The organism is Bradyrhizobium sp. Ec3.3 (assembly GCF_000472925.1).
Lineage (GTDB): Bacteria > Pseudomonadota > Alphaproteobacteria > Rhizobiales > Xanthobacteraceae > Bradyrhizobium.
On the sequence record NZ_AXAS01000030.1, the window covers coordinates 1 to 113241 of the forward strand.

A 113241-nucleotide genomic window follows, 5' to 3' on the forward strand; every position below is an offset into this window, starting at 1 on the left:
ATCCCGTGGTCGCCACCGCGATCCTCGACCGGCTCCTGCACCATAGCCACGTGCTGACGATCCGCGGCGACAGCTACCGGCTCCGCGCCAAACGGAAGAGCGGCCTCATCAAGGCGCCGGCCGCCGGTGACGGCCCTCCGGTCGGCTCCGCCTCCCTCCGTCCCGTCACCGGCGGAAACAACCATCAAACGACATCATGAAACCGAGGGTGGGGGCAGTTCTTCATGACGCAAAGGGGGCAGTTCCGGATGGCGTTTGACACATAGGCGTCCTTTTCCGCGTTTGAACACGGATCAGAGAGAACGGGCGAATGTGGCGAGGAAACGACGTCGTCCCAGCGTCCGGCAGCGCCCGCCCGCCGGCTGAGGCGGTAAGCAAAAGGCCCGCCGGTTCACGCTGGCGGGCCTGTTGTCGCGCTGACAGTACGCGAATTGATTATCGTCGAGCAGATCGACGGAGCCAGGTTTATCGGCCTCTCAGCATCCGCTGTACTTGGGATTAGATCCGTCAACGAGCTTCCGCAGATACTCCAAGCCCAGATTGGTCAATTCCTCAGGGTCCCGCTTTCCGGCCGACCACAATAGCTCGATATACGTTGAAACGCGCTTCCGTAGCTCGCTCTCAGCATCAGAGTAAGTGACCGGTTGCCCTTTGGCAGCCGCCGCAATGATCTTGTCGATTAGATCATCCATCAAGCTGACCGGCTCCTCGAGTTGAATTAGCCATGAGCGCCGAGGAAGAACGCGCCTGAGCTTACTTCGTTCTAAATCCACTCCGATCGGCCTCCCCAGTCCGGGTCGGAGCACTGGCAGCATGGCGGCCTCAGTTGTGTACCGAACTGGGGCCGCTCTTTTCTCCTAGGTGTGCGCCGCAACGCGAGGGTGGTCTCCTTCGTGGTCACTCATCTCGGATGTGCCCTCAGCTCCGGCTGTTCTCCCGGGCCATCGGATGCAGTTCAGTGGATCGGTAACTAGGCGCGGCGGACGTTCCTGCCAACCCAAAAAGAATAACCAAAGTGTCCTAGGTTAAATCGAGCAGAGAGCAAGTTTTGGTATAGTCACCGCAAGTCCTGTTGCCGGAGGCAAAGGATGGAATTGTTTAGCGCTCAAAAAGTTGCGGAGTTTCGACCCAGCGAGCCAACGAGAACGTGCCACTATTGCGGACAAAGACTGAAATTGATCCGGACTTTCGTGGATCAAGAAACAGGGAAATTCATCCACATTTTTGAATGCCAGTGCGGCGAGCGCCTCTGGGACGATTGAGACCGCCTCAATTGGACGCAGGAACCGCTGAATTGGGGGCGGTGTTGCATCGCCATGCCCAAAGAGATTGCCATTGCCCTCTGGTCATTGGCCGCTGCGTGCATACTGGCATTCAGCGTGGCGTCGATCGTTTCTCCTCACCAACGACAAAGACCGCCTGCTTGGCCGCCTCTCGTGCAGCGGTGTGGAGATCGTGGAAAACAGACACGTTCTGTTCTCTTACAACCGGAAAAGCTCATGTCAGGTTGTGCCGTTGAGAACCAAACAGGATCGCAGCCTCTAGCTGGCGGCCTCGGTCTTCCGCTCTCGTGCAGTGCTTGATGCTAGCGCCGAACTCCTCGCCGCTGGCCTTCAGCGTGTAGAGGAAGGGCGCGTTGATCTTTTCGATATGAATTCGGCCGTCCTGCACAGGCTCGATTCCGGCGGCGAGCTCGAGTCGGAAGGCGTCAGTGAATGCACGTCGCGCAATGACGAGCGCGCGCCTCAGACATCGCCATTCAGCGCCGATTGGCATCCATGAAATCGAGGATCGAGTTCGGTACCTTGCCGAACTCAGCGTAGCGTCGGCGCAGCTCGTCGGCGATATCCATGGTCGCGTCACGGACCAGCCTTCGGCGGTATTGAAGGCCACGATACGGACTGGATGACTATACTGGCCTTCTACTAGGTCGCGGATCAGCGTCTCGCGGTCGGCGTTGTCGGCGTCGGTCTCGCGCCAGTAGCAGCCCATCCGGCCGAAGTCCTCCAGCACGAGATAGGTGTTTTGGTCGGCCCCTTGGGGCACAATCGATGGCGAGGCACGCATAACGAAACTCCCGGACCAAAGCGTGCCACTAGCCTACGTGCCAGTGAATGCCGCGTCAGCTTACAATTTGTCTCGCCAGAATTTCCCCGATTGATGCCGGCGGGTGAACCTTTAACCCCGCCCCGTGAACCAATAATAGCGTCATTCCTCCTAGGTTTGATGCCCCTACTTAGCCCGCCTTTGTGCGTGACCGAAGGCGGGCTTTCTTCGCCAGTGTCCCTAAGCTGCCAAAGCGTGTGTAGTGTCCGGCCCCAAGACACAAAACCTTGGCATGGATCGTGCACACTAATGCTTACCGGGATTTTGTTAGTTCCCTCCCGGGGCTGGAGCAGTGCCGCCTGCACTCATTTCAAGCGGGCGGCGTTGTTGTGATCGTCATCCGCGAGCGCACACGAAAAGGCCCCAGGTCCGGGGCTGGCGGGACACTCACACGGCCTAATTTTTTTGAGCGACGTCAGTAGATGAACCGGTGATGCTGCAGTCAAAAAAGTCGTACGCGGATGCTTGAGCTATAGCAGCTTCAGCCAACGCACGACTTTCGTAAACAAGCGTAGGAACCCCGTTAGGGGTTGGCTTAACGTCCACGACCTTGCACGTGTTCGTCTCTTTGTCTTGAACGAGGTAATAGCTCGTAAAACTTGGGTCGGCGACGACGGGAGTGGCGATCGTCACGGCGATTGTCGCAACTACGATGTAAGTAAAGCGCATGGTTATTTCTCCTCGCTAAGGGATGCGCATACGAAATATCCAGCCGTTGGGTGGCGTCTTTAATCTGAACTCGACCACCCGTGAACCGATGTGAAACTGCTTCCAGATTGACCTGTATTGTTGATCCAGAGGGTGTGGAAGGTACTGCATCGCGGGCACCATGGGCGAGTTAGGGTTTAACAGTGAGGCCAACAGTGGTCGGTGTCAGCCTCTCGGCCGTTGCCTGAAGCACTGTCGAACGCGGCGTCAAAATCGCGATCTGAGTTGGAGAAGCAGGCATACCCTGTAGGGTCAGCGCGGGAACGGCTGACGGTTCTTCAACATTGGCCGACCCCAAGACGGCAACCTGATGTCGCGAGATCGGAAACCCCATCACTTCAAACGTTGGCAGCTCTGCGGCCGATGCTCCGGCAGTTGCGACGACGGCAGCAATGCCTGCGATCAGAGCAAGACGTGTCATGCTAGATCCTCCCCTCGAGAAATTGATACCCACTACAATTCGATCGATGAAGTGGAGCCCTAATTCGCCGTCGTGGGCGGGTCGGGGACAGGGGAATTCTTCTTCGTTTGTTGTTCTTTTGAAAAGCAGAGGGAAGGCGCAAACGGTGCCTACGATGATGGTGCATCGCCTCTGACTACAGAGGTCACAAATTTCAGCATTGAACTTAGCGCCGTTGGCGGCGGTCCAATGTGAACCTCTTCACACACCGGAAGCTCGAAAAAGCGATCTGCTCTGCCGATGCGAATTGGAATGCAGCCAAAAACCGCAAGAGCTTTGGTTTACTCGTAGCAGTCTTCTGTTTCACCAGGATTTCGTTCTTCAACCAAAGAGAGCAGCCCCGCGGCTAAAAATCCAACCACAACGCGAAATGAATGATCTGGAGATGCAGTCGCCGCTGGCTGCAATCGGCTCCCGCGCGTGACGCATGGAGGGTGTCGTTCGCGGAGATACGGGCGATCACATCATGTAATGCTACCGGCATGAAGCAGCGGACGGTCGGGTGACCATCTTCGTAATATAGCCAGACTCGTCCGAAGCAGTTTATCGGCACGAGGCAGCGGCTTTCTCAGGTTTGAGCCAACCTCGCCAGTGCGGCGATGAGGTGTTGCGGATGTTGGTGACTGGCGGGCCGCCGGTTCGCGGCGGCGGCGGCATGCCCCAGCGCATCATGATCAACTCGGTGCCGGTGTCGGTGTTGCGGACCACTGGTGCTGGGTAGTCGGGAAAGACACCAGTCATCGGCGGCAGGTTGCCGACGTATCGGTTGATGACCCGGAATAGCGCGATGATCGCGGTTGGTGGTGATGCTGTAGAGGTTTCACATTAAACCGATTCTGTTCCTTTCGCTAACTAAAGTGACCTAATGCTATTTCTAGCTTTCATCACCTTGAGTCAGCCTACGTCGTTTTTTCATCGTGTTGCCTGACGATCTCTGTCATCCGATAAAACCGATAGCTCAGATGAAATCCAAGAAAAACCCAAAAGACCCCACCGATCATTGACCAGAATGAGAACACGCCGACGACGCCTTCAAATATCGTGTACAGGCCAAAAAATCCGATGATGTATAGCGAATAGAGATATGGAAGAAGTCCGAGCTGAACTAGGAGAGTCTTCCGCCTCCGCTTGCGATCCACTGATACAAGAAAAAAGTAGGTAAAAAGACCTACCGAGGCAGCAACGCCGCCTAGAACTGGTGCGTAAGTGTAAAAGTAGTGATCTAGAGACCAGCCCCATCGAATGAATCCGACGATACCGTAAATCATTACAACAAGAATGGGCACTTCGATTCTGGCAGCGACGATATCGCCTTTCGTACCCCTCAGCTCGGGTGGAACAGTAAAGGAATCCATTTTAGATGATCCCCTTCTTAGGCATTGCCAGCAGCCGGCTTGGCTAAATGAGATTCACCGCTCCCCCGGCCACCAATGCGATGGCGGATCGCTCGCCGAGATCTTGGTTCTCCGCAGCGCAACGAGATGATTTCTCTTATACGGATAACCCCGCAGCTCCGAGCAATCCTTGCACCGCATGTAGCGCTCCAGCTCGTGAACCGGCGTCGCCTTTGGCCGGCGCACGATGTCGAGAGCGACGGTCTGATTGGTGTCGCAACCGAGACATCTGACTTCGAGGTAATGGTAACCCGCATTGAGGGCATCACCCAACGTGGGCGACGGCTGCGCCGGTCCCTTGAAGGCGAGCATCCGCTTATTCCACGCCTCGCAGGTGAGCCGGTCGGCTTCCGTGCGGACTTCCTTCGCCCGCTCTGCCGCTGCCTGGACCGAGCCGCCGTAAATGGTCTCGCGTGATTTTGTGCCCATGCCAGGAAGATGCGCCGCCCGGCGCCGGATAGGCAAGCCGCTACCAATTGCAGTGGACAACGCGACGGGCACAAGGCGATCGGTGCCGGAGCCCACGGAGCCGAACCCGTATATCGAGGAAGCCTATCGGCTGAGGGCGATCAAGCAGCGGAGCAGGTCGTGAACGTCCGATCCATCGCGGCCCTCACTGCTCGTGTAAACCGCGTGCCGATTAATCCAGATCAAGCCTGAGGCCGCCCCGTTTGGAACCCTCCTTGGCGCTAAATGACCCATCAGGTTATTCGGCGCCATATTTAATTTATCAATGGAGGGGAAAATGCCTGCAGTTGTTATGCAGTTCGTTTCGCATCCAAAACCCGGTAGCGATCTTGCGACCGTCTTGCAGCTTGCAAAGGACGGTGCAGTTCTTTGGAGAAAGCACGGGGCCGACGTTAGCTATTGGTCGGTGATAGGTGGCGAGGTCGGGAACTACGCCTTCGTCGCTCGCTTCGATAGTATAGAGGCTTATGGGCGCACCCTCGCCTCACTTGGTGCCGATCCAGCTTTCGCAGAATTCCAAGCTAAGCGGCTGAAGGCTGGGCAATCGGATTGGGTACGCTCGAACGTTTCGATCCAAGTTGATATCTGACGGAAGGTCCTTCTCTCCTGAGTGTGAGACCGCCTTCGGGCGGTCTCTTGCTGCCCATCGCGTTCGACATCGTCCACACCGCGTACTGCCTTGACCGGAACATCAGTCCTGTTCATCGACCGGAGGCCCGCTAATTTCGTCCGCTTTGGCGAGACAGGCTCCTGCGATCTCGCGCCGAACCTGATCTACGACCGCGTCGATGTTGCGCCGCACCTGCATGTCGCGCGAGCACCGCGCCGACATGCCGGACAGATGCGTCAGGACGGTGCCCGCGATCTGGTCGATTAGTTCATCGGCCGCGTCACGCCGCACCAAGGTGCGCTTCTTTTCCTCGATCTTGATCTGCCGAAGTTCGGTCTTGGCCTTGACATGATCAGCGTCGGCTTCCGTGCGAGGTGATCGCTTGTGCTCGCGCCGCAAGTATCGCAGGTAAGCAACCCGGCATTGGTCACGCGGGAAGCCGTCACCTTGCCGCTGGATCACGCCCTCCGCTTCGAGCTTGCCGATGTAGGCCCGGCTGCAATCGAGATGCAGCGCTAGGGCCGAGGCGCTGACGGTCTCGGTCATCTTGTTCGTTCCTTGCGTCGTCAAGGATAGCCCATTTCCGCGTCCGGCAGCAGAGTGGGCCAGCCCCGGGGTGGCCCTTCCTCAACCGGGTCGCGAATGAGCCAACCCCGAACACCCAAAGCCCCCTAAGACTACAGCAGCAGTGCTGCGCGCCTGCCCCCGCATATGCTATTGGAAAGCAAAACCTCTCTTTTGTGAGGTGAACCATGAGACGGCGCGAATTCATTATGGGTTTCTGCGTCGGCAGCGTTTGGTGGTTTGCCGCCCGTGCAGAGGCCAAGACCTATCGGCTGGGTCTGCTCGGAAACAGGCCAATTGGTGAAAGCGAGGAACGGCGCAAGGCGATCAAGGAAGTTTTGGCGGAGAACGGTTTTGCCGAAGGCCGCAACTTTCAATATGAAGCGCGGTGGGGTGACGCACTCGCCGAGAACGTCGAAGCGCTAAGGGCAGCAAAAGTCGACGTTATCATCACGTTCGGATATCCAGCGGCATTTGCGGCGAAAACATTGGCGACCGAAGTGCCGATTGTTTGCTCTGGTGCGGGTGATCCAGTCGCGACAGGCTTGGCCCAAAGCCTTGCGCATCCTGGCGGCAATTTGACGGGCGTGACCGAAATAGCAACCGAACTTAGTGCCAAGCGCCTTGAAATTCTCAAGGAGGCCATCCCGAACCTCAAAACGGTGGCGATGCTGTTCAACGCAGCAGACCTCGCAATGACCTTGCGCTCTCGTGCTACCGAAGCCGCAGCCAAGGTTCTCGATGTAGGTGTTCAGACTTTCGGTGTTCGGGAGCCGAGCGATTTCGGAAACGCTTTTGCCGAGATGACCCGTTCGCCTCCCGATGCCATCCTGATGGTCTCGGATACCCTAACCATGCTCAATCGCAAGCGGGTCATGGAGTTCGCTGAGAGCAATCGACTGCCTGCCATCTATGAATTTGGCTTTTTGGTGCGCGATGGTGGTCTGATGTCGTACGGGCCGAACTTGCCCGAGACCGGAAGGAGAGTGGGCGATCTCGTGGTTCGCATCCTTCGTGGCGCGCGGGCAGCGGACCTGCCACTTGAACAGCCCACGCACTTAGAGTTCGTTGTTAATCTAAAGACGGCCAAGAACATTGGCTTCAACTTCCCGCCCGCGCTCCTCTCTCGCGCAGACGAAGTGATCGAATAAGCGGAACTGCAACCCACGGATTTTCTGGCAGCAGATATTCTCAATAGAGGCCGTCGCGCGTCCCCCGCGTTTTTCACGCGGCCCAGAGGACCCGACGCCTGAGCGAAGGGGCCGCTATCCCCGGTCTCGCGCCAGCTTCACTTCCCCTTTTCGGCGGCATAGCGGACTATCGCTGGCTCGACCGGGTCGCGAATGACAAGCAAACCTTGATTCATCTAAAAGCTCTCTCAGGCCGATTGTTTGGTGCGGGCGTCAGCGGCTAACGGGGATGAGTGTCACCCTCGTGCTTCGGCACCACGCGAAACGTGGCGTTTGCCCGAGCGATTATACTGTCGTCGGCCTTGATTAGGCTTTGCGCGAAGCAGATCGTTCTACCGGTTTTGATCACCTCGCTTTCCACGGTGAGCCATTGCCCGATCTGCGCGATGCCAGTGAAGTCGACCGCAAGAGTGATCGTCGCCAGCGACGATGCCCAGCCAATCGCTTGTCCGCAGCTATTACCCATCGCGTTGTCAGCAAGCGCGGAGATCAACCCGCCATGAACGTTGCCACGCGCGTTGGTGTGCGGCTTGGCTAGCCATAGTCCGATGATCACGGCGTTGTCCGTCCGCTTCGAATAGAGCGGTTCCCAAGGATCGGTGAAAGGGCTCTTGCGGAAGTGAGGCTCGAAACCTTCGGGGATACCGGTGCTGTTCGTGGTCATGCGCGAACTCCGTTGTTGGCGAAGACCTGTGCTATTCGCAGACGATCCGCTCAAGAAATAGTCGTATCTGTGGTTCGGCATCCCAGTGCCGACCAAGAGAGTAAGATCCTTAGGGGCTCCCCTTCTACTTAGCCCCCAAACGGCGGCGCGAGAGCAGACCTTCCTGGACCGCCGCTTGGGCCATAAGCCATCAGTCGATCAGTGCGTCGCAGTTGGAGAACTACTCGGGCAACCCGGCTTTCCGAAGCCCCTCAACCAGCAGCTTCGCGTTCGATTGTCCGCCGCGAGCGATCCACGAAGATATCGTAAAGCCGGGATCGACCTCACGCAGACGCGCCGCCGCCTCACGGGCCTCGGCGTCACGTCCGAGATGGGCGAAAGCGGAGGCGAGACAGCGGTAAACTGCCTCAAAGGAGGGGTTCTGACGTTGGGCTTTCTTCCCTGCGACGATGGCCTCGTCAAAGCGACGAAGCTCAATCAAGCATATCCCCATCCCAAGATAGGATAGGTGTAGCGGGTCCACTGGGCTCATCCGAATGGCCCGTTCAAAGCTGCGGATTGCTTCATCTGGCAGCCCAGCAACTTTATAGACCCAACCTCTGGAGTGCCAGGCGTCAAATGAATTCGGGTTGAGCGCTACCGCCCGGTCAGCCAGTTCGATCCCACTTTCACAATCGCCGACCATGTACGCCGAAATTCGGCAAGCCCATGCTAACGTCTCCGGATCACCGTCGTCGACGCTCAAAGCCAAGCGAAGAAGCCGAACTGCTTCCTTGCGCTCGGATTGCGGATCGATAGCGAAGCCTTGAAGGACATTGAACGAGTGACAGACGCCTGCCAGAGCGGCGACTGGGCCGAAACGAGGGTCCAGCTCCAAAGCGCGGTGAGCCAGCCTTAGCGCCTCGGCGAACCCTTCGCGGGTGATCGGATAGTACTGATGCATAGCTCGGAGATAAAGATCATAGGCGGTGAGATTGTCTGGTCGCCGCCGCGTCGCCATTGCGATTTCTGCCTGAAGCAATTTGGGCTGAATGGCTGAAACAACAGCGGTTGTGACTTCGTCTTGCAGAGCGAAAACGTCGGTCAGGTCACGCTCGAACCTGTCCGCCCAGATGTGCGCTCCTGTTATCGCATCAATCAACTGCCCTGTGATGCGAACTTTCCCTGATGCCTTGCGCACAGACCCCTCAAGGACGTAACGCACGCCAAGCCGACGCCCGACTTCCTTGATATCGACAGTTCGGCCTTTGAAAGTGAAACTCGAATTGCGGGCGATAACGAACAGCGTTTTGAACCGGGAGAGCGCGGTGGTGATCTCCTCAACCATTCCGTCCGCGAAGTATTCGTGCTCTGGGTCGTCGCTCATGTTCTCGAACGGCAGCACGGCGATGGAGGGCTTGTCGGGTAGCGGAGGTGCGGCACTTGTCCTCTCGATCAGCGAGCTATGCTCGCCCGCGCGGACAGCGTAGACGCGAACCGGCTTGGTGATGTTCTTTAGCTGCTGTTCGCCCCGGTCCTCGAAGCCAACGTCCAGCTTACCCTCGACCTCGCTGTACACCTTTTCCGAAATCAAGATGCCGCCCGGATCGGCGACCCCTTCCAGCCGGACAGCAATGTTGATCCCGTCGCCAAAAAGATCGCCGCCGGTTCCAACGATTACGTCACCAAGATTGATCCCGATGCGCAACTTGAAGCCATGGCTGCCTGAAGCGAGACCATCCTGTATCTCAACCGCGCATCCCACAGCGGCTAATGGACTGGCGAACTCGGCAAGTGCGCCATCGCCCGTTGTCTTGATAAGTCGGCCTTCGTGGCGGGAGAGGCTTGGCTCGATCAGTTCTCGCTTGAGCCGCTCGAACTCGGCGTAGGTGGCTTCCTCGGCGCGTTGCATCAACGCAGAGTAACCGACCACGTCGGCAGCCAAGATCGCGGCTAATCGCCTTTGAACCCGCTGCTTCGCCACAGCGCCCTCCGACCGGCCAGACTAACCACGCCGCTGGGACACGGAGGAGCCTAGCACACCGCACACCGGGAGCGGCGGCGCAAAGCGTCAGGCATCAGGGGCGACGCCCTATGAGGCCGTACAGCGGGCCGGGAACGCGGGGCAACGGGAGAGGGAGAGCATACATATCCGCAACGCTGACGTTATGCCACGGATACCAAGAACTCGGCGGAGAGCTGTCGGGGGGAACGTAGGTAGCGCTCCAGGGACTCAAATCCCCGACGCCCTCGGACGTATCGATGTCGCGCTCTGCAGTCGGGTACTGTCATCGCAGGGAGAGGCGCATCCTTATTTGGAAATGCCTGCTAAGCAGTTGATATTACTAGAGGCAAATTCGGCCATTTTTTCCAAACGCGGCTTGAAATCGTTTGATAATCAAGCAGGTTTTGATTCCGGTGCTCCAGATTCCGGCCGGGGGTGATCAATTTGAGGGAGCTCACTCGGTTCGCGGAACTCTTCCGGCTCCAGCAAACGAATCTGAGAACCGTTGAGTGGCAGCCATTCGCGACGAGACGGCGCTCTCATCCCAGCGTGGTGTAACTGGCGGCGGGACACCGCGTTGACCGGCAAGAGCTGGGCAGATCAGCTGGTGAGAGTCGGAAGGCTGATAGTGGCACCATCGCTCAACGGTGCGATGGTCTCCTGCATCATGTCGCGTGCGCGCTGGGCGGTCACTCATGGTTATGTTCGAGTAGGATCGCGATGGGGCGGGCGCCGTTGGAAGTTCCCGTTTGCGATCAAGGCGCCTGAATAACCGGTGAGGGTGCATAAGTCATTGATCTTGTTCTTGGCTTTCGCCCCTGTCGTGCCCACCACGCTTCGCCTTCGGCTTCGCGTGGCACAGCCAAAACTCATGCGCGAAGCGTGTCCGGCCTAGCTGGAGCGAAGCGAAAGCGGAAACGCACCTGTCGTTATTGGATGGGACCGCGGAACCGCCAGACAAGGCCCGGCATTGGTTCGCCATGCCGAAAACCTTCAAGACGGGCGATCACGTGAGCTGGAATTCCGAGGCCGGCCGGGTGCGCGGTCATATCCAGCGCGTGCACCGGAAGGATGTGACCTACAAGGGCTACGTCCATCACGCGAGCCCGGACGATCCGCAATACGAGATCAGGAGCGACAAGACCGATCACGTCGCTCTCCACAAGGGCCGGGCGCTGCGGCTGTTGCGGAGCTGATGGCGCGCATTCTTGCCTGTCGCCCGGAAGCGAAGTCCGGGGGCCTATCCTCCGGCACGTTTTCCCCGATTGCGCTGCGCTCCATCCTGGCTAGGCTCGCTATTCCTTCATCTCCGACGCGAGGCCGCCATGAGCGTTTCCGTCATTGAGCAGGCAAAAATCCAGGCACAGGTCCTGATCCCCCTCGTCAAGGCGCTCCAGATGGAACTTGGCGAAGCGCGTGCGAACGCGCTGGTGCGCAACACGCTCGGCGATCTCTATCGCCGCTACGGCGAGGAATTCTGGCGGGCGAAGAACGAGCCGGATCTCGGCAAGGCCGTGTCGTCCGCTTTCAGGACCTACGCCCGCGACCACGCGCTCGAGCTCGAAATCATCGAGCAGTCACACGATGCGTTCGCCTTCGACGTGAGGCGATGCGCCTATGCGGAATTCTATCACGCGCTCGGCGAGCCCGAGTTGGGCTTCCTCCTCGTCTGCACCGCGGATTTTGCGACCGCGGAGGGTTTCGGCCCCGACATCAGCCTCACGCGCACGCAGACCATCATGCAGGGCGCCGGTCATTGCGACTTTCGCTACCGGCGAACGCGCGAGACGGACTAGCTAAGCCACCTCGTCCGTCCGGTGCCTGATGGGGATATTCTGCTCCACGGCCTTTGCGAGCACCGTGCCGGTCGTGCGGCCAAGCTCCTTTGCAATCATCGTCACAGGCATCGTGCCGGCGAGCGTTTTAAGTTTCTTGATGTCTTCCTCGTTCCACGACTTCTTCCAGCTCGGCATCGTCCCCAATCCCGCTCATCATTTGCTCCCCCGACTCGCCCGTGCACATTATGGTAGAAGCTGATATGGAATGCATCTGATGTGGCTGCCGCGGGGTGTTCGTCCGATGACACAGGGTGTTTCGTCAGTGCGCGACAGTCTGGCACAAACTGCACTTGTCATTTTTCCACGATGTGCGCCGGCGAGGGATCGATGAAGACGACATGTGTTGCGATGGCGATGCTGGCGCTGATCGCGTCGGGCGCTCAGGCGCGGATCATCGACTGGCAAGCCGAGCTCGAGCACTGCCGCGCGTTGCGCGGGAACGTGGCGCCGCTGCTGCTGGCCGGCGAGGGAACATCCGGCGTCGCGCGCTCAGGCGGGGCCGCCCGCCGCTGCATGTGGATCGAGCACAGGGCGGCGCGCAAAGGCATTACGGGGGCAAATACGCGGTAGCGCTTGGCTGTTTCCGCCGTGCGGCCGAACGGAGGCTATCCGTTCAACATCGATAAGACCAGGCGCGCGAGATCGGAAGTCCGTTCCACCAACTGGCTGGCGCCGGCCGCTTCAAGCTCGTCTCGGCTGCCATATCCCCAAAGAACGCCAAGACAGCGCATGTTGACCGCGCGTGCCCCGACGATGTCATGCCGGCGATCGCCGACCATCAGGCCGTGCGAAGCATGGACATCCTGTTCAGACAAGATATGGGCGAGCAGCTCAGGCTTGTGATCCAGTTTGCCGTCGGGCACCGAGCCATAGATGCCGTCGAAATACGCGGCCAGTTTCAGGTTCTCCAGGATGCGCCGGGCAAACACTTCGCGCTTCGATGTCGCAAGGTACAGTCGCAATCCGGCTTGCCGCATGTCCTGGAGCGCGACGCCAATTCCGGGATAAGGCTCGCTTCCGAGCAGGCCGCTTTCGCCGTAGTGCTGACGATAGGCCGCCACGGCTTGATCGATCCGGTCGTCTCCGCGTGCCCCTAACAAAGCCTGCAGCATCTCTTCGAGCGGAGGCCCGATGGCGCGCTTGATGTCGAGCGCTGCGCCGGGCTCGTGTCCGAGCGCGCGAAGTGTGGCTATGCAGCTTGCGAAGATGCCCGGCTGCGAATCAACGAGCGTTCCGTCGAGATCCAGGAGTACGTAGCGGGCTGGGGTCATACTTTGAAATCCTGCTCCCACGATGGGCCGGCCCTCAGGTGAGATCGTGGAGATCCTTGCCGAGCGGTGGTGTCAGCTGGAAGGTCGAGAAAGCGACCTCCAACCCGGCCCGCTCGGGCGTGCAGGCCATCGGTCCCACCAGGTAGGAGTTCGCCCTTGGAAATGGCGCCAGACGCATCAGGGGCCAAAGCTTGCCATCGGCCGAAACCTGGAGGCGAACGACGCCGTTCGCGACGGTTGCGCGCAGGCGGAAGTCACGGGCATCCTGCTCATAGGGCGCGGTCGCCCAATCGGATCGCCCGTTGGTCAGCACGCTCGCAAGCATGGCGCGTCCGTCTGAAAACTCGATGCCGGCCTTGACCCAATGCTCCGCGTCGATGCGGACCATGATGCCCGCCTGGTCGTAGAGTGCCTCGAAGTCGGCCCGCACATGCAACTCGGCAGTGAAGGCCTCGCCGGTGGGGAAGCCCAGGAAATGCCCGCTGTCGCGATTGAAGCCGTAGTGGGTTTCCCGCCAGAAATCGGTGGCGTTGTCAGTGACGATCCGGAGGCTGTCGCCCTGCGCAGTCCATCGTTCCGGTTCATTCAGCCAGACACCATCACTTCTGCGAAAGATTGGATCGCTCATGTTGAACCTCGATCGGTGGGTCCCGCCAGTCTTGTGCGATCTCCCGCGCGCACGAGTCACTGCACGGCATTTGTAAATTGCGGCGTGAAGAGGGCAGCCGAGCTGCTGAACTGCTTGCGCCATCGCTGCGCGGGCGTTACCGAGCATGCCTTCAACGGTGCGGCTGTCAACTTCTGCGCAAGGCGTCAGTTGTGCTTGACGCCAAAGACAAGCCGGATGATTTCATTGATCTCGGCGGCGCAATCTCCTGGATGAAATCTCTTAGTGCCTCGGTATCGAACGGCTTACGCAGTATTCTTAAATTTGGAGGAGCTGCCTTTGCCGCGTCGCTGTACCCTGTCGTAAGGGCTATGGGCAAGTTCGGATAACGCGACCGAATTTCTCTCGCGAGCCCGACGCCATCGATGGTGCCCGGCATGACGATATCGCTGAAGACGAGATCGATCGTTGTGCCGGCTTCGAGCAGTTCTAATGCCGATTCGGCCGAATCTCGGTAGATGGTCTCATAGCCCAGATGCTCGAACAGAGAGGACGTCACATCCGCCACATCAGCGCTGTCGTCGACAACGAGAACGGTCTGACGCTGCGAATGCCGTGATTTTTCTTTGGCCGCGGAGAGCTCCTTGTTGGTGATTTGCTCGTCTGCACGTGACGGCAAATAGACTGTAATCGTTGTTCCTCGTCCGACCTTGCTGTCTGCCGTCACCGTTCCGCCGGCCTGGTGTGCAAAACCATAAACTTGCGACAAACCGAGCCCGGTTCCTTTGCCGACCTCTTTGGTTGTGAAAAAGGGATCAAACATCTTGGACAAAAGATTGGGTGGAATACCAGTACCCGTATCGCTAAACGCTATCGCATAGAAGGCCTCTCCCGGTCCACTATCGCCAATCGTTCGATCTGCGGTCACGGCATTTACAGACAACGTGAACGTACCGCCATTTGGCATTGCGTCGCGCGCGTTGACGGCGATGTTAACAATCGCAAGTTCTAGTTCGGCGAGGTCCACCCTAACCGGCGAAACATCCTCGCCAATGTTTTCGTTGTAAACAATGTTCCCGCGCAATGAGCTCTCAATCATCGTGCGCATGTTCTTTATGGAAGCATTCAAATCAACGACCGTCGGGCTAAGATGCTGATGACGAGAGAATGTCAGCAATTGGCGCGTGAGACTCTCTCCGCGTTTGGCCGCGGTCTGTATGGCTTCGATTGCTTTTGGTAATTTTGGATCGAGCAGGCGAGCAAAGATCTGGGCACTGCCTCCAATGATCATCAATAGATTGTTGAAGTCGTGTGCAATCCCGCCGGTCAGTTTGCCGATTGCCTCCATTTTCTGCGACATCGCGAGCTGTTCGCGCGCTTGAAACAGTTTTTCCTCCGCGTCGCGTCGTTCGGTTGCATCCCGGAGTATATTGATAAACCCGATCAGATTTCCTGCTTCGTCAACGCTTGCGGACACCGAGCCGGTGACGAAAAACGGCGTGCCATTTTTCCTGATCCGCCAACCTTCAAGTTCGTGCTTGCCTTCCTGGATTGCCGACTCCAGCGCGCGGGTCGGCGAGCCGGCGCGGCGTTCATCCGGTCGATAAAATATCCCAAAATGCTTGCCGATAATTTCTTCTGGGGTATAGCCGATAATTTTTTGCGCGGTGCTGTTCCAACTTGTAACGTGCCCCTCCTTATCAAGGGCAAAAATTGCGTAGTCGACGACGCCCTCGATAAGAATTTGGAAGTGGCGTCTAACGCTGTCGAGAGCCAAACTTTTCCGCTCAATCTGACGGCTCAGTTGGTCCTGAAGGGAAAGCAAATGGGCTTCAGTGCCCTGGCGCGTCGCAATTGCTGCGGCCAAAGCAAGGGGCGGCACTGATACGCAAATCGAAAGCACGAATAACGCCAAGAGCGATCCATCCAGATCCGTCTTCGGAAACGGATCGTTACCCGCCGAGAAGCCCCACACGGCCATTCCGAGGAAAATGAGTGCGGCCGTAGCCACGCCGTATCGATTCCCGCGCAAGCCAGCCCACATCAGGGGCAGCAAAACCAGAAAGCCTAGAAGGCTCCGATACGGCAGAGGCACATTGAGGTCGCTGCTGACGAGGTTGCCGCCGATGAGCGGGCTGTAAGCAATGATCGCGATGATGCTAACGAGAGCAGAGACCGCGATCGATTCCAATAGATACCGCTTCGAAGAACTACGTAGACGCTCCATCCCCCAGAGCACGGCGACCGGCACAATCACCAAGGTCCCCGCCGCGTCTGCAAGCCACCAGGTTAACCAGGTGACGACAGAATCGGAGATATTCAATGTGTTGGCGAGAATGAATCCTGCCACGACGATGGTTGAGCTAATCACCGTGGTCGGCACAAAGGAAAAAATTGCAAATTTTGTGATACCAGAGGGAGTACTGAACGTCTGGCGGCCATTCGACCAGCGACTAATCAGCCATGTCCCGGCAAACGCAGCGAGGAGAGGGCCGATCCCGACGGAGCCAGCCTCCAGGAGAGACCGGTCGGCGATGAGATAAGGAGTAACGGACCCCACCAAAATCGCGGGCCAAATCCGGTAGCTGCGCAGCAGAACCAGTGCGAGTGCAAACCCAGTAGGTGGCCACAATGGTGTCGCGGCGGGGTTTATCGTGGGGAGTAGCAGCGCGGACTCGGCAAGACCAATGTAAATCGCGGCGACTATTAAAAGCTCGACCAAGTAAGACGCAGCACGCCGAGTGCTACCAAAAGCGAAAATCCCGGCTTTGCCAAACCTTGGCCCTTCCATCACAAGCCTTTTGCGGTGGGCACCTCAAAATGCGGTGGCGGGACCTTGCCCGTGGTCCAATGTCACCCGAAAGAGGCGGTTGCAGTTCCACTGCGTCGCCGACCCCGCCAAGCACTCAATGCAGTTTTGACCAAAGCATGGCGGCACGATGGTTCAGTGGGGGCGCTTGGCAACTTTCGGAACTCGAATTCCGGAACTCGAGGTCCTCGGGCAGCACCATTGACCTAATGGCGGAGGGGCAAGCTAAACAAACTCAAGCGGCCAAGTATTTCCTCACTGCTACCTCATCCCACGCGATCCCGTTGCCGGGCTCCTCGCCCGGCAACGCAAAACCGTCCTTGATGATCAGCCGCGTCGCCAGCACGGCGTCGGCCCAGTCGACATATTCCAGCCAATGCGCCGTCGGCGTGACGCAGAGCAGCTGCGCGCTCACCTCCGAGAACAGGTGGGTCGACATCTCGATGCCGGCGGCCTGCGCAAGAGAGGCGGCGCGCAGCCAGCCGGTGACGCCGCCGATGCGCTGCACGTCGGGCATGACGAAGTCACAGGCCTCGGCGGAAAGCGCGGATTGCATCGCAAAGGCGCTGTCGAAATTCTCGCCGATCTGGACCGGGGTGCGGAGCGCGTCCGCAACGCGGGCGCAGCCGGCATAGTTGTCATGGCGGATCGGCTCCTCGATCCAGAGCAGGCCCTCGTCGTCGAGCATTTCGCCGCGGCGGATCGCTTCCGCCACGGTGAGCGCCTGGTTGTAGTCGCACATCAGCGTCACCTGGTCGCCGACCGCCTTGCGCACCGCGCGCACGAAGTTGAGGTCGTCCCGCGCCTCGGGGCGGCCAACGCGGATCTTTGCAGCATGAAAGCCTTCGGCAAGCAGTTTTTGCGCCTCGTCCACGACCGCACCGGCCGGCATGATGCCGAGCCCCTTCGAGTTGTAGGCGCGCACCGGCTTCGGTGCGCCGCCGAGCAGGCGCGCGAGCGGCAGGCCCTTGGCGCGGGCGAGCGCGTCCCAGGCCGCCATGTCGATGCCGGATTGCGCCAGGCGTTGCAGTCCGGCGAGCCCAAGCAGCGTGAAACGCTGGGTCAGCTTGCGCTCGATCTCGAACGGCAAGAGCTCGTCGCCGGCGATCATCTCGGCCATCTCGCCGACCATCGCCGTCAGCGGCTTCAAGGCGGCCGGCGTGATCGAGAACAGATAGGCGTGGCCCCGCACCCCCTGGTCGGTCTCGCAGTCGATCAGCACCAGCGGCGCCCTGGCGACCGCGCCGGTCGAAGTCTGCAGTGGCAGGTTCATCGGCACGATCACCGGGCGCGCGACAAAGCGCCTGATACGGATGGTCTCGGTCATGGCCACTGGCTCCCGATCGATCAATGCAGGTTGATGCCGATCTTAAACATTCGTCATGAAACGAAAAGGCGCCTGCCGCGACCACCATAAAATGGGGTTGCGCTGGCCTGCGTTTACGGGCTCTGTGCCGCCGCATGTTGCGTCGCGGACGCCGGATATCGCGACAAGAATGCACAGAACGGAGCCACAGAGTGAAACAAGCGATCTCCGAAGAGCAGCGCAAGAACGGCATCTTGACCGGCGTGGTGATCGCCTTCCTCTTGCTCGCCCTGCCGCTCGCGGTGTGGCTCGACCTGACCGATCTCAGCAAGGCAGCCCTGCGCCGGCAGGCCGCCGACCTCAATTCGGTGATCACGAGCGTGCGCAGCTACTACGCCAGCAACGTGGTCGGGCGCATCCTCGCCAATCCCAACGGCACCACCAAGGTCGTGCACAATTACGAATCCGTGCCCGGAGCCATCCCGATCCCGGCGACGCTGTCGCTCGAGCTCGGGCGCGTGATCGGCGCCCAGCAGGAGAACATCACCTACCGCTTCGTCTCCGACTTCCCGTTCCAGAATCGCGCCCCGCACCAGCTCGACAAGTTCGAGAAGGATGCGCTGGAAGCCCTCCGCGCGGACCCCGAGAAGAAGATCGTCGAGACCGAGACCTCGCTATTCTCCGACAAGGTCCGGTTGGTGGCTCCCGTGACGATGGGCCCGGCCTGCGTGAGCTGCCACAACAGCCATCCCGAGAGCCCGAAGAAGGACTGGAAGGTCGGCGACATCAGGGGCATTCAGGAGGTGATCATCGCTCAGCCAATCGCGGCGAACATCTTTTCGTTCAAGTTCCTGCTCGCCTATCTCTTCATCGCGGCCGGCAGCGGGCTCTCCTTTCTCTCCATGCAGCGCCGCCAGGCCAACCACATCAAGTCGATGAACAAGGAGCTCGAATCCGCCAACGACTTCCTCGCCTCGCTCTCGATGAAGATCTCGCGCTACATCCCGCCGCAGGTCTACAAGAGCATCTTCAGCGGACAGAAGGACGTCACCATCCACACCGAGCGCAAGAAGCTCACCATCTTCTTCTCCGACATCCAGAACTTCACCGCGACCGCCGAGCGGCTCCAGCCGGAGCTCCTGACCCAGCTCCTCAACGAATATTTCACCGAGATGTCGGCGATCGCGCATGAACATGGCGGCACGATCGACAAGTTCATCGGCGATGCCATGCTGATCTTCTTCGGCGATCCCGAGACCAAGGGTGACCGCGCCGACGCGCAGGCTTGCCTGCGCATGGCCTGGCGCATGCAGCAGCGGCTTGCCGAGCTGAATGCCAAATGGCGCGCCTCCGGCATCGAACAGCCGTTCAAATCGCGCATGGGCATCAATTCCGGCTATTGCAACGTCGGAAATTTCGGCAGCAGCGACCGCATGGACTACACGATCATCGGCGCCGAGGCGAACCTCGCCGCGCGCCTGCAATCGATCGCCGAGCCCGGCGGCATCGTGCTGAGCTACGAGACCTTCGCGCTGGTCAGCGACGTCGTCACGGCGCACGCGCTGCCGGCCATCACCATGAAGGGCATCAGCCGCGAGGTCATTCCGTATTCGGTCGATGCGCTGAGTGATGGGGGAGCCGCAAAGAGCGGTGTCATTACCGAGCGCGTTCCGGGCCTGGAGCTCTATCTCGATCCATCGGTCGTGAAATCGGGCGATGCCGCGCGGGTGCGCTCGCTCCTGGAGAATGCGCTGGCCTCACTCAAGCCTGCGTGAGGCCGGTCAGCGCTTCAGCCCTTCCGTGAACGCGGTCTCGATCACGTCGCCGAACGACTGCCAGGTGCGGCCGTCGAACTGTTCGAGCCGCATTTGCTTGATCGGCACGTAATTGTCCGGCCGCGTGTTCATCCTGATGCCGGGCAGCGCGACCGAGGGCTGAAAGTCCCGGAGCGAGGCGGCCTGCTGCATCACGTGCTCGCGGGACAGATCGTCACCGCATTGCTTCAGCACCTGCGTGAGCGCTTCCGCCGCTGCATAGCCATAGAGCGCGGCGCTGTTGTTCTGGCTTTCCGGGTGGTTGTACTTGTCCATGAAGGCGAGCCAGTCCTTCATGCCAGGGTCGTCCTTCCAGGCAGGGTCGCTCGGGTCCTTGAGGAATGCAGCCGAGATCACGCCGGCCGAATTCTCTATTCCTGCCGGGATCAGCGCATTGGCGATCGAGGCCGCAGCATCATTCAGGATGAACACCGGATGCCAGTTGAAGCCGGCCGCCAACTTGATCACGCGGGCCGCGGTGCTCGGCACGCCGGCAAAGACGAACACCTCGGCGCCGGATTGCTTCAGCACCGAGAGGTGTGTGTCGAGATGCTCGTCGGCGATGTCGAAGGCGATATCGACGACGACGAAGCGATTGAGGTCGCCCAATCCTTCCTCGATACCCTTGAACAAGTCGCGCCCGAACTGGTCATTCTGCCAGAGCACGACGATCTTGCGCCGGGGATAATAGGCCTGGATGTAGTTGGCGTAGATGCGCCCTTCCGCCTTGTACGAAGGCTGCCAACCCATGGTCCAGGGAAACGCCCTGGGCCGGCTCAGCTCCTCGTCGCCGGACGCGACAAAGAGCTGCGGGATCTTCCGCTCGTTGAGATACCATCGCGTGGCAAGATTGCCGGGCGTGCCGAACGAACCGAACATCAACAGCACCTCGTCCTTCTCGACCAGCCCACGGGTCAGCTCCAGCGCGGTCGCAGGATCGGAATTGTCGTCGCGGGTGATGAAGCGGACCTTGCGGCCGTTGATCCCACCTTGCTCGTTGACCATGTCGAAATAGGCGGCTTCCGCCTTGCCGATCGCACCGAATTCCGAAAGCGGGCCCGAATAGGGCATGACGTTGCCGATGCGAATCTCGGAGACAGTCGCCGAGTCCTCTCGCTGCTGCGACATGGCGCCCAGCGAGGCGACGGCGAGCACCAACGCGAACAGCATCCTGCCGGTCACACGCATGTTCGACACCTCGACGTTGGACCCCTGCGTGGAGGTCGGCGCAATCGGCATCAAGAGCGGTTGATCTAGGTCAAGGGTTTGTCATTCCTGTGTCCCGAGCGCTGCCACCCAAGCGGCAGCGGTGCTGACACGTCGAAAGCCGGCCGGCTACGGCAATCCGCGCGCCTCGAGCTGGTGGACCAGCAGCAGCGTCGGCTCGGCGAGGCTGTCGGCGGAGCCGTCGAGCCCGAATACCGAGGCGATGCCATCGCGGGTGTGCAGGATGGTCGTGCGCGGGCAGTGGCCGGCGCCGCAGAGTGCCTGCCTCAAGGCTTCGCCCTGCGTCACCAGGCCTGCGGGATCGACCGCAGCCCAGGCCAGCACGATCGGTTCTTCGACCTTGAGGATGCCGGGGAAGGCGGAGCGCTCGTCATATTGGGCTGCATCAGAGCCGAAATAGGCCCTCTCGCTGGCACTCGCGTCCTTGCCCGCGCGATAAATGCCGGAGATCAGCACGACGCCGGCGACGTCGGTGTCGGTGCCCTGCAATTCCGGATGCGCGAGCAGGCTCGCGACGTGGAAGGCGCCGGCGGCGTAGCCGACCGCGACGATCTCGCGGGCATCGCCATTGAAGAGATCGACGTTCTGGTGGATCCAGGACAGGGCAGCCGCGACGTCGCGCGCGCCGGAAGGCCAGGACGCTGCCGGCGCAAGGCGGTAGTTCACGCGCACGCCGACCATGCCGTTGCGCGCGGCAAAGCACATCGCCTCGTCCTGGAACTCGCGCGCCGTGTCGGTCGCGGCGCTGTCGCCGGTGAAGCTGTCGCCGGCCACGAACAGCAGGATCGGCTGCGGCGTTGTTGCCTTGGTCTCGCTGGTCGCGACGTCAAGGAAATTCTGCTCGCTGTCGCCATAGCGCAGGCTCCGCGAGAACGCGACCTGATCGCACAGCCGGGCCGTGCCTCCGGCGGACGTGTCGGTGTCGGTGAGGCCTGTGCGCACCAGATCGGACGGCGGTTGCAGCGGGGCGGGAAAAAGCCCGTGTGCGGAGGCGGTCGTGATGGTCAGCAAAAGGAAAAATGCGAGATAGTTCTTCATTGTTATGTGCCGTGCTGAGCGCTCAAGCGCCGGCTCGCGTTCCGGCTTGGCCCGCAATTGGCCCCTTATTGATTGCCGTTGGGGCGATTTGACGGCGCGCACTAATTCCCGGGCTGGAACGTGCAGCTCGCGCCGCTGCCGTCCTTCTGGCGGATGGCGTTCGGATCGATCGTGCAGCTCAGTTTCGACAGGCTCTCGAAGTTCGATCCCGCCGCGCCGTCCGCCGGCACGCCGGCGAGCGCCTCGGTGGCATAGATCTCGTTGGCCGTGGATCCGTTCACGGTCTTGACCTTCTTGCCGAACGTCACCTCGCAGTTGCGCACGGTGATGTCGACATTGCCGGTGCGGCAGACGATCCGGTCGGCGGTTACGGCGATTGGCTTCTTGTAGGGAATGTCGCTGTTGGCCGCGAACAGCATCGCGATCGCCTTCTTCTCGCCGGAGGCCAGGATGGGCGATAGCGGCGCGATGACGCCTGCGAGCGCCAGCGCGGTCGAGCCCGAGATCGTCGAGGCGGTATCGGCGGCCTGCGCGACCGATGCGCCGCCCAACGCGAGCGACGCCACAAGGATCAGCTTCCTGAACTTCATCTCAGGCCGCCTTCCTGCGCTTTGACGCCTTCTTCGCAGCTCTTCTTTTCTTGACCGCCTTCTTCTTCGCGGCTTTCTGGCCGGCGAGATAGGCCTCGACCTTCTTCGAGGAGTGGCCGGCTGCCGCCACTGCCGCCTTCAATTTTGCGGGCGTGATCTTGAACTTCTTGGACCAGTAGCGGACCTCGTAGGGCTCGCTGAGCGCGATCCGCATCTTGTCGCCGGCGCGGTGCTTCTGGAGCTTGATGTAGACTTCGACCTTCTTGGCGGAGTGGCCGACCTTCTTGACGGCGTATTTCAGCTTGGCTGGCGTGACCTTGAACTTCTTCGACCAGTAGGCGACCTCGTAGCGCTCGCCGAGTGCGATCAGGGCACGATCGGCCCCGCCCCGTTTGGACTTGTTGTCGGCCATGCGTTCCTCCTGCCGCGGAAATGCGCCCGCGCAGTCTAGCACGCTACCGGTGGTAGGAAAGCAGTCCTGCTACGCGCCGTGGGACGCGTGCGGCTCCTCGCATTTCCGTGATGGAACCAAATCACCCTTCGCGCGACTTAATAAGACAAGCACAAAAACGTGCGAGGCTGTCATGGCAGAGCATTGGAAGCACACCGCCGATCCGCGCGAGATCATGCGGGCGACCGGTCATCCCGAGCTGGAATATGCCGCGGGCTGGACTATTGCGGGCCTGGTCACGATCGGCACCATTGTCGCCGCCTGGGTGTTCGCAATCTGAGGCGGCCTAAGCCGCGGGAAACTGGAGCTCGAAAGCCGCGCCTTCGTCGGTCGGCTTCAGTTCGATCGAGCCGCCATGGCTCGCCATCACCGCGCGCGCAATCGCAAGCCCCATTCCGGTACCGCCCGACTCCCGTCGGGTGGTGAAGAAGGCATCAAAGATCCTGTCGCGGTTCGGCGCCGAGATCGGCTCACCGTCATTGCTCACCGTCAGCCGCACCGTCGTGCGCTCGTCGACCGCTTCCAGCCTGATATGTCTGGCGCGATGCCGCATCGCATTATCGGCGAGGTGCGACAGCACGATCATCGCCTTCTCGCCGGACATGCCGATTGACCGGTCGAGGCTGCCCGTCGCGGAGATGGTGCCGGCCGGAAAACGGCTTTTGAGGTCGCCGATGACGGGTCCCAGCTCGGTGCGCTCGTTCTGCGGCAGGCTTTCGGCTCGCGCCAGCTCACGCAGCCGCTGCGCCATCGCCTCCAGCCGCTCGGTATCGGAGAGGATATTGGCGACGAACGTCTTCTGCTCGGCCGGGGTCAGGCTGTCGGGCTTGCCTTGCAGCGAATCCTGCAACAGCTCGGCCGCGCCCTTAATCGAGGTCAGCGGCGATTTCAGCTCATGGGTCAGGTGCGCCGAGAACGTTGCGATGTAATCCGATCGCCGCGCAAGCTGCTCGGCCATGCCAAGGAAGCTGTGCGAGAGCTGGGCGAATTCGCGCGTGCCGTAGTGTTTCAGCGGCCGGAATGCCTCGCGGTCGCCGCGGCCGATCCGGGCCGCGCGGTCGATCAACTCGCGCATCGGCAGCGTGATGGTCCGGGAGAACACGAGGCCGATCGCGATCGTGCCGAGGATGACAGCGAGCCCCGCCAGGATGAACTTGCCGCGCTCCTGGTAGAGAAGGTCGAAGATGTTGCTCGGCGTGCGCGTTGCATAGACCACGCCGGCGACGCGGTTGTTGACGATGACGGGCATTGCCGAGAACACATGCACGCCGAGGCCGCGGCTGAAGGAATAGATCGGCGGCGGCGGCTTGTCCGGCACGCGGTTGCGCAGCGTGGCCCGGTATTGTCCGTGCAATGCCTCAGCGACTTCCTCGATATGGGCGAGCGACTGCCCCACCTCCTGGCGGCCCGCAATCACCACGCCGTTGGGATCGAGGATCCGAAAGCCGGCGAGCGTCACCTTCTGCGTGTCGCGGATGATCGGCGTCAGCCTGGCCCCGATCTCGGCATAGGCCTGATCCGCCGGCCGTGTCGCGGGCATCGCGTCAGGCCGCCGCCGCAACAGATCGTTTGCGGTCAGGTCGAGCGCGGGACGGATCGGCGTGAACTGGTCGCCGGGATCGGGCAGGACGCCGGGCGCCACCTCGGGGCCGAGCGCGATGCCGCCGTCGAGCCGTGCCAAAACCTCCTGCGCATAGATCGTCGCGATCACCCGGCTCTGCGCGATCAGCTCGGCCTGGGTCTGGCGGATGAGCTGGTTGTCGTAGAGGCGGAAGAAGAACAGTCCGACCAGCGGCAGCACGGCGACCGTCGCCAGCACCGCAAAGATCACGAGCCCGAGCGAGGGCCGCCACTTGTCGGGCGCGGAGCTCATGCCTCTTTCTCGCAGCGCCCGAGCTTGAAGCCGACACCGTGAATGGTCTCGATCACGCTGTCGCAGCTCTGCGCCGCAAGCTTGGCGCGGATGTTGCGGATGTGGCTGTCGATGGTGCGGTCGGAGACGTGGATGTTGAGCTGATAGGCTGCCCGCATCAATTGCTCGCGGCTATAGACCGAGGTCGGCCGCGTCAGGAACGCACGCAGGATGCCGAACTCGATCGCGGTCAGCTTAAGCGGGACGCCCGCAAAGGACGCGACATGCTGCTCGGGATCGACCAGGAGGCCGCCTTGCGAGAGCGCGACCGAGCCTGTCTTGGCGTCGCCGTTACGGGGGCTCAGTCGTCGCAGGATGACATTGACGCGCGCAACCAGCTCGCGCGGGCTGAACGGCTTCGTCACATAGTCATCGCCGCCGATCTCGAGGCCGAGCACACGGTCGATCTCCTCGTCGCGCGCGGACAAGAACAGGATCGGCACGTCGGAGGATTTACGCACTTCGCGGCAGACCTCGAGCCCGTCGAATTCGGGCATGCCGATGTCGAGCACGATCAGGTCGGGCTTGTCGGCGGCAAAGCGGCTGAGCGCCTCCTTGCCGTCGCGCGCCTCGATCACGTCCATGCCGGCCTTCTTCAGCGCCACGCGGATGACTTCGCGAATGTGGCCTTCGTCGTCGACGATGAGAATGCGATACGCCAAAGATGTCTCCGCGTCCTCAACCCGCCGCCTGGCTCTTCGCCCGCGCGTCCAGCCGGCGCTGCAGGCGCCAGCTCCGGAAGCTCCAGGCGCGCCAGGACCCGATGTCCTGGCGTTGCAGTTCTACAAGCCGGTCGCGGCGCGACACAAGGCAGGTCTCGTTGGCCCTGTTCCGGATTTGGATGACCTTGTCGATCGCAGGTAGCGCCTGCGGTCCGAGCGTGAGCAGGTAGTTGGTGTCGATCTGCACGCCCTTCCCCGACATTTCCTGGCTGTGGCTCAGATTGTAGTCGGCGATGATGGCATCGAAGTTCACGAGCGCGCAGGCATAGAGCACGATCGTTAACGCGGTCAGATTGACGCCGATCAGCCACTGGTTGGAGCGGTCGAGCACGATGCGGGCGAGGATCAGGACGAGCCCGAGCGCCACCAGTCCCATCCAGATGAAGGCGGCGATGCGCCAATAGGTCAGAAGATAGATGTCGACATAGAGGTCGAGCCGGAGAATGGAGGAGAGGACCAGAAGCACGTTCTGGCCGACCCAGAGATAGACCAGCGACCGGATCACCGTCGATTTCTCGGCCGGACCTCCCGGCCGCATCGCGGCGAGCACGAAACCGGCTGCGAGCAGCGCGGTGGCGATCAGCGGATAGGCTCCGCGATGGGCGTAGGCCGCGTAGGTAACGCCGGCTGGGAGCGCGGCATGGCCCCAGAGATAAATGGCATCGAGGATCGATTGCGCCGCGAACAGCAGATTGAACAGGATCAGCGCGCGCAGGATCGTGGGCGCGCCGAGCAGCTCGATACGGTCGGTGGGAGCGGCCGGCTCCTGTTCGGCCGGCTCGGCAGCCGCCGCCGCAGCGTGGCTCCTGCGCCGCCACTGCACATGGATGAACGGCCAGACCAGCGCGACGATCAGCGTCCAGAACAGGATCCGCCAGATGCTGAGATGGTCGAGGATGAGCTTTGGATTGAGCAGATCGACCCATTGCTCGATCAAGGGATTAGCGGCCGTGAACAGTGCGATGAAGACGATGCCGAGAACGGCGGGGACGAACCAGACCGCGATGCCGCGTGTAAAACCGGTGAGATCGAAGATCTGGAGCACGTCGCGGAAGATTCTGAACGGGCCGAACAGAAACAGATTGCGCAATGCGCGGGCGCGGTCGGCGAATGCGGTGGTATCCGGATTGGTCGCAAGCAGCAGGCCGATTGCAAATGCCATGACGAGGAGCAGGACCGAAAGCAGAGAGACCTCCTCGATGACGGGCACGAGGCCCACGATCACGATGATGCCGCCGAGCGCCGCGCGTCGGAGGTCCAGCGTCGCATGATTGGCGAGCCAGGACGCGCTGGCGATGGCCACAGCAAAGATGGCGAGCGAGATCCCGATTCGCTCGTCGTAGAACAGCCAGTCGGCGAGGGTAACGAGCGCCAGCGCCATCGTAAGCCTGGCCGGAACGGCTGATCTCTGGATCGGGCGGATGTCGGAGGCGGCGACTGATGCCGGGCTTGTCATCTCGAAGACCTTCTCATGGATAGTGACGGCATGAGCTTGAACGGGCGATGTGCAGATGTCGGGAACGCGCTCTGCACGTCTTCAGGTGTTTCGTGCAGTTTTCGTGCAGGCGCGGTTTCACCACTCGCGCTGCGCAAAGCGCTTTGATAGGGCGAAGCATCCTTTGCTTCGCAGATGTCGTCTCCCATGCAATTCACGCGTCGTATCGGCCTGATCCTTCTCTGGCTGGCCCCGCTCGCTCTCGCCTTCGCTGCGGCGAACAAGAACGATCCCTATCTGGTCGTGCTGCGTGGCGCGGGAAACATTACACTCGTCGTTCTGAGCATCGCGATCGCCATCGTCCTCTTTCGCCGCGGGCATTGGCAGCGAGCTCCCGGCAGGCTGCTCGTCGTGCTCTGGTGCCTGCCGCCGCTCCTGATGTCAGCCGCGCATCTGAAGTTCGAGCTGCGCAGGCATGAGGTCCTGCACGCAAGCCGTGCGGCGGTACGCCAGCTCGGACCGCATTTCATCGTCGGTTATTCGTCGTTTCCCGAGGTCGCGCACCTGGCCGAGCAGGGCCTGATCGGCGGCATCTACATCACCCGGCACAACATCAGGCGCAGGACAGTTGATGAACTCCGGATCGAGATTGCGGCCCTCCAGGACAAGCGGCGCGCGGCGGGCCTGCCGCCGTTGATCGTGACGGCCGACCAGGAGGGCGGCATCGTCGGCCATCTCTCGCCGCCGCTGACGAAAGTGCCGGCGCTGGCAACGCTGGCTGAGCTTCCGCCGGAGGCGCGCAAGGCCAAGGCGGAGGAGTTCGGCCGCACGCATGGGCGCGAGCTGGCGGCGCTCGGCGTCAATCTCAACCTTGCGCCGGTGCTCGATCTGAAGCCTCCGGTCCGGCGCAACCGGCTCGATTTCCATACCCTGATCGGCCAGCGCGCCATCGCCAGCGATCCCGCCGTGGTCGGCGAGATTGCGGGCGCCTATGTGCAGGGTTTGGAGGCGTCAGGCGTCGGCGCGACGCTGAAGCACTTCCCGGGCATCGGCCGCGTGCGCACCGACACGCATCATTTCGCAGCCAATCTCGACACGCCGATCGAGGAGCTGGAAGCCTCCGACTGGCGTCCCTTCAAGGAGGTGCTCGGGCAGTCGCGCGCCGCGCTCATGGTCGGTCATGTCACGCTGACCGCAGTCGATCCTGATCGCGCCGCCTCGCATTCAAGGCGCGTCGTCCAGGGCATCCTTCGCGACAAATGGAATTACCAGGGTGTCGTCATGACCGACGACCTCGTGATGGGCGCGATCTACCAGCACGACGTCTGCAAGGCTGTGGTCGAGGCGATGAACGCCGGCGTCGATCTCCTGCTCGTCGCCTATGACGGCGCGCAGTTTTACCGGGTCTTTGATTGCGCGCTGGATGGGGCGCGACAGGGCAGGCTCGACGCAGCGATGCTGCGTGCCAGCGAAGGCCGGATCGGAAAAGCGTTTCCGGGAGATTAGGTCCGCGAACGCGGCATGATCAGTGCTGCATTTCCGCAACATGTCCCCACAAAACTCAACCTGAATCATGTGTCACCCTGTCGCATCAACCGATTTCCTGCCAGAAAGCATTTACGGCGTGACTGCGCCCCGCGTCACCGCGCGCGGTGCGGTCAGCTCCTTCCAGGTCGAATTGGCGACATGCACCGGCGAGAACGCTGGCCGTTCGATATAGCGGCCGTCGCCTGCTTCGGCGCGCAGGTTGCCGTTCTTCCAGACGATCCGGCCGCGTGAGATCGTCGCGGCCGGTCCGCCCGTACATTCGAATCCCTCGAAGACGTTATAGTCGATGCGGCTCATCTGCCGCTTCGCGCTGATCGTCTTGGTTGCCTTGGGGTCCCACACGACGAGGTCGGCATCCGAGCCGACGGCGACAGCGCCCTTGCGCGGGTAGATGTTGAGGATGCGGGCGATATTGGCCGAGGTCACCGCGACGAACTCTTCCTTCGTCAACCGCCCGGTCGTAACACCCGCGGTCCACAGCAGGGCCAGCCGGTCTTCGAGTCCGCCGGTGCCGTTGGGGATCTTGCGGAAGTCCTCGAGTCCGAACCGTTTCTGCTCGGTCGTGAAGGCGCAGTGGTCGGTCGCGACCACCTGGAGCGAGCCGGATTGCAGGCCGGCCCACAGGCTGTCCTGGTGCGACTTGTCGCGGAACGGCGGCGACATCACGCGCTGCGCGGAATGATCCCAGTCCTTGCTGGCATATTCGCCGGCATCCAGCAGCAGATGCTGGATCAACGGCTCGCCATAGACGCGTTTTCCCGCCGCGCGCGCTCGCGCGATCGCCTCGTGCGCTTCGCGGCAGCTGGTGTGGACGATGTAGACCGGCGTTCCCGTCATGTCGGCGATCATGATGGCGCGGTTGGTGGCTTCACCCTCCACCTCCGGCGGCCGCGAATAGGCATGGCCTTCGGGGCCGGTGATGCCGCGCGCAATCAACGCCTCCTGCATCAGCGCGACGACGTCGCCGTTCTCCGCGTGCACCACTGGCATGGCCCCGAGATGGGCGCAGCGCGCGAACGAGTTATAGAGCTCGTCGTCGTTCACCATCAGTGCGCCCTTGTAGGCCATGAAGTGCTTGAAGGTATTGATGCCGTAGGTTTTGACCACGGTCTCCATCTCGTCGAAAATCTGCTTCGACCATGACGTCACCGCCATGTGGAAGCCGTAGTCGCTTGCCGCCTTCTCGGATTTGTGCCGCCACTCCTGATAGGCCGCGAGCATCGACTGGCCGGGATCTGGCAGGCAGAAATCCACCACCATGGTGGTGCCGCCGGTCAGCGCCGCCTTCGTGCCGGACTCGAAATCATCGGCCGTGACCGTGCCCATGAACGGCATTTCGAGATGGGTGTGCGGATCGATGCCGCCCGGCATCACGAAGCAGCCCCCGGCGTCGATCATTTCAGTACCCGCCGGCGCATCGACCGATGCGCCAACCGCGACGATGGTGTCTCCGTCGACCAGCACGTCCGCACGGCGCGAATGATCATGATTGACGACGGTGCCACCGCGAATGAGGAGGGGCATAGGGGACTCCGGGGAAGAAGAAGGGTTGGATGCTGTGGGAAGGTAAGCCCAGGGAACGCAATGCAATAGACGAAATTTTAGTCAATCGCTGGAGCGTTCTTGAGCGTGTGGTTCCTGGGGAACGCGTGTTGCGTGTGCGAAGGCACATCTCGGGCGTGGTCGCGGTGGAGCGCCGCGAGGAGCTACAGAAGGCGCGTATGTCGCGGAAACCTTCCGGTGCATGCCGAAGACAGCTATGTGATAGTTGAGCTTTGAACCGGCTTTGCCGATTGTGATTTCGACGCGGGTGCGATAAGGCTCGCCCGCATTCATGGCGGAGATGAGCTTTGTCGAAACAATCCTTGCGCGAGGAGGCCGAGCGCCTGATCCGCGAGACGATGGAAAAGAAGAACATCGTCGTCAAGCAGGGCACGACCCGCATCGAGACGCTCTGCGGCAAGTGCGGCGCGCCGAACCGGGTCCAGGCCCCCAAGGGCCAGACCCGCGTCAAGTTCGCCTGCAAGCAATGCGGACACCAGCAAGAGACGCTGTAGGCGGCCTCGCCTAGTTGCCCTTCACGAACTGCGCAAACGCATCCGCATAGTCCGGATGCCAGCGCGACAGCGGCGGCCGGTTCTCGACGATGTCACCGGCGGCCCACAACATGCGCTTTTCATCGAGTTCGCGCGGCACGTCGTTGTCAGGGCAGAGGATGTAGAAGTCGCCGGCCTCGAGCCGCGCCATCATGAAATCGACCGTTTGTTCCGGCGTCCAGGCGCCGGCGGGCTTCTCGGTGCGGCCGCGCGCGGTGAGGCCGGTGAAGACGAAGCCGGGGATCAAGAGGTGCGCCGTGATGCGGCAATCCCTGGTGTTTCGCAGTTCGTGCTGGAGCGCCTCGGTGAACGCCTTCACGCCGGCCTTCGAGACGTTGTAGGCGGGATCGCCCGGCGGCGTGGTGATGCCCTGCTTCGACCCGGTGTTGATGATGAGGCCGGCCTTGCCGCGCGCGATCATGCTGGGTGCAAAGATGCGTGCACCGTTGATGATGCCCCACATGTTGACGTCGATGATGCGCTGCCAGGTGTCAGGCTCGCCGAACATCGTGCTGCCCGGCTGGATGCCGGCATTGGCACGGCGGCTTCCAGTTCCGTCAGGCTCTGCGGCCGGCTGGCATCGACAACGGCAGTCATCACATGATCGCTGCCGCCGGGCGCGATCGATGACAGTTTTGTTTCGGCCTGCGTCAGCCGTACGGAATCGACGTCGGCGATGCAGACCTTCATCCCGAGCCTTGCAAACTGTTCCGCGGCGGCGAGTCCGATGCCGGCTGCACCACCCGTTATCACGGCAACGTTATTGGCTGACAGGGCAGGGTGCGGCATGGGGATACTCCGGATCACGGCGCGCGGGGTGAGAAGGCTCGACCTATAGCACGGCAATCTTGCGACCATGCACAAGTCGGCATGGGAGGTCTTCGTTCCGCACCGGCTTTACGCCCATCCGACACCGCTGTATTTTCGCTGACCTAACGATCCCGCCCAGATCGAACCCAATCAAGTCAGTCAGAGGGAGTGCAGCCATGGCTGTGTCGCAAGCTATTCCGATCACGCGCCATCCGTTCGCCAACGGGTCCTACAAGCAGATGCTGATCGACGGCAGATGGGTCGATGCGGCCTCGGGCAAGCGCTTCGAGACCCGTAACCCCGCGACCGGCGAACTGCTCGCAACTGTCGCCGAGGGCGACAAGGAAGACATCGATCGCGCGGTTGCGGCCGCGCGCCGCGCTTTCGAGGGGGCGTGGAGCAAGGTCAAGCCGTTCGAGCGACAGAACCTGCTGCTCAAGCTCGCCGATCTCATCGAGAAGAATTTTGACGAATTGGCGCAGCTCGATACGCTCGACATGGGTGCGCCCGTCAGCCGCACCCGCTCCTACAAGCTGCGCGTGCTCGGCATGCTCCGCTACTATGCAGGGCAGACGACCGCGATCCATGGCGAGACCATCGAGAACTCGCTGCCCGGCGAGATCTTCTCCTACACGCTGAAGGAGCCGGTCGGCGTCGTCGGCGCCATCATCCCATGGAACGGCCCGTTCACCGCGACGATCTGGAAGATCGGACCTGCGATCGCGACCGGCTGCACCGTGGTGCTGAAGCCCGCGGAGGAAGCGCCGCTGACCTCGCTGCGCATCGCCGAACTCGCGCTGGAAGCCGGCGTGCCGCCCGGCGTCATCAACGTCGTGCCGGGCTATGGCGAGACCGCGGGAGCCGCGCTCGCCTCGCACCACGACGTCGACAAGGTCGCCTTCACCGGCTCGCACGTCACGGGCCAGTCGATCATTCGTGCTTCGGCCGGCAACCTGAAGCGCGTTTCGCTCGAGCTCGGCGGCAAGTCGCCGGACATCGTGTTTGCCGATGCCGATCTCGACGCTGCCGTGCCGGGCGCTGCGATGGCGGTGTTCGCCAATTCCGGACAGATTTGCAGCGCCGGCACGCGGCTGTTCGTCGAGCAGGCGATCTATGACGAGTTCGTCGGCCGCGTCGCGGAGTTCGGCAAGAAGCTGCAAGTCGGCAACGGCCTTGATCCCAACACCCAGATCGGCCCGCTCGTCTCCGAACAGCAGCTCGAGCGCGTCACCGGCTATCTCGATGTCGGCCAGAAGGAAGGCGCGAAGGCGCTCGCCGGCGGCGGCCGCGTGACCGAAGGCGCGCTCGCCAAGGGCTACTTCGTTTCGCCGACCGTGTTCGCGGGCGTCCAGGACAACATGCGCATCGCGCAGGAGGAGATCTTCGGTCCCGTGATCTCCGCGATCGCGTTCAAGGACATGGACGAGCTCGTCAAGCGTGCCAATGCGACGATGTTCGGCCTCGGCTCGGGCCTGTGGACCCGCGACGTCAGCAAGGCGCATCACGTAGCCAAGTCGCTGCGCGCCGGCTCGGTGTGGGTCAACTGCTACCAGGCGATGGACCCGGCGGTGCCCTTTGGCGGCTACAAGATGAGCGGCTATGGCCGCGAATCCGGCAAGCAGCACGTCGAGGAATATCTCAACGTGAAGGCCGTCTGGATCAAGACGGCGTAGCGATCACTGCTGTCCCGCATCTCGCGGGACGGAAAATTCTCATTCTAGGGGCGGCACCTTTTCCGGTTGCCGCCCCTCGCTATATGATCCGTATCCTTCCATAGCCATTTGGGGCCAGCATGAAATTCCCGGCGTTGTTTCAACCGTTGCAGGTCGGTCCGTACAAGCTTGCGCATCGTGTCGCGATGGCGCCGTTGACGCGCATGCGGGCCGAGCGCGAGAGCTTTGCGCCACGGTCGCTCAACGCTGAATATTACGGCCAGCGTGCGACGAAAGGCGGCCTCATCATCGCCGAGGCTTCGCCGGTGCTCTCGCACGGCCGCGGCAATCCCGCTACGCCCGGCATCTATTCGGACGCGCAGGTGGCGGGCTGGCGCGAGGTGGTCGATGCCGTGCATGCCAAGGGCGGCATCATCTTCCTTCAACTCTGGCATGTCGGTCGCGTCTCGCACTCGTCCTTCCATGGCGGCGAGCTGCCGGTTGCGCCCTCCGCGATTCCGATCAGGGCCGAGGGCATGAAGGCGATGACCGCCGATGGCAAGATCGCCGATTATGAGACGCCGCGCGCGCTCGAAACCGAAGATGTCAAGAGCATCGTCGAGGCGTTCCGGCAGGCTGCGAAGAACGCGCTCGCCGCGGGCTTCGACGGCGTCGAGATCCACGGCGCCAACGGCTATCTGCTCGAGCAGTTCTTGCAGTCGCGCAGCAATCAGCGCACCGACCAGTATGGCGGCTCGATCGATAACCGCGCGCGCCTGCTGCTCGAAGTCACGCAGGCCGCTATCGACGTCTGGGGCGCGAACCGTGTCGGCGTGCGGCTGTCGCCCTACGGCATCGCCAATGATTCCGGTGAGCCGGATCCGATGCCGCTCTACACGCATGTCGTGAAGGCGTTCGACAAGCTTGGCCTCGCCTATCTTCATGTCATCGAGCCCCGTTCCAGCGGCGCCGGCCGCGCCGACGTCAACTGGCAGAACGTGCCGTCGGCCATGGTGCTGTTCCGACCGCTCTATAGCGGCGTCCTGATCGCTGCCGGCGGCTTCACCGGCGAAACGGCGAATGCCGCGATCGCCGACGGCAACGCCGACATCGTCGCATTCGGTCGCATCTTCATCTCCAACCCCGATCTGCCGCGCCGCCTCCAGCACGACTATCCGATCACACCCTACAACCGCGCGACGTTCTACGGCGGCGAAGAGAAGGGGTACACGGATTATCCCGCGTATGATGAGCTGACGCCGGCATGACGCCGCCCTAGCCCGGATGGAGCGCAGCGAAATCCGGGTCTTCACCCAGCGTATCGGGCCCCCCGGATTACGCTTCGCTCCATCCGGGGTACGGTCTAAATTTGATTTTTCCGACGGAAACCCCAATCTCCCTCATTGCGAGCGCAGCGAAGCAATCCAGAGTCTTTCCGCGGCTGCATCCTGGATTGCTTCGCTGCGCTCGCAAGGACGATGAGGAAGCACCATGGCCAAAGCCGCAGTCGCCGCAGGAACTGCCACCGGGCAATGCCTGTGCGGCAAGGTCACCTTCGAGATCGACGTGCCGGCGCGCTGGGCATGGCATGATCACTCAGCATCCAGCCGCCGCGCGCATGGCGCGGCCTATGCGACCTACGTCGGAAGCTGGAAGAAGCGTTTTCGCATCACGTCGGGAAAGAGCACGATTACCCGCTATGAGGACAAGGCGACCAAGACCGCGCGCAGCTTCTGCTCCCAGTGCGGCACGCCGATCGCTTATGAGCGCCCGCGCGGCCCGCACATGGTCAACATCCCCCGCGCACTCTTCAACGAGCGCACCGGCCGCCAGCCACTCTATCACATCGCGATCGAAGAGCTGCAGGAATGGGCCTATACCGGCGAGCCGCTGGTGCCGCTGAAAGGTTTCCCGGGCGTGGTCTGGCAGCGCTCGAAAAAGAAGAAGCGCGCTAGCGGCGAGGACCCTTTTGAGCTCGGCCGCGAGGAGGGGCTTTAGCCTTTGCGGCGCCCTTGGATTTGGCTGAAGCAGCCTTCCTTGGCGCCATTGTGCGTCCTGCGGTCTTTGCCGGCATCGCGGCGACGAACTCGAGCCCGCGCTTGATCCATTTCTTCAACTCGGCTTCGGTCTGGTAGCCCTCTGGCGCGACGCGCACGAAGCCGCTCATGATGCGCCCGCGCATTTCCATCGGGCTCGTGTACGGCTCCTGCAGCATGCGCGCATGCGCCTCCGGGCCGACGCGGATCAGCATCCCGCCGCGCCCGCTCACGGTGCAGCACATGGTGTTGTTCACCATGAAGCAGAGGCCGCCCATCATCTTCTTTTCCGCCAAGTAGCGCTGGCCCGCCAGCAATTTGCGCACGCGCGCGGCGGTGTTCTCGTCATAGGCCATCGTGTCCCCCTGTGCAGGTTTACGCCCGGGCATGCTCCCAGCTTACGCGCATCTGCGCAACGCAGCCATGACTGGGCTTCCTTGCGCCGTGCTCGCGACTTCGGCCATCATGCGCGACCCTCCGGCAATGTCCGCGAGATCAGGAGGAAACATGAAGAACCGCATCACCGGCCGCTCCGCCTTTCTTGCGCTGCTGAGGGATGAAGGCATCACGCATCTGTTCGGCAATCCCGGCACCACCGAATTGCCGATCATGCATGCGCTGAAGGACCATCCCGATCTCACCTATGTGATGGCGATGCAGGAAAGCCTGGTGGTCGCGATCGCCGACGGCTTTAGCCGGGCCTCCGGACAACTCGTCGCCTGCAACGTCCATGTCGCGCCCGGGCTCGGCAATGCGATGGGCTCGCTCTACAACGCGCAGTTCACGGGCACGCCGATGATCTTGACCGCGGGCCAGCAGGAGCAGGGCCACGGCCTGATGGAGCCGGTGCTCTATGGTCCGCTGGTGCGGATGGCCGAGCCGCTCGTGAAATGGGCGGTGGAGGTGACGCGCCTCGAGGATCTGCCGCGCATCGTGCGCCGCGCCGCCAAGGTCGCGACCACGCCGCCTACGGGGCCGGTGTTTATTTCGTTGCCGGGCGATATCCTCAATAGCGAAGCCGGCATTGATCTTGGCCGCTCCACCCGCATCGATGCGCGCACAAGGCCGTCTGATGAGGCGTTGAAGGCATTCGCCGCACGGCTCCTCAAGGCCGAACATCCGGTCATCGTCACGATGGACGAGGTGGTCAAGAGCGACGCGCTGAAGGAAGCCGCCGAGCTCGCGGAGCTCTTGGGCGCTGCCGCCTATCAATCCTCCACGGCCTATGGCGCGCACTTCCTCTCGGAAAGCCCGAGCTTCATGGGCACGCTGGCGCGCGTACAGAAGGCCGCGCGCGATACGCTTGCGCCTTACGATCTGCTCATCGCGCTGGGCGGCGATCCGTTGCGGATGTCGGTCCATAGCGAGGTGGCCCCGCTGCCGGATGGACTTCCTATCGTGCAGGTTGGCCTGGTCGATTGGGAGATCGCCAAGAACTTTGGCGCGGAGATCGCGCTCAAGGCTGACGTGAAGGAAACGCTGCGCGCGCTGGTTCCGGCGCTCAAGGAAATGGGCGGCGCCGCGCTGGAGCGGCACACCAGGGAACGTCTCGCCGAGCTCGCGCCGAAGAACTGGAACGCGCGCCGCGCGGCGCTGGTCGAGCAGATCACGGAGGCGAGGGACCGCACGCCGATCGACCCTGACTGGCTGACGCTGCAAATGGTCGAGGCGATGCCCGACAACGCCATTCTCGTCGACGAGGGCCTCACCTCCGGCCGCCAGATCGCGAGCCTGCGCCCACACCGCGACCGCTACGGCTATCACGGCCTCGCCTCAGGCGGCATCGGCTGGGGCCTGCCGGCCTCAGTCGGCGTCAGCCTGGCCAACCCCACGCGGCCGGTGGTCTGCTTCTCCGGCGATGGCAGCGCGATGTACTCGATCCAGTCGCTATGGACCGCTGCCCACCACAAGCTGCCGCTGACGATCGTCATCGCCAACAATGGCGGCTACCGCATCATCAAGCAGCGCCTGCTCGCCTTCCACGGCGATGACAATTATGTCGGCATGGATTTCGTCGACCCGCCGGTGGATTTTGCCGGGATCGCGCGGTCACTGGGATGCGAGGCGATCAAGGTGAGTGATCCCACGGAATTGAAGGCAACCTTCGCATCCATCTTCAATCGCCCGGGCACAAAGCTCATCGAAGTGGTGGTGGACGGGAAGGTGTGAGGCAGTATGCCTATGCCTCCTCAACGTCGTCCTGGCGAAGGCCAGGACCCATACCGCGTGATCTCTGTAATGGGCACGATGCTAGTTGCCCTTGTCTTCGCCAAACTTCTCCCTGGGGTAATGGGTCCTGGCTTTCGCCAGGACGACATCGAGACCAAAATCTGAAAAACAACCCCATGCAAAGTAACCGGTCTAGTCCTTCCGCCCCACCCGATAGCCCGCCGCCGGGTGCGGCGCGGTGAGCCGGGCGCGGCCGGGGCCGAACAGCTTTTCCCGCAGCGTGCCCTTGGCATAGTCCGCCTTGTAGCGGCTGCGCCGGGTCAGCTCCGGCACCAACATGTCGGCGATATCCTCGAAATCGCCGGGCGAGATCGCAAACGCCACGTTCAGCCCGTCGACGTCGGTCGCCTCGAACCATTCCTCGATCCTGTCCGCGACCATCTCCGGCGTTCCCACCACGACCGGCCCGGCGCCGCCGACGCCGACATGCTCGATCACGTCGCGCACGGTCCAGACGCGGTCGGGATCGGCGCGGGTGACGTTGTCCATCGCGCTGCGGCCGGCATCGTTCTGCACGTGACGCACCTGCTGGTCGAGCTCGTAGCCGGAGAAATCGACGCCGGTCCAACCGGACATCAAGGCAAGTGCGCCTTCGGGGCTGATGTGGCGGCGGTAGTCGGCGTATTTCTCCTTCGCTTCGGCCTCGGTCCGCCCGAGGATCAGCGTCATCATCGAGAACATCAGGATCTCGGCCGGGTTGCGCCCAAGCTCGGCCGCTGCCTGACGGATGGCAGCAACGCGCGGCGCGATCACTTTTGCCGACGGCCCCGACATGAACACGCATTCGGCGTGCTGGGCCGCGAACTGCCGCCCGCGCGGCGAGGTGCCGGCCTGATACAGCACGGGCGTGCGTTGCGGCGACGGCTCGCTCAGATGGATGGTATTGTTGAGGCGGAAGTTCCTGCCCTCATGCGTGACGCGATGCACCTTTGCGGGGTCGGTGAAAATGCCGCGCGCGCGGTCACGCAGCACGGCCTCATCCTCCCAGCTTCCTTCCCAGAGCTTGTAGACCACCTCCATATATTCATCCGCGATGTCGTAGCGATCGTCATGCGCGGTCTGCTTGTCCTTGCCGGCGCCGCGCGCGGCGCTGTCGAGATAGCCGGTGACGACGTTCCAGCCAATCCGCCCTTCGGTCAGATGATCGAGCGTCGACATCCGCCGCGCGAAGGGATAGGGCGGCTCGAAGGAGAGGTTGGAGGTGACGCCAAAACCGAGATTCTGCGTCACCGCTGCCATTGCGGAGAGCAGCAGCAGCGGCTCGTTCGACGGCGTCTGCGCCGCGTTGCGCAATGCGGCATCGGGGCTGTTGCCATAGACGTCATAGACGCCGAGCACGTCGGCAAGGAACAATCCGTCGAAGCGGCCGCGCTCCAGCGTCTTCGCCAGATCGATCCAATAGGGCAGGCGGTTGTATTCGGCGGTGCGGTCGCGCGGATGGGTCCACAGGCCCGGCGATTGATGCGCGACGCAATTCATCGCAAATGCGTTGAGCCGAATTTCTTTTGCCATGCTTGTCCCTCGGCGCCACTATCCCCGGGCTCATCTCGATGGTATCGGTGCCGGGCAGTTGGCCAAGTTCTTGCATTCGGCCGGCCGTTGGCAAGGCCAAATTCAAGAAGCTCCCGGCCGTTGGCAAGAGTCAATTGAAGAGTCAATTGCCAACCCCCGCCACTTCCGAAAGACGGCGTATCCCGCTACGCTTGTTCCAAATCCAGGCTTGAAAAAGAACGAAATGACCAGAGCTGATGCCATCGCCCGCGCAGTTGAGGATTTTTCATCCGGCGCGTTCCTCGTAGAGCTCGACCGCCGCGTCGCCTATCGTACCGAGAGCCAGAGCGCCTCGCGCGGCACCGAGCTGCGTGCCTATCTGGAACAGGAGATGCGGCCCGCCTTTGCAGCGCTCGACTTCGAGAGCCGGCTGGTGGAATCGCCGAGCGGCAAGGCGCCGTTCCTGATTGCCGAGCATATCGAGAGCGCGTCCGCGCCGACCGTTCTGATCTATGGCCATGGCGACGTCGTCGACGGCATGGAGGGCGAGTGGCGCGACAATCGCGATCCCTGGCGCACGACGACATCGGGTAATCGCGTCTATGGCCGCGGCACCGCCGACAACAAGGGCCAGCACAGCATCAATCTCGCGGCTTTGCGCGCAGTGCGCGCGGCGCGCGGCGGCAAGCTCGGCTTCAATGCCAAGTTCATCGTCGAGATGGGCGAGGAGATCGGCTCGCCCGATCTCGGCAAGATCTGCGATCTCAACCGCGAGGCGCTGAAGGCTGATCTGTTCATGGCCTCCGACGGGCCGCGCCTCTCGGCTGATCGCCCGACGCTGTTCCTCGGCTGCCGTGGCGGCATCCGCATCCATCTCGACGTCAACTTGCGCGATGGCGGACATCATTCCGGCAATTGGGGTGGCGTACTCGCCAACCCCGCAACGATCCTGGTGAATGCGATTTCCACGCTGGTCGACGGTCACGGCCGCCTCCAGCTCGATGCGCTGAAGCCGCCGCGCCTCACCAACCAGATCCGCAGCTTCCTTGCCGATGTCAAAGTCGAGCCGACCGAAGACGAGCCGGCGCTCGCGCAAGATTGGGGCGAGGACGGACTGTCGGCAGCGGAACGGCTCTTCGCCTGGAACACGCTCGAGGTGCTGGCGATGTCGTCGGGCAATATCGAGAAGCCCGCGAACGCGATCCCGGGCCATGCCAATGCGGTGCTGCAATTGCGCTTCGTTGTCGGCACCAGGATCGACGGCCTCATTGAGGCGATCCGCGTGCATCTCGTCGCAAAGGGATTTCCGATGGTCGAGGTGCGGGCGGCGCAAAGCTTTGTCGCCTCACGCACCGATTTCGACAGCCCCTGGATCAAATGGGCCGCGGACTCCGTGCAAACGACCACCGGCAAGGCGCCCGCGATCCTGCCGAATTTCGGCGGCTCGCTGCCGAACGACGTGTTCTCCGAGATTCTTGGCCTTCCGACGATCTGGGTGCCGCATTCCTATCCCGGCTGTTCCCAGCATGCGCCAAATGAGCACATCCTGCTGCCATTGACCGAGGAGGCGCTGACCGTCATGGCAGGCCTGTTCTGGGACCTCGGGGAGCTACCGCGTCCGCTCGGCTAGGTGAAGGGCTCCGAAAGTCACATTCTAATCCGGCCCGATTTATGCAAGCATCTGGCCGCCATTCCATAAGGGGAGAAAAAAGTGAAACATTTCCGTAACTTCGGCCTCGTGCTCGCCGCCAGCTTGGTCGCGAGCCAGGCCAGTGCCGAGGAGTTGACCGGCACGCTCAAGAACATCAAGGACACTGGCGCGATCACGCTCGGCTTCCGCGACTCCTCGATCCCGTTCTCCTATCTCGACGACAACCAGAAGCCCGTCGGGTTCGCGATGGACATCTGCTACAAGATCGTCGACGCCGTGAAGAAGGAGCTCAAGCTCGACAAGCTGGAGGTCAAGCTCAACCCGGTGACCTCGGCGACCCGTATCCCGCTGATGGCCAATGGCACCATCGACCTCGAATGTGGCTCGACCACCAACAATGCCGAGCGGCAGAAGCAGGTCGCCTTCACCAACACCCACTTCCTGACTGCCAGCCGCTACGTGTTCAAGAAGTCGAGCGGCCTCAAGTCGATCGATGACCTGAAGGGCAAGACGGTGGTCTCGACCGCCGGCACCACCAACATCAAGCAGCTCACCGAAGCCAACGTCGCGAAGGGCCTCGGCGCCAACATCATTCCGGCCAAGGACCATGCCGAGGCCTTCCTGATGGTGGAAACCGATCGCGCCGTCGCCTTCGTGATGGACGACATCCTGCTTGCGAGCCTCGTCGCCGGCTCGAAGAGCCCAGCCGACTATGTGATCTCCAAGGACGCGTTCTCCAAGCCCGAGCCCTATGGCATCATGCTGCGCAAGGACGACGCCGCCTTCAAGAAGGTGGTCGATGCGGCGACCGCCGCGGTCTACACCAGCGGCGAAGGCGAGAAGATCTACAACAAGTGGTTCACGGACAAGATCCCGCCGAAGGGCCTGAACCTCAACACGCCGATCTCGGCCGAATTGAAGAACGAGTTTGCCAAGCCGTCGGATTCGCCGAACCCGGACGACTATAAGTAAGCTTCGATCCCTGGGATCAGGAGTATTGTCCGGCCATTCTGGAGAGGGGAATGGCCGGACATTTGCATAGACGATAGCAGTATCTGTGATTGTCGCGTTCGCGCGGGGGACTCGTGAACTACAATTGGAACTGGAAGATCTTCTTCGAGCCGAATCCGATGGGCACCGGCACCTATCTCGACATGCTGTTGTCGGGACTGCTGCTGACGCTCGAGACCGCGGCGCTGGCCTGGATCATCGCGCTGATCACCGGCTCGATCGTCGGCGTCATGCGCACGCTGCCGTCGAAAGGCGCCTACTGGTTCGGCTTTTGCTGGGTCGAGTTCTTCCGCAACATGCCGCTCTTGGTGCAGCTCTTCCTGTGGTTCTTCGTGCTGCCGGAATTGCTGCCGAGCGCTGCCGGCCTGTGGCTGAAGAAGTTGCCATACGCGCCGTTCTGGACCGCGGCGATCGGCGTCGGCCTGTTCATGTCGGCGCGCGTCGCCGTGCAATTGCAGGCCGGCATCGGCTCGCTGCCGCGCGGGCAGAAGATGGCGGCGACCGCGCTGGGGCTAACGACCGTGCAGGGCTATCGCTACGTGCTGTTGCCGATGGCGTTCCGCATCATCCTGCCGCCGCTGACCTCCGAGTTTCTCAACACCATCAAGAACACCGCGGTGGCCATCACCATCGGCCTGCTGGAACTGACCGGGCAGGCGCGCTCGATGCAGGAATTCTCGTTCCAGGTGTTCGAGGCCTTCACCGCCGCGACCATCCTCTATCTCCTCGTCAACGCCGTCGTCGTGACCGCAATGCGCTTCCTCGAGCGCTGGGTCGCGATCCCCGGCTACATCACGGGGAAATAGCGATGCTCGGCAATTTCGATTTCGACGTTATCCGCCGCGCGCTGCCCTATCTGTTCTATGAGGGCATGACGTTCACGCTGATGCTCACGGCGCTCGCCGCGCTCGGCGGCCTGATCTTCGGCACGGCGATCGCATTGATGCGGCTGTCCGGCTACAAGCTGCTCGGCCGCATCGCCGCTCTCTATGTCGACTTCATGCGCTCGCTGCCGTTGGTGCTCGTCATCTTCTGGTTCTACTTCCTGGTGCCCTATATCGGGCAGTGGCTGACCGGCGCGCCGCGGCCGATCAAGGTCGGCGCGTTCGCCTCCTCGCTCATCACCTTCATCATGTTCGAGGCGGCCTACTTCTCCGAGATCATGCGCGCCGGCATCCAGTCGATCTCGCGCGGGCAGCCGGCGGCGGCAAGTGCGCTCGGCCTGACCTACGCGCAGACCATGCGCTACGTCGTGCTGCCTCAGGCGTTCCGCAACATGCTGCCGGTGCTGATCACGCAAACCATCGTACTGTTCCAGGACACCTCGCTGGTCTACGTGCTGTCGATCACGGATTTCCTCGGAGCGGCGAGCAAGGTCGCGCAGCGCGACGGGCGTCTCGTCGAGATGTACCTGTTCGCCGCCGTCGTCTACTTCACCATCTCCTGTATCGCGTCCTTTGGCGTTCGCCGCTTGCAGTCGCGCATCGCCATCATCCGCTAGAGCCCGTCATGATCGAGATAAGTCACGTCGACAAATGGTACAGCGCCTCGTTCCAGGTGCTGAAGGATTGCACCACCAACGTCGCCAAGGGCGAGGTGGTGGTCGTGTGCGGCCCTTCGGGCTCGGGCAAGTCCACCCTGATCAAATGCGTCAATGCGCTGGAGCCCTTCCAGAAGGGCGATATCACGGTCGACGGCACCAAGGTCAACGATCCAAAGACCGATCTGCCAAAGCTCCGCTCGCGCGTCGGAATGGTCTTCCAGCACTTCGAGCTGTTCCCGCATCTCAAGATCATCGACAATCTCTGCCTTGCGCAGGAGAAGGTGCTGGGGCGGGCTCACGACAAGTCGATGGCCAAGGGCATGCAGCTTCTTGAGCGCGTCGGGTTAAAGGAGCAGGCGCAGAAGTTTCCGGCGCAGCTCTCCGGCGGCCAGCAGCAGCGCGTCGCCATCGCGCGTGCGTTGGCGATGGATCCCATTGCCATGCTATTCGACGAGCCGACCTCCGCCCTCGACCCCGAGATGATCAGCGAGGTGCTGGACGTCATGGTTGACCTCGCCCGCGAAGGCATGACCATGATGGTCGTCACCCACGAAATGGGCTTTGCCCGCAAGGTCGCCAACCGCGTGATCTTCATGGACCGCGGCGAGATCGTCGAGGATGCCCCGAAAGACGACTTCTTCGGCAAGCCAAGAAGCGACCGCGCACAGAAGTTCTTGTCGAAGATATTGTCCCACTAACTCCCATCGTCATTCCGGGATGCGCCGAAGGCGCAGGCCCGGAATCCATAACCCCGAGCGGTGGTTATGGATTCCGGGCTCCTTCGCCGCGCGAATGCCCCGGAATGACGAGTTGAGGGTTTCGTGACATCAACAAATTTCGTATACGAGCAGGCAATTCCCGCATTCCCGACAGGAGACCTGCCTTGGACTCGATCGCTTACGTCAACGGCTCTTTCGTCCCGCTTTCGGACGCCAAAGTCTCGGTCCTCGATCGCGGCTTCCTGTTCGCCGACGGCATCTACGAGGTCTCGGCCGTGCTGGACGGCAAGCTGGTCGACAATGCCTCGCATCTGGCGCGCCTCGAACGCTCCGTCGGCGAGATCAAGCTGAAACTGCCGGAGACGGTCGAGCGCATCACCGAGCTGCAGAAGGAGCTCATCGCGCGCAACAAGCTTGCCAATGGTCTCGTCTATCTCCAGGTGACGCGCGGCGCCGACACGGCGCGCGACTTTCCTTTCCCCAAGGGCGAGGTCAAGCCGACGCTGGTCATGTTTACTTCCGAGAAGGACATCATCAACGCGGCCTCGGCCAAGACCGGCATCAATGTCATCACGGTACCCGACATCCGCTGGGAACGGCGCGACATCAAGAGCGTGGCGCTGCTGGCGCAGGTCTTGGCGAAGCAGGCTGCAGCCGAAGCCGGCGCCGGCGAAGCCTGGATGCTCGAAGACGGTCTTGTCACCGAGGGTGGCTCGTCATCGGCGTTCATCCTGACGCAAAACGACGTCATCGTGACGCGGCAAAATTCGAATGCCATCCTGCCGGGCTGCACCCGCAAGGCCGTGCTCGCGCTTGCCGCGGAACGCCAGCTCCGTATCGAGGAGCGCGCCTTCACGGTCACTGAGGCGCTCGCCGCCAAGGAGGCCTTCATCACCAGCGCATCCTCGTTCGTGCAGCCGGTGGTCGCGATCGACGGCAAGCAGGTCGGCAGCGGCAAGCCCGGCCCGATGGCGACGCGGCTGCGCGAGATCTACGTGGAATTCGCGAAGGCGACGGGGGTGTAGGCTAGTAGCCTCACCGCGAACGTCGAGAGTATCGACGACGCCACATGGCGCTCCGCTGTCATCGCCCGGCTTGACCGGGCGATCCAGTACGCCGCGGCAGTTGTTATGAACTTCGCTGCCTCTGGAATACTGGATGCCCCGCCTTCGCGGGGCATGACAGTTGAGAATGTGGAAGCGGTGCATCACACAGTCGATGGCAGCGGGCGCCCCGTCACGCCACCGACGCCTTCACCTTCACGGGATGAAGCGCACGGAACGAGATCGCGAGCCGGTTCCAGGCATTGATGGTCGCGATCAGCATGGTCAGGTTGACCGTTTCCTCCTCGGAGAATTGCGCGCGGACCTGCTCGTAGACGTCGTCGGGCGCGTGCGTTTCCGAGATCAGCGTCACCGACTCCGTCCAGGCCAGCGCCACGCGTTCGCGATCGGTGTAGAGCGGAGATTCGCGCCAGGCGTTGAGCAGGTAGATGCGCTGTTCGGTCTCGCCGCGCTTGCGCGCATCCTCGGTGTGCATGTTGATGCAAAAGGCGCAGCCGTTGATCTGGGAGGCGCGGATCTTGACGAGCTCGATCAGCGATTTCTCCAGGCCCGTCGACTGGATGTGGGTCTCCAGCGCGGTCAGCGCCTTGATGGTGTCGGGGGCAGCCTGGTAGAAATTCATGCGGGGCTTCATGGTGGTTCTCCTTTTGTTTGGTTAACTCGGGTGGTCAGTGGGCTCCGCCCGCCGAAACATGGCCGGGCTTCTTCAGGAAGAGGGACGCGATCAGCGCGACGATCAGCGCCGCGCCGAGCAGATAGAAGGTGTCGCTGAAGGCGAGGATGAAGGCCTGCTTCTGCACGACATGGCCGATCGCGACATAGGCGCGGTGCGCCGCATCGGTGCGATCGACGACGCCGTGATTGACGAAATACTGGGTCAGCTGCTCCAGCCGCGTGCGGGTCGCCTGCTCGAAGACCGAGACGGACTGCATCAGCACGTTGGAGTGATATTGCTCGCGCTTGGTGAGCACGGTCTGCAACAGCGCGATGCCGACGGCGCCGCCGAGATTGCGGGTCATGTTGAACAGGCCGGATGCGGAGCCCGCGTTCTCCGGCTCGATGCCGGCAGTTGCGACCGCCGACAACGGTGCCATCACCAGGGCCTGACCGATCGCACGCACCACGTTGGGCCAAAGAAGCTGATCGGCGGCATAGTCGTTGGTCATGTAGATGTTCATGAAGTTGGAGGCCGCGAACAGAACGAATCCGACGCCAATCACGATCCGAGCGTCGAAGCGTTGCATCAGGCGCGGCACCAGCGGGATCAGCACGAGCTGCGGCAGTCCGGTCCACGCCAGCACCATGCCGATCTGCTCGGCATTATAGCCCTGGATGCGCGCCAAATACTGCGGCAGGATGAACACGGAACCGTAGAGCGCGACGCCGAGCAGGAAGTTCGCAAGAACGCCGAAGCCGAAATTGCGGCGGACCAGGAGACGCAGATTGAGCAGAGGCTTCTCGACGGTCAGCTCAATGATCAGGAACGCGGTCAGCGCAACCGCGGCGATGACGGAGAGCTTGACGATGAAGGGCGAGCCGAACCAGTCGTCCTTGTTACCTTCCTCCAGCACGGTTTGAAGCGCAGAGAGACCGATCGCCATGGTGATGATGCCGGCCCAGTCGCCGTCGCGCAGCAGCGCGAGCTTCATCGGCTTTGGTTCCAGCGCATACCAGAGCATGCCGACCATGATCGCGCCGGGCACAAGGTTGATGTAGAAGATGTACTGCCAGCCGAGGTTCTCGGTGAGATAGCCGCCGATGGTCGGGCCGATCGCGGGGGCAAAGGTCGCCGACAGCGCGAACAGCGCAAGGCCCACCGGCTGCTTGGCGCGCGGCAGCAGCGTGATGATGAGCGTGAACGCCATCGGGATCAGCACGCCGCCGGTAAAGCCTTGCACGGCGCGCAGCACGATCATCTGCGGCAGGTCCTGCGCCAGCGCGCAGGCCGCGGAGAGAACCAGGAACAGGATCGCGTTGGTCAGAAGATAAATGCGGATCGAGAACACCTGTGCAAGCCATCCCGAAAGCGGGATCACCACGATCTCTGCGATCAGATAGGAGGTCGAGATCCAGCCGCCATCGTCGATGCCGGCGCCGATCGCGCCCTGGATGTCCGCAAGCGAGGCGTTGACGATCTGGATGTTCAGCACGGCCATGAAGGCGCCGAGCGTTGCACCGATTACGGCGATCCAGGTCTTTACGGAAACCGCAGGCGTGGCGGGCGCAGCCGGAGCGGAAATGGCTGCGGTCGAAGCGGCGGTGAGGGTTGGTTGGAGCGTGCTCATGGAAGCCTCGTCTCGGTTGTGGAGACAGGATGCATTAGGCGGATGATTTCGATAATCGTGGAAATTTTGGAAGGATCATCCGGCAGAATTTGATAATCCGGCCGGACCGGCGTCCTCAGCCACCGTTCGCGCGCGCGGTGTTGTCAGCGATGCGCTTGCCCGTACCACGCTCGGCCAGCACGGCCTGCTTGGTGTTCACGGTCGGAACCGCCGACATGCCGGGGCGCAACAGGCCGCTCAGGCTGTGGTCGTCGAGCACGATCTTCACCGGCACGCGCTGCACGATCTTGGTGAAGTTGCCCGTGGCGTTGTCCGGCGGCAGCAGCGCGAATTCGAGCCCGCTCGCCGGCGACAGGCTGTCGACATGACCGCGCAGGGTCTGATTGCGGAAACTGTCGATATGCAGTTCCACCGGCTGGCCGGCGCGCACATGCGTGAGTTGCGTCTCCTTGAAGTTGGCGACGACATAGACCGCATCGAGCGGCACCACCGCCATCAATTGCGTGCCGGCCTGCACGAGCTGGCCGACCCGCAGTGAACGAGCACCGACCGTGCCGTCCACTGGCGCGGTGATTTCGGTGTAGGAGAGATTCAGCGAGGCCTGCTCGGCGACGGCGCGGGCGCGCTCGAGCTGTGCCACGGCCTTGGCGCGCTCGGTGGTGAGCACGTCGACCTTGCGCTGCGCGGCCAAAAGGCCAGACTTCGCGTGCTGCGATTGCGCGTCGCTGGCGCGGAGCGCGGCGTCGGTCTGCTGTGCGCGCTGAATCGTGCCGGAGCCCGACTTCATCAGCTCGTCGTAGCGCGCACGTTCCTCCTGCGCGAATGTCAGATTGGCCTCGGCCGCGGAAACGTCGGCCGTGCTCTGTTCGATGATGGGCTGCTGCAGCGCGATCTGCGCATCGAGATTGCGAACCGAAGCCTCGCCGGCGGCAACGTCGGCGCGGGCCTGGTCGAGCGCCGCCCTGAAATCGCGGTCGTCGATCCGGGCCAGGATCTGCCCCGCTTTCACCTTCTCGTTGTCGCCGACCAGCACCTGGGCGATGTAGCCGGAGACCTTTGGCGCGATGATCGTGGAATCAGCCTTCACATAGGCGTCATCGGTGGATTCGAGATAGCGCCCGGTGGTCAGGTAGCCGTAGCCGAAGTCCGCAGCAGCCGCGGCGCCGAGTACCAGGGCCAACCCGATGGCGACCCGCTTGATCGCCAAGCGCGAAGAACGAATCCCGATTTTTGTATTGCGTTCAGTGACATAAGCGGCGTTCGACATGGCATCCTCACGAGCTTTCCAGGCGCCCCTTTGCGACAGGACGCATCTCGTGTCGGTAAGATGCGCTGTCCTGCCCGTTGTGATAATCCCGGAAGAACTGGAAGCATTATCCAGCGGCAGCGGATAATCGGAGCCTCGATCATGGACCGCTTCACCAGCCTCACGGCCTTCGTCCGGGTGGTCGAAAACGGCGGGTTCTCCGCCGCCGCCCGCCGCCTCAACATGTCGACGACCATGGTGAGCAACCACGTCCAGGCGCTGGAGGACCGGCTCGGCGTGCGCCTCCTCAACCGGACGACGCGGAAGGTGAGCCTCACCGAAATCGGCCAGGCCTATTACGACCGTTCGACGCAGATCCTCGCCGACCTCGAACAGGCCGATGACATCGCCGGCGCGTTGCAATCGACGCCGCGCGGCACGCTGCGCATCCATATCGCCACCCACATGGTGCCGTTCGTCGCGCCGGTGGTGGCCGAATTCCTGTCGACCTATCCGGAGGTGAAGGTCGACTTGCGCATGGGCGAAGCCAATGTCGATCTGATCGCAGAGGGGTTTGATCTGGCGCTGCGCATGACGTCGCCGCCGGATTCGAGCCTGATCGTTCGGAGCCTTGCGACCTGGCGGCACGTGCTGTGCTGCTCACACGCCTATATCGAGGCGCGCGGGCGCGTGCAGCAACTCGAGGAGCTTGCGGACCATAATTGCGTGCGCCATCTGAACTATCCCTTCGAGGAATGGCGCTTTCTCGATCGCAAGGGAAACCCGGCATCGGTCCGCGTATCCGGCACTCTCGTGACCAACAGCGGTGAAGCCTTGCGCACCGTCGCGCTGCAAGGCGCCGGCATTTGCCTGGCCGCGGGTTTCCTGGTGCACGATGACCTCGAAGCCGGCCGCCTGGTTCGCCTGCTGCCGGAATACCGGCCGATCGAGCTGTCGATGAACGCGGTCTATCCGCATCGCCATCATCTGTCGGCGAAAGTCAGGACCTTCATCGACATGCTCGTGCACCACAGCGCCGAGCAGCAGAAGCTGATCAACCCCTACGCCTGAGAGTCCACGCGCCGATCACTTCGGCGCCGGCAGCCTCGCTGCCGCCGCGGTCAACCGTAGCTCAGCATTTTTTGCGATGGTGAGGCAGGCAGGTTCGCCAGCAGAGTCTCCACCTCGGCCTTGACCTTTACGATCGCGGCATCCTTCACCGGGCCGTAGCCGCGGATATCCATCGGCGCCTTGGCGATGGCGACGATGTCCGACAACGTGTCGGCATCGAGGCGGGCGAGCATCGTCTCGATCAATCCCTCGTACCAGGTGATCAGCTCGCGCTCCGCGCGGCGCTCAGCCGTGTAGCCGAACGGATCGAACGGCGTGCCGCGCAGGCCCTTCAGCCGAGCGAGCACGGAGAGTGGCATCTGGATCCACTGCCCGAAGGCGCGCTTGCGCGGCCGGCCGCGCGCGTCGCGTCGTGCGGAGAGGATAGGCGGCGCGAGATGATAATTGATCCTGAAATCGCCGTCGAACTCGCGCTTCAGCGTGTCGAGAAAGCCGCTCTGCATATGCAGGCGCGCCACCTCGTATTCGTCCTTGTAGGCCATCAGCTTGAACAGGGACCGCGCGACCGCGTCGGTCAGCGCCGCGTTGCCGAATCTGGATTCGGCACCGTGTACCTTCGCGATCATCGCCCGATAGCGCGCCGCATAGGCCGCGTCCTGATAGGCAGTCAGGAATTCGGCACGTCGGTCGATCATTTGATCGAGCGTCTCGGCGACGGGAGTGCCCTCGGGCTTGGGGAGAAGATCCGGATCGGCCGCGGCGATCCGGCCCCAGGCGAAGGCCTGCTTGTTGCGCTCGACCGCGACGCCGTTGAGCTCGATTGCGCGCATCAGCGCCTGCAGCGAGACCGGCACGAGGCCCTGCTGCCAGGCAAAGCCGAGCATGATGATGTTGGCATAGACGGCATCGCCGAGCAGGCGCTCGGCCAGGGCGTTTGCGTTGATGGTGTCGAGATTGCCGTCGCCGATGACCTGGCGGATCGCGCGCAGGCGGGCGGGCGAGGCGAGATCGGCGTCGCGGAAGCGCACGACGTCGCCGGTCGGCATCTCCGCCGTGTTGATCGCGGCGCGCGTGCCCCGGTGATAAGTGCCGGAGGCTTTTGGCGAGGAGCTGACGACGAGATCGCAGCCGATCAGCGCGTCGGCGGCGCCCTGATCGATGCGGACCTGATGCAGCGCCTCCGGGCTCGCGGCGAGACGGATGTAGCTCAGCACGGGTCCGAATTTCTGTGCAAAGCCGGTGAAATCCAGCACCGAGACGCCGCGGCGTTCGAGATGCGCAGCCATGCCGATCAGCGCGCCGACGGTAATCACGCCGGTGCCGCCGACGCCGGTGACCAGGAGATCATAGGGCCGCTCGAGCGTTGCTGGGGCGGGCAGGGGAAGCGCGGCGGCGTGGCCCACGGCGTCGATGTCGCTCGCCGTTTTCTTGCGGCGCGTGGCGCCTTCGACGGTCACAAAACTGGGGCAGAAGCCGTTGAGGCAGGAAAAATCCTTGTTGCAGGCCGACAGGTTGATCTGGCGCTTGCGACCGAACGGCGTCTCCTTCGGCTCGACGCTCAGGCAGTTGGACTCGACCGAGCAATCGCCGCAGCCCTCGCAGACGAGATCGTTGATATAGGCAAAGCGCTTCGGATCCGTCATCTGCCCGCGCTTGCGCCGGCGGCGCTTCTCGGTGGCGCAGGTCTGCTGATAGATCAGCACGGAGACTCCCAGGACCTCGCGCAACTCGCGCTGCACGGCGTCCATCTCCTCGCGCGGATGGATGGTCACGCCGCTGGGCAGGTCGGTGGAGGAAAATTGCGCGGGATCGTCCGACACCAGCGCGATGCGCGAAACGCCCTCGGCGCGGACGCTGTGCGCGATCGCGTGCACGCTGACGGGGCCGTCGACCGGCTGGCCGCCGGTCATCGCCACCGCGTCATTGAACAGGATCTTGTAGGTGATGTTGGCTCTCGCGGCGATCGCCTGCCGGATCGCCATCGAGCCGGAGTGATAGTAAGTGCCTTCGCCGAGATTCTGGAATACGTGCTTGTGGCCGGTGAACCTTGACGAGGCCGCCCAGTTCACGCCTTCGCCGCCCATCTGGATCAACGACGAGGTCTCGCGGTCCATCCAGCTTGCCATGAAATGGCAGCCGATGCCGGCCAGCGCCTTGGAGCCTTCGGGGACTTTTGTGGACGTGTTGTGCGGGCAGCCTGAACAGAAATAGGGCGTGCGCGTTGCGCCGCTGACGGTGATCACGCGCTGCGCCTCCGGCGACAGCGCGGCAGCGCGTGCACCGAGGTTCAGCCCAGGAAACATCGGGTCGAGCCGCCGCGCCAGAACGCCCGCGAGCGCGCGCGGCGACAATTCGCCGATCCAGGAGATCAGCCGCGCCCCTCGCTCATCGTGCTTGCCGACCATGCGCTCCGGCTTTGCGCCGGGATAGTCGTAAAAATACTCCTTGAACTGGCTCTCGATGATGCCACGCTTTTCCTCGACGACTAGGATCTCGCGCTTGCCTTTCACGAACTCCATCGCGTCATGCAGCGCCAGCGGCCAGACCATGCCGACCTTGTAGATGTCGATGCCGATGCTGCGGCAGGCGGCCTCATCGAGGCCCATCAGCCGCAGTGCCTCCATCAAATCGAGATGCGCCTTGCCGGTGGTGACGATACCGTAGGTCGCGTGCGGGATGTCGTAGATGTGCCGGTCGATCGGGTTGGCCTTTGCAAAGGCGTAGACCGCGTGCTTCTTCGCCTCCAGCCGCTCCTCGATCTGCGGTCCCGGCAGATCCGGCCAGCGATAGTGCAGGCCGCCCGGCGGCGGCGTGAAGTCCGGCGTGCGGAAGTCGCGCGGCGGACGCAACGCGACGGAGGCGCCGGATTCCACGATCTCCGAGATCGCCTTGAAGCCGACCCACATGCCGGAGAAGCGGCTCAGCGCGTAGCCATATTCGCCGAACTCCAGATATTCGCTGACGCTTGCCGGATGCAGCGTCGGCATGAACCAGCTCATGAAGGCGACGTCGGACTGGTGCGGCATCGAGGAGGAGACGCAGCCATGATCATCGCCGGCGACCACCAGCACGCCGCCATGCGGCGAGGAGCCGTAGGCATTGCCGTGCTTGAGCGCGTCGCCGGAGCGATCGACGCCGGGACCCTTGCCGTACCAGAGCCCGAACACACCCTGCACCTCGCGCTCGCTTTGCGTCTCGACCTGCTGCGAGCCGAGCACGGCGGTCGCGGCGAGATCTTCGTTCACCGCGGGCAGAAACTCGATGCGATCTCTCTTCAGGCGATCCTCGATACGCCACAGCTCGAGGTCGACGCCGCCGAGCGGCGAGCCGCGATAGCCGGAGATGAAGCCGGCGGTGCTGAGCCCCGCGGCGCGATCGCGCCGGGCCTGATCGAGCGCGATGCGGACGATCGCCTGCGTGCCAGTGAGGAAGACCTGGCCGTCCTCGCGGTCGTAGCGGTCGGAGAGCTCGTAAGCATCGAGTGATGAAATGGCGTCCATGGTGGACCTCGCGCGGCGTCCCTGCCGGATAGGCGAAGGTTAGTCCCTGATGGCTGGTAGGTCTTACCTATTCATCCTGAATGGGAGCGCTAATTGGTATATTTTTGCGATCTTGGCCCAAGTCTGGTAGAATTATCCGGATTGAGGTGCCTCCATGATCGAAGAGCAGGACTCGCAGATTCTCGCCCATCTCCAGAAGGATGGCCGCGCCACCAACCAGCAGCTGGCCGATCAAGTCGGCATGTCGACCTCGGCGTGCTGGCGCCGGGTGCGCGCGCTGGAGGAGTCCGGAATCATCCAGGGCTATGCGGCGCTGGTCGCGCGCGAGCGGGCGGGGTTTACAATGTCGGCGGTCCTGCATGTCTCACTGGAGCGGCACGATGCCAAATTCGTCGATGAGTTCGTGTCGCGGGTGACGAAGCGTCGCGAGGTGCTGGAGTGCTTTGCGACCACGGGCGATGCCGACTATCACCTGCGCGTCGTGGTGCAGGACATGGCGGCCTACAACAAATTCCTCGACGAGTTCATGTTCCGGATTCCCGGCATCCGCTACGTCCGCAGCAACGTGATCCTGAAGGAGATCAAGACCGGAGTCGCGCTGCCGTTTTGAGTGCGCTGCCGTAGGGTGGGCAAAGGCGCTCTCGCGCCGTGCCCACCATCTCTCCGATTATGAACAGTGGTGGGCACGCTTCGCTTTGCCCAGCCTACGAAATCTATTCCGCGGCCACGCGCGGCTGAGTCTTCCACGCGCCGGCGGCCGGCCGCTTCAGCCCGAGATTGTCCCGCAGCGTCTTGCCGCGATAATCCTTCTGGAACAGCCCGCGCCGCTGCAACTCCGGCACGACGTGGCGGACGAAGTCCGCATAGGAGCCCGGGACGCAAGTCGCGGCGATGACAAAGCCGTCGCAGCCGCGCTCGACGAACATCTCCTCGAACCTGTCGGCGATCTCCTTCGGTCCGCCGACCATTGCATCCTGCACCCCGCCGCGGCCGGAGAAGGTGACGAAGTCGCGCGCGGTCGGATTGCTCTTGCCGGACAGTTTCAGCACGCCGTCGCGAATGCCGAGGATGCCCTGCATGCTCTTCAGCTCGTCGGTCGTGAGCGGCTCGTCGAGACCCTTGGAGGCGAAATCATAGTTGAGGGCTTCCGCGAGCAGCGACAGCGCGTCGATCTGGAGCGGCAGCTTGTTGATCAGCGCCATCTTGTCTTCGGCTTCTGCCCTGGTCGCGCCGCAGACCGGCGTGGTCAGGTTGCAAAGGAACATCGCGTCAGGATCGCGTCCGGCTTGGGCGGCTTCATTCCGCACGGCGGCGCAGCCTTCCTTGGCGCTTGCGAGATTGCGCGCAGCGGTAAAGATCACCTCGCCCCAGCGCCCGGCAAAGCGCTGCCCGCGGCCGGAGGCGCCGGCCTGGATGATCACGGGATGGCCCTGGTCCGAGCGCGGCACGGTGAACGGCCCGCGCGACTTGAAGAACGGCCCCTTGTGATCGAGCCGCTTCACCCTCGCGGGATCGGCAAAGCGGCCGCTCGCCTTGTCCATGATCAGCGCGCCGTCTTCCCAAGTGTCCCAATGGCCGAGCACGACCTCCATGAACTCGTCGGCGCGGTCGTAGCGAGCGTCGTGCTCGGGATGGGAGTCCCTGCCCATGTTGAGCGCCTCGCCGTCATTGAGCGAGGTGACGACGTTCCAGCCCGCGCGCCCGCCCGACATCAGGTCGAGCGTCGCAAAGCGCCGCGCGACGTCGAACGGCTCGTAGTAGGTGGTCGAGCAGGTCGCGCCCAATCCGAGCCTGTCGGTGACCATGCCCATGGTGGTCAGCACGATCAGCGGATCCATCTTCACGCAGCGAATGCCATATTCGACGGTGTGCGCGTGATCGTTGCCGTAGCGGTCCGGCATCGCCAGGCGGTCGTCGAAGAACGCCATATGGAATTTGCCGGCCTCCAGGATCTTCGCGATTTCCTGGTAATAATCGGCCGACATCGAATCGTCGCGCGAGTCCGGATGCCGCCACGAACTCGGCAGATTGGTGCAGTTCTGCGCCTGGAGGAAGCCGACCAGTACCATCTGCCGCGTCATGCTGCTTCTCTCCGTTTTCCGTCAGGCGAGGTCGAGCTCGAGCTTGTAGTCGCGCGCCAGCGCGCACAGCTTCTCCCAGGTCGCGTCCTCGACCGCGATGCCGTCGCGTAGTCGTTCGATTTCGCGCAGATGCTCGACCTCGCCAGGATAGAATACCCCGCGGCTTCCTTCCGACGGCGGAGTCGACTTCAGGTAACGCGCGAACTCGGCGACCTCGCGCTTGAAATCCTTCAGGGGGCGAAACGCGGCGACGTTGAACACCGCCATGAAGCATCCGTCATTGTGCCGGCCGGTCGGCTCGACACCGAAGCCGAGACCGGTGAGCAGGCCGCAGAGCACCTCGACCATGGCGGCGAGGCCACTGCCCTTGTAGCCCTCGCTGCCGCCGAGCGGCAGCAGCGCGCCGCCTTTGCGATACTGCGTAGGGTCGGTGGTGTGCCGCCCTTCGGCGTCGATGATCCATCCCGTGGGGATCGCTTCGCCGCGGGCGACCGCGAGCGGGATCTTTCCGGCGGCGACTGCCGAAGTCGCCATGTCCAGATAGAACGGCGCCTCCAGATCGGACGGCACCGCGATTGCGATCGGGTTGGTGCCGAGCCGCGCCTCGCGGCCGCCGAACGGCGCCACATGTTTTGGCGAGCGGCCGGAGTCCGCCGTCGCAATCCCGATCATGCCTTCGCGCATCGCCATCAGCGGATAGGCGGCGAGCCGGCCGACATGGCTCTGCCGGAATACGGTGCAGGCGGCGACGTTGGCGGCTTTCGCCTTCTCGATCGTGAGCGCCATCGCCTTGGCGTTGACGTGGAAGCCGAAACCCCAGTGGCCGTCGATGACGGTCGTGGTCGGCGTCTCCTGCACGATCGTCCATTGGACGCCGGGCACGATGTGGCCGGCCTTGATGCGGTCGATATAGGTCGGGATGGCGATCACGCCGTGGGAATCGTGGCCGGCGAGGTTCGCGTTGACGCAACCGGTCGCGACCGCGTCGGCTTCCTCGTCGGACGCTCCGGCTGCCCGAAGCAGCGCGGCGCTGACGCGCGTGAGGCGGTCGGCCTTGACGATCGGCATGGCGTTCCCTCGATGCCCGCCCTTGGCGGGCGTTGGTTGTTGAGGGCCATGGTCTCAAAGCGCAGGCGCGATATCAATCTCCCGTAAACCAAATCAGGGCTGCAAATCCGTAAAGGAGCCGTGCGCGGATGCCGCTGCTGGTGCGAAAGGCCGCCTCCACCGTAGTTTTGCGAATGGTTTTGCGCCACTCGTTCGCAGCTCGTTCACTTTGATTGCGGGTTTGCGGGAGGCAATAACGACCACTTAGGCGGTCGGCGCCGATAAAGTCCCGGGAAAAATGGCAGGAATGCCCGGGAGTTGAGACCTTGCAGACGACCCTCGCGCGCACGTTTGCTGCGTTGAGTGCCATCAACGAAGCCATCCTGTATGCGAAATCGCCCGAGGAGCTGTACCAGAAGGTCTGCGACGCCGGGTTTTCGAGCGGTGACTTTTTGGCGGTCTCGGTGTTCCTGGTCGAGCCGGATGGCCGGCGGCTGCGCTTTGCGGCCGGCTGCGGCGAGGACGTTGCCCGGCTGCGGTCCATCAACATCACCATCGAGGAAGGCACGCCGGAAGGATCAGGCGTTGGCGGCGAGGCGTTCCGCACGCAGCGGCTGTGCATCAGCAATGATTTCCTGAACGATCCGCGTTCGCTGGCCTGGCGCGATGGCGTCATGAAGGCGGGCGTCGGTGCGGCCGCGGCGCTGCCGCTGATCTGCAATGGGAAGAGCATCGGCGTGCTGTTCGTCACCCGCAGCGAGGCCGGATCGCTCGACGAGCAGATGGTCTCGCTGTTCACGCGCATGTCGTCCAACATCTCCTATGCGCTCGAAAATCTCGAGCGCGAAACGGCACGTGTCAGCGGCGAAAAGGCGATGCGTCGGCTGAACCGCATGTTCAGCGCCATCAGCGCGACCAACGAAGCCATCCTGCGCGCCAAGACCGAGCTCGAGCTGTACCAGCTCGTCTGTGACGCCTCCGTGCACAGTGCCAAGTCGATTGCGACCATCGTCCTGCTCCGTGAGAAGGGTTCGCACTGGTTGAAGCCGGTGACCGGAACGGGCGAGAATCTCGAACTGGTCACCCAGGCCAGCTACTCGATCGATCCCGACAATCCATTCGGCCGCGGCATTTCCGGTGAAGTGTTCCGGACACAGAGTCCGGTCGTCGAGGACGACCTAGCCAGCCGCACCAAGGGAACGCCGTGGGAGCAGGCCAACATCAATACTGGCGTCGCGGCTTGCGTGGCCGCGCCGCTGATCAAGCGCGGCGACAGCGTCGGGGTGCTGCTGTTCTTCATCAGTCGGTCCTGGGCGAAGGACCAGGAGATCGTCGGCCTGCTGCTGCGCATGGCGGAGAACGTTTCCTTCGCGCTCGAGAATTTCGGTCGTGAGGCGGACAAGGCACGGATCGCCCAGGAGGAGGAGCGGCTGGCACGGATGTACGCCGCGCTCAGCGCCACCAATGAGGCGATTTTGCGCGCGCGATCGCGTGCCGAACTGTTCGATCTGGTCTGCGAAGCCACGGTACAAGGTGCAAAATTCGCCTCGACCACGATCTTTCTGGCCGATCTTGACGCCGAACTGCTCCGTGTCGCGTCGAGCTATGGGCCGCATGCGGAAGATTTGCGCAACTACACTTTCGCCCTCACCGACGCAGTGCCGGAGGGACGAGGGCTGACCGGAACCGCCTTCCGGACCCGCCAGACCTATATTAGCAACGACCTGCTGGCCGACCAGCGCATCAAGCCATGGCACGAAAGCGCGCGTCGCGCCGGCATACATTCTTCAGCGGCCTTGCCGCTGTTCAACGGCAGACGGGTCGAAGGTGTGTTCCTCTTCAATGCAGTGGAGCGCGATACATTCACTCCGGAGTTCGTCGAATTGCTCCAGCGGTTGCAGGCGAACGTCGCCTTTGCGCTGGAGAACTTCGACCGCGCGGAGGAGAAAGCTCGGGCCGACAGGCAGCGCCACAGGCTGGGCGGCATGTTCGAGGCGCTGTGCGCGACCAACGAAGCCATCATGCGCGCCAAGACGCGCGAGGAGCTGTTCGAGGTCGCCTGCCAGGCTGCCGTCCTCGGCGGGATGTTCGCCTCGACCACCATCGCGATCATGGATCCGAAGTGCGAATCCGTCCGCGTCGTCGCGGCGAAGGGACGCAAGCACGAGCGAATGCTCGGTCGCACCTGCGTCATCTCCGTCGATCATCCCGAAGGCAGCGGCCTGATCGGCACGTCGGTGCGGACCCGGCGGGCCTGCGTGATCAACGACTATCTGAACGATCCGCGCTCCGAGCATTGGCGCACCCAGGCGAACGAGGACGGTACCCGTGCGGCGGCGAGCTTCCCGCTGCTGCGCGCAGGTCGCGAGCCAATCGGCATCCTGCTGTTCCTCGCGCCCGAGGAAGATACCTTCACGCCCGACCTCGTCGAGCTGCTGGAGCGCCTCGCGGAAAACGTCTCCTTCGCGCTCGCCAATTTCGACCGCGCCGAAGAGAAGGCTCGTACCGAGGAGCAGAAGGAGCGCCTGACGCTCATGTTCGCGGCGCTGAGCGCGACCAACGAAGCGATCATGCGGGCGAAGTCCCGGGCCGAATTGTACGAGCTGGTCTGCCAAGCGGCGGTGCTCGGCGGCAAGTTCACCTCGACCACCATCGCGCTCGCCAGTGCCGACAGCGACCAGCTCGAGATTGTGGCGACCGCCGGACCATCCTCCGAGACGACGCGGAACGTCAGGCTGTCCATCGACGCCGCGCGCCCCGAAGGCCGTGGCATGAGCGGAACGGCGTTCCGCACCCGGCAGCCCTGCATCAGCAACGACTATCTGAACGACGACCGGGTCGCCGCTTTCCATGCCATCGTTCGCAACGACCGGGCACGGTCGGGTGCCGCATTCCCGCTGATCGCACACGATCAGGCCGTCGGCGTCATGATCTACATGTCGACCGAGCACGCGGCGTTCACCGGCGAGTTCGTCGAGCTGCTCCAGCGCCTCGCCGACAACGTCTCCTTCGCGATGGAGAATTTCGATCGCGCCGACGAGAAGAACAAGGCCGACGAGCGCATCGAATATCTCGCGTCCCATGACAGCCTGACCAACCTGCCGAACCGCGAGACGTTCAACGGGCTCTTGCGCGCGGCGATCGATACGGCGCTGCGCCACGAACATCGGTTTGCGCTGCTGTTCATCGACCTGGACCGGTTCAAGGTCATCAACGATTCGCTCGGCCATGAGGCGGGCGACCTGCTCCTGCTCGAAGTCGCCGATCGGCTGCGCAGCGCGCTGCGGGCGAGCGACGTGGTAGCTCGGCTGGGCGGTGACGAGTTCGTGGTCATTCTCGACCAGTGCGGCGAGATCGACGACGTCCAGCGCATTGCAACCGGGCTCCTGACGGCCCTCGCGCAGCCGATGGAGCTTGCCGGGCACGAGTGTCACACCACGGCCTCGATCGGCATCGCGATGTATCCGGCCAACGGAGCCGACGCGCAGACGCTGACCAAGAATGCCGACATGGCGATGTACCTCGCCAAGGAAGACGGCAAGAACGGCTATCGCTTCTTCTCCAAGGAGGTGAAGACGCAGTCGATCGAGCGGCTGTCGCTGGAAAGCGCGCTGCGCCGGGCGCTGGAGCGCGAGCAGTTCGCACTGAACTACCAACCCAAGGTGGACATCGAGACCGGCCAGATCACCGGCGTCGAGGCGCTGCTCCGCTGGACGCATCTCGAACTCGGCAGCATATCGCCGGCACAGTTCATTCCGCTCGCCGAGGAGACCGGCCTGATCGTTCCGATCGGCCGTTGGGTGCTGAAGGAGGCCTGCGCGCAGGCCATGGCCTGGCAGCGCCGCGGGCTGCTGCCGCTGTCGATGGCGGTGAACCTGTCACCGCGGCAGTTCGCCGACGAGCATCTGTTGCAGGATGTCGACGAGGCGCTCGCGGCGAGCGGCATGTCGCCCGTGCTGCTCCAGCTCGAAGTCACCGAGAGCATGATGATGCGCAACGTCGGGCGCGCGTTGAAGGTGCTCGACGCGATCCAGAGCCGCGGCATTCGCCTTGCCATCGACGACTTCGGCACCGGCTATTCATCGATGTCGCTGATGAAGCACTTCCCCATCGACACCATCAAGATCGACCGCTCCTTCGTGCGAGATCTGCCGCATGACAGTGAGGACCAGGCGATCGCGCAGGCGATCATCAGTATGGGCAAGGCGCTCGGTATGACGGTGGTCGCCGAGGGCGTCGAGAACGCCGAGCAGGAGGCGTTTCTGCGGACCCATGGCTGCGACGAGATGCAGGGCTACCTGATCGCAAAGCCGCTGCCGGCGCGGCAGATGGCCGAGCTGCTGCGACCTACGGCGCCGCCGCTCCAGCCCGAGCAGGGCGCAGGTGACGAGGCGGAGATCACATCACGGCTGAAACGCGCTGTCGTCTGACGGCAGCGGGTGCAACTCGCGAATGGCGTGATCATCACCCTCGGACTTACTTGGAAAATCCTGGGGCCCCGTCAGCGACGTCTGCTCAACGAACAGCGCGAGGATCGCACGCGCGCCGTCGGCGAAGCTCGCGCTTTCGTGCAAGCCAAGCTCGCAACACAATGTGCCGCTCATCGGCTCATGGTCGTCGACCACCGCCATGGCGGGCCCCCACCACCAGGCCGGCGCCGGCGAGCGCTCGCCCTCGGGCACGGCGTGCCAGCGGGCGAACTCGTCCATCACGCGCTCGAACTCCAGGCGGTGAGCCTGATGCATTGCTTCGGTGCTCCCTGTCCCGCGCCCGAAAACAGGCCGATCAGTTAAGAACTTGGTGACGGCCTTGACGCGGTGAGAAAATCCGCTCGCGCAAATCCTGGCGAGCCATTCAGGCCGACCTCATCGTCGGCCACGCGAAAAAAACAGGCGACTGGGCATTTGCCGGCGCCGACCGCGTTGGAGTGTTCTAGCCGCCAAGGCTGCCGCCTGGCAAGGCGCGGAGTCTACAGATGCCTAACGCGAGTTTAGCAGAAGCCTCGTCGTGCGGCTACGCTAGCGGTTGAACGGCCGATTGCGGCTGAACAAGAGATAGAGCGCGCGAGGATTGGTGGTCAGATAGCGCCAGAACAGGCGCCGCGGCTCGAGCAGGGTGCGCCAGGCCCATTCCAGCCCGATCGTCCGCATCCATTTCGGCGCGCGGCTCCGGCTGCCGGACAGGAAATTGAACAGGCCGCCCGCGGTCTTGATGATCCCGACATTGGTGAGGTGTGGCGTGTACTCCTCGACGAAGGCCTGCTCGAAGGGAACGCCGAGTGCGACCCAGAGATAATCCGGCGCGAGCATGTTGATCTCGTCGACCTTGGCTCGCAGCGCATCGCCACGGAGATAACCGTGACTGTGTCCGACGATCTTGAGGTTCGGATACATCTTCTGAACCTTGGCGACCGCAGCAGCGTTTTCGGCCTCGCTGGCGCCCAGCATGTAGAACGTCCGGCCGGCGGCCTCGGCCTTGCGGGCGACGACATGGAAGAGATCGGTGGTCGCGACGCGCTCGGGCAGCGGGAACCAGGATTGCAGCTTGGAAGCCGCGACCAGCGGCTGGCCGTCGGCATTGATCAGGTCGGCGGAGCGGAACAGGCGCTCGGTTTGCGGCTCGGTCGAGCAGCGCGCCAGCACTTCACCGTTGGCGGAGGTCAGATAGAGCGGGCGGCCGACGCGATGACGCGGGTCGGTCGCCTCGATCATGAAATCGGCGGTCGCTTCCAGGTCGAGTGCGGCCATGCGAAGACCACCGACGGTGATCCGTGGGACCTCGGCCGTTGCGGTGCGTCCGACCTGATTGACGCGGCGCTCAAGCATATTGTTTGTCTCGCTGGCGCGATTGGGTCGCGGGATTGAGCTCGTTGAGGATGACACCGACGAGCTTGCGCTCGGCAGCGCCAAGCGCGGTGAGGATGTCTTCCATGGCTTCGTTGATGTCGAGGTGAGTGGGCAGCACGGCCACCAGCGCGTCGGCTGCATCGAGCAGCTTGCGGTCGGCGGCGTTGAGCGGCATCGCCGGCCCATCGAGAATCACGAGATCGGTGCCGCCTGCGGAACGTGCCTGCACCACAGCCTTGCGGATGGCCTCGGCGGCCTTGCCGGCATCGCCGTCGGCGACGGGCAGCACAGAAATGCCGTTCGCGGTCTTGATCTCGCGCGAGGCCTTGTTGCCGATCGAGAGCCAGCCGAAGCGGCCCGGCTCGCTCTTGCCGGGGCGGCTAATCTTGCTGGAGAGCTGGTGGGCCTGGTGATCGGTGTCGATCATCAGCACGCGCGTGCCGTCGCGAGCGGCAGCGAGCACGAAGTTCAGCGCGGCGACGCTGCGGTCGGCCGTCGCCCCGGCGCCGACGATCGCAATCACCGGCATGGTCTTGCCTGCCGCATGCCGCGTCGCCGTGGCGCGCATATCGCGCATCGCGTTGATGAGCGTCGTCAGCGGAAATCCAGGACGGAGGGTCGGCCAGCCCAGCCGGCTGAGATCGACCGTATTGCCGACGGCGAGGATGGCGCCGAGCGTACGCATGACGTCGGCCTCCTGGAGGCGCGCGATCAGCGGCTTTTCGACCAGTGTCAACGGCGGCGCCTGTGGCGCGGAGGCGTCGTCGACCGGTGCCTTGGGAGCCTCCGGGACTACCGTGCGCTCGCGGCGGGTCGGCTCCGGCTCCATTGCGCCGGCGGATAGTTGCCTGACGGCGACGAACCAGCCGGCGGCGGCGAGCGAGCCGAACAGGAAGCCGATCATGGCGAACAGGCTCATCGCCGGCGGGAACGAGCGCCGCTGCGGCACAGTGGCCTCGCCGATCACGCGGGCCGCCGATGTGTTCAGGCTTTCCTGCTCCTCCGTCTCGCGCGAGCGCTTCAGGAATGATTGATAGACATCGCGGCTGGCCTCCGCCTCGCGCTCGAGCTCGCGCAGACGCACCGCGGCCTGGCTGAGCTGCACGCTCTGCCGTTTCTGCGTCTCCAGCGCCCGGTTCAGCGACGCCTCGTAGTCGCGTGCGCGCGTCAGGTCGTTCTTGGCAGCCTGCGCGAAGCGGTCGATCTCCTCGTTGATGGTGCGCTTGAGATCCTCGACCTGCTTCTCGGTCTGGCGCAGCGCCGGATGCCGCGGCCCGAGCTCGGCGGCCTGCTCCGCGTATTTCTTGCGCGCATCGGCATATTGAGCGCGCAAATTCGCGATGGTCGGCGATTGCAGGGCTTCCGGAATGGCACCGGCATCGGTCGCGGTGCGCCGGCTCGCCTCGATCTGGTCGTAGCGCGCCTGCGCGTCCAGTGTCGCCGCGCGCGCCGCGGCAAGCCGCTGGTTGCTGGCGGAAAGCTGCTGGTCGCTGATGAGCGTGTCCTGGGTGCCGACGAAATTGTTCTGCGCCTTGTAGGTCGCCAGCGCCGTCTCGGCCGTACGCAGCCGCTCGCGCAGCTCCTTCAGCCGGCCGGACAGGTCGTTGGTGGCGCGCCGCGCCGCCAAAGCCTGCGAGTTGCGCGACTCCGCGAGATAGACGTTGGTCAGCGTGTTGGCGAGCATCGCCGCCTTCGCCGGATCGGTCGACCAGACCTCGACGTCGACGATGAAGCTCTTCTCGGTCTTGCGGATCGTGATGCGCCGATTCAGCGCCTCCAGGGCGCCAAGCTGAACTTCCTTCTTGTCGTCCGCGGAGGGAGCGCGGCCCTGGAGACCGATCAGGCCAAGCAGCGACGACATCACGCTCCCGCCGTCGCCGCCACCGAACTCGGGGTCCTTCTCGAGATTGGCCTGCTGGATGACCTGGAGGAGGACGCTGTTGGAGGTGATCAGGCGCGCCTGGCTCTCCACCACCATGGACATGCCGGAAACGTCCTGCGCGCGCGGCGTCAGCTCGCGGTCGACGAGTTGCAGCTCGCGCGGATCGACATAGAGCTGGGCGGTTGCGGTGTAGCGCGGCGTCAGGCTCTTGCCGACGGCGACCGCGAGGCTCGCGCCGATCAGACCGGCGGCTGCGATTGCAGCCTTGCGCCGCCAGAGCAGATGGACGAGCTCGAGCACGTTGAAGCCGGCCGATGGCGCGGGTTGCCCGACCTCTCGCTTCGATCGCTCTATCGGCTGGTCATAGTCAAGCATGATCCCCAGCTTTCACTCCAACTGCCGCAGGCTGAGGGGCTACTCTTCGGGTTACGCGCTGCGCCCCGGATATAGGCGCTGAACAAACGCAACAGGGAAAATTAACCATACTCATTGAGGGACTATTCACTGAAATGGCAAACAAAGCGTTTAAGCGCATACGAGCGCGCGGCGCGTCGTTGTGACGCTTCAACCGCCGCAGTCCCCCCGGAGATTAACGGTCCGTTACCGCGCACGCGGTGGAGCGTGCACGTGTCCGACGGCGCGGCGTCGCGGGCAGGGCCCGCGTGTCGGATATCGTAGCGCGCCGTCGTCATGGTCGTCAGCGTTTTCGCAGGATGACGTGATAGTCGCCGCGTCGCACGTCGGTGCCGCGCGGCAGCATGAAATTCAGCGCCGCTACGCCGGCATCGACGAGAGCGGCGAACAGCGGCTTGCGCTTGCGCATCTCGGGATAGCGCGGGCTTTCGACCTCGCGGCGGTAGATCGTCTCGAGCCCGTGCGCATCCGCAAATGCTTCGAGATTGGGAAGCGTCACCAGCGGGTGGAAGAAGGTCGGGAACGGCGCTTCGCCCGGCTCGCCTGCATTCTTGATGCCGCGGACATGGCGGTAGAACCAGACGTGGAACCAGTGCGGCGAATATTTGGTGACGACGCCGGACAGCGAGCGCGGATTGGGCGCGCCGATCAGGATCATCCCGCCGCGCCTCAATGCCTCGCGGAAATTCTTCAGCGCGGCCTCGACGTCGGGCAGATGCTCGATCACGTTGTAGCAGATGACGAGATCGACACTCTCCGGCTTGAAGCGGTAGGTCTGGACGTCGCCGAGGATCGCTTCCTGGGCATAGTCGTTGTTGCGGATCTGGTCCTCGTCGATATCGACGACGGTGACGTGGCCGCGGTTGAGGATCTCCAGCGGCAGGAAGCTGCTGGAGCCGCCGCCGGCCTCGTAGATCGCGAGCTGACCTGGCGGCAGCTCGCGGCGCAGGACGTCGTGAACGGCGAGCAGGCTGTCGCGCGCCTCGCCCGAGACGAGGTCGAGCAGTGCCTTTGTGTGTGCCGGCGGAGTTATGGCGCTCGCATCAATGCGGGTCGTAGTCGCGAAATCGATCGTGGCTTGTTTATTCATGTTCTTCAATCGCGCGGGTTCGTTTCAAATTACAGGGAATCTCTCGCACGCTCGAAGAGCAAATTCGATGCCGCCGGAGCGCGATTGGTTGCGGTGCTTACGGTTGAGTTAATGCGAGGGTCCGTTAACTACGGCATCGTCCGCATCGTACCGCGGCTGCGCGCTGGTTCGAAAATTGCAGAAGCACCTCGATGCAAATTCGCAAGGAAAAACCGTGAAAGCGGCGATGTGGATGACGATGAGCTTGCAGGCGAGGCTGGATCCCTCGGTTTACGCACCTGCACCGCGCGCAACGGCGTCATTCGGCATGAGGCAACGTTCCGCGGGACAGCGCCATATTGGGACATCTGTGTTTCGCAGCAAGCTTGCTGTGCCGTCCTGGAGCAGGGGTTTTTCAACACATCTCGGCCATTCAACGATATCATGACCCTGATCCCGACCGAGCTGTCCACGAGTCGCATCACCGACGCCGTGCGCGACCCCAACCGGGAGATTGCCGCGAGTTCGCGCGTTCTCGACCTGTCGGTCGGCACCGTCGTCTGCATTCCCTGCTTTCGCCGGCCGCAGCATTTGCGGCTGACGCTGGAATCGCTGGCGGGCCAGCGCACGCCGCGCTCCTTCGCCGTGGTCATGGTGGAGAACGACGCCTCGCGGCGCGAGAGTGCGCCGGTCGCCGCCGAGTACCTGGATGCCGGGAAACTCCAGGGCATCTGCCTGGTCGAGAAGCGGCAGGGCAATTGTCAGGCAATCAACGCAGCCTTCGAGACCGCGCAGATGTTGTTTCCGCTAGCCACCCGCTTCCTGATGATCGACGACGACGAGATCGCCTCGCCCGACTGGCTCGAGCTGATGGTTCGTACTGCGGAAGCGACCGGCGCGGACGTGGTCGGCGGTCCGGTGCTGCCGCTCTTCGACGACGACAGCAAGCCGTGGCTCGCGCGCCATCCCGCTTTCTGTCCGGCCTATGATTACAGCGGCGCGGTGCCGCTGATCTATGGCTGCGGCAATTGCCTGATCACGCGTTCGGTGTTCGACCGGCTCGGCACTCCGGCCTTCGACCTCCGATTCAATTTCCTCGGCGGCGGCGACTGCGATTTCTTCGTGCGGTGCCGGAACGCCGGCATGACATTCCACTGGACCGCGGAAGCCGTAATCACCGAGACCGTGCCGCATGGCCGGACCAGCCTCGTCTGGATCGCAAAGCGTGGCCTGCGCATCGGCGCGATCAACTATCGGGTGCAGTTCAAGGCGGCAAAGACTGCGGCGGCGCGAACGCGTGTCTTTACGGCGATGCTGGGAAGACTGCTGCTGTCGCTGGTCCGCGCGGCGCGCTTGTCGTTCACGACCAAAGCCGTCGTCGCGATGCATCCCGTGATGGTCGCGTTCGGCAGCGCGCTCGCAGCCTTCGGCATCGAGCAGCGGCCGTATGAGGCCTCGAAGATCGTCTCCTGAAGCCTAGATACCGAAGCGGGCGAGAACGAGCTTCGCGAGTGATCGCGGCAGCGCGGTGAGCGACCGCTGCCCGACCATGCGCATATAGCTCAGGGCATCGCCATAGCGTCCGAAGCGGACGGCCTGGGTCGCCGCATAGGTGATGAGATGGATCTCGGCCGCCTGCCGCAGGCCCGGCCGGCTCTCCGGCGCGAGCTTGCCGAGGATCAACTCGTCGGCAAAGACGCGCTCTACTGCCGGAAAGAAGTCGCGCGGCGAGCGCGCGGCAGCGTTCATGGTGTTGGCAGTGTGGAGGCGATAGTCGAGCAGCAGCGCAGGCACGAACTGGAAGTCGCCGATCGCGGCTAGACGGCACCAGCAATGCCAGTCCTCGCAAAACTTGAGCCGCTCGTCGAACCCGCCCGACGTCCGGAACGCGTCAGCGCGCACCAGCATGATGCCGCCATTGACGATGAAGTTGCCGCGCGCGAGCCGCGTGAGCACATCGCCTGACGGCTTCTTGCGTCCTTGCAGGAGGTCGCGCCGGCCGATCGGCCGTCCATCACTGTCGATCAGATCGTAGTCGCCATAGACGAGGACGGCGGCGGGCGCGGCCTTCGCGGCCGCGACCAGCGTGGCTACTGCGCCGGAGCGTAGACGATCGTCGGCGTCGAGGAACAGCAGCCAATCTCCGTGTGCGGTGCGTGCGCCGAGATTTCGCGCCGCCGAGACGCCCGTGAGCTCGTTCGCGACCAGGTGCAGCCGGCTGTCGCGGATGGATCTGACGATCGCTACGGTGTCGTCGCTCGAGCCGTCGTCGATGACAATGACTTCGCCGACATCCGCGCTTTGCGCGAGCGCGCTGTCGATCGTCTCGCGGATATAGGCGGCGGCGTTCTTGGCGGGAATGACGATGGAGACGAAGCTGGCCGAACGTGCAGTGCGATTGGCGCGCTCCTCGGCGGGCGACGGCCCGCCCAGCGGTGGATCAAGGATGGCGCCGGTGGTGGTCAATTTGACGCCTCGTCGTCTGGAGCTATGTTCTTAATGGTTCGTTAACCGGGCCGCATATCGGCCCCGGCGCCGCACGATGGCGGCTTGGGTCACTTCCGATGATAGCCAGATAAGGGTCAAAGCTTTGCAGCAAAGGCCGCTCAAAGCCGGCTTTTGCATATTAGCGTTAAACCCCCGACGCGAGGCGTGTCCGGCAAGCCTGCTGGTTGACGAAGGGTTAGCACGGGTCGGTTAAGGGTGACCGATGGATCGCAGTGCCGCTGACATGACTGGCGTTGGGGCCCGGCCGCTCGGTCAGGGCCTGCGCGCATTCGTCGCCGGGCTCAACGTCCTCGAGGCCGCGCGCTGCGTCCTTGCCGTTGCGGCGCTGCTGCTGGTGCTGGTGACGCTGGAACCGTTCCCGGATTTGCGCAATGCCGACCTCGCCACCGCCGCCTCGGGCCGGATGGCGCTGTCCTATATCGCCTTTGCGGGGCTCGCCGCCGCTGCCGTGCTCTTGACGTTCGCGCAAGACGCGCCGTCGCTTAAGACCCTCGTGACGCCGCTGCATCTCTGTTTCGTCGGCTGGATGCTGATCAATATCGTCTTCTCGGAGAACCGCGGCGTGTCCGCGCAGCGTTTCGTGCTGACGGCGAGCGTGTCGGCGCTCGCCATCCTGCTGCCGCTGCTGCCGCCGACGCAGAAGAGCTTCAACCGGTGCCTCGGGCTCGCCGCCCTCGTGCTGCTCGCTTTGTGCTATCTCGGCGTCATGCTGGCGCCGCAGCTCTCGATCCACACCGCGGCCGATATCACCGAGCCGCAGCTTGCCGGCGACTGGCGCGGCACTTTCGGCCACAAGAACGTCGCCTCGCCGGTGATGAGCTGCCTCGTCTATCTCGGCATCTATCTCACCGCCGTCGGCTCCTTGGTGATGGGACCCGTCATCGCAGCGCTTGCCGGCATCTTCCTGATCTTCACCGGCGGTAAGACCTCGTCGGTGCTGTGTCTCGTGATCTACGTGCTGGCCTCGGTCGTTTACCTTACCCGCAGCCTCTGGCTGAAGCGGCTGATCTGCCTCGCGCCGCTGATCGTGATGAACCTGCTCACCGTCGGCAGCGTCGCAAGCCCTACACTGGCGTCGATCACCCGGGCCCTCCCGGTCGATCCCACCTTCACCGGCCGCAGCGACATCTGGGAGTTTGCGCTCACCGCGGTGGCCGAGAAGCCGATCCTCGGCCATGGCTACGCGGCGTTCTGGGACGACGTCACCGAGCGGCAGACCGCAAAAGGCGCCGAATGGGCGGTGTCTGCGGCGCATAGCCACAACAGCTATCTCGATCTCGCCGTCACCATCGGCCTGCCCGGCCTTTTGCTCGTGATCCTGATCTTCGTCTTCACCCCGCTCAACAATTTCCAGGCGGCGCAGCGCGGCAGTCGCAGCGGCGCGCTGGCAAAGCTCTTCCTGACGATCTGGCTGTTTGGCCTGTATTACGGGACGACCGAGACGTTCCTGCTCGACCGGCAGAATCCAACCTGGTTCATGTTCGTGCTCGCGGCGGCCGGCCTGCACTTTCTTGCCAGGTTCCAATGCGTGGACAAGGCGGAGTCCTGAGCCGCCGACGGCTTGTCGCAGGGCGACGAGGCTCCGTACGTCTCAGATCGGGACACGAGCCGTTCTGCGTGGGAGCGCGACGGTATCAGCTTAACGATAAGCAGCGACGTAACTTGTGGTTGGCGACAAAACGTTATTCATCTGGAAACGTTCAGCAACTGTGTGCCCAGGGCGGATGGCGTTTCTCAGCGTCGAGCAACTAGACGGTCGGGTGACCAGCGCGTCCGGAATCGCGATCGATTTCGTGCGCGACTGGCAGCAGGCCGCGTCGCGCCTGGGTGCGGGCCATCGCACGGCATTCCAGCATGGTGACTGGCTCGCCGCCTGGTACGACGCATTCCGTAACGTCTCTCCGCTGATCGCCGTGATCTCGGATGACGCGAACGGCGGCGCCATCGCGCTGGTGCCGATGATCAGCCGCAGCAAGGGCGGCGTACGCATCGTCGAGTTCGCCGATCTCGGCGCGTCCGACAACAACGCGCCGATTCTGGCGCCAGGCGCCGCATGCGATGCGGCCGGCGCGCGCGCCATCGGCGATGCCCTGGTTACTGGCTTGCGCACGTTGCCGGATCGCTTCGATCTGTTGCGCTTGCAGAAGATGCCGGCCTATGTAGGCGGCAAGCCGAACCCGCTGGTGTCGCTCGGCCGCGTCGGATCCTGCTCGCTCAACGGCAATCTGGTGCTGACGGGCGACGATTATTCGGACTACCGCACCTCGATCAAGCGCATGCAACTGCCTCGCTGCTGGCGCGTCTTCAGCCGTCACGCCGGCGCGCGTTTCGAGATCGCGACCGATGTCGATCATGCGCTGATGTTACTCGATGCGATGGACGTCCAGCAGCAGCGGCGCATGAAGCAGCTCGGGCGAAAATTCGTTCTCAGCGACGAGACTCACGCGAAATTCTATCGCGACGTGGTCCGGCAGGGCGTTGCCGAAGGCTATGCGATCGTCTCTGCGCTGGTGTGCGACGAGGGCATCATCGCGACCTCGCTGGGGTTGAGATACGGCGCGACCTACTATCTGCTGCGCATCAGCAATGCCGGCAGGCCGTGGTCGGCCTGCTCGCCGGGTCTGCTTGTGACCGAGCGGACGATGGCGGCCTTGCACCAGCAGGGCGTGCGCCGTTTCGATCTCAGCATCGGCAATCACGACTACAAGCGTCGCTTCTGCGCCGTGCCGCTCCCGCTGACAGACGTCAGCGTCGCGTTGTCCTGGCGCGGCGTGCCCTATGCGCTGCGCGATCATGCAGCCCAGGGCCTGCGCCGCCATCCGCGGCTAGCCGCTCTTGCGAACCGCGCGATGGGCAACGCTGCGCGCTAGCCGGGCACACTTCACTGTCCCGTGCATTCGGCGCAGTGCAGCCGGCCGCGCGAGGCGCGGAACAGGCCGCGGCAATACCAGCGCCGGGCCAGTGCCTGGACGGGCTTGCGGATAATCTGCGCCATCAGAAGAATTTCGAAGGCCATGCGTTGCTCCTGCACGCTGAGATGGGGCGGCATCCGCAAAAGAGAACGCCGCCCCGAACGCATCAGCCATGCAGCTTGTTCGCGGTCTCCGCGATCACGCGTCCTTGATAGCGCGCGCCGGCGAGCTCGTTGGCGCTGGGTTGGCGGCTGCCGTCGCTGCCGGTGATCGTGGTGGCGCCGTAGGGCGCGCCTCCCGTCACTTCGTCCAGCTTCATCTGGCCGGCAAAACCGTAATTCAGGCCGACCACGACCATGCCGAAATGCAGGAGGTTGGTGATGATCGAGAACAACGTGGTCTCCTGGCCGCCATGCTGGGTCGCGGTCGAGGAGAAGGCGCCGCCGACCTTGCCATGCAGCGCGCCCTTGGCCCAGAGCCCGCCGGCCTGGTCCAGAAAGTTCGCCATCTGCGAGGACATCCGACCGAAGCGGGTGCCGGTGCCGACGATGATCGCGTCGTAATTCGCGAGGTCCTCGACCTTGGCGACCGGAGCAGCCTGGTCGAGCTTGTAATAGGAGGCCTTGGCGACCTCGGCCGGCACGAGCTCGGGCACGCGCTTGATATCGACGGTGGCGCCTGCCTCGCGCGCGCCTACGGCAACTGCGTTGGCCATCGCTTCGATGTGGCCGTAGGCCGAATAATAGAGGACGAGAACTTTAGCCATGGGTGGTCTCCGTTGTGATCGATGTTGAAAGAAATGCTGGGCCGTCATGCCCGGGCAAAAGCGCGAAGCGCGTCTTCGCGCCAGAAGTCCCGGGCATCGACGTACTTGTTTTCCGTGCAGAGAGGCGTGGATGGCCGGGACATAGGCGAGCGGAAGCGACACCGTCCTACGGACGGCTATGCCCGGCCATGACGGAGAGCGTTGTTACGCCGCGTCGACCAGCACCAGCTCGGAGTCTTCGAGCGCCGTGATCTTCAGGCTCTCCTCGTCGCGAATGGCGGCGCCATCGCGGGCATTGATGCGTACGCCGTTGATCTCGACTGCGCCGGCGGCCGGCACGAGATAGAGGTGACGCGAGCCTTGCGGCTCGTACTCCGCGCTCTCGCCTGCCTTCAGCGTAGTCGCGAGCACCCGCGCATTGGCGCGGATCGGCAGCGCCTCCTTGTCAGCCTGAAAGCCGCTGGCGATGGTAACGAGCTTGCCGTTGCGGTTTGCCTTCGGAAACGGCTTTGAGCCCCAGGTCGGCTGGCCGCCGCGCCCGACCGGCTCGATCCAGATCTGGAAGATCTTGGTCTTCGTCGGCTCGAGATTGTACTCGGAGTGGCGGATGCCGCTTCCCGCGCTCATCACCTGCACGTCGCCGGCTTCAGTGCGGCCCTTGTTGCCAAGGCTGTCCTGATGGGTGATCGCGCCTTCGCGCACATAGGTGATGATTTCCATGTTGGCGTGGGGATGAGCGGGAAAGCCGGTGTTCGGCGCGATCTCGTCATCGTTCCAGACGCGCAGTCCGCCGTGGCCCATGTTTTCGGGATCGTAATGGCCAGCGAAGGAGAAATGATGCTTCGCCTTGAGCCAGCCGTGATCGGCGCCGCCGAGCTTTGCGAAAGGCCTGAGTTCGATCATGTTCGTGATTCCTTGCTTGAATTTGTCTAGGTCCGGATCAAGCGCCGAAGCCGCCATCGACGTTGAGCACGGTGCCGGTAACGAAGGAAGCTTCCCGGCTCGCCAGGAAGACGACACCGGCTGCGACTTCCTCGGGCCGGCCGAAGCGCTGCAGCGCGTGCTGCTTGCGCTGGGTCTCGGCGAACTCGCCGCCGTCCTTCGGATTCATGTCGGTGTCGATCGAGCCGGGCTGCACCACGTTGACGGTGATGCCCCGCGGACCGAGATCGCGGGCCGCGCCCTTGGTGTAGCCGACCACCGCGGCCTTGGTGGCGACGTAGTCGGCAAGACCGGGGAACGAGGCGCGGTCGGCGAGCATCGAGCCGACGGTGACGATGCGGCCGCCTTCACCCATCAATTGCGAAGCGGTGCGGATCGCCGCGATCACGCCGTGCACGTTGACGGCATCTAGGCGCGCCAGTGCCGCGGTGTCGGCCTTGGGATCGTCGATGGCGCCGCCGGCGGCGACGCCGGCATTGTTGACGAGGATGTCGAGACGGCCGAATTCCCTGGCGACGTCGTTGACGAGCTTTTCGACGTCGCCGACCGAGGCCTGGTCGGCCTTGAAGGCACGCGCCTTCACGCCCTTGGTCTTCAGTTCGGCGACCACGGCTTCGGCCTTGTCGGGCGAAGCGACGTAGCTGATGGCGACGTCGGCACCTTCATCGGCGAGAGCGCGCGCGGAGGCTGCGCCGATGCCGCGCGAACCGCCGGTGACGAGAGCAACCTTTCCTGAGAGCTTCTTGGTCATTGGATTTCTCCATTCCCTGAATGTCTGATCACCCCTTGGATATGCCCCCGTCTGTGGTATAGAAATAGAAACTGTCGAAACGCATTGTTTCCGTAAACGTCACTGACGGGCTGGCACCCATGGCAAAACTTCCGGATTTCGAGGCGCTCGCGATCTTCGCAAAAGTCGTGGAATTACGGTCATTTGCAGCCGCCGCCGGCGAGCTTGCGATGTCGAAGGCGACCGTCTCCAAGGCGGTGACGCGGCTCGAGGAGCGGCTTGGTGCGCGGCTGTTCAATCGCACCTCGCGCCGGCTCGCGCTGACAGACGCCGGCCACAAGCTCGCCGAACGGGCGACGCGTTTGCTGGCCGATGGCGAGGCGGCGGAGAACGAGGCGCTGGCCCAGTCCGTCGCGCCGCGCGGGCTGGTGCGGCTCGCCGTGCCCATGACCTTCGGCGTGAAGGCGGTCGCGCCCTTGCTGCCGGAGTTCTTCCAGACCTATCCGGAGGTCTCGGTCGATCTGCACCTGAGCGATGCCACCATCGATCTGATCGGTGAGGGCTTTGATGCCGCGCTGCGCATCGCGCGGCTGCCGGATTCCTCGCTGATCGCGCGGCGGCTCTTCACCATGCCGCGCTACACGGTCGCCGCGCCGTCGTACCTCAAGCGCCACGGCCGGCCGACGCATCCGATGCATCTCGCCGAGCACAAATGCTTCAGCTACGCCTATCTCTCCACGCCCAACATCTGGCACTACACCAACAGTGCGGGCGAGCAGGCGAGCGTTCGTCCCGCAGGGCAGTTGCGCGTCAACAATGGCGAGGCGGTAATGCCGGCGCTGCTCGCCGGGCTCGGCATTGCCGATCTTCCCGAGTTCATCGTCGGTGAGGCCATCGCATCCGGCGAGGTAGAGGTGATCCTGAAGGACTGGAAGCAGGCCGAAGGCGCCGTGCATCTCGTCACCCCACCCGGCGGCCCGCGCCCCGCGCGCGTCGAGGTGCTTGCCGAGTTTCTCGCGGCAAAATTGCCGGGCACATGCAGGCGGCAGACGAAGAAGCGCGCGAAGGTGGGCTAGCTGGTAGAGAGAGTACGCTGCTCCGATAACCTCGTCATTGCGAGCGCAGCGAAGCAATCCAGTGTCTTTCCGCGGTGGGGTTCTGGATTGCTTCGCTGCGCTCGCAATGACGTTGTGGAAGTAGGTGGAGCTAGGACAACTTCATCCCATCCCTGACAACCACGCGCAGATTCGGTTTCAGCGTTTCTTCCAGCTGCGCCTTCAGCTCATGCACTCGCGGATCGCTCGAGCGCGCGGCGCAGGCTGAATATTGATTGACTGATAGCACCAGCGCGCGCCGTGCCTCCGGCGTTCGCGTCAGATCCGGCTTTGCAAGCCGCAGTACAATGTCGGCGAGATTCATCAGCATCTCGTCCAGCGCGCCATCGATCGTGCCAATCTCGTTCATCCCGTGGTCTCCCGCGAATTCAATCACGCGCGGCGGGATCCGTTCCTGCGCTTTGAGATGCAGGGATAACAGTTCGCAAATGTTGCCATCGCTTGGCACCAAATGCACAGATGCGGCACGGTGGTACCTTCGTTCGTGCGCATCGTCGCGCTACTCTGCTGGAAACAACAAAGACGGGGGAGGGGCTGATTATGAACCGACGCGATCTCTTGCGTGCCGCGGCGCTTGCGCCGCTTGCACAAACAGCGCTGACGCGCGCCGCCTTCGCGCAAAGCTATCCCTCGCGCAACATCACCATGATCGTGCCGTTTCCGGCCGGCGGCCAGGCCGATCTTGCGGCGCGTCCGGTCGCGATGGCGCTGGAGCGCATCCTCGGCAAGTCGGTCATCGTCGACAATCGTGCAGGTGGCGCCGGCGGATCGGTCGGCAATGCAGCTGCCGCGCGCGCCGAGCCGGATGGTCACACGCTTCTGATGACATTGTCCTCGCTCGCGGTGCTGCCGGAAGCGGACCGGCTGTTCAACCGGCCGGCCGCCTATGAGGTCTCGCAGTTCACGCCGATCGCGCGCGTGCTTGCCGATCCGACGCTGCTCGCAGTGCCGGCGTCGGCGCCCTGGAAGACGGTGCAGGAATTCGTCGACGACGCGAAGAAGCATCCCGGGCAGATCACCTACGGCTCGTCGGGGCCTTACGGCACGCTGCACGTTGCGATGGAGATGTTTGCCGTCAGCGCCGACATCAAACTGCTGCACGTGCCGTTCCGCGGCGCAGGTCCCGCACTGACCGCGATCCTCAGTGGTACCGTGCAGGCGATCGCGGCTGCACCGGGCACGCTGAAGCCGCAGGTCGACGACGGCAAGCTGCGCGTCCTCGGCAATTGCGGCGCGCAACGCATCGCAAGCTTCCCCGACGTGCCGACTTTCCAGGAGCTCGGCTACAAGGACGTCGAGATGTATATCTGGGCCGGCCTGTTCGGGCAAAGCGCGCTTCCGGCGCCGATCGTCGGCCGTTTGCGCGAGGCGATGGGGCAGGTGATGAAGAGCCCGGATGTCCTCAAGACATTCGAAGCCTCGGGCAGTCTCGTCGCCTATCAGGACGCGCCGGAGTTTTCGCAGTTCGTCGCGACCGACAGCGCGCGGCTGATCGCGGCGGTCAGGAAGATCGGAAGGGTCGAATAGGTTCCGTTCCTGCTTTCACATTTTGTTGTTGGTCCAGAACCTTCGCGCGCCTCATTGATTGAGGAGCGTTTGAGAGAACATACGAAGGATCGGGACATGCGAACAGGGCCGATTGCGCTCGGTGTGGCGCTTGCGATCGGCGGCACGGTCGCCGCGAGCGCCGTCTTTGCCGAGGAATATCGCGGCACCATGGAACAACAGATGGCCTGCACGCCGGATGTCTGGCGCCTGTGCAGCGACCAGATCCCCGACGTTAACCGCATCGTCGCCTGCCTGCGGCAGAACACGCCGCAGCTTTCGAGCGGATGCCGCGCGGTGTTCGAGGCCAACAACCAGGCGCAGCCGCCGCAAGTGCCGCCGCGCGGCAGGACTGCTCCGCCGCGCTACAACAACGTGCCGCCGCCTCCTGCGGCGCCCCCGCCGCGGCCTTATTACGGTGACGACTACTAGCGCGTCTGACGAATAGCGCGGCTTAAGGTCGGTGCTCGCAGACGTCGACCCATTCGGCACTGACCAGCTCGGCCATCCGGTCGGGTGCGATGCGCACCGCGCTGTGGGTTGAGCCCGCGGCCGGCACCACGATGTCGAATGCCTTCAGCGACACGTCGCAATAGATCGGCAGCGGCGCCTTCAGCCCGAACGGGCAGACGCCGCCGACCTCGTGGCCGGTGATGTCGGCGACCTCTTCGAGCCCCAGCATCTTCGGCTTGCCGCCGAACTGCGCCTTCACCTTCTTGTTGTCCATGCGCGAGGTGCCGCTCGCGACGATCAGGATGATGCGCTCGCCGATCCGCAAGGACAGCGTCTTGGCGATGCGGCCGGGCTCGACACCATAGGCCTCGGCGGCAAGCGGCACCGTCGCCGAGCTGATCGGCGATTCGATGACGGTGATGTCGGGAGCTTTCTCGGCGAAGAAGTCGCGAACGGATTGAATGCTCATAGGCGGGTGGCAATCTCGGGCAGTTCGGAAAGTGAGCGGACGCGGTGATCCGGCGCAAGGCCCAGCTCGTCGATCTGGGTCCGGATCGCCTTGAACATCGTCAGCGGTGCCACGAGATCGCTCTCGACGCAAGCCAGTGCCATGGCTTCCGGTGTCACCCGCTCGATCCAGGCGACGTTCAGTCCGAACGCCTTGGCGCCCGCGACGTCCCACGGATTTGAGGAGATGAACAGCACCTCGTCGGGCCGCGTGCCGAGCACCTCGCCGATCAGCGCATAGGCTTGCGGGCTCGGCTTGAAGACCTTCTTCGCATCGACGCTGATCGTGGCATCGAGCAGATGATCAAGGCCCGAATTGTGTACGAGCGCATTGAGCATGTCCGGGCTGCCATTGGAGAGGATGGCCAGTTTTCGCGGCTTCAGCGCTGCAAGCGCGTCGGCCGCATCCGGATAGAGGTCGAGATGCAGATATTTCTCGGTCACGCGCTCGAACGCCTCGCGCTCGTAAGCGAGCCCAAGCACACGCAGCGTATAGGCGAGCGAGTCGCGCGTGACTGCGGCGAAATCCTGGTAGCGCCCCATCAGTGAGCGCAACCAGGTGTATTCGAGCTGCTTGATCCGCCAGACTTGCGTGATGATCTCGCCGTAGCCCGGGAACGCATCTTCGGTGATCTCCGCGACCGACTGGATGTCGTAGAGCGTTCCGTAGGCGTCGAAGACGACGGCTTTGATCGTCACGCTGACCTCTTGGCTAGATCCCCAACAGCTTGCGCGCGTTGGCCTTGAGCACCTTCGGCCGGATCTCGTCGCGGATGTCGATCTTGGCGAAATCGGCCAGCCACCGGTCCGGTGTGATCACCGGCCAGTCCGAGCCGAACAGCATCTTATCCTGAAGGATCGAGTTGATATAGCGCACCAGGATCGGTGGGAAGTATTTCGGCGACCAGCCGGACAGGTCGATATAGACGTTGGGCTTGTGGGTCGCGACCGACAGCGCCTCCTCCTGCCAGGGGAAGGACGGGTGGGCGAGGATGATCTTGAGGTCGGGGAAATCCGCCGCCACGTCATCCATGTACATCGGGTTGGAATATTTCAGCCGCATGCCCATGCCGCCGGGCATGCCTGAGCCGACGCCGGTTTGGCCGGTGTGGAACAGCGCGATCGCGCCGCCATTGTTGATCTCTTCGTAGAGCGGGTATGCCATTCGGTCGTTGGCGTAGAAGCCCTGCATGGTCGGGTGGAATTTGAAGCCGCGGACGCCGTATTCCTCGATCAGCTTGCGCGCCTCGCGCGCGCCCAGCTTGCCCTTGTGCGGGTCGATCGAGACGAAGGGAATGAGGACGTCGAGATGCTCGGAGGCGACCTCGAGCATCTCGTAATTGTTGTAGCGGCGGAAGCCGGTCTCGCGCTCGGCATCGACCGGGAAGATCACGGCGGCGATGTTCTTGGAGCGGTAGTACGCCGCGGTCTCCGGCACGGTCGGCGGATGCTTGTTCGGCGACTTGAAGTATTCCGCCATCTGCGCCTGGAAATCGTCATAGCCGTCGTCGGGGTGGCAGCCGCAGGGTTCCTCGGCGTGGGTGTGGATGTCGATCGCGACGACGTCGTCGATATTGGGCAGCTTCAGCTTGGGCATTGGTTTCCTCCCGACGGGTTGCCAAATTGATTATATCATATAACGAATTTGGCAAGGCTCGGCCGAAACGAGCCGCAGCCGGCAAAATGGACAGATCGGGCCGATCCGGCCGCTTTCCTACTTTGCATGGGGTTGTTTTCAAGAATTTGGTGGTTCGGAACGGGGCAGTTAACATTGACATCACCTCCTCCCATGCCTTAAGAACCGCCCCGTCCCGGGCGGTCGGTCCGCCAGCGGGAAAAATCTTATTTTGCCACATTCGCGCGTGCCGAAACGGTAGTGCCGAACACGGCCTTTCGAACGTTCAGGATTCTGCCATGAAGGTCCGTAACTCGCTGAAATCGCTGCGCGGTCGCCACCGTGCCAACCGCCTGGTCCGCCGCAAGGGCCGGGTCTATGTGATCAACAAGGTGCAGCGCCGCTTCAAGGCTCGTCAGGGCTGAGTTCCCTGCCGAGGGCCTTCGCGCCCCCGCAAGACCACGGTCTCACACGACTTTGACGCCGTCCTTGCTATGCAAGGGCGGCTTTGCGCGTTTACACTTTCACCATGGCAGTGAGATTCTTGTCCGCGCATTTCCTCCGTCTGGCCGCCTTGCTGGTCGCGCTGACGGTCGTCACCCCCGCTTTCGCGCAGGATGATCCAACCGGTCCGCCCGTGAAGCAGAAGAAGCTTCCCGAGGCGCCGGCCAAGCTGCCCAAAGTCGACCGCACCAAGAATCTCGATTTCCTGTTCGGTGCGCTGAAGGCCGCGCCCGATGATGTCAGCGCCAAGCATGTCGAGGCGCGGATCTGGGCGATCTGGCTGCAGACCCCCAGCGATACGGCGGCACTGCTGATGATACGGGCCAAGGCGGCCGTGGACGCTCAGAAGGTCGACGTCGCGATCAAGCTGCTCGATGCAGTCATCAAGCTCCGCCCCGACTATGTCGAGGCCTGGAACCGGCGTGCCACGCTCTATTACATGCAGAACGATTACGGCCGGTCGCTCGCTGACATTCGCGAGGTGTTGATCCGGGAGCCGCGCCATTTCGGCGCACTCGCAGGTCTCGGCATGATCATGCAGGAGATCGGCGACGAGAAGCGCGCGCTCGATGCCTATCGCAAGGCGCTCGCCATCAACCCGCACCTCGATAAGATCCCGGATCAGGTCAAGTCTCTGACCGAGAAGGTCGAAGGGCGGGATATCTAGCCTCAACTCGATGTTGTTTTGAGCGACTGCGGAGCGCGGCCGTTAACCACGCGTCGAGCAGCCTCGCGGCGAGGGGATGTTTTTCCCACGCCGCCGGGATTAGCTGCACGGCAGCTACAATCGGAGCTGTGCGATGAAACGCGTGATCCTTGCGGGGGTGTTGTTGCTGGCGTCCGCAACGGCCTGTCTTGCTGACGGACTGTTCTGGGTGGTGGGCAACCGTGCCACCGGCAAATGCGAGATCGTGACCAGCAATCCCGTCATCATCGGCGACATCTGGTTCGGCGACGGTCCCTACAAGTCCAGGGCCGACGCCAAGCTTGCGAGGTCGACGATCCGTGCCTGTCCGAGGCCCGACCCCGACGAAGACAAGGACGGCGGCAACGCGGACTAGGTTCGCTAGAGCATGATCCGGAAAGTGTGAAGCGGGTTTTCCCTCGCGACAAACGCGGAACGCGTTTGCGCGGAGATCATGCTCGAACAATAACCTAAAGCGCGATGACGATTCACCCCAATCTCATCGCGCTTTAGTGCAGGATGTGGTCGCCGCGTTCGACGATGCTCCGGTCCGCGGCAGCGGCATAGAGTTTTGCAAGCTCGGCTTCGAGATGCTCGTTGATCAGGAGCAGCGCGCGTACCGCGCCGCGCAGATCACCACTGCAGCTCGCAACGATCTCGTCGATCGCAGCATCTTTTGATCGCAGACTCATCGAAAAAACCTCCAATCCAAAACAGAACAATCTGCCGGTCTTTCCCGCGTTCCTGTGGATTGCGTGGAGGATCGGCGCCCACCCGCGCTTAAGAGGTGGAACCGACCGTGGCGATTATATGGACGTGGCGATGACGGCCGCATGAACTGTCGCGGTTGGCCGCATGCTTTCAGGCGGCCATTGATTTTATTGATATTTTCCAAAGTTGAATTCTATTGATATCCACAGGCCGGGACCGTCAGCGGGACCCAAAGCCCGCGCCCCGAAAAGAAACCGCCGGACCTTGAGACCGTAACTGCCATGTGCCCTGGATCGCCCGGACCATCTCCATGATCGTAGTTTTCGTCGTGACGGCGCTCGTTGCGCTTGTCGCCGTCACGCTGGCCGGTGTTTGGGCCGTCGAGCGCGCCTTCCCGCCAAAGGGCGAGATGATCGAGGTCGCCGGTGCAACGCTGCACGTCGTCGATCTCGGCCCACGCGATGCTGCCTTGCCGATCGTCATGCTGCATGGCGCGAGCTCGAATCTGGAGGTGATGCGGCGTCCGCTCGGCGACCTTCTCGCCGAAAAGCATCGCGTGATCCTGATCGATCGTCCCGGCCATGGCTGGAGCACGCGGGCGCGGCTTAAGGATTCGACGGCCGAGGTGCAGGCGCGGATGGTCGACGAGGCTCTTGCCAGGCTCGGCATCGATCGCGCGGTCTTCGTGGTGCATTCCTGGAGCGGGGCACTCGGTGCGCGGCTTGCGCTCGATCATGCCGATCGTGTCGCAGGTCTCGTCATGCTGGCACCGGTTACCCATCCCTGGCGCGGCGGCGTCGGGCGCTACAATGAGATCATCGCAACGCCCGTGATCGGCCCGCTGCTCGCCTACACCATCACGCTGCCGCTCGGCTATTTGCTTGCAACGCCCGGCGCGCGGAACGTCTTCCTGCCGCAGATGATGCCGGACGGCTTCGTGCAGCATTCCGCGACGCCGCTGCTGCTCCGCCCGCGCGAGTTCATCGCCAATGCCTATGATCTGGTGACGCTGAAGGCGTCGGTGGCCGCGCAAGTCGCGCGCTATGGCGAGATTTCAGTGCCGACCGTGATCATCGCCGGCGAGCCCGACAAAACGGTGTCCACCAATATCCACGCCCGCCCGTTCGCCGCGACCGTGCCGAATGCGAAGCTGATCGTGCGGCCCGATCTCGGCCACATGGTGCAGAATGCGGTGCCGGACCTGGTAAGGACCGAGATCGAGGCGCTGATCGCCGCGATCACGTCCGAGAAGGCGGCCGCCGATTAGCGGCCGCCAAATCTGGCTGCGTTACGCCTCGTCCCGCTACTGCTTGATCTTCCCGTCCTTGTCGAACTGGGAGACGAAGGCCCAGAGATCGTTGATCTCCTTCTCGTTCTTGATGCCGGCGAACGCCATCTTGGTGCCGGGGATCTTGGCCTTCGGATCCTTGATGTATTCCTTGAACACCGCCTCGCCCCAGGTGATGCCGGAATTCTTGTTGGCGTCCGAATAGCTGTAGTCCGGCGCGGTGCCGGACTTGCGGCCGTCGAGGCCGTTGAGCTCCGGTCCGACCTTGTTCTTCGCGCCTTCGCCGATTGCGTGGCAGGCCAGGCACTTGTTGAACGACGTCTTGCCGGCTGCGGCGTCCTGAGCCATCGCTTTGGAAGATATGGCGTTGGATGCTGCGGCAGTCATGGCGAGGGCAACCAGCGCGCCGAAAGTCAGTTTTGTCATAGGATGCTCTTCGTCTCTTCCCGGGGTCAGATTGAGTGTCGTGGTTTTGGCAGGTCCGGTGCAGGTGGACAAGCCGCGAAAGTTTGACAGGTTTCGCGATAGCAGACTTGCCCCAGAGAGAACTTGCGCTGCAACAAAGCAATGCGACCTTCGGAGGACCTACCCAAAGACAGCAAGACATGATTGATTTGGCGGGACAATTTTCTCCGTCGGACGAAGGTTTCGTAACATGGCCATCATGATGCCCGCATCCGACCAGGCGGTGCTGGCGCGTCGCAGCGAGATCGTCGCCGCCTTGCGCGCGATCGTTCCCGGTGAAGGTGTGATCGACAATGCCGCCGAGATGCGGGTCTATGAGTCCGACGGGCTGACCGCCTACCGGCAGCCGCCGATGGTCGTGGTGCTTCCCGACACCACCGAGCAGGTCTCGCTTGTCCTGAAATATTGTGCCGAGCACGGTATCAAGGTGGTGCCGCGCGGCTCCGGCACCTCGCTGTCGGGCGGCGCGCTGCCGCTGGAAGACGGCGTGCTCTTGGGGCTGGGCAAGTTCAAGCGCATCCGCGAGATCGATTTCGACAACCGCGTCGTCGTCACGGAGCCCGGCGTCACCAACCTCGCAATCAGCCAGGCGGTCGCGCATGCGGGCTTCTACTACGCGCCCGATCCCTCGTCGCAGATTGCCTGCTCGATCGGCGGCAACGTCGCGGAAAATTCCGGCGGCGTGCACTGCCTGAAATACGGCATGACCACCAACAACGTGCTCGGCTGCGAGATCGTGCTGATGAGCGGCGAGGTCTTGCGCATCGGCGGCAAGGCGGCGGAGAATCCGGGCTACGACCTGATGGGCGTCATCACGGGCTCGGAAGGCCTGCTCGGCGTCATCACCGAGATCACGGTGCGCATCCTGCAAAAGCCGGAGACGGCGCGCGCGCTGATGGTCGGGTTTGCGCAAGTCGAGGCGGCCGGCGAATGCGTGGCGCGGATCATCGGCGCCGGCATCATCCCCGGCGGCATGGAGATGATGGACAAGCCCGCGATCCACGCCGCGGAAGCCTTCGTCCATGCCGGCTATCCACTCGACGTGGAAGCGCTCCTGATCATCGAGCTCGACGGTCCCGGCGTCGAGGTCGACGAGCTGATCAAGCGCGTCGAGACCATCGCGCAGGGCTGCGGCTCGACCACCTGCCAGATCTCGACTTCGGAAGCCGAGCGCAACCTGTTCTGGGCCGGCCGCAAGGCGGCGTTCCCCGCCGTGGGGCGCATCTCGCCCGACTATCTCTGCATGGACGGGACGATTCCGCGCGGCGCGCTGCCGAAGGCGCTGGCCCGCATCCGCGAGCTCTCGGAAAAGTACCGGCTCGGCTGCGCCAACGTGTTCCACGCTGGCGACGGCAATCTGCATCCCCTCATTCTCTACGATGCCAACAAGCCCGGCGAGATCGAGCGCGCCGAGGCGTTCGGCGCCGACATCCTGCGCGCCTGCGTCGAGTTCGGCGGCGTGCTCACCGGCGAGCACGGCGTCGGCATCGAGAAGCGCGATCTGATGGGTGACATGTTCACCGAGATCGACCTCAACCAGCAGCAGCGACTGAAATGCGCCTTCGACGCGCAGGGCCTGCTCAATCCCGGAAAGGTGTTCCCGACGCTGCACCGCTGCGCCGAACTCGGCCGCATGCATGTGCATGCGGGCAAGCTGGCGTTTCCGGACATTCCGCGGTTCTGAGGCCCGGCATGTCGGTCCAGGTGGCGGCATGACGGATATTCCGGTAGGCACGGCAACGACTGCAGCTGCGGGGGCGCACGCCCCTTCGCGGCTCCTGTTCATCGACAACATCCGCTGGTCGATGATCCTGCTCGTGCTGAGCATGCACGCGGCCGACACCTACAGCCCGTTCGGCAATTGGTACTATGTCGATCGGCAGGCAACCGGCTTTGGCACGGCACTGTTCTTCGGCATCTACCAGAGCTTCCTCCAGGCCTTCTTCATGGCGGTGCTGTTCTTCATCGCCGGTTATTTCGCCGCCGCATCCTGCGACCGGAAGGGATTTCTGACTTTCGCTCGCGACCGCTTCGTCCGGCTGGGCCTGCCGACCCTGCTCTACATGTTCGTGATCGGCCCGCTCACGCAGTACTTCCTGTCACGGACCTGGGGACGTGGTGGCTTCGGCCATCAATGGCTGGTTCATCTCGGAGATGGCGAGTGGCTGTCCGAGACGGGTCCGATGTGGTTCTGCGCCGTCCTGCTCCTGTTCTCGCTTGCCTACGGCCTGATCCGCCTGTCGGGCTGGCAAGAGCGGACGGTCGCGCTACGTTGGCCGATGGTCATCGCCTTCGTGATGGTCATGGCGGGGGCCACCTTTGCCGTGCGCATCGTCGTGCAGGCCGGCACCTCGGTGCTCAATGTTCATCCCGGCGACCTGCCGCAATATCTCCTGATGTTCGTGGCCGGAGCCTATGGCTATCGCGGTAACTGGATGACGGGGCTCGCCGAGGGGGCCTGTCTGCGCTGGGGAGCGCTGGCGCTCGCACTGTCCGTTCCGCTGTTCGCGGCACTGGTGCTGTTTGGCGGCGGCCTCGAGGGCGAGACTGCGCTCTATTCTGGCGGCTTCAATCTCGTCAGTGCCGGGAAGTGCCTGTGGGAGGCGCTCGTCTGTGTGGGCATGGGCCTCCTCATGCTGGCCGTCTATCGCCGCCGTTTCGACGTGCAGGGGCCGGTCGCCAAATGGCTCTCGGACAACGCGTTCGGCGTCTACCTGATCCACCCGCCGATCCTGATCGGCTTCGCCATGCTCCTGCACGGGCTACCGCTCTTCGCACTCACGAAGGCGCTCCTGCTGACGATGCTGGCAGCGGTCGGCAGCTTCGCCGTCTCCGCGCTGATCCTGCGGAAGTCGCCGCTGCGCGCGATCATCTAGGCGCGCGCACCGTGCGAGGAGATTCTGACATCAGCGGCTGAGATGCGCTTTCGACGCGCAGGACCTGCTCCTGCACCGCTGCGCCGAGCGTGGTCGCATGCACGTACATGCCGGCAGGGTGGCGTTCCCGTATCTTCCGCGATTTTGAGTGGCGAGAGTCGCCGCGACTCTCGCCGGAACGAGTCTTCATCTCGATCTCCTTTTCCGGGGCCGTACTCTTCCGGTTTTGACAGCGCTCAATCCAATGTGGTGAAAGCTCGGGAGACATTCTCTCAGTTGCGAATGCGGATTCGTCGATGCGGCAACCCTCGTTGCCAAGGTTGTCGGTCACTCCGTGCCTCAGGACGCAGTTCGCAAAAAGCTAAGGGCCTCGGCGAACAGCCGTGAAACGTTCGTCGGCTCAGACTCGGCGATCAAGGCGCATTGGAGATCCAGTCGTGTTTCGCTTGCAGATCGAACGTTTCATTCGTAGCCGGATTGTGCGCCGCGCGCTGGCGCTCGGGATCATTGCCCTGAGCGGATGGGCGCTGTTGCCGTACGTGACCTATCGAATCGCTCCCTCCGCATTCGTCAATGCCGAACTCGTGCGGGTGACGGCGCCGATCGCGGGTCAGCTCTCGGCCGATCTTCCGCGCAAAGGTGAGTATTTCCAGCGCGCCCGGTTGCTGCCGCTGGTGGAGGCGCGTTCGCCGGATCGACGGCACCTCATGGACCTCGATCAGCAGCTGGCCGTGTCCAGCAAGCGCGCCGAGCTCGCGCGTCGGCAATTGGAGGAAATCGCCGAGCTCGATCGCAAGCTCGGCGAGCGCAGCGAGGTCTATCGTTTCGGAGTGGTCGCGCGCCTTCGCCACGAGATCGGCGAAACGGAAGCTGAAAAGGGCGGCTGCCTCGCCGAAGCCCGGCAACGCAACGACGTCGCGGGCCGGATGGAGAGGCTCGTCAGGCTCGGCATCAGCTCGCAGATCCGCTCCGCCGAGGCGCAGGCTTCGCAGGAAGCGACCACAACGCGGTGCCAGATGGCCGATGAACGCCTCCAGCGCCTCAAGACCGAACTGGAGTCGGCCGAGAAGGGCATCTATCTTCGTGGCGATGCCAATGACGTGCCCTATTCCCAGCAACAGCGCGAGCGGCTTGTTCTCCGCCGCCAGGAACTCGAGACAGAGCTGCTGCAAAACAGCTCACGTTCGGCGCAGCTGGCCGGCGAAGTCGCAGAGGAACGCGCGCGACTTGAGCGTCTCGATCATTACGATCTGACCTTGCCCGCAGCTCACGTGGTCTGGTCGGTCGCAGCCAGCCCCGGCTCGATGGTTACGGAAGGGCAACCGGTATTCGATTTTGCAGACTGCGAGCACCGATTCATCGCGGTCGAACTACCCGAGCGCGACTTCGAGAAAATCAAGGCCGGAGAGGCGGCCGCCGTTCGCCTGATTGGCGGCCGGGAGTGGAAGACAGGCCAGGTCCGGCAAGTCCGCGGTTCGGCAGCGCACGCCGATGATCGGCTGCTGGCGGCGCGGGTGCCGCGACCCGATCCGGGCAGTATTACCGTCGAAATATCGCTTCCGCGCGATGAGACGTCGGCCGACCGCAGTGGCTCCTGCGATATCGGGCGGTTAGCCGAGGTGCGCTTCGAGCGGAGAGCCGACGGCCTGCTTCGATTGGTCAGCGGGAAGCTGAAATGGCTGACCGCCGGCCTCGAGCCTGACCAGCCATTCCTTTGAACGACTGATCGCCGTGCACGCCACAACCCTGCCGCTCTTTCAGTTGTTCGCACCGACGCTGTGCCTGTTCGCGGTGATGTACTTCCTGGCTCCGACCTTGCCGCTTGGTCGCGCCTGGGCGCGCGTTGCGATCTTTGTCACGGTCTGGCTCGTCGTTGCCCGTTACCTCGAATGGCGCATCTTCGCCACGGTGCTGCCGGCAAGCGGCGAGTGGTACGAGGTTGGCTGGATATGGTTCTGTCTCTTCGTCGAGCTCTTGACCTTCGCTGACCAGTTTATTCTCTACCTGACGTTCCTTCGCAGAACCGATCGCCGCGGCGAAGCCGATCAGCACGAACGTCGACTGCGTGGTCTGCCGAACGACGCGCTGCCCTCGGTCGATGTCTTCATTCCCACCTACGACGAGCCACTCGAGGTGCTGGAGAAGACCATCACGGGTGCACTGTGCCTGGATTATCCAAACTTCCAGGTCTGGGTTCTGGATGACGGCCGCAGGCCCTGGCTCAGGCAACTCTGCGAGCACAAGGGTGCAGGCTACCTCACGCGCGCCGACCAAGCCAATGCCAAGGCCGGCAATATCAATCACGCGCTGACGAAATCGAATGGCGAGTTTTTCGTGATCTTCGATGCGGACTTCGTTCCGCAGCGCAATTTCCTCATGCGCACGATTGGCTTCTTTGCCGATCCAAGGATCGGGATCGTTCAGATCCCTCACACCTTCTACAACGAGGATCCGATGCAGGCGAATCTCGGCCTGCACAGGGGATTGCCGGACGAGCAGCGGTTCTTCTTCGATTCCATCATGCCGGCCCGCGACGGCTGGGATGGTGCCTTCTGTTGCGGTTCCAACTCCGTCACGCGTCGTGCGGCGCTGCGCTCCGTGGGCGATGCGTTGCCGACCCAGTCCATCACAGAAGACATTCTGCTGACGATGGTGCTGCTGCGCAAAGGGTATATCACACGGTATCTCAGCGAACCGCTTGCGATTGGATTGGCGCCGGAAAGCCTCACAGCCTTCTTCGTGCAACGGAAACGGTGGGCCCGTGGTGCAATCCAGACCTTGTATCTCGGCGACGGCCCCCTTGGCCCTGGTCTAAGCTTGATGCATCGGCTGCTGTTCTTTCCGACCCATTGGCTCTCGATGGGCCTGCGGGCGCTGATGGTCGTGGTGGTTCCCATCGTGTTCATGTGGACTGGCATCACGCCCGTCATCGACGTTACGCCGGAGTCAGTCTTCTACTATCTGTTCCCCGCGATCCTGGCGCTGAACGGAGGCATCTCCTGCTTTGCGCCACACGAACATTTCCCGCTCGCCGCCCAGGTCTCGGCGACTATCCAGAGCTTCAAGCTTCTCCCGGTTGTGCTCGCGACGCTGCTCAAGCCGAAAGGACATGTGTTCAAGGTAACCCCTAAGGGGACTGCCGCGCGGCGCGTGAGCTACGCCAGCGAAATATTCTGGCCGGCGGCAATCCTCATGGCGCTGACGGTTGTCGGACTTGTCCTGAACACGATCCCCGAATGGCGGGTGATCGATCACCCGGCTGCATTGCCGATGGTCGCCTTCTGGTCCGTGGTCAACGTTGTGGTGCTCTTTTTCGTTTGCATGACCTCTCTCCAGGCGCGCATGCCGCGGGGCGAGGAACGCTTCGTGATCGACGAGCCGATCTTGATCAGGACCGCGACCGGGGAGCGGCTGTCTGGTCGGGTCAAGGATGTCTCTTTGTCCGGCGCCGGCATTCTTCTCGATTGCGATGCCAACTCTCTTCCTGGCCGTGGAGCATCGCTGCACGTCCATGTCGCACAAATAGGCTGGATCGACGCGAGCGTCATGCAGCAAAGGGGACAATTCGTCGGGGTGCAGTTCGCCTTGCCACCGTCGCTCGAGCGGGACCTGCTGATCCGGAAGCTGTTTACCGGTGCCTTTCTGAGGAAGAACAATGCCGTCGCCTGTTCGGTGAACAGGGCGATGCTCAAGAACATCTGGCTCATGCACACGCCGTTGCCGAGCCTGATCGCAGGCGGCGCGAAACCGGTGCCGCCGGCCGAGCGCCTGCCGGCAGAGAGTCTGGTCATTCGACCCCGACCGCCGGCCGACGATTGGGGACGTCTTGCCGGAGTTCGAAGCGTGCATCCGACAGGTTTCGCCGAACCCGGGATGGGCCGAGTGGCCGGCACGGCGCTCGAGGCCATCGAGCTGACTTGATGCTGTGACCGTTCCCTGCTGTTCGAACGTGCAGGGGTTCCGGGGGAGGAAGCCTCTCTTGACTGATCACCGCAGCGATCTTCGCCAAAGCGGGCGCAATCGCCTTGTGATGTCAGGGCAAGTGATCGCGTGGACCGGCTCGATACGGGCTTGAATGGCAACTTGAGCGCGGTGCTATTGGGGCGCGACAGACGCCCTCCGCGCGATCAACTCGCGGGGCGCCGCTGTTCGATCCCGTGCCGAAATGCGGCGCCCCGAACCTCGCGCGCTCACATCAGCGCGTATTGCTTGCGTTCGCGCTTCGCCAACAGTGGCAGCGCCTGGCCTGCGATGTGGGCCTTGAAATGCGCGCTCTCCTGGTGCGCCTTGAACGCCGCCTCGTCGCGGAACAGCTCATAGAACAGGAACTGCGCCGGATCGTCGGTCGCGCGGCTGATCAGGAACAGTTTGACGCCGGGCTCGCTTTGCGCAGCGGGGAGAAAGTCGCGCAGGATCCCGGCAATCGTGTCGGCCTGCCCCTCCTTGGCTTCCCATTGCGCCACGACCAGAAGGCCGCCGCCGCGGGTCGCTTCGCCGATCGACCGCTCGTTCATTGCTGGCTGGTTCATGGTGGAACTCCTTGTTTTGCAAGCTCCCGGTCGCACGCGTCATTTTGCGACACTGCGAGGGGACAATTCGACAGATAGCGAACTTTGTACGGAGATGATTCGATATAGACCGAAGTAAGGATGCTGCGCGGAATGGCCGGGCAAGCTGCTTTTCGCGGGTCGGGAGCAGGAGCGTCGTCACCTGCCGCAACGCGTCGAGGCCCGAACTGCCTCGCGACCTCGCCATGCCAAATTTGATTTCCGACGCGAATTTCGCTACCGCCTCTTCCCGTGGATACGCTCAAGGTCAGAGACGCCAAAGACGTCGAAGAGGTGGTGCGCGCGGCAATTGCCAATGAGCAGCCGCTCGAGATCATCGGCCATGGCACGAGGCGCAGCATCGGCCATGTGATGGCGACCAACGCCGTGCTCGACGTCTCCGCGCTGAACGCGGTCACTTCCTATGAGCCCAACGAGCTGATCATCACGCTCCAGGCCGGCGCACCGCTGGCTGACGTGCTGTCGCTGATCGATGCCAAGAACCAGCAATTCGCCTTCGAGCCGATGAACACTGCGCCCCTGCTGGGGACGCCCGGGCTCGGCACCATCGGCGGCATGATCGCGGCGGGTCTCGCCGGGCCGCGCCGCATCAAGGCCGGCGGTGCCCGCGACCATCTGCTCGGCGCGCACGCCGTCTCCGGCTTCGGCGACAGTTTCAAGACCGGCGGCAAGGTGGTGAAGAACGTCACCGGCTACGATCTCTGCAAGCTGCTCGCCGGTTCCTGGGGCACGCTCTCGGTCATGACCGAGGTGACGCTGAAGGTCATGCCGAAGCCGGAGAGCGAGCGGACGCTGCTGCTGCGGGGGCTGGACGATGCGACCGCCAACAAGGCCATGACCGCGGCGCTCGGCTCGCCCTTCGACGTATCGGGCGGGGCGCATCTGCCGAAATCCGCTTTCCGGGAGAGAACCGAAGGGCTCGGCGACATCGCCACTCAGGGCGAGGCACTCACCGTGCTGCGGCTGGAGGGCATCACCGCCTCGGCCACCCACCGCGCCGTTTCGCTGCGCGAGGCGCTCGCGCCATTCGGAACCGCCTCCATCGTGGAGGATGCCGCCTCGGCCGCATTGTGGACTGCGATCCGGGACGTGCTGCCGTTCGCGGCCGATGGCGCGCTTGGCGCCTGGCCCGTGTGGCGGATCGTCTGTCCGCCGGCCTCTGGCGCCGCGGTTGGCCGGCAGCTCGCGCGGGACACCGGCGGCGACGTGATCTACGACTGGGGCGGCGGGCTGATCTGGGCGGCGATGCCGCCGAAGGGCGATGCGCAAGCCGCCATCGTGCGCCAGCGCGCGGAGGCCGTCGGCGGGCACGCCATGCTGGTCCGGGCGCCCGAAGTGGTGCGGCGCAATGTGGACGTGTTCCATCCGCAAGCGCCTGGTGTGGCCGCGCTCAGCGAGCGGGTTCGCGTCAGCTTCGATCCGAAGACCATCCTCAATCGCGGGCGCTTGATGCGGGGCGAGGCATGAAGACCGAATTCTCGCTCACCCAGCTCGCCGATCCCGACATCGCGGAAGCCGACAAGATCCTGCGCGCCTGCGTGCATTGCGGCTTCTGCACCGCGACCTGTCCGACCTACGTGCTGCTCGGCGACGAGCTCGATAGCCCGCGCGGCCGCATCTACCTGATCAAGGAGATGCTGGAGAAGGACCAGGCGCCGACCTCAGAGGTCGTCAAGCATGTCGACCGCTGCCTGTCCTGCCTTGCCTGCATGACCACGTGCCCGTCCGGGGTGAACTACATGCACCTCGTCGACCAGGCCCGGGTCCGGATCGAACAGCGTTACGAGCGGCCGCTTGCCGAGCGGCTGCTGCGCACCGTGCTGGCGTTCGTCCTGCCCGACCCGCAGCGCTTTCGCGTCAGCATGTCGCTGGCGCGGCTTGCCCGGCCGTTCACGGCTTTGCTGCCGACGCCGCGGCCGTCGGCCACCCCTGGCCTCACGCAGCGGATCAAGGCGATGCTGGCGCTTGCGCCGGACCGGCTGCCGGCGCCAGGGCCCGCTGCTGGCAGCGTCTTTGCGCCGCTCGGCAAGCGCCGGGGGCGGGTCGCCCTGCTCCAGGGCTGCGCCCAGCAGGTGCTGGCGCCGCGGATCAACCAGGCTGCCATCAACCTCCTGACCCGCCACGGCATCGAGGTCGTGCTGGTCCGGGACGAACAATGCTGCGGCGCTCTGACCCATCACCTCGGTCGTGACGACGACGCGCTCGCGCGGGCGCGGGCGAACGTCGCGGCCTGGCGTCGCGAGGCGGCAAAGGATGGTCTCGATGCCATCCTGGTGACGACGTCCGGCTGCGGCACGGTCATCAAGGACTACGGCTATCTCCTGCGCGAGGACCGCGACTTCGCGAGCGATGCGGCCAATGTCTCCGCGCTCGCCAAGGACATCACGGAGTATGTCGCGGGCCTTGCGCTTCAGCCGTTGAGGCGACACGACGACATCGTCGTCGCCTATCATTCGGCTTGTTCACTGCAGCACGGGCAGAAAATCACTGCGCTTCCGAAAGAATTGCTTTCCAAGAACGGATTCGTGGTGAAAGATATCCCCGAGAGCCATTTGTGTTGCGGTTCGGCGGGGACCTACAACATTCTCCAGCCCGACCTTGCGGGCAGGTTGCGCGATCGCAAGGTCGCCAACATCGCGAGCGTCAAGCCGGACATGATTGCCGCAGGCAATATCGGCTGCATGGTGCAGATTGCCAGCGGCACATCAGTGCCGGTCGTGCACACGATTGAGCTTCTCGATTGGGCGACGGGCGGTGCGCAGCCGGCATTGAACTAGTCGAATTAAGCTAGCCGACTGCGCCGCGCCCGGAGGTGGACGACTGAAGGCCCGATCGACCATTGGTTCGGCGGCAACAGGAGGATCACGATGGCGAAAGCGAAGAAGAAGAAAAGCAAGAAGGCCAAAAAGGCCAAGAAGGCCGTAGCGGCGAAGAAGAAGACCGCGAAGAAGGCCGGCAAGAAGAAATCGGCCAAGAGGTCGGCGAAGAAATCCGCCAAGAAGGTAGCGAAGAAATCGGCAAAGAAGGCCGCACCGAAGAAGGCAGCCAAGACGGCCGCAAAGAAATCCGCGAAGAAGGCGGCTCCCAAGAAGAGCGCGAAGAAGGCGGCGCCGGCCCCCAAGCCAGCGGCCCCCGTGGAAGCTCCCGCTCCCGAGCCCGCACCGGAGGCGAGCTGGGCGACCCCGTCGTCCACCGGCGACAGCTCGTCGGCTTCGGCCGAAGGGCAGGGCTAGCTCCCACTTTCGTCCTCCAAGACGATCAGCAATCCGGAAGGCCGCGGCGGCGACGCTGCGGCCTTTTTGCATCGACCGAAGCCGAGCCGAATCGCCGGGAAGCCTATTCGTGGCGGCCAAGCCTCAGCCGGGCAATCTCCCCGTAGCATCACGGACGTCAGGTGCACTCGGGTGCGAATAATTGTGTTCGAGATGCAACACACGCCGACAACCTTTCGCGAAATCGCCATAACGCCCAAAAAGTCGGCAGATGCTCGTGTTTTTTGCTTCACCGGCCGATCTCCACGCTCCAGATTGCGGCGGTTACGAGTTTTTCAGTCAGGGTCGCATGCCCCCGGGGGCGCCGGGATCGGACTGGCCTTAAGAAGGTGATGGGGAACGAAATGAAAAAAGTGGCTTTGTTGGCAACGGCGCTGGCAATGGTGACGGGTTCGGCTCTGGCGGCAGACATGCCGGTGAAGGCTGTGAAGGCTCCTCCGCCGCCCGCCTTTGACCCCTGGGATGTCGCCTTCGGCGGCGGCATCATGAGCGACTACATCTTCCGCGGCATCACCCAGTCGAACCACAAGCCGTCGGTCACGGCCTATTTCGAGCCGCGCTACAACGTCACCAAGGACCTGCAGCTCTATGTCGGCGTGTCCGGTGAGAGCATCTCCTTCCCGAACCGCGCCGCGGCCGAGATCGACGTCTACGGCGGTATCCGCCCGACCTTCGGCGCATTCGCCTTCGACATCGGCGTCTGGGGCTACCTGTATCCGGGTGGCAGCTGCTTCTTCGGCGCGCCCGGCATCGACTTCGCCGGCAACTTCCAGGGCGCCGAGTGCGCCTCGCAGGCCCTGATCAATGGCAACGTCATCAAGAAGGACCTGAGCTTCTTCGAAGTCTACGGCAAGATGACCTACACGGTGAACGATAACTGGGCGTTCGGCGTCACCGAGTACTACACCCCGAGCTACCTGAACTCGGGCGCCTGGGGCAACTACACCTCGATCACCGGCAAGTACACCGCGCCCAGCACCATCTTCGGCTCGAGCGGCGTCGGCATGTACGTGTCGGGTGAGTTCGGCCGTCAGTGGCTCGGCACCTCCGACAGCTTCTACGGTGTGGCTGCGTTCCCGAACGGCATCAAATATGCCGACTACAACACCTGGAACGTCGGCATCGGCTTCACCTACAAGGTGTTCACGCTGGACCTGCGCTACTCCGACACCAACCTCTCCAAGGGTGACTGTAACGCCTTCACCAGCGACTTCTCGGCGCGCGGCAACATCACCGCCTCCTCCGGTACCTTCGTGACCCCGATCAATCCGTCGGGCGTCGGCTCCAACTGGTGCGGTGCTGCCGGTATCGCCAAGCTGTCGTTCGACCTGACGGCGATGACCAATCTGAAGTAAGTTCTATCCCGAGACTGACTGAAAGGGCGGCAGGGCAACCTGCCGCCCTTTTGCTTTTGGGGGGAACGTGATGGGGAGAGGGGGGTATCACCGCTTCAACAAAGTTCGGTGTCGTCCCGCCTAGTGCGCAATTGCGCACGGGGGCGGGGACCCCTACCCGCGGGCTGCCGCTGTGGCGCGAGATATGGGTTACCAATCTTCGCCAAACACGACCCTGGGATTATGGGTCCCGGGCTCGCGCTTCGCGCGCTCCGGGACGACGGATATTCTGCCCTCTCCCGCAAGCGGAAGAGGGAGCGCAGCGTCACTGTCGATGCGATCAGCGCGCCTCGCTCGGCTCCGCCCGGGCTGGTGCGCCGGCGCCGCCGAGCAGGTGGATCTCGCCGTCCTGGACCAGCCTGACATTGCGGGTGTGGAAGGCATCGAGCGTCGAGCGGTGGCCGATCGACACGATCGTGGTCGATGGCAGCCTCTCCTCCATGAGCCGGTAGAGCAGGGCCTCGGACGGCTCGTCGAGCGAGGCGGTCGCCTCGTCGAGGAACAGGTAATCCGGCGCATGCAGTAGTGCGCGGGCAACCCCCAGGCGCTGCTGCTCGCCGAGCGACAGCGTCCTGTTCCAGTGCGCTTCCTCGTCGAGCTGCTCGGACAGCCTCGGCATGCCGACCGCTCTCAGCGCCTCCTTGATCTTGTCCGGCGCGATCGTGCCGTGCTCGGCCGGGTAGATCACGGCGTCGCCGAGCGGGCCAATGGGGAAATACGGCCGCTGCGGCAGCATCATCAGGCTGGACTTCCCGGGGATGGCGATCTTGCCGGTGCCGAACGGCCAGATCCCGGCGATGGCGCGGAACAGCGTCGACTTGCCCGAGCCCGACGGTCCGGTCACCAGCACGCGCTCGGGGTGCTGGATCGCAAAGGCGTTGGCTGCGACCAGCGGTTTGCCGTTGGGAAGCTTCACCAGCAGCTGCTCGAGCGCGATGGCCTCGCTGCCCGTGGATGGCGTGACGCCGATGGTGGGCTCGTGCGCGGGAAGATGGGCGGCCGAGCTGACCGACATCTCGAAACCGTCGAGGCGGGCCACCACCGCGCGCCATTCGGCGAGCGAGCGGTAGGTCGTCACGAAGAACGACAGCGCGCGCTGCACGCTCGAGAAGGCCGAGCCGGTCTGCATCATGTCGCCGAGCTGGATCTTCTTGGCGAAATAGGCCGGCGCCACCAGCACGTAGGGAAAGATCACAGCGGCCTGCTGATAGCTCGCCGTGAACGCGGTAAGGCGTTTGGTGCGGCTCATGATCGCGTACCAGTTGCCAACCACGAAGCCGAAGCGGTGCAACAGGCGGCCGCGCTCGGCGCTCTCTCCCTTCAGCAGCGCGATCTGCTCCGAGTTCTCGCGCACCCGCACCAGGTTGAAACGGAAGTCGGCTTCATAGCGCTGCTGCTCGAAATTGAGGTTGACCAGCGGCATGCCGATCCAGTGCGTCAGTGCGGTGCCGAGGATGGCATAGAGCAGCGCGCCCCACACCAGATAGCCGGGGATCGCGAAATCGAGCCCGGAGATATGCAGCGGCGCGGCGTTGGAGAGGCCCCACAGGATAATCACGAAGGAGAACAGCGTCACGATCGAGGAGAGCAGGCCGATGCTGATGCTGAGCGTCTGCTCGACGAAGGTCTTGACGTCCTCGGTGATGCGCTGGTCGGGGTTGTCAGCGGCATCGCCCTTGAGCTGCATGCGGTAGTGCGTGGCGCCCTCGAGCCATTCGCCGAGATAGTGACGCGTCAGCCATTGCCGCCAGCGGATCTGGAGCCACTGGTTGAGATAGAGCTGGTAGACCGCGAGCGCGACGAAAGCCGAGGCGAGGCCGATGAAGATCCAGATCTCGCGCACGAAGGTGTCGAGATCATAGGCCTGGAGCGCACTGTAGAAGCGGTTCTGCCACTGGTTCACGAGCACGTCGATTGCGACCAGCGCCAGCTCGATTGCGATGACGGCGGCGAGCAGGCCGCGGCCGGCCCATTTGTCCTCGGACCGGAAGTAGGGCATGGCGATTCGCCAAACGGTCGCGAGCGTCGCGCGGATGTTCTTCACAGATAGGGGTCTCCTGCGGGGTAGGCGCAAGCGCCTGATGCAACGGCGCAAATAAGCGCGCTTAGACTAAAGTTGCAAATCCGGCGATTTGCGTTGTCCGGGCCGGCGATCCTAGCATGGGCACAACGGCCGCGGGGTGGGGGCCGCCGGGACTTCGCGAGCTTGTGAGCGGATGGGAACCGCCGCATTTCGCGACATGACCGCTTCAGGATGAAAAGTTATCGCGCCCCACGTCAAGCAGGTTCGGCTGTCCACGCTGGCCGCCCTGCCACACCAACGCGTGGGGGAGAAAGACCATGTGGAATCAAGTCTACGACCCGCTCAACAACGTGGTGTTGTCGACCATCGCGGCAGCCGTACCCGTCGTTACCCTTCTAGTCCTGATCGCAAGCGGTCGCGTCAAGGCGCATATCGCTGCGGTGATTGCCGTGATCGTGACCAATCTGATCACCATCATGATCTTCAGGATGCCGGTGAACATGTCGGCCCGCGCCTCTGTGCTCGGTATCGTCACCGGCTTCTTCCCGATCGGATGGATCGTCCTCAACGTTATCTTCCTCTACCAGGTGACGGTCACGACCGGGCGCTTCGAACTGTTGAAGCGCGCGGTCGGCGGCGTCACCGAGGACCGGCGCCTGCAGCTGCTGCTGGTCGCGTTCTCGTTCGGCGCCTTCTTCGAAGGCGCTTCGGGCTTCGGCACGCCGGTCGCGATCACCGGCGCCGTGCTGATCGGTCTCGGCTTCTCGCCGCTCGCCGCCTCTGGCCTGTCGCTGATCGCCAACACCGCGCCGGTCGCCTATGGCGCGCTCGGCACGCCGATCCAGGGCCTTGCCTCCGTCACCGGGCTTGATCCCTATATCCTCGGCGCGATGGTCGGACGGCAATTGCCGTTCTTCTCGCTGATCGTGCCGTTCTGGGTGGTCTGGGCCTTCGCGGGCTGGCGCGGCATGAAAGATGTGTGGCCGGCGATCCTGGTCACCGGCGTGTCCTTCGCAATCCCGCAATTCGTGATCTCCAACTACATCAATCCCTGGATCGTCGACATCGGGGCGTCGCTGATCTCGATGGGCGCGCTGATCCTGTTCCTGAAGGTGTGGCAACCGAAGCAGCTCTGGCTGTCGCCGGCGCTGCGCGGCCGCGATGTATCAGTGTCGGAAATGGGCAAGACCGCACCGCTCGACAAGACGCCGCTAACGCAGGCCGAGCTGTGGAGCGCGCTGTTGCCGTGGATCATCGTCTGTATCGTGATGCTGATCTGGGGCAGCGGCTGGTTCAAGACCTGGGCGAACGCGATATTCACCTGGAACTACGCCGTTCCCGAGCTGCACCAGATGATCAACAAGATGCCGCCGGTGGCGGCGAAGCCGACGCCGGAAGGCGCGGTGTTCGCGTTCACCTACCTGTCCTTCACCGGCACCGGCATGCTGATCGCGGCGATCATCTCCGGCTTCCTGATGGGGGTCGGGCCGGGTCGCTTGCTGGTCGAATATGGCCGCACGATCCGGCTGTGCGCGATCTCGCTGATCACGATCTCGGCGATGCTGGCGATCGGCACGCTGACCCGCCTCTCCGGTGTCGACGCCACGCTCGGTCTCGCCTTCGCGGCAACCGGCGTGCTCTATCCCTTCTTCGGCACGCTGCTCGGCTGGCTGGGCGTGGCGTTGACGGGATCGGACACCGCATCGAACATCCTGTTCGGCAACCTCCAGAAGATCACGTCCCAGCAGATCGGCCTGTCACCGATCCTGATGGCGGCGGCGAACTCCTCCGGCGGCGTGATGGGCAAGATGATCGACGCGCAATCGATCGTGGTCGCCTCCACCGCCACGCGGTGGTACGGCCATGAGGGCACGATCCTGCGCTTCGTGTTCTGGCATTCGATCGTGCTGGCCTGCTTGGTCGGCGTGCTGGTGACGCTCCAGGCCTATGTCTGGCCGTTCACGGAGCTCGTGTTGAAGTAGCGCCGCGGATCTGGTGGCAAAGGAAAATCCCCGCGGGAGCGATCCCGCGGGGATTTTGCGCGTGCGGCGAACCTTCTCAACGTCGTCTCCGTCTTATAGAAGGTGCGGCTTGTTCAAGGACGGTCGAGAGGTCTCATGGTTTCGGTCAAGCAGATGGTGTGCGCGGCTGCCGCGGTGGTGCTGATGGCGGGCGCGGCCCATGCCGAGGAAGGCTTTCCCTTCGGGACCGAGATGACGCTCGAGGCCCTGCCGCAGCCTGGTTCGAAGCGCATTCCCAACATCGAGATCGGCGACAATGGCGAGGTGGTGCTGGAACTCTGGTGCAAGGGCGGCAAGGGCCAGTTCTCGGTCGCCGGCAACACCGTGATCTTCGTTCCCGGCCAGATTCAGGACCGTTCCTGCCCGCCAGCCAAGGCCCAGGCCGATGACGACCTTGTCGCGGCGCTCGCCAGTGTCGAGACCTGGAAGCGCCAGGGCGACTTTCTCACGCTGATCGGCCCGAAGCCGCTGCGTTTCCGGACGAACGGGAATTAAACCAACTCGCTGTCGTGCCCCGGCTCGACCGGGGCACCCAGTACGCCGCGGCCCATCGACTCAATCACGACCGCCTCGGCGTACTGAATCGCCCGGTCAAGCCGGGCGATGACCAAGCGTTGGCGTGCGGACTATTTCCACACCGACTTGTCGGCGTCCCAGCGCTGGCCCTTCAGCTCCTTCGCCAGCGCCTCGATCGCGCCGTTGTCGTCGGTCTGATCGCCCTCTTCGTCGGCGCTCGCTTCATCCGACAGATTGAGCTTGGCTCCGGTGCTCTCGTCGGCCGTGGTGATGGCGGGGCTGCCGACCCAGAGCAGGAGGCGGTCGCTGCTGCCGGGCTTGTCGGTCGAGACGAGGCCAGCGACTTCGATCGTGTCGGTGAGCTCGAGCGCCGGGAAATCCTGGTTCGGCCGCTTCAAGAGGACCTTGAGCTTGCCGGTGACGGGGTTGAAGCTTTGCGAGACGGTTTTTGCCGCCAGCGTGCGCGCCAGCACGTTCGCGACGGTCCCGGCGAGCCGGTCCCGGCTGATCTTGTCGCCGTCGCGCCAGTCGGCGGCGGAGAAGCGGATGGTGCGGTCCATCTCCATCATGCCGGCAGTCCAGCCTGCCGCGGTAACGCCCGGCATCGCCTTGAACTTGGCGATCAGTGCGCTCGCCCGCTCCGGGTCGACCGACATGTTGATGGTCTGCTCGCCGGCGCGCAGCGCGTCGCAGCCGACCGACAGGCTTGCCAGCGTCACCTCGACATCCTGGCCCTTCAGGCTCTTCAGGAAGTCGGTCGCCGCCTCTAACTTGACCTTGACCGCGATCGCCTCCGGCGAGACCTCGGTGAAATCCTTCGGCTGTGGCGTGATGCCGTCGTCCGAGGTCTGGTTGTCCAGAAACTCCTTCTCGCTGAGGTCGGAATTGTCGGGGGAGGCGACCTCGGTCACGTTGCCGCCGATCGAGATCTGGCCGCGGAATTCGAAGGTGTCGTTGGTCTGCTTGCGCGTCAGCTTGACGGTGACCGGCGCCTTGTCGCCGAGGCTCTGGGTCGTGCCCGACAGGAGCTGGCCGGCGACCGTGAGGTTGACGACGAAGCGGTCCTTGCGGTCGGAATTTTTCGCGGCCGGGTAGCAGACGTCCAGCACGGCCGAGGTGACCGTCTTGCCCTGGCGGGTCTCCTTCAGGATGACGTCGGCATTGCCATCCATCAGCCCGTCGATCGAGGTGAAATAGCGCGTCTCGGTTCCGCCGGGCGCCGTGGCCTTTGGCGACAGCTTCATCTGGGCGGACGCGACGTCAGGCGAAACTGCAAGCAGTGCCGCCAAAAAACCAATCGAGCAGAACGAAAGCGCGCGCATCGATGAAACCCTCAGAGATGGAGCATGATCCGGAAAAGTGTGAAGCGGTTTTCCGAAAAGATCATGCTCAAACAATAGCCTAAAGCGCGATGACGATTCATCCCGATCAGCGCTTTAGAATCGGCGCCACCGTAGTGGGTTTTGGCCGGCGGTTGAATCGGAAAGCGCCGGATATGGTCGGCAAAAAAGAAGGCCGCCCGGAGGCGGCCTTCGCGTCATTTTTTGGCTGGTTGCGACGGGCTCAGAAGCCCATGCCGCCGCCGGCCGGCATCGCCGGCGCTGCTTCCTTCTTCGGCAGCTCGGCGACCATCGCTTCGGTGGTCACCAGCAGGCCGGCCACGGAGGAGGCGTCCTGCAGCGCGGTGCGGACCACCTTGGCGGGGTCGATGATGCCCTTCTCGACCAGGTCGACATACTGCTCGGTCTGAGCGTCGAAGCCGAAGGTCTCGGACTTGTTCTCCAGGATCTTGCCGACGACGACCGAGCCTTCGAGGCCGGCGTTCTCGGAGATCTGGCGGACCGGAGCTTCCAGCGCCTTCAGCACGATGTTGATGCCGGCCTGCACGTCGGCATTGGCGTTGGTGAGACGGCCGACCGCCTTCTTGGCGCGGAGCAGCGCGACGCCGCCGCCCGGGACGATGCCTTCCTGCACGGCTGCGCGGGTGGCGTTGAGCGCGTCCTCGACGCGGTCCTTCTTCTCCTTGACCTCGATCTCGGTCGCGCCGCCGACGCGGATCACCGCGACGCCGCCGGCGAGCTTGGCCAGACGCTCCTGCAGCTTCTCACGATCGTAGTCCGAGGTGGTCTCCTCGATCTGGGCCTTGATCTGGCCGACGCGGGCCTCGATGTCCGGCTTCTTGCCGGCGCCGTTGACGATCGTGGTGTTCTCCTTGTCGATCACGACCTTCTTGGCGCGACCGAGCATCTTCACCGTGACGTTCTCGAGCTTGATGCCGAGCTCTTCGGAGATCAGCTGGCCGCCGGTGAGGATCGCGAGATCCTCGAGCATGGCCTTGCGGCGATCACCGAAGCCCGGCGCCTTGACGGCCGCGACCTTGAGGCCGCCGCGCAGGCGGTTGACGACCAGGGTGGCCAGCGCCTCGCCCTCGACGTCCTCGGCGACGATCACGAGCGGCTTGCCGGACTGCACCACGGCTTCCAGCACCGGCAGCATGGCCTGCAGGCCCGAGAGCTTCTTCTCGTGCAGGAGGATGTAGGCGTCCTCGAGCTCGGCGGTCATCTTCTCGGCGTTGGTCACGAAGTAGGGCGACAGATAGCCGCGGTCGAACTTCATGCCCTCGACGATGTCGACTTCGGTGTCGAGCGACTTGTTCTCCTCGACGGTGATGACACCCTCGTTGCCGACCTTCTGCATCGCCTGCGCGATCATCTTGCCGATGGCGGCATCGCCGTTGGCCGAGATGGTGCCGACCTGGGCGACCTCGGACGAGGCGGCGACCGGCTTGGCGCGCTTCTCGATGTCCTTGATGACAGCCGCAACCGCGGTGTCGATACCGCGCTTGAGGTCCATCGGGTTCATGCCGGCGGCAACCGCCTTGGCGCCTTCGCGCACGATGGCCTGGGCCAGCACGGTCGCGGTCGTGGTGCCGTCGCCGGCGAGGTCGTTGGTCTTGGAGGCGACCTCACGGACCATCTGGGCGCCCATGTTCTCGAACTTGTCCTCGAGCTCGATCTCCTTGGCGACGGTGACGCCGTCCTTGGTGATGCGGGGCGCGCCGAAGCTCTTCTCGATGACGACGTTGCGGCCCTTCGGGCCGAGCGTCACCTTGACGGCGTTGGCGAGAATGTCGACGCCGCGCAGCATGCGTTCGCGCGCGTCTCCGGAAAACTTGACGTCTTTGGCGGCCATTTTTTGCTCCTGGAAACCTAAACTGGATGGGAGCCGCACGTTCCCGTCGTCATTGCCGGATGGAGGCCCGGCAATCCATCGTCTTGCGAGGAAGGATGGATGCCCGGGTCATCTGACGCGAAGACGCGCTTCGCGCTTCTGCCCGGGCATGACAATGGTGCGTGCGGCGGGGTTGGGGGCGGTCGGCCTTAGGCCAGGACGCCCATGATGTCCGACTCCTTCATGATCAGGAGATCTTCATTGTCGATCTTGACCTCGGTGCCCGACCACTTGCCGAACAGCACGCGGTCGCCGACCTTGAGGTCGATCGGGATCAGCTTGCCCGCCTCGTCGCGGCCGCCGGGGCCGACGGCGACGATCTCGCCCTGGGACGGCTTCTCCTTGGCGGTGTCGGGAATGATGATGCCGCCCTTGGTCTTTTCCTCGGCATCGATACGTTTGACCACGACACGGTCATGCAGCGGACGAAATTTGGACTTAGCCATGACGTTTCCCTTTGGAAGCTCGCTTCGGAAGCAGCGGAAGTAGGTGAGGGGCCTGCGCCCCCGTCCGACCTCTGGATCGAATGCCAGGATCGAACGGCGCGCTTTAGCAATCGGGCTTCCCGAGTGCTAATAGTGCGCCCGGAAATATGGCTTGGCCGCGATCCTGTCAAGCAAAGGTGGTTAAGCCATTGGTGAGACGGATATAGGATGTTGACGATCGAAACGAATTGGGGACGCTGGCGTAATCTACGACGTCATTGCCCCGACAGCGGTTTTGCGCTTGGCTGCGGGAGGGGGCTGCCAGGCTCGTGTTTGGGGGGCGCTTTGCTCGGGGGAATGCCATGATCAGTTCAGCTCACGCGCGGACGGTTGCCAAGCTGGGCGCCGCCGCAGCCTTGGCGCTGCTGCTGGGTGCATGTGGCGGCGGTATGAGCCTGCCGTCGTTCTCGTCGTCCTCGCCGGCGCCGGAGGCCGAGCCGGGCACCGGGCCGGAGATGCCGGCCTCGATCCGCGCCGACGAGATCGTCGGCCGCTGGGGCCTTGCCTCGTTCCAGAACCCGGCTGACCGCGCCCGCACCGAGGCTGCGGCCCGCGCCCAGTGCAAGAATCCCTATGTGATCGGCGCCGGCTCGAGCGGCGGCGTGATCATGCATCTGGCCGACCAGGCGACGCCGCAGGAGCTGCGGCTGAAGGGTTCACCGAGCGGCAAGAACTATATCGGACCGGCCGGCCCGACCCCCAGCGAGCAGGACCGCGAGATCGTCTCCTTCGACGGCCGCGTCATGGTCACCCGCTTCATCGACAAGGACGCCGCCACCCGCTACGGCAACATGGTCTACGTCCGCTGCGCGCCGAGGGCGTAAGCGAGACCTAGCCACTCGTCATTGCGAGGGGCAAAGCGACGAAGCAATCCAGACTGCCGCCGCGGAAGCCGCTCTGGATTGCTTCGCTTCGCTCCCAATGACGGCCAAACAAAAACGCCGGCTTCCCGCCGGCGTTTTGTTTCTCTTCGTGTTCCGTCCGTTCAGTCGAACAGGGCGTCGATGTCGTCCTGCGAGGCGTGGCCGACGTCGCCGGCGAGCTTCGGGCCGTTGAGGAGCTTGGCGTCCTCGTCGCGGGTGTCGATGATCGGCTGCGCGTGGGCCTTGATCGCGTCGACGCCACCCCAGATCTCCATCATCGCATTGATGTGCTGCTCGATGAACTTCATCGTGCCCATCACCTTGTTGATGCGCTGACCGGTCAGGTCCTGGAAGTTGCAGGCCTCGAAGATCGAGATGACGCGTTCCTGGATGTCGTCGGCGAGCCGCTTCTGCTGGTCGACCGAATCCACCTTGGAGAGCGCGCTCGCGGCCTGGTCGATCGACTCGGCCGCTTCGAGGATCTGCTGGGTCGCCTGCTCGGTGCCGCCGACCACCGCGCCGAGCTCGCCATTGACCTTGGCCATTTCGCCGCCGTCGAAGCTCTTGCCGTGCAGCGTCGCGATCTCGCGCTTGGTGCGATCGATGGCGTCATGAATGAGGTCGAGCTCGACCTTCAGTTTCTCGCACTGCTCGATTTGGGCGCGGTAGGTCTCCAGCATCGCGCGCGTGTCGGCGACTTCCTGCGCGACGACGGCCTCGGTCGAGGGCGGCGCGGCGTTCGCGGCCTGGCTGTTGCGCGCCATTTGCGCGCGGATCGCGCGCAGCTCGGCCATGATCTCGCTGTGCATCGGAGCGGTCTCGTCAATCATCTCGGAAATAGGCATCTCGCCGACGATAGCTTCCTCGGCGCGAAAACGTTTGCGATGAACAGCCATATTGAAACTCCCCCCACCTCACTCACGCGGCCTTTGTAGACAGAAGGGATTTAACACGACGTTCACGGCGGGAACTGCTTTGCGATTGCGGGCAATTCGCGTGCTCACCGTCGATTAACCATGCGTGTCAGCCGTTCACCGAAAATAAACGCTAGCGGACAAAAGGCGCAGGCGTTCGCGACGTGGTGAATCAAGACGCCGTTTCCGTTTACCAAACCAAACGGCTTTTGATTTTAAGTGGGCCGCATCGCGAAGGGCAGGTCTGCGCCCGCCGCGATGAACGCACCAGACGAAACAGTACAGAGTACGTCGATGTTCAAGAAAATGTCTGTCGCGCTGCTCGGCAGCGCCTGCTCCTTTATCGCTGGCGCCGATCGCGCCGCCGCCTTCGACAACACCGTGCCATCCGATCCGCCCGCCGTACTCTATACGCCCCGGGTGCCGCCGCAGCCGGTGCGCGTCGCCTCCAATGCCAACATGGGCGGCGGCTTCATCGAATTCCTGTTCGGCGGCGAGGAGCGCGGCCAGCGCTATTATCCGCAGCAGCAGCCGACGTATCAGCAGCAGCCGGCCTATTACGACCAGCGCCGTTTGCCGCCGATGGGCGAGCCGCAGATGCAGGGCGCAGTGCCGCAGCAGGAGGCCGTCGATCCGCGCTCGCGACCCTTTGATCCGAGGTTCGAGAAGCAGTTCGTCGCGTACGAGGGCAAGGAGGGCGCCGGCACGATCGTCGTCGATACGCCCAACAAGTTCCTCTATCTGGTCGAGGGCAACGGCAGGGCACTGCGCTACGGCATCGGCGTCGGCCGTCCCGGCTTCACCTGGTCGGGCGTGAAGGCGATCACGGCCAAGCGCGAATGGCCGGACTGGACGCCGCCGGCGGAAATGATCGCACGCCGTCCCGACCTGCCGCGGCACATGGAAGGCGGCCCTGAAAATCCGCTCGGTGCGCGCGCGATGTATCTGGGCTCTTCGCTGTATCGCATCCACGGCTCCAACGAGCCCTGGACCATCGGCACCAACGTTTCCTCCGGCTGCATCCGCATGCGCAACGAGGACGTCATCGACCTCTACGGCCGCGTCAATGTCGGCACCAGGGTCGTGGTGATGTGAACGCGGCGAGAGCCGCGAAACGAAAACGGCCGCCGGAAGGGCGGCCGTTTTGCATTTGAGGGTGATGCTGCTTACGCGTAATCGCTGCCGCCGTCGTCACCGCCGTCGAAATCGCTGTCGTCGGCCATGTCGATGTTTTCGGTATCGTCATAGTCCTGCTGATCGTCGTTCCGATCGTTCGACGCCTGGTCGAGGAAGCCCTGGTGGGACTCATCGCGGCCGCGGTTGGAGCCGATGTCGTTGACGCCGGCGTCGCGCGCGAGCGAGCCGCCGGACTGGTCGCTGCCGCCCCACGGGCTGCCGCCACCGCGCTCGGTCGTGGTGTCGCCAAAAGCCTGATGCGATCCGCCCATCCCGCCCATCATGTTGCGGATGCCGGAGAGCAGCATCGAGCCGCCGACGACGCCGGCTGCAGCTGCGGCCGCCGTGCCGAGGAAGGAGCCGCCGCCACCGCCGAAGGGCGGGGCGCCATAACCCTGCTGCTGTGCATAAGGCGGCTGGCCGTAGCCGGGCGGTTGCGCCTGCTGCATTGTCTGGCCGGAGTTCCAGACCGGCCGCTGGTCACGCGGCGGCACGTTCGGCACCGAGCCGCGCGATTGGCTGCCGCCGAACAGGGTATCGCGCATGGAATCGAGGAAGCCGCCGGATTGAGCCGGTTCGGGGGTATGGCTCGCCTCCAGTTCCTGGATGCGGGCATTGGCACGCTTCAGAGCCTCGTCCTGCAAAAGCACGGTCTGGACCAGCGCATACATGGCGTTGGGCGCCTTGTTCAGGCCGTCATTGATGGCGGCGATCGCGTTCGGATCGCGCGGTGCATTCTCAAGCTTGGAAAGCCGGTCGAAAAGCTCGTCGACGAGCTGGCGTTCTTGCGGCGTCATGATCGATCTCCCTTGCGCAAACCAAGCGCGCCGAAGATGTAGGGTTCCATTGTGGCGCCAACAGTGGGGTGCGGATTAAATTTCCGTATGCGACAAGCTGCCCGGTCCCTTGCGCCCGGCGGTTTCACGCTAATGTCACGTTGTTCGCGGCCAGGAGCTGAGGGAAGGCCTCGCTCGCGAGATATGTGTGCTCGCGCTCGCGGACATCAGTCATCGGATCGAGGCTACGCAGGGTGTCGTCGACGAAGCCGGGATGGCACATCACGAGTCCGCCGTCCGGCAGGCCCGCGATGAACTCGGCCATCAGCTTGCCGAAATCGGCCTCGTCCCGCATGAAGTCATAGGCGCCTGCGAAGGCAGGATTGAAGGCGAGGCTGGCCTGCCGCGCGCGGCGGCGGAATTGTGCGCTCAGGACATCCAGCACCAGCGCCTTCGGCGAGGCGAGCCGCTGCCTCAGCGGCTGTTCGCGGCCGCCCTGGCGCACCCAGGCATTTGGCGCGGCCTCGCTGACGGCGGCGACGAAGGCGTCGCGCACCTGCGGATAGAGCTGCACATGCTGATGACCGTCGACGAAATCAGGCGCGCGGCCGAACGCCTGCGCGAAGGCCGCAAGCTGCGCCTTCACCTCTGCGTAAATGATCTCGCGGTCGAGCCGCCGCATCAGTCCCGCACGCAGCAGCTTTGGAAAGGCTAAGAACATGTCGCCTTCGAGCGGACGGAAATGCATGGTCAGCGGGCGGAACGGCGCCGACAGCGTGACATGCAATCCGATCGCGCAGCGCGGATTTTGCTTCCGGGACGTCTCCAGCGCGTCGACCTCGCCGCGGCCGATCGCAGGCCCCGGCATCATCACCGACGTCGCATTGAGACGGCCGCGTTCGATGAGGTCGCGGATTGCGCGGTTGACGCCCGCGCTGATCCCGTAATCGTCGGCGCAGAGCCAGATACGCCGCGGCTTTGCCGCTTCGTTCATTCCGCTGCCGTCCGGCTCGGGGCCTGGTCGGCCTTGTCAGTCTCGACAAGCTTCTCGCTGTGCTCGGCGACGAAGTAGATCGGCCGCGCTTTCAGCTCGGACAGGATCTTGCCGATATATTCTCCGACGATGCCGATCATGATGAGCTGCACGCCGCCGATCGTCATCAGGCCGACGACGAGCGAGGGATAGCCGGGCACCTGCTTGCCGGTGGTCCAGACTTCCCAGAGGATGGACAGACCGAACAGGAAGGCGCCGCCCGCGAGCACCACGCCGAGCAGGCTGGCAAAACGCAAGGGGGCCACCGAGAACGAGGTCAGGCCCTCGATCGAGAGGCCGAGCAGCCGCGCCGCGTTGAAGGTGGTCACGCCATGGGCGCGTGCCGCGGGCTCGTAGTCGACGCGGATCTGGCGGAAGCCGATCCAGCTCGCCAGCCCCTTGAAGAAGCGGTTGCGCTCCGGTAATTGCCGCAGCGCTGCGACCGCGCGCGGCGAGAGCAGGCGGAAGTCGCCGGCGTCTTCGGGGATCTTCTGCCGCGCCCCCCAATTGATCAGCGCGTAGAAGCCGTGCACGGCGAGCCGCCGCAGGAACGGCTCGTTGTCGCGATGCGCCTTGGCGGTATAGACGACGTCGTAGCCGTCATCGATCCAGTGCCCGACGAGCTGTTCCACCAGCGCCGGCGGGTGCTGGCCGTCGCCGTCCATGAACATCACGGCACCGCGCCTTGCGTGGTCGAGGCCGGCCATCAGCGCGGCCTCCTTGCCGAAATTGCGCGACAGCGACACCACCTGCACGTCGATCGCATCGGCCGGCAGCGCGCGGGCGATCGCAAGCGTCGAATCCGCGCTGCCGTCGTCGACATAGACGACCTCGCAGGCGAGGCGATAGCGGTCCCGCAGCGTCCTGGCGAGATCGCAGAGCCGCTGGTGCAGCGAGGCAAGCCCCGCCGCTTCGTTATAGACCGGCACGACAATCGACAGCCCTTTGGCCGCGGCGCTCGTCGCGGTGGTGGTCAGGGCGGAAACGTCAGAGCCCAGCGTCATCGATCAAGGTTCCAGAGGCACTCAAAATTCGTTCGAACAGCATATGGTAGCTGTCGTTACCTGTCGCTACGCTGAACGCGCCATGCGGATGCCCCGGAGATTCCCCAGAGTTCTTGAGAGTTCTTGCGCCTCACCGCCGCAGGAACGCTTCGAGCTTGGCGAACAGCGGGTTCTCCCGGTCGAAGACGTAGTCGAGCGAGACCACCGAGACCGTCTCGGCGCCATGATCGCGCAGGAAGCTCGCCAGCGCATAGAGTTTTGCGGGCGGGCAGTGCAGCGTCAACATGCCCGACGAGGTCGGGCCGCCGAACGGCGCCTCCACGCCGAAATTCCGGTGCGCCTCGCTCAGCAATGCCGCATCGCACTGCCGGAAGCGGGTGCGGACCTCGCGGTATTGGTTTGCCCGCGCCCGGGCCGCGATGTGATCGAGGATCACGCGCGCCGTCTCGCGCGCCTCCGGCGACCAGTCGGCGTCCCTGGAGGCGACCAGATTGGCCTGGCTGCGCAGGATGACACCGTCGTCGAGGATCTTCAGGCCGTTGGCGGCGAGCGTGGCGCCGGTCGTGGTGATGTCGACGATCAGCTCGGCGGTGCCGGCCGCGGGCGCGCCTTCGGTCGCGCCGGTGCTCTCGACGATCCGGTAGTCGACGATGCCGTGGCTCGAAAAGAAGGCCCGCGTGAGATTTATGAATTTGGTCGCGACCCGCATCCGCCGGTGGTGCTGCTCGCGAAAACCGGTGGTGACGTCGTCGAGATCGGCCATGGTGCGGACATCGATCCAGGCCTGCGGCACGGCAACGACTACATCGGCGTAACCGAAGCCCAGCCCCTCGATCAGCAGGACGCGACCATCAGCGTCCGGAATGCTGTCCCGTACGAGATCCTCGCCGGTGACGCCGAGATGCACCGCGCCACGGGCCAGCTGCGAGGCGATCTCGCTCGCGGAGAGATAGGCGATCTCGACATTGTCGAGGCCGACGATCGTGCCGCGATAATCGCGCGCACCGCCGGCCTTGGACAGCTTGAGTCCGGTACGCGCGAAGAAGGCTTCGGCGTTTTCCTGCAGGCGGCCCTTGGACGGAACGGCCAGAACGAACGGCGCGCTCATGACTTAAGCTCCTTGCGGCCGATCTTGGCGAGCGCATCGACCCAGACCGAGAAGCCGACTGCGGGGATTGGCGTCTGCGATCCGAGCTGGGTCATCAGGCCGTCATAGCGGCCGCCTGCGACCAGCGGCTCGACGCCGTTGCCCCTGTGATGCACTTCGAACTCGAAGCCGGTGTAGTAGTCGAGACCGCGTCCGAACGAGGTCGAGAAGCGCGTCTCCTTCACGTCGATGCCGCGCGCGGCCATGAAGCCGACGCGGTTCTCGAATAGGTCGATCGCCGCCGAAATATCCAGCCTGGTATCCGCCGCGAGCGCACGCAGCTCGGCAACCGCCTGATCCGGATTGCCCGCGATCGACAGGAAGCGCTTGAGCACCGTCAGCGCCTCGCGCGGCAGGGCGCCGCTCTTCAGGGTGGATTGCTCGAGGAAGCGGTCGGCGATTTCGGCCGTGGTGCGGCCCCCGACATTAGTGGTGCCTGCAATCGACATCAGGTCGGTGACGAGCGCGAGCGCCGCCTTGCGGTCGGAGCCTGCGAGCGCCGCCAGCACGCCCTCATACTCGTTGCGGGCGGTGGCGGTTGCGATCGAGAGTCGTTCCAGATCCTGCTCGAGGCTGATCTTGCGGTTGAAATCCTTGATCAGCCGGCGCCGCCAGACCGGGAACAGGTCGAGCGCGTCGATCACGGCATTGAACAGCGCCACGTCGCCGGTGCGGATCTCGACGTCGCGGACGCCGAAGGCCGCGGTCGCCTCCAGGGCCAGTGCCAGCATCTCGGCGTCGGCCGCAGCGCGGTCCTGGCGGCCGAAGGATTCGATGCCGGCTTGCAGGAACTCGCTCGGACGGCCGCTCCGGTAACGAAACACCGGGCCGAGATAGCTGAAGCCCGCGGGCTCGCCGGCGCGCCCCGAGGCGAGGTAATCGCGGGCCACGGGAATCGTCAGGTCCGGGCGCAGGCAGAGCTCTTCACCGGTCGCATCGGTGGTCAGGTAGAGGCTCTTGCGGATGTCCTCGCCGGAGAGGTCGAGGAACGGCTCGGCCGGCTGGAGAATCGCGGGCTCGGCGTGGACGTAACCGGCCTGCGCGAACGACAACAGCAGCGTATCCGCCCAGGCGGCGGAGCCGGCAGCATTTGAGGTGGCAGTCGCGGTCATAGCGAGGTCCGGTTTCCCGGTGGAACCGGGGTAAGGGGGAGGTCAGTTGGCGCAGCCCTTAGCATGGCCCGATGACGGTTTCGACCTCCAATGGGTCAATGTCTTAACGGTCACCTAGCCCGGCTGGCCGCCCCAATCGCCGAGTACGGACTGGACCAGCGCAAGGGCCGCTACCGCCGCCGTGTCGGCCCGCAGGATCCGCGGACCCAGAGCCAGGCGCAGGATATGGGGCTGGCGCAGGAGCAGGGCGCGCTCCTCCTCGGCAAAGCCGCCCTCGGGACCGATCAGCACGTCGATGCCCTGAGCCGCATTGCGCGCCGCTTTCAGGGCCTCGATCGGGCTTTCGGTCTCCGCCGCCTCGTCGCAAAACACCAGGAGCCGCTGCGCGGCGCGCTGGCTGAGAAAGCGCTCCAGCGGAACCGGATCGGCCACGATTGCAAGGCTCAGGATGCCGCATTGCTCGGCCGCTTCGATGACATTGGCGCGCATCCGCTCGCCATTGACGCGTGATGCCTGGGTGAAGCGGGTCAGCACCGGCTGGAGGGTCGAGGCGCCCATCTCCACCGCCTTCTGGACGACGTAATCTAGCCGCGCATGCTTGAGCGGCGCGAAGACGTAGACGAGGTCGGGCAGTCCGTCCTGCGCGCGGGTCTGCTTCAGGATCACCAGGGCATCGGGGCGCTTGCGGCCCTCGATCGCGGCCTGCCATTCGCCGTCGCGGCCGTTGAACGCCAGGATGGGATCGCCGGCGCCAAGCCGCAGCACGTTGCCGAGATAGTTGCTCTGGTCACGGTCGAGCGCCACCCTGGCGTCCGGGATGAGGTCGGCCTCGACGAACAGGCGGGGGGCGCGGAAGTCGTGGGAAGGCATGCGTTCAGGGTCCGGTTTGCGGCCGTTCTTAACCGAAAGCGGGGATTTAGGGGCAAATATTGCCCATCGCGTGCGTCCCCGCGCCGCGCTCTTGCCCTATTCGACGGGTTGTTAAGGGCCGGCAGGAATCGTAAAAGCGCGAAAATGCCGGTTGCGCTTCAATTGGGAAGGCGCCGCCCCCCTGTGGATCCTGCCGGAGATACAGCCTTGATGATCCGTCGTTTGATGGTTCCGATCACTGCCGCCATGGTCGCGATGGGCGCGGCCAGCGTCCAGGCGCAGAGCGCGTTCCCCGCGCCGCTGCCCGGCCAGGCTGCGGCCCCCGCGAACGATTCCGCCTTTCCGCCGGTCAACGGCCGTGCGCCGGTCGCCAGCATCGGGGCGCCACCGCCGCAGGCTTCGTTCCCGACCAACGGTGCCCCGCCGGTCGGCGGCGGCAACTTCAGCGCCGCGCCGCCGAGCGCGCCCAGCGCCGGCGGCGAGCAGTGCATGAAGGCGTTCATGGCGCTGCGGGACGAGACGGAGAAGCGCGGCAAGCTGATCAAGGCCGCAAGCGATCGCCATGCGCCGCCGGATGAGGCCTGCGGCCTGATCCGCAATTTCGTCCAGGCCGAAGTGAAAATGATGAAATATGTCGAGACCAATTCCGCCAAGTGCGGAATTCCTCCGCAGATCAACGAGCAGTTGAAGGCCGGGCACAAGAACAGCGAGGGCATGCAGAACAAGGTCTGCCAGGTGGCGCAGCAGATGAAGCAGCGCGGGCCGGCCGGCCCGTCCCTGAGCGATGTGGTGGGCTCCGGGTCGGCGCCCGAAGTCAATGTCGCCAAGAAGGGCGGCAACACCTTCGACACGCTCAACGGCAACGTCCTGAGCCGATGAGTGATGCGTCCCGCGTTGCCGATTCCACCGGCAACTGGGTCGATACGCTCGCGCCCCGATGGGCGCAGCCCTACTTGCGGCTGTCCCGCTACGATCGTCCGATCGGCTCATGGCTGCTGTTGATGCCGTGTTGGTGGTCGGCGGCGCTCGCCGCCGGCATGGCGCGCGACATCCGTCATCTGCCGCTCACGGTCCTCTTGTTCTTCGTCGGTGCCTTCGTCATGCGCGGCGCGGGCTGCGCCTGGAACGACATCACAGACCGCGACCTCGATGCCAGGGTCGAGCGCACGCGCTCGCGGCCGCTGCCAGCAGGGCAAATCACCGTGAAGCAGGCGTTGGCCTTTCTGGTCGCGCAGGCGCTGGTCGGCCTCGCCGTGCTGCTCCAGTTCAACCGCTTTGCCGTCATGACCGGCATCGCCTCGCTCGTGATCGTCGCCATCTATCCCTTCATGAAGCGCGTCACCTGGTGGCCGCAGGTCTTCCTCGGCCTTGCTTTCTCCTGGGGCGCGCTGATGGGCTTTGCCGTCACCTTCGCGCGCGTCGATCTGACGGCGCTCGTGCTCTATGCCGGTTCGATCGCCTGGGTGATCGGCTACGACACGATCTATGCGCATCAGGACGCCGAGGACGACGCGCTGATCGGCGTCAAGTCCACCGCGCGCCTGTTCGGCGCGCACACGCATCAGGCGCTGATCATGTTCTACGGGCTCGCGGTGATGCTGATCGGCGTGGCGCTCGCCTCCGCCGACGTGCACTGGCCGGCCTGGCTCGGGCTATCAGCCTTCGCCGCGCACCTGGCCTGGCAGATCAGGCGGCTGAACATCAGCGACGGGGCGCTCTGCCTGCGCCTGTTCAAGTCGAACAAGCACGCGGGAT

At 63.6% G+C, this 113241-nt stretch carries 104 protein-coding genes and 2 pseudogenes (1 of these 106 only partly in view); 47 read left to right on the top strand and 59 right to left on the bottom strand.

Annotated features, from left to right (window positions below; genetic code table 11):
- On the top strand, positions 1 to 200 hold a 200-nt coding region (locus YUU_RS0125625; protein ID WP_027524943.1), incomplete at its 5' end, for an ATP-binding protein.
- Positions 201 to 1497: 1297 nt separating this feature from the next.
- Here the strand turns inward: YUU_RS0125625 and YUU_RS62770 are convergent.
- The 6 genes and pseudogenes from YUU_RS62770 to YUU_RS0125665 all read right to left on the bottom strand — a co-directional run bounded on the left by YUU_RS62770 (position 1498) and on the right by YUU_RS0125665 (position 5097).
- Positions 1498 to 2067: a hypothetical protein gene (locus YUU_RS62770; RefSeq protein ID WP_371260504.1), complete on the bottom strand. Its 570-nt coding sequence runs from the start codon at positions 2065 to 2067 to the stop codon at positions 1498 to 1500.
- A gap of 435 nt (positions 2068 to 2502) precedes the next feature.
- Positions 2503 to 2775: a hypothetical protein gene (locus tag YUU_RS0125645; protein WP_027524945.1), complete on the bottom strand. Its 273-nt coding sequence runs from the start codon at positions 2773 to 2775 to the stop codon at positions 2503 to 2505.
- 169 nt (positions 2776 to 2944) lie between these two features.
- Positions 2945 to 3235: a hypothetical protein gene (locus YUU_RS56675; protein ID WP_084801562.1), complete on the bottom strand. Its 291-nt coding sequence runs from the start codon at positions 3233 to 3235 to the stop codon at positions 2945 to 2947.
- Positions 3236 to 3809: 574 nt separating this feature from the next.
- Positions 3810 to 4082 (bottom strand): annotated as a pseudogene (locus YUU_RS61365) (SOS response-associated peptidase); the annotation flags it as partial.
- A 91-nt stretch (positions 4083 to 4173) separates the two neighbouring features.
- On the bottom strand, positions 4174 to 4629 hold the full coding sequence (locus tag YUU_RS0125660) for a hypothetical protein (protein WP_027524946.1): 456 nt from the start codon (positions 4627 to 4629) through the stop codon (positions 4174 to 4176).
- 54 nt (positions 4630 to 4683) lie between these two features.
- Entirely contained in the window at positions 4684 to 5097 is a 414-nt protein-coding gene (locus YUU_RS0125665) for a hypothetical protein (RefSeq protein WP_027524947.1), read from the bottom strand.
- A 316-nt stretch (positions 5098 to 5413) separates the two neighbouring features.
- Between YUU_RS0125665 and YUU_RS0125670 the strand changes: the two genes are divergently transcribed.
- Positions 5414 to 5725: a hypothetical protein gene (locus YUU_RS0125670; RefSeq protein ID WP_245288100.1), complete on the top strand. Its 312-nt coding sequence runs from the start codon at positions 5414 to 5416 to the stop codon at positions 5723 to 5725.
- A gap of 102 nt (positions 5726 to 5827) precedes the next feature.
- Here YUU_RS0125670 and YUU_RS0125675 read toward each other — a convergent pair whose 3' ends face one another.
- The gene (locus YUU_RS0125675; RefSeq protein ID WP_035663373.1) at positions 5828 to 6292 is read right to left on the bottom strand and encodes a hypothetical protein; all 465 of its coding nucleotides are present in this window, start codon (positions 6290 to 6292) and stop codon (positions 5828 to 5830) included.
- A gap of 206 nt (positions 6293 to 6498) precedes the next feature.
- Between YUU_RS0125675 and YUU_RS0125680 the strand changes: the two genes are divergently transcribed.
- On the top strand, positions 6499 to 7461 hold the full coding sequence (locus YUU_RS0125680) for an ABC transporter substrate-binding protein (protein WP_084801563.1): 963 nt from the start codon (positions 6499 to 6501) through the stop codon (positions 7459 to 7461).
- A 259-nt stretch (positions 7462 to 7720) separates the two neighbouring features.
- On the opposite strand, the gene YUU_RS0125685 is transcribed toward YUU_RS0125680, so the two are convergent.
- On the bottom strand, positions 7721 to 8164 hold the full coding sequence (locus YUU_RS0125685) for a PaaI family thioesterase (RefSeq protein ID WP_027524951.1): 444 nt from the start codon (positions 8162 to 8164) through the stop codon (positions 7721 to 7723).
- A 220-nt stretch (positions 8165 to 8384) separates the two neighbouring features.
- Positions 8385 to 10127: an adenylate/guanylate cyclase domain-containing protein gene (locus YUU_RS0125690; RefSeq protein ID WP_027524952.1), complete on the bottom strand. Its 1743-nt coding sequence runs from the start codon at positions 10125 to 10127 to the stop codon at positions 8385 to 8387.
- Between the two features lie 1001 nt (positions 10128 to 11128).
- On the opposite strand from YUU_RS0125690, the gene YUU_RS0125695 reads away from it, so the two are divergent.
- Positions 11129 to 11344, top strand: coding sequence for a DUF2945 domain-containing protein (locus YUU_RS0125695; protein WP_027524953.1), 216 nt, complete (start codon positions 11129 to 11131; stop codon positions 11342 to 11344).
- 129 nt (positions 11345 to 11473) lie between these two features.
- The gene (locus tag YUU_RS0125700) at positions 11474 to 11944 is read left to right on the top strand and encodes an L-2-amino-thiazoline-4-carboxylic acid hydrolase (RefSeq protein ID WP_027524954.1); all 471 of its coding nucleotides are present in this window, start codon (positions 11474 to 11476) and stop codon (positions 11942 to 11944) included.
- Here the strand turns inward: YUU_RS0125700 and YUU_RS60350 are convergent, their stop codons facing one another.
- The gene (locus tag YUU_RS60350; protein WP_198031827.1) at positions 11945 to 12121 is read right to left on the bottom strand and encodes a hypothetical protein; all 177 of its coding nucleotides are present in this window, start codon (positions 12119 to 12121) and stop codon (positions 11945 to 11947) included.
- Positions 12122 to 12313: 192 nt separating this feature from the next.
- Between YUU_RS60350 and YUU_RS0125710 the strand changes: the two genes are divergently transcribed.
- Entirely contained in the window at positions 12314 to 12556 is a 243-nt protein-coding gene (locus YUU_RS0125710; protein ID WP_027524955.1) for a hypothetical protein, read from the top strand.
- Between the two features lie 35 nt (positions 12557 to 12591).
- Here YUU_RS0125710 and YUU_RS0125715 read toward each other — a convergent pair whose 3' ends face one another.
- The 4 genes from YUU_RS0125715 to YUU_RS0125730 all read right to left on the bottom strand — a co-directional run bounded on the left by YUU_RS0125715 (position 12592) and on the right by YUU_RS0125730 (position 18000).
- Entirely contained in the window at positions 12592 to 13257 is a 666-nt protein-coding gene (locus YUU_RS0125715) for an HAD hydrolase-like protein (RefSeq protein ID WP_027524956.1), read from the bottom strand.
- A 34-nt stretch (positions 13258 to 13291) separates the two neighbouring features.
- A complete protein-coding gene (locus tag YUU_RS0125720; protein WP_027524957.1) occupies positions 13292 to 13885 on the bottom strand; it encodes a DUF1349 domain-containing protein in 594 nt (197 codons plus the stop codon).
- A gap of 166 nt (positions 13886 to 14051) precedes the next feature.
- Positions 14052 to 16655 carry an MASE1 domain-containing protein gene (locus tag YUU_RS0125725; protein ID WP_027524958.1) on the bottom strand — a complete coding sequence of 868 codons (2604 nt, stop codon included), beginning with the start codon at positions 16653 to 16655 and terminating at the stop codon, positions 14052 to 14054.
- A gap of 253 nt (positions 16656 to 16908) precedes the next feature.
- On the bottom strand, positions 16909 to 18000 hold the full coding sequence (locus tag YUU_RS0125730) for an enolase C-terminal domain-like protein (protein WP_027524959.1): 1092 nt from the start codon (positions 17998 to 18000) through the stop codon (positions 16909 to 16911).
- 191 nt (positions 18001 to 18191) lie between these two features.
- Between YUU_RS0125730 and YUU_RS0125735 the strand changes: the two genes are divergently transcribed.
- Positions 18192 to 19754: an adenylate/guanylate cyclase domain-containing protein gene (locus YUU_RS0125735; protein WP_027524960.1), complete on the top strand. Its 1563-nt coding sequence runs from the start codon at positions 18192 to 18194 to the stop codon at positions 19752 to 19754.
- Between the two features lie 6 nt (positions 19755 to 19760).
- Here YUU_RS0125735 and YUU_RS0125740 read toward each other — a convergent pair whose 3' ends face one another.
- The 4 genes from YUU_RS0125740 to YUU_RS0125755 all read right to left on the bottom strand — a co-directional run bounded on the left by YUU_RS0125740 (position 19761) and on the right by YUU_RS0125755 (position 23060).
- Entirely contained in the window at positions 19761 to 20981 is a 1221-nt protein-coding gene (locus tag YUU_RS0125740; RefSeq protein ID WP_027524961.1) for an ABC transporter substrate-binding protein, read from the bottom strand.
- 147 nt (positions 20982 to 21128) lie between these two features.
- Complete coding sequence (locus YUU_RS0125745) at positions 21129 to 22058, bottom strand: alpha/beta hydrolase (protein WP_027524962.1); 930 nt, start codon at positions 22056 to 22058, stop codon at positions 21129 to 21131.
- Between the two features lie 101 nt (positions 22059 to 22159).
- Positions 22160 to 22648 carry a hypothetical protein gene (locus YUU_RS0125750; RefSeq protein ID WP_027524963.1) on the bottom strand — a complete coding sequence of 163 codons (489 nt, stop codon included), beginning with the start codon at positions 22646 to 22648 and terminating at the stop codon, positions 22160 to 22162.
- Between the two features lies 1 nt (position 22649).
- Positions 22650 to 23060 carry a DUF3606 domain-containing protein gene (locus tag YUU_RS0125755; protein WP_027524964.1) on the bottom strand — a complete coding sequence of 137 codons (411 nt, stop codon included), beginning with the start codon at positions 23058 to 23060 and terminating at the stop codon, positions 22650 to 22652.
- A 172-nt stretch (positions 23061 to 23232) separates the two neighbouring features.
- Between YUU_RS0125755 and YUU_RS60355 the strand changes: the two genes are divergently transcribed.
- Positions 23233 to 23379: a hypothetical protein gene (locus tag YUU_RS60355; protein WP_198031828.1), complete on the top strand. Its 147-nt coding sequence runs from the start codon at positions 23233 to 23235 to the stop codon at positions 23377 to 23379.
- 6 nt (positions 23380 to 23385) lie between these two features.
- Here the strand turns inward: YUU_RS60355 and YUU_RS0125765 are convergent, their stop codons facing one another.
- The 3 genes from YUU_RS0125765 to YUU_RS0125775 are packed head-to-tail and all read right to left on the bottom strand — an operon-like array spanning position 23386 to position 27189.
- Positions 23386 to 24972 carry an ATP-binding protein gene (locus YUU_RS0125765; RefSeq protein ID WP_027524965.1) on the bottom strand — a complete coding sequence of 529 codons (1587 nt, stop codon included), beginning with the start codon at positions 24970 to 24972 and terminating at the stop codon, positions 23386 to 23388.
- Entirely contained in the window at positions 24969 to 25673 is a 705-nt protein-coding gene (locus YUU_RS0125770) for a response regulator transcription factor (protein ID WP_027524966.1), read from the bottom strand. Before YUU_RS0125770 ends, YUU_RS0125765 begins: the two co-directional genes overlap by 4 nt.
- Positions 25674 to 25689: 16 nt before the next feature.
- Positions 25690 to 27189 (bottom strand): DUF4173 domain-containing protein, encoded by a 1500-nt coding sequence (locus YUU_RS0125775; protein WP_027524967.1) that lies wholly within the window; start codon positions 27187 to 27189, stop codon positions 25690 to 25692.
- Between the two features lie 186 nt (positions 27190 to 27375).
- Between YUU_RS0125775 and YUU_RS51785 the strand changes: the two genes are divergently transcribed.
- On the top strand, positions 27376 to 28674 hold the full coding sequence (locus tag YUU_RS51785) for a glycoside hydrolase family 3 N-terminal domain-containing protein (protein WP_035663396.1): 1299 nt from the start codon (positions 27376 to 27378) through the stop codon (positions 28672 to 28674).
- A gap of 111 nt (positions 28675 to 28785) precedes the next feature.
- Here the strand turns inward: YUU_RS51785 and hydA are convergent, their stop codons facing one another.
- Positions 28786 to 30240 carry a dihydropyrimidinase gene (hydA, locus tag YUU_RS0125785; RefSeq protein ID WP_027524968.1) on the bottom strand — a complete coding sequence of 485 codons (1455 nt, stop codon included), beginning with the start codon at positions 30238 to 30240 and terminating at the stop codon, positions 28786 to 28788.
- A gap of 326 nt (positions 30241 to 30566) precedes the next feature.
- Here hydA and YUU_RS0125790 point away from each other — a divergent pair, with 326 nt between their 5' ends.
- On the top strand, positions 30567 to 30773 hold the full coding sequence (locus YUU_RS0125790) for a hypothetical protein (RefSeq protein ID WP_027524969.1): 207 nt from the start codon (positions 30567 to 30569) through the stop codon (positions 30771 to 30773).
- Positions 30774 to 30783: 10 nt separating this feature from the next.
- Here YUU_RS0125790 and YUU_RS51790 read toward each other — a convergent pair.
- A pseudogene (locus tag YUU_RS51790) lies at positions 30784 to 31601 on the bottom strand (SDR family NAD(P)-dependent oxidoreductase).
- 197 nt (positions 31602 to 31798) lie between these two features.
- On the opposite strand from YUU_RS51790, the gene YUU_RS0125800 reads away from it, so the two are divergent.
- The 3 genes from YUU_RS0125800 (at position 31799) to YUU_RS0125810 (ending at position 35272) form a co-directional block, all read left to right on the top strand.
- Entirely contained in the window at positions 31799 to 33295 is a 1497-nt protein-coding gene (locus YUU_RS0125800; RefSeq protein WP_027524970.1) for an aldehyde dehydrogenase family protein, read from the top strand.
- A gap of 119 nt (positions 33296 to 33414) precedes the next feature.
- On the top strand, positions 33415 to 34542 hold the full coding sequence (locus tag YUU_RS0125805) for an alkene reductase (RefSeq protein WP_027524971.1): 1128 nt from the start codon (positions 33415 to 33417) through the stop codon (positions 34540 to 34542).
- Between the two features lie 223 nt (positions 34543 to 34765).
- A complete protein-coding gene (locus YUU_RS0125810) occupies positions 34766 to 35272 on the top strand; it encodes a GFA family protein (RefSeq protein WP_027524972.1) in 507 nt (168 codons plus the stop codon).
- Here the strand turns inward: YUU_RS0125810 and YUU_RS0125815 are convergent.
- The gene (locus YUU_RS0125815) at positions 35226 to 35666 is read right to left on the bottom strand and encodes a TfoX/Sxy family protein (RefSeq protein WP_027524973.1); all 441 of its coding nucleotides are present in this window, start codon (positions 35664 to 35666) and stop codon (positions 35226 to 35228) included. The two genes, YUU_RS0125810 and YUU_RS0125815, sit on opposite strands and share 47 nt — an antisense overlap.
- A 151-nt stretch (positions 35667 to 35817) precedes the next feature.
- Between YUU_RS0125815 and YUU_RS0125820 the strand changes: the two genes are divergently transcribed.
- A complete protein-coding gene (locus tag YUU_RS0125820) occupies positions 35818 to 37479 on the top strand; it encodes a thiamine pyrophosphate-binding protein (protein ID WP_027524974.1) in 1662 nt (553 codons plus the stop codon).
- 192 nt (positions 37480 to 37671) lie between these two features.
- Here YUU_RS0125820 and YUU_RS0125830 read toward each other — a convergent pair whose 3' ends face one another.
- Positions 37672 to 39051 (bottom strand): LLM class flavin-dependent oxidoreductase, encoded by a 1380-nt coding sequence (locus YUU_RS0125830; protein WP_027524975.1) that lies wholly within the window; start codon positions 39049 to 39051, stop codon positions 37672 to 37674.
- A 223-nt stretch (positions 39052 to 39274) separates the two neighbouring features.
- Here YUU_RS0125830 and YUU_RS0125835 point away from each other — a divergent pair, with 223 nt between their 5' ends.
- From YUU_RS0125835 to YUU_RS0125860, 6 genes are all read left to right on the top strand, one after another.
- On the top strand, positions 39275 to 40660 hold the full coding sequence (locus YUU_RS0125835; RefSeq protein WP_027524976.1) for a M20 family metallopeptidase: 1386 nt from the start codon (positions 39275 to 39277) through the stop codon (positions 40658 to 40660).
- Positions 40661 to 40741: 81 nt separating this feature from the next.
- Positions 40742 to 41653, top strand: a complete 912-nt coding sequence (locus YUU_RS0125840) for an amino acid ABC transporter substrate-binding protein (RefSeq protein WP_027524977.1) — start codon at positions 40742 to 40744, stop codon at positions 41651 to 41653.
- 113 nt (positions 41654 to 41766) lie between these two features.
- The gene (locus YUU_RS0125845) at positions 41767 to 42498 is read left to right on the top strand and encodes an amino acid ABC transporter permease (protein WP_027524978.1); all 732 of its coding nucleotides are present in this window, start codon (positions 41767 to 41769) and stop codon (positions 42496 to 42498) included.
- Between the two features lie 2 nt (positions 42499 to 42500).
- The gene (locus YUU_RS0125850; RefSeq protein WP_027524979.1) at positions 42501 to 43193 is read left to right on the top strand and encodes an amino acid ABC transporter permease; all 693 of its coding nucleotides are present in this window, start codon (positions 42501 to 42503) and stop codon (positions 43191 to 43193) included.
- Positions 43194 to 43201: 8 nt separating this feature from the next.
- The gene (locus YUU_RS0125855) at positions 43202 to 43933 is read left to right on the top strand and encodes an amino acid ABC transporter ATP-binding protein (RefSeq protein ID WP_027524980.1); all 732 of its coding nucleotides are present in this window, start codon (positions 43202 to 43204) and stop codon (positions 43931 to 43933) included.
- A 185-nt stretch (positions 43934 to 44118) separates the two neighbouring features.
- Positions 44119 to 44979 carry a D-amino-acid transaminase gene (locus YUU_RS0125860; protein ID WP_027524981.1) on the top strand — a complete coding sequence of 287 codons (861 nt, stop codon included), beginning with the start codon at positions 44119 to 44121 and terminating at the stop codon, positions 44977 to 44979.
- A gap of 211 nt (positions 44980 to 45190) precedes the next feature.
- Here YUU_RS0125860 and YUU_RS0125865 read toward each other — a convergent pair whose 3' ends face one another.
- The 3 genes from YUU_RS0125865 to YUU_RS0125875 all read right to left on the bottom strand — a co-directional run bounded on the left by YUU_RS0125865 (position 45191) and on the right by YUU_RS0125875 (position 48570).
- Positions 45191 to 45652: a carboxymuconolactone decarboxylase family protein gene (locus YUU_RS0125865; RefSeq protein WP_027524982.1), complete on the bottom strand. Its 462-nt coding sequence runs from the start codon at positions 45650 to 45652 to the stop codon at positions 45191 to 45193.
- Positions 45653 to 45686: 34 nt separating this feature from the next.
- Positions 45687 to 47303 (bottom strand): MDR family MFS transporter, encoded by a 1617-nt coding sequence (locus YUU_RS0125870; RefSeq protein WP_027524983.1) that lies wholly within the window; start codon positions 47301 to 47303, stop codon positions 45687 to 45689.
- A gap of 115 nt (positions 47304 to 47418) precedes the next feature.
- On the bottom strand, positions 47419 to 48570 hold the full coding sequence (locus tag YUU_RS0125875) for an HlyD family secretion protein (RefSeq protein WP_027524984.1): 1152 nt from the start codon (positions 48568 to 48570) through the stop codon (positions 47419 to 47421).
- A 141-nt stretch (positions 48571 to 48711) separates the two neighbouring features.
- On the opposite strand from YUU_RS0125875, the gene YUU_RS0125880 reads away from it, so the two are divergent.
- Positions 48712 to 49620: a LysR family transcriptional regulator gene (locus tag YUU_RS0125880; protein ID WP_027524985.1), complete on the top strand. Its 909-nt coding sequence runs from the start codon at positions 48712 to 48714 to the stop codon at positions 49618 to 49620.
- A 50-nt stretch (positions 49621 to 49670) separates the two neighbouring features.
- Here the strand turns inward: YUU_RS0125880 and YUU_RS0125885 are convergent, their stop codons facing one another.
- Positions 49671 to 53120, bottom strand: a complete 3450-nt coding sequence (locus YUU_RS0125885; protein ID WP_027524986.1) for an indolepyruvate ferredoxin oxidoreductase family protein — start codon at positions 53118 to 53120, stop codon at positions 49671 to 49673.
- A 154-nt stretch (positions 53121 to 53274) separates the two neighbouring features.
- On the opposite strand from YUU_RS0125885, the gene YUU_RS0125890 reads away from it, so the two are divergent.
- Positions 53275 to 53730, top strand: coding sequence for an Lrp/AsnC family transcriptional regulator (locus tag YUU_RS0125890; RefSeq protein ID WP_027524987.1), 456 nt, complete (start codon positions 53275 to 53277; stop codon positions 53728 to 53730).
- A gap of 103 nt (positions 53731 to 53833) precedes the next feature.
- On the opposite strand, the gene YUU_RS0125895 is transcribed toward YUU_RS0125890, so the two are convergent.
- Together YUU_RS0125895 and YUU_RS0125900 are read right to left on the bottom strand one after the other, a co-directional pair.
- Positions 53834 to 55201: an LLM class flavin-dependent oxidoreductase gene (locus tag YUU_RS0125895; RefSeq protein ID WP_027524988.1), complete on the bottom strand. Its 1368-nt coding sequence runs from the start codon at positions 55199 to 55201 to the stop codon at positions 53834 to 53836.
- Between the two features lie 21 nt (positions 55202 to 55222).
- The gene (locus YUU_RS0125900; protein WP_027524989.1) at positions 55223 to 56269 is read right to left on the bottom strand and encodes an Ldh family oxidoreductase; all 1047 of its coding nucleotides are present in this window, start codon (positions 56267 to 56269) and stop codon (positions 55223 to 55225) included.
- Between the two features lie 305 nt (positions 56270 to 56574).
- On the opposite strand from YUU_RS0125900, the gene YUU_RS0125905 reads away from it, so the two are divergent.
- Entirely contained in the window at positions 56575 to 60678 is a 4104-nt protein-coding gene (locus YUU_RS0125905) for a GAF domain-containing protein (RefSeq protein WP_027524990.1), read from the top strand.
- On the opposite strand, the gene YUU_RS0125910 is transcribed toward YUU_RS0125905, so the two are convergent.
- The 4 genes from YUU_RS0125910 to YUU_RS0125925 form a co-directional block, all read right to left on the bottom strand.
- Positions 60652 to 60993, bottom strand: coding sequence for a hypothetical protein (locus tag YUU_RS0125910; RefSeq protein WP_027524991.1), 342 nt, complete (start codon positions 60991 to 60993; stop codon positions 60652 to 60654). The genes YUU_RS0125905 and YUU_RS0125910 overlap by 27 nt on opposite strands.
- A gap of 273 nt (positions 60994 to 61266) precedes the next feature.
- Positions 61267 to 62073 (bottom strand): WecB/TagA/CpsF family glycosyltransferase, encoded by an 807-nt coding sequence (locus YUU_RS0125915; RefSeq protein ID WP_027524992.1) that lies wholly within the window; start codon positions 62071 to 62073, stop codon positions 61267 to 61269.
- A complete protein-coding gene (locus YUU_RS0125920; RefSeq protein WP_027524993.1) occupies positions 62066 to 64351 on the bottom strand; it encodes an exopolysaccharide transport family protein in 2286 nt (761 codons plus the stop codon). The genes YUU_RS0125915 and YUU_RS0125920 overlap by 8 nt, the downstream gene beginning before the upstream one ends.
- Positions 64352 to 64673: 322 nt before the next feature.
- Positions 64674 to 65480, bottom strand: a complete 807-nt coding sequence (locus YUU_RS0125925; protein WP_027524994.1) for a bifunctional 2-polyprenyl-6-hydroxyphenol methylase/3-demethylubiquinol 3-O-methyltransferase UbiG — start codon at positions 65478 to 65480, stop codon at positions 64674 to 64676.
- Positions 65481 to 65903: 423 nt separating this feature from the next.
- On the opposite strand from YUU_RS0125925, the gene YUU_RS0125930 reads away from it, so the two are divergent.
- Positions 65904 to 66932: a glycosyltransferase family 2 protein gene (locus tag YUU_RS0125930; protein WP_027524995.1), complete on the top strand. Its 1029-nt coding sequence runs from the start codon at positions 65904 to 65906 to the stop codon at positions 66930 to 66932.
- 3 nt (positions 66933 to 66935) lie between these two features.
- Here YUU_RS0125930 and YUU_RS0125935 read toward each other — a convergent pair whose 3' ends face one another.
- Positions 66936 to 67925, bottom strand: a complete 990-nt coding sequence (locus YUU_RS0125935; RefSeq protein ID WP_084801564.1) for a glycosyltransferase — start codon at positions 67923 to 67925, stop codon at positions 66936 to 66938.
- Positions 67926 to 68169: 244 nt separating this feature from the next.
- On the opposite strand from YUU_RS0125935, the gene YUU_RS0125940 reads away from it, so the two are divergent.
- The gene (locus YUU_RS0125940) at positions 68170 to 69516 is read left to right on the top strand and encodes an O-antigen ligase (RefSeq protein ID WP_027524997.1); all 1347 of its coding nucleotides are present in this window, start codon (positions 68170 to 68172) and stop codon (positions 69514 to 69516) included.
- Positions 69517 to 69691: 175 nt separating this feature from the next.
- Complete coding sequence (locus tag YUU_RS0125945; RefSeq protein ID WP_027524998.1) at positions 69692 to 70837, top strand: GNAT family N-acetyltransferase; 1146 nt, start codon at positions 69692 to 69694, stop codon at positions 70835 to 70837.
- An 11-nt stretch (positions 70838 to 70848) separates the two neighbouring features.
- On the opposite strand, the gene YUU_RS62400 is transcribed toward YUU_RS0125945, so the two are convergent.
- The 4 genes from YUU_RS62400 to YUU_RS0125965 all read right to left on the bottom strand — a co-directional run bounded on the left by YUU_RS62400 (position 70849) and on the right by YUU_RS0125965 (position 73338).
- Entirely contained in the window at positions 70849 to 70983 is a 135-nt protein-coding gene (locus YUU_RS62400; protein WP_256375304.1) for a hypothetical protein, read from the bottom strand.
- 62 nt (positions 70984 to 71045) lie between these two features.
- Positions 71046 to 71645 (bottom strand): NAD(P)H:quinone oxidoreductase, encoded by a 600-nt coding sequence (gene wrbA / locus YUU_RS0125955; RefSeq protein WP_027524999.1) that lies wholly within the window; start codon positions 71643 to 71645, stop codon positions 71046 to 71048.
- Between the two features lie 204 nt (positions 71646 to 71849).
- Positions 71850 to 72548: a pirin family protein gene (locus YUU_RS0125960; RefSeq protein ID WP_027525000.1), complete on the bottom strand. Its 699-nt coding sequence runs from the start codon at positions 72546 to 72548 to the stop codon at positions 71850 to 71852.
- 37 nt (positions 72549 to 72585) lie between these two features.
- Positions 72586 to 73338 carry an SDR family NAD(P)-dependent oxidoreductase gene (locus YUU_RS0125965; protein ID WP_027525001.1) on the bottom strand — a complete coding sequence of 251 codons (753 nt, stop codon included), beginning with the start codon at positions 73336 to 73338 and terminating at the stop codon, positions 72586 to 72588.
- A gap of 119 nt (positions 73339 to 73457) precedes the next feature.
- Between YUU_RS0125965 and YUU_RS0125970 the strand changes: the two genes are divergently transcribed.
- A complete protein-coding gene (locus YUU_RS0125970; protein ID WP_027525002.1) occupies positions 73458 to 74393 on the top strand; it encodes a LysR family transcriptional regulator in 936 nt (311 codons plus the stop codon).
- Positions 74394 to 74523: 130 nt separating this feature from the next.
- Here YUU_RS0125970 and YUU_RS0125975 read toward each other — a convergent pair whose 3' ends face one another.
- Positions 74524 to 74781, bottom strand: coding sequence for a hypothetical protein (locus YUU_RS0125975; protein WP_027525003.1), 258 nt, complete (start codon positions 74779 to 74781; stop codon positions 74524 to 74526).
- Between the two features lie 191 nt (positions 74782 to 74972).
- Between YUU_RS0125975 and YUU_RS0125980 the strand changes: the two genes are divergently transcribed.
- On the top strand, positions 74973 to 75959 hold the full coding sequence (locus tag YUU_RS0125980) for a tripartite tricarboxylate transporter substrate binding protein (protein ID WP_027525004.1): 987 nt from the start codon (positions 74973 to 74975) through the stop codon (positions 75957 to 75959).
- 96 nt (positions 75960 to 76055) lie between these two features.
- On the top strand, positions 76056 to 76409 hold the full coding sequence (locus tag YUU_RS0125985) for a hypothetical protein (RefSeq protein ID WP_027525005.1): 354 nt from the start codon (positions 76056 to 76058) through the stop codon (positions 76407 to 76409).
- A gap of 22 nt (positions 76410 to 76431) precedes the next feature.
- On the opposite strand, the gene YUU_RS0125990 is transcribed toward YUU_RS0125985, so the two are convergent.
- From YUU_RS0125990 to YUU_RS0126000, 3 genes are read right to left on the bottom strand one after another with little or no spacing between them, the layout of a single operon-like run.
- The gene (locus YUU_RS0125990; RefSeq protein ID WP_027525006.1) at positions 76432 to 76899 is read right to left on the bottom strand and encodes a YbaK/EbsC family protein; all 468 of its coding nucleotides are present in this window, start codon (positions 76897 to 76899) and stop codon (positions 76432 to 76434) included.
- The gene (locus YUU_RS0125995; RefSeq protein ID WP_027525007.1) at positions 76896 to 77636 is read right to left on the bottom strand and encodes a haloacid dehalogenase type II; all 741 of its coding nucleotides are present in this window, start codon (positions 77634 to 77636) and stop codon (positions 76896 to 76898) included. Before YUU_RS0125995 ends, YUU_RS0125990 begins: the two co-directional genes overlap by 4 nt.
- Positions 77637 to 77649: 13 nt before the next feature.
- On the bottom strand, positions 77650 to 78534 hold the full coding sequence (locus YUU_RS0126000; protein ID WP_027525008.1) for an amidohydrolase family protein: 885 nt from the start codon (positions 78532 to 78534) through the stop codon (positions 77650 to 77652).
- 317 nt (positions 78535 to 78851) lie between these two features.
- On the opposite strand from YUU_RS0126000, the gene ykgO reads away from it, so the two are divergent.
- From ykgO to YUU_RS0126015, 3 genes are all read left to right on the top strand, one after another.
- Positions 78852 to 78977 carry a type B 50S ribosomal protein L36 gene (gene ykgO, locus YUU_RS0126005; RefSeq protein ID WP_006611362.1) on the top strand — a complete coding sequence of 42 codons (126 nt, stop codon included), beginning with the start codon at positions 78852 to 78854 and terminating at the stop codon, positions 78975 to 78977.
- A gap of 104 nt (positions 78978 to 79081) precedes the next feature.
- Positions 79082 to 79723: a tetratricopeptide repeat protein gene (locus YUU_RS0126010; RefSeq protein ID WP_027525009.1), complete on the top strand. Its 642-nt coding sequence runs from the start codon at positions 79082 to 79084 to the stop codon at positions 79721 to 79723.
- A 133-nt stretch (positions 79724 to 79856) separates the two neighbouring features.
- Positions 79857 to 80117 (top strand): hypothetical protein, encoded by a 261-nt coding sequence (locus tag YUU_RS0126015; RefSeq protein WP_027525010.1) that lies wholly within the window; start codon positions 79857 to 79859, stop codon positions 80115 to 80117.
- Positions 80118 to 80250: 133 nt separating this feature from the next.
- On the opposite strand, the gene YUU_RS0126020 is transcribed toward YUU_RS0126015, so the two are convergent.
- Entirely contained in the window at positions 80251 to 80433 is a 183-nt protein-coding gene (locus tag YUU_RS0126020) for a hypothetical protein (protein WP_027525011.1), read from the bottom strand.
- A 329-nt stretch (positions 80434 to 80762) separates the two neighbouring features.
- Here YUU_RS0126020 and YUU_RS0126025 point away from each other — a divergent pair, with 329 nt between their 5' ends.
- On the top strand, positions 80763 to 81719 hold the full coding sequence (locus tag YUU_RS0126025) for an alpha/beta fold hydrolase (RefSeq protein WP_027525012.1): 957 nt from the start codon (positions 80763 to 80765) through the stop codon (positions 81717 to 81719).
- Positions 81720 to 81755: 36 nt separating this feature from the next.
- On the opposite strand, the gene cycA is transcribed toward YUU_RS0126025, so the two are convergent.
- On the bottom strand, positions 81756 to 82166 hold the full coding sequence (gene cycA, locus YUU_RS0126030; RefSeq protein WP_027525013.1) for a cytochrome c-550 CycA: 411 nt from the start codon (positions 82164 to 82166) through the stop codon (positions 81756 to 81758).
- A 229-nt stretch (positions 82167 to 82395) separates the two neighbouring features.
- Here cycA and YUU_RS0126035 point away from each other — a divergent pair, with 229 nt between their 5' ends.
- Positions 82396 to 83889, top strand: a complete 1494-nt coding sequence (locus tag YUU_RS0126035) for an FAD-linked oxidase C-terminal domain-containing protein (RefSeq protein ID WP_027525014.1) — start codon at positions 82396 to 82398, stop codon at positions 83887 to 83889.
- A 28-nt stretch (positions 83890 to 83917) separates the two neighbouring features.
- On the top strand, positions 83918 to 85081 hold the full coding sequence (locus tag YUU_RS0126040) for an acyltransferase family protein (RefSeq protein WP_027525015.1): 1164 nt from the start codon (positions 83918 to 83920) through the stop codon (positions 85079 to 85081).
- Here the strand turns inward: YUU_RS0126040 and YUU_RS58915 are convergent.
- Positions 85074 to 85412 carry a hypothetical protein gene (locus YUU_RS58915; protein WP_156944516.1) on the bottom strand — a complete coding sequence of 113 codons (339 nt, stop codon included), beginning with the start codon at positions 85410 to 85412 and terminating at the stop codon, positions 85074 to 85076. The two genes, YUU_RS0126040 and YUU_RS58915, sit on opposite strands and share 8 nt — an antisense overlap.
- Positions 85413 to 85518: 106 nt before the next feature.
- On the opposite strand from YUU_RS58915, the gene YUU_RS0126045 reads away from it, so the two are divergent.
- Both YUU_RS0126045 and YUU_RS0126050 read left to right on the top strand, forming a co-directional pair.
- Positions 85519 to 86799 (top strand): HlyD family efflux transporter periplasmic adaptor subunit, encoded by a 1281-nt coding sequence (locus YUU_RS0126045; RefSeq protein WP_245288101.1) that lies wholly within the window; start codon positions 85519 to 85521, stop codon positions 86797 to 86799.
- A gap of 13 nt (positions 86800 to 86812) precedes the next feature.
- Positions 86813 to 89002 (top strand): glycosyltransferase family 2 protein, encoded by a 2190-nt coding sequence (locus YUU_RS0126050; RefSeq protein ID WP_035663383.1) that lies wholly within the window; start codon positions 86813 to 86815, stop codon positions 89000 to 89002.
- A 269-nt stretch (positions 89003 to 89271) separates the two neighbouring features.
- Here YUU_RS0126050 and YUU_RS0126055 read toward each other — a convergent pair whose 3' ends face one another.
- Positions 89272 to 89610 carry a putative quinol monooxygenase gene (locus YUU_RS0126055; protein WP_027525018.1) on the bottom strand — a complete coding sequence of 113 codons (339 nt, stop codon included), beginning with the start codon at positions 89608 to 89610 and terminating at the stop codon, positions 89272 to 89274.
- A 270-nt stretch (positions 89611 to 89880) separates the two neighbouring features.
- On the opposite strand from YUU_RS0126055, the gene YUU_RS0126060 reads away from it, so the two are divergent.
- The 4 genes from YUU_RS0126060 (at position 89881) to YUU_RS0126075 (ending at position 94276) form a co-directional block, all read left to right on the top strand.
- A complete protein-coding gene (locus YUU_RS0126060; protein ID WP_027525019.1) occupies positions 89881 to 91116 on the top strand; it encodes an FAD-binding protein in 1236 nt (411 codons plus the stop codon).
- A complete protein-coding gene (gene glcF, locus YUU_RS0126065; protein WP_027525020.1) occupies positions 91113 to 92426 on the top strand; it encodes a glycolate oxidase subunit GlcF in 1314 nt (437 codons plus the stop codon). Before YUU_RS0126060 ends, glcF begins: the two co-directional genes overlap by 4 nt.
- Positions 92427 to 92516: 90 nt before the next feature.
- Positions 92517 to 92882, top strand: a complete 366-nt coding sequence (locus tag YUU_RS51795) for a hypothetical protein (protein WP_035663387.1) — start codon at positions 92517 to 92519, stop codon at positions 92880 to 92882.
- A gap of 383 nt (positions 92883 to 93265) precedes the next feature.
- Entirely contained in the window at positions 93266 to 94276 is a 1011-nt protein-coding gene (locus tag YUU_RS0126075) for a TorF family putative porin (RefSeq protein WP_027525021.1), read from the top strand.
- 319 nt (positions 94277 to 94595) lie between these two features.
- Here YUU_RS0126075 and YUU_RS0126080 read toward each other — a convergent pair whose 3' ends face one another.
- A complete protein-coding gene (locus YUU_RS0126080; protein ID WP_027525022.1) occupies positions 94596 to 96359 on the bottom strand; it encodes an ABC transporter ATP-binding protein/permease in 1764 nt (587 codons plus the stop codon).
- A gap of 296 nt (positions 96360 to 96655) precedes the next feature.
- Between YUU_RS0126080 and YUU_RS0126085 the strand changes: the two genes are divergently transcribed.
- Positions 96656 to 98320: an L-lactate permease gene (locus YUU_RS0126085; protein ID WP_027525023.1), complete on the top strand. Its 1665-nt coding sequence runs from the start codon at positions 96656 to 96658 to the stop codon at positions 98318 to 98320.
- Between the two features lie 135 nt (positions 98321 to 98455).
- Positions 98456 to 98854, top strand: coding sequence for an META domain-containing protein (locus YUU_RS0126090; protein ID WP_027525024.1), 399 nt, complete (start codon positions 98456 to 98458; stop codon positions 98852 to 98854).
- 131 nt (positions 98855 to 98985) lie between these two features.
- Here YUU_RS0126090 and YUU_RS0126100 read toward each other — a convergent pair whose 3' ends face one another.
- From YUU_RS0126100 to groES, 3 genes are all read right to left on the bottom strand, one after another.
- Positions 98986 to 100197, bottom strand: a complete 1212-nt coding sequence (locus YUU_RS0126100) for a hypothetical protein (protein ID WP_027525025.1) — start codon at positions 100195 to 100197, stop codon at positions 98986 to 98988.
- Positions 100198 to 100438: 241 nt separating this feature from the next.
- The gene (gene groL / locus YUU_RS0126105) at positions 100439 to 102067 is read right to left on the bottom strand and encodes a chaperonin GroEL (protein WP_027525026.1); all 1629 of its coding nucleotides are present in this window, start codon (positions 102065 to 102067) and stop codon (positions 100439 to 100441) included.
- A gap of 188 nt (positions 102068 to 102255) precedes the next feature.
- The gene (gene groES, locus YUU_RS0126110) at positions 102256 to 102552 is read right to left on the bottom strand and encodes a co-chaperone GroES (RefSeq protein ID WP_027525027.1); all 297 of its coding nucleotides are present in this window, start codon (positions 102550 to 102552) and stop codon (positions 102256 to 102258) included.
- A 341-nt stretch (positions 102553 to 102893) separates the two neighbouring features.
- Here groES and YUU_RS0126115 point away from each other — a divergent pair, with 341 nt between their 5' ends.
- The gene (locus YUU_RS0126115; RefSeq protein WP_027525028.1) at positions 102894 to 103415 is read left to right on the top strand and encodes a hypothetical protein; all 522 of its coding nucleotides are present in this window, start codon (positions 102894 to 102896) and stop codon (positions 103413 to 103415) included.
- A 161-nt stretch (positions 103416 to 103576) separates the two neighbouring features.
- On the opposite strand, the gene YUU_RS0126120 is transcribed toward YUU_RS0126115, so the two are convergent.
- On the bottom strand, positions 103577 to 104350 hold the full coding sequence (locus tag YUU_RS0126120; RefSeq protein WP_027525029.1) for a protein phosphatase CheZ: 774 nt from the start codon (positions 104348 to 104350) through the stop codon (positions 103577 to 103579).
- 312 nt (positions 104351 to 104662) lie between these two features.
- Between YUU_RS0126120 and YUU_RS0126125 the strand changes: the two genes are divergently transcribed.
- On the top strand, positions 104663 to 105463 hold the full coding sequence (locus YUU_RS0126125) for a L,D-transpeptidase (RefSeq protein ID WP_027525030.1): 801 nt from the start codon (positions 104663 to 104665) through the stop codon (positions 105461 to 105463).
- 71 nt (positions 105464 to 105534) lie between these two features.
- Here the strand turns inward: YUU_RS0126125 and YUU_RS0126130 are convergent, their stop codons facing one another.
- The 6 genes from YUU_RS0126130 to YUU_RS0126155 all read right to left on the bottom strand — a co-directional run bounded on the left by YUU_RS0126130 (position 105535) and on the right by YUU_RS0126155 (position 111486).
- Complete coding sequence (locus YUU_RS0126130; RefSeq protein WP_027525031.1) at positions 105535 to 106341, bottom strand: DUF2076 domain-containing protein; 807 nt, start codon at positions 106339 to 106341, stop codon at positions 105535 to 105537.
- A 124-nt stretch (positions 106342 to 106465) separates the two neighbouring features.
- Positions 106466 to 107314 (bottom strand): ChbG/HpnK family deacetylase, encoded by an 849-nt coding sequence (locus YUU_RS0126135; RefSeq protein WP_027525032.1) that lies wholly within the window; start codon positions 107312 to 107314, stop codon positions 106466 to 106468.
- Entirely contained in the window at positions 107311 to 108357 is a 1047-nt protein-coding gene (locus YUU_RS0126140) for a glycosyltransferase family 2 protein (RefSeq protein WP_027525033.1), read from the bottom strand. Before YUU_RS0126140 ends, YUU_RS0126135 begins: the two co-directional genes overlap by 4 nt.
- Positions 108358 to 108487: 130 nt before the next feature.
- Complete coding sequence (gene hisG, locus YUU_RS0126145; protein ID WP_027525034.1) at positions 108488 to 109465, bottom strand: ATP phosphoribosyltransferase; 978 nt, start codon at positions 109463 to 109465, stop codon at positions 108488 to 108490.
- Positions 109462 to 110616, bottom strand: coding sequence for an ATP phosphoribosyltransferase regulatory subunit (locus YUU_RS0126150; protein ID WP_027525035.1), 1155 nt, complete (start codon positions 110614 to 110616; stop codon positions 109462 to 109464). Before YUU_RS0126150 ends, hisG begins: the two co-directional genes overlap by 4 nt.
- Before the next feature lie 114 nt (positions 110617 to 110730).
- Entirely contained in the window at positions 110731 to 111486 is a 756-nt protein-coding gene (locus YUU_RS0126155) for a 16S rRNA (uracil(1498)-N(3))-methyltransferase (protein WP_027525036.1), read from the bottom strand.
- Between the two features lie 210 nt (positions 111487 to 111696).
- Between YUU_RS0126155 and YUU_RS0126160 the strand changes: the two genes are divergently transcribed.
- Both YUU_RS0126160 and ubiA read left to right on the top strand, forming a co-directional pair.
- Positions 111697 to 112365, top strand: a complete 669-nt coding sequence (locus YUU_RS0126160) for a hypothetical protein (RefSeq protein WP_027525037.1) — start codon at positions 111697 to 111699, stop codon at positions 112363 to 112365.
- On the top strand, positions 112362 to 113241 hold the 5' portion of the coding sequence (gene ubiA, locus YUU_RS0126165) for a 4-hydroxybenzoate octaprenyltransferase (protein ID WP_027525038.1). Its footprint extends 50 nt past the window's final position; the window shows 880 of its 930 coding nt (coding positions 1-880); it begins with the start codon at positions 112362 to 112364; its stop codon lies beyond the right edge, outside the window. Before YUU_RS0126160 ends, ubiA begins: the two co-directional genes overlap by 4 nt.

Bases quoted from the DNA above. Each gene is read 5' to 3' on its own strand.
- YUU_RS0126115 (WP_027525028.1), top strand. From the start codon at position 102,894: ATGATCAGTTCAGCTCACGCGCGGACGGTTGCCAAGCTGGGCGCCGCC.
- YUU_RS0125875 (WP_027524984.1), bottom strand. From the start codon at position 48,570: ATGTCGAACGCCGCTTATGTCACTGAACGCAATACAAAAATCGGGATT.
- YUU_RS60350 (WP_198031827.1), bottom strand. From the start codon at position 12,121: ATGCCGAGCTGGAAGAAGTCGTGGAACGAGGAAGACATCAAGAAACTT.
- YUU_RS0126085 (WP_027525023.1), top strand. From the start codon at position 96,656: ATGTGGAATCAAGTCTACGACCCGCTCAACAACGTGGTGTTGTCGACC.
- YUU_RS0126125 (WP_027525030.1), top strand. From the start codon at position 104,663: ATGTTCAAGAAAATGTCTGTCGCGCTGCTCGGCAGCGCCTGCTCCTTT.
- YUU_RS0126025 (WP_027525012.1), top strand. From the start codon at position 80,763: ATGATCGTAGTTTTCGTCGTGACGGCGCTCGTTGCGCTTGTCGCCGTC.
- YUU_RS0125880 (WP_027524985.1), top strand. From the start codon at position 48,712: ATGGACCGCTTCACCAGCCTCACGGCCTTCGTCCGGGTGGTCGAAAAC.
- YUU_RS0125775 (WP_027524967.1), bottom strand. From the start codon at position 27,189: ATGACAAGCCCGGCATCAGTCGCCGCCTCCGACATCCGCCCGATCCAG.
- YUU_RS0125725 (WP_027524958.1), bottom strand. From the start codon at position 16,655: ATGGAAGGGCCAAGGTTTGGCAAAGCCGGGATTTTCGCTTTTGGTAGC.
- YUU_RS0125925 (WP_027524994.1), bottom strand. From the start codon at position 65,480: ATGAATAAACAAGCCACGATCGATTTCGCGACTACGACCCGCATTGAT.
- YUU_RS0126150 (WP_027525035.1), bottom strand. From the start codon at position 110,616: ATGACCGCGACTGCCACCTCAAATGCTGCCGGCTCCGCCGCCTGGGCG.
- YUU_RS0125730 (WP_027524959.1), bottom strand. From the start codon at position 18,000: ATGACCGAGACCATCCGTATCAGGCGCTTTGTCGCGCGCCCGGTGATC.
- YUU_RS0125890 (WP_027524987.1), top strand. From the start codon at position 53,275: ATGATCGAAGAGCAGGACTCGCAGATTCTCGCCCATCTCCAGAAGGAT.
- YUU_RS0126120 (WP_027525029.1), bottom strand. From the start codon at position 104,350: ATGGCTGTTCATCGCAAACGTTTTCGCGCCGAGGAAGCTATCGTCGGC.
- YUU_RS0125990 (WP_027525006.1), bottom strand. From the start codon at position 76,899: ATGAGCATTCAATCCGTTCGCGACTTCTTCGCCGAGAAAGCTCCCGAC.
- YUU_RS0125680 (WP_084801563.1), top strand. From the start codon at position 6,499: ATGAGACGGCGCGAATTCATTATGGGTTTCTGCGTCGGCAGCGTTTGG.
- YUU_RS0125865 (WP_027524982.1), bottom strand. From the start codon at position 45,652: ATGAAGCCCCGCATGAATTTCTACCAGGCTGCCCCCGACACCATCAAG.
- cycA (WP_027525013.1), bottom strand. From the start codon at position 82,166: ATGACAAAACTGACTTTCGGCGCGCTGGTTGCCCTCGCCATGACTGCC.
- YUU_RS0126020 (WP_027525011.1), bottom strand. From the start codon at position 80,433: ATGAGTCTGCGATCAAAAGATGCTGCGATCGACGAGATCGTTGCGAGC.
- groL (WP_027525026.1), bottom strand. From the start codon at position 102,067: ATGGCCGCCAAAGACGTCAAGTTTTCCGGAGACGCGCGCGAACGCATG.
- YUU_RS0125695 (WP_027524953.1), top strand. From the start codon at position 11,129: ATGCCGAAAACCTTCAAGACGGGCGATCACGTGAGCTGGAATTCCGAG.
- YUU_RS0126090 (WP_027525024.1), top strand. From the start codon at position 98,456: ATGGTTTCGGTCAAGCAGATGGTGTGCGCGGCTGCCGCGGTGGTGCTG.
- YUU_RS60355 (WP_198031828.1), top strand. From the start codon at position 23,233: ATGGCAGAGCATTGGAAGCACACCGCCGATCCGCGCGAGATCATGCGG.
- YUU_RS62770 (WP_371260504.1), bottom strand. From the start codon at position 2,067: ATGCGTGCCTCGCCATCGATTGTGCCCCAAGGGGCCGACCAAAACACC.
- YUU_RS0125810 (WP_027524972.1), top strand. From the start codon at position 34,766: ATGGCCAAAGCCGCAGTCGCCGCAGGAACTGCCACCGGGCAATGCCTG.
- YUU_RS0125675 (WP_035663373.1), bottom strand. From the start codon at position 6,292: ATGACCGAGACCGTCAGCGCCTCGGCCCTAGCGCTGCATCTCGATTGC.
- YUU_RS0126035 (WP_027525014.1), top strand. From the start codon at position 82,396: ATGGCCATCATGATGCCCGCATCCGACCAGGCGGTGCTGGCGCGTCGC.
- YUU_RS0125920 (WP_027524993.1), bottom strand. From the start codon at position 64,351: ATGCTTGACTATGACCAGCCGATAGAGCGATCGAAGCGAGAGGTCGGG.
- YUU_RS0125870 (WP_027524983.1), bottom strand. From the start codon at position 47,303: ATGAGCACGCTCCAACCAACCCTCACCGCCGCTTCGACCGCAGCCATT.
- YUU_RS0125660 (WP_027524946.1), bottom strand. From the start codon at position 4,629: ATGGATTCCTTTACTGTTCCACCCGAGCTGAGGGGTACGAAAGGCGAT.
- YUU_RS0125805 (WP_027524971.1), top strand. From the start codon at position 33,415: ATGAAATTCCCGGCGTTGTTTCAACCGTTGCAGGTCGGTCCGTACAAG.
- YUU_RS0125710 (WP_027524955.1), top strand. From the start codon at position 12,314: ATGAAGACGACATGTGTTGCGATGGCGATGCTGGCGCTGATCGCGTCG.
- YUU_RS0125685 (WP_027524951.1), bottom strand. From the start codon at position 8,164: ATGACCACGAACAGCACCGGTATCCCCGAAGGTTTCGAGCCTCACTTC.
- YUU_RS0125975 (WP_027525003.1), bottom strand. From the start codon at position 74,781: ATGAACGAGATTGGCACGATCGATGGCGCGCTGGACGAGATGCTGATG.
- YUU_RS0125800 (WP_027524970.1), top strand. From the start codon at position 31,799: ATGGCTGTGTCGCAAGCTATTCCGATCACGCGCCATCCGTTCGCCAAC.
- groES (WP_027525027.1), bottom strand. From the start codon at position 102,552: ATGGCTAAGTCCAAATTTCGTCCGCTGCATGACCGTGTCGTGGTCAAA.
- YUU_RS0125815 (WP_027524973.1), bottom strand. From the start codon at position 35,666: ATGGCCTATGACGAGAACACCGCCGCGCGCGTGCGCAAATTGCTGGCG.
- hisG (WP_027525034.1), bottom strand. From the start codon at position 109,465: ATGAGCGCGCCGTTCGTTCTGGCCGTTCCGTCCAAGGGCCGCCTGCAG.
- YUU_RS0125855 (WP_027524980.1), top strand. From the start codon at position 43,202: ATGATCGAGATAAGTCACGTCGACAAATGGTACAGCGCCTCGTTCCAG.
- YUU_RS0125945 (WP_027524998.1), top strand. From the start codon at position 69,692: ATGGCGTTTCTCAGCGTCGAGCAACTAGACGGTCGGGTGACCAGCGCG.
- YUU_RS0125930 (WP_027524995.1), top strand. From the start codon at position 65,904: ATGACCCTGATCCCGACCGAGCTGTCCACGAGTCGCATCACCGACGCC.
- YUU_RS56675 (WP_084801562.1), bottom strand. From the start codon at position 3,235: ATGACACGTCTTGCTCTGATCGCAGGCATTGCTGCCGTCGTCGCAACT.
- YUU_RS0126100 (WP_027525025.1), bottom strand. From the start codon at position 100,197: ATGCGCGCGCTTTCGTTCTGCTCGATTGGTTTTTTGGCGGCACTGCTT.
- wrbA (WP_027524999.1), bottom strand. From the start codon at position 71,645: ATGGCTAAAGTTCTCGTCCTCTATTATTCGGCCTACGGCCACATCGAA.
- YUU_RS0125830 (WP_027524975.1), bottom strand. From the start codon at position 39,051: ATGGCAAAAGAAATTCGGCTCAACGCATTTGCGATGAATTGCGTCGCG.
- YUU_RS0126140 (WP_027525033.1), bottom strand. From the start codon at position 108,357: ATGACGCTGGGCTCTGACGTTTCCGCCCTGACCACCACCGCGACGAGC.
- YUU_RS0125940 (WP_027524997.1), top strand. From the start codon at position 68,170: ATGGATCGCAGTGCCGCTGACATGACTGGCGTTGGGGCCCGGCCGCTC.
- YUU_RS0126155 (WP_027525036.1), bottom strand. From the start codon at position 111,486: ATGCCTTCCCACGACTTCCGCGCCCCCCGCCTGTTCGTCGAGGCCGAC.
- YUU_RS0125960 (WP_027525000.1), bottom strand. From the start codon at position 72,548: ATGATCGAACTCAGGCCTTTCGCAAAGCTCGGCGGCGCCGATCACGGC.
- YUU_RS0126010 (WP_027525009.1), top strand. From the start codon at position 79,082: ATGGCAGTGAGATTCTTGTCCGCGCATTTCCTCCGTCTGGCCGCCTTG.
- YUU_RS0125670 (WP_245288100.1), top strand. From the start codon at position 5,414: ATGCCTGCAGTTGTTATGCAGTTCGTTTCGCATCCAAAACCCGGTAGC.
- YUU_RS0125835 (WP_027524976.1), top strand. From the start codon at position 39,275: ATGACCAGAGCTGATGCCATCGCCCGCGCAGTTGAGGATTTTTCATCC.
- YUU_RS0126000 (WP_027525008.1), bottom strand. From the start codon at position 78,534: ATGCCCAAGCTGAAGCTGCCCAATATCGACGACGTCGTCGCGATCGAC.
- YUU_RS0125700 (WP_027524954.1), top strand. From the start codon at position 11,474: ATGAGCGTTTCCGTCATTGAGCAGGCAAAAATCCAGGCACAGGTCCTG.
- YUU_RS0126040 (WP_027525015.1), top strand. From the start codon at position 83,918: ATGACGGATATTCCGGTAGGCACGGCAACGACTGCAGCTGCGGGGGCG.
- YUU_RS0125885 (WP_027524986.1), bottom strand. From the start codon at position 53,120: ATGGACGCCATTTCATCACTCGATGCTTACGAGCTCTCCGACCGCTAC.
- YUU_RS0126135 (WP_027525032.1), bottom strand. From the start codon at position 107,314: ATGAACGAAGCGGCAAAGCCGCGGCGTATCTGGCTCTGCGCCGACGAT.
- YUU_RS0126075 (WP_027525021.1), top strand. From the start codon at position 93,266: ATGAAAAAAGTGGCTTTGTTGGCAACGGCGCTGGCAATGGTGACGGGT.
- hydA (WP_027524968.1), bottom strand. From the start codon at position 30,240: ATGCCCCTCCTCATTCGCGGTGGCACCGTCGTCAATCATGATCATTCG.
- YUU_RS0125645 (WP_027524945.1), bottom strand. From the start codon at position 2,775: ATGCGCTTTACTTACATCGTAGTTGCGACAATCGCCGTGACGATCGCC.
- YUU_RS0125665 (WP_027524947.1), bottom strand. From the start codon at position 5,097: ATGGGCACAAAATCACGCGAGACCATTTACGGCGGCTCGGTCCAGGCA.
- YUU_RS0125985 (WP_027525005.1), top strand. From the start codon at position 76,056: ATGCGAACAGGGCCGATTGCGCTCGGTGTGGCGCTTGCGATCGGCGGC.
- YUU_RS0125720 (WP_027524957.1), bottom strand. From the start codon at position 13,885: ATGAGCGATCCAATCTTTCGCAGAAGTGATGGTGTCTGGCTGAATGAA.
- YUU_RS0125740 (WP_027524961.1), bottom strand. From the start codon at position 20,981: ATGCGTGTGACCGGCAGGATGCTGTTCGCGTTGGTGCTCGCCGTCGCC.
- YUU_RS0125900 (WP_027524989.1), bottom strand. From the start codon at position 56,269: ATGCCGATCGTCAAGGCCGACCGCCTCACGCGCGTCAGCGCCGCGCTG.
- YUU_RS0126055 (WP_027525018.1), bottom strand. From the start codon at position 89,610: ATGAACCAGCCAGCAATGAACGAGCGGTCGATCGGCGAAGCGACCCGC.
- YUU_RS0125820 (WP_027524974.1), top strand. From the start codon at position 35,818: ATGAAGAACCGCATCACCGGCCGCTCCGCCTTTCTTGCGCTGCTGAGG.
- YUU_RS0125910 (WP_027524991.1), bottom strand. From the start codon at position 60,993: ATGCATCAGGCTCACCGCCTGGAGTTCGAGCGCGTGATGGACGAGTTC.
- YUU_RS0125750 (WP_027524963.1), bottom strand. From the start codon at position 22,648: ATGAAGTTCAGGAAGCTGATCCTTGTGGCGTCGCTCGCGTTGGGCGGC.
- glcF (WP_027525020.1), top strand. From the start codon at position 91,113: ATGAAGACCGAATTCTCGCTCACCCAGCTCGCCGATCCCGACATCGCG.
- YUU_RS0125765 (WP_027524965.1), bottom strand. From the start codon at position 24,972: ATGAGCTCCGCGCCCGACAAGTGGCGGCCCTCGCTCGGGCTCGTGATC.
- YUU_RS0125965 (WP_027525001.1), bottom strand. From the start codon at position 73,338: ATGACCAAGAAGCTCTCAGGAAAGGTTGCTCTCGTCACCGGCGGTTCG.
- YUU_RS62400 (WP_256375304.1), bottom strand. From the start codon at position 70,983: ATGGCCTTCGAAATTCTTCTGATGGCGCAGATTATCCGCAAGCCCGTC.
- YUU_RS51785 (WP_035663396.1), top strand. From the start codon at position 27,376: ATGCAATTCACGCGTCGTATCGGCCTGATCCTTCTCTGGCTGGCCCCG.
- ykgO (WP_006611362.1), top strand. From the start codon at position 78,852: ATGAAGGTCCGTAACTCGCTGAAATCGCTGCGCGGTCGCCACCGTGCC.
- YUU_RS0126160 (WP_027525037.1), top strand. From the start codon at position 111,697: ATGATCCGTCGTTTGATGGTTCCGATCACTGCCGCCATGGTCGCGATG.
- YUU_RS0125745 (WP_027524962.1), bottom strand. From the start codon at position 22,058: ATGAAGAACTATCTCGCATTTTTCCTTTTGCTGACCATCACGACCGCC.
- YUU_RS0125980 (WP_027525004.1), top strand. From the start codon at position 74,973: ATGAACCGACGCGATCTCTTGCGTGCCGCGGCGCTTGCGCCGCTTGCA.
- YUU_RS51795 (WP_035663387.1), top strand. From the start codon at position 92,517: ATGGCGAAAGCGAAGAAGAAGAAAAGCAAGAAGGCCAAAAAGGCCAAG.
- YUU_RS0125715 (WP_027524956.1), bottom strand. From the start codon at position 13,257: ATGACCCCAGCCCGCTACGTACTCCTGGATCTCGACGGAACGCTCGTT.
- YUU_RS0126015 (WP_027525010.1), top strand. From the start codon at position 79,857: ATGAAACGCGTGATCCTTGCGGGGGTGTTGTTGCTGGCGTCCGCAACG.
- YUU_RS0125915 (WP_027524992.1), bottom strand. From the start codon at position 62,073: ATGCTTGAGCGCCGCGTCAATCAGGTCGGACGCACCGCAACGGCCGAG.
- YUU_RS0125755 (WP_027524964.1), bottom strand. From the start codon at position 23,060: ATGGCCGACAACAAGTCCAAACGGGGCGGGGCCGATCGTGCCCTGATC.
- YUU_RS0125895 (WP_027524988.1), bottom strand. From the start codon at position 55,201: ATGACGCGGCAGATGGTACTGGTCGGCTTCCTCCAGGCGCAGAACTGC.
- YUU_RS0125970 (WP_027525002.1), top strand. From the start codon at position 73,458: ATGGCAAAACTTCCGGATTTCGAGGCGCTCGCGATCTTCGCAAAAGTC.
- YUU_RS0125850 (WP_027524979.1), top strand. From the start codon at position 42,501: ATGCTCGGCAATTTCGATTTCGACGTTATCCGCCGCGCGCTGCCCTAT.
- YUU_RS0126130 (WP_027525031.1), bottom strand. From the start codon at position 106,341: ATGACGCCGCAAGAACGCCAGCTCGTCGACGAGCTTTTCGACCGGCTT.